Consider the following 110,837-nt stretch of genomic DNA (forward strand, 5'->3'; position numbering starts at 1 on the left):
CCGGGCCGTCAGCATGCCTACAAAACAGTGACAACCACGCGAATCGCATTCATCGAACAATAACAATGGACTGACGGCCAAACGAAAGACCGAGGTTAGCCCTGCTGCTTCGGCAAAGGCTGTCCATGGGCGGGGCTGAGAGCGGTGGCGGTTCAGCCGTCCAGCATCTGCGCGAGGACCTCGACGACGCGTTGGGTGTGCCGCCCGTCGGGGTCCTCGTCGGCGTTCAGGTCGGTCACGCTCATCCCGAGCAGCCGGTCGGCGCGGGCCAGCGGGGTGACCAGAGCGACGAGGTCGGGCCAGCGCAGCCCGTCCGGCTCCGGGTACGTCACCACGGGCAGGTCCCGCGGGTCCACCACGTCCAGGTCGAGGTGCAGCCAGGCCGGCCCGTCGCCGTCGGCAGCCAGACTCGCTCCGACTGCGCCGGCACCGAGACGCAGCAGGTCGGGTGCGGGCACCTGGTGGATCGCGGGATCGATCCGGGACGCCTCGACCCGACTGCTCTCGTCGGTGCCCGGACGGTGGCCGAGCAGGTGCACCCGAGCGGGGTCGAGCAGCGCGCCGTCGACCCCGATGGCGGCGGTGGGCCCGTGCCCGGTGACCACCGAGAGGTCCATGTCGGCGGCCTCGCCGGTCGGCGAGGTCGCCCCGTCGAGGAAGTCGGGGTGCGCGTCGACGAACCACAGCTCCGTCGTGCGGGGCAGGGCTCGGCAGATACCGGGGAGGATCGCGCAGTCGCCCCCGAGCACCAGCGGTCGGTGACCGTCCGCGATCAGCGCGCCGACCCGCGCGCTGATGGCGGCGCCGGCCCGGACCAGGTCGTCGGCGCCGATCACCCCGCTGGCGGGTTCCCGGTGCGGGTCCCGCAACCGGGCCTCGGCGATCGGCCCGTCGTCGTCGCTGCCCAGGGCGTCGCGCAGGCCGGCCCGGCGCAGGGCCGACGGTGCCCGCTCCTCGCCACGGCCGCTGCCGGAGGAGTCCAGTGGCGCGTCCACGATCATCCAACGCACGCTTCGCAGCCTACCGACGAGGACCGCTTCCTGTGGCCGGGCTGGGAGTCCTCGCATGTGGCCGCGACGGCGCGGACGAGCAGCGTACGGTGATGGACAAGTCCGGCTTTCTGGGTCAAATGCCTCACCGCTGTATTCCTGGGACGCCGGTGTCGAGACGGGCGAGGGGAAGGAGCGGTCGGTGATCCATCTGGCCTACCTGGACGCGGGATCGGGCAGCCTCATCGTGCAGGCCGTCGTCGGCGGGGTGGCCGGCGCCGCCGTCGCCGCCAAGCTCTACTGGCGGCGGCTGGTCGACCGGTTCCGCCGGCAACCCAGCGACCAGCGGTAGCGGTCGCAGCGACCATGACGACCTCACCCACCGGGGTACGCCCCGAGCCCGCCTCCTTCCGCGACCCCGCCAACCGGGTCTTCCACGTCGGCGACGAGGTGTTGCGCGGGCTCGACGCCCAGGCCGCCGAGCACTGGCGCACCCTCGCGGCCAGCCCGTTCTTCCCCGCCCTCGTCTCGGCGGGAAAGGTCTGCGCCACCGAGGACGCCCCGCCGACGCTGGCACCCGCCGGCTCCGGGTGGGCGGCGGTCCTGCGCCACGAGCGCATCCCGTTCGTCTCCCACCCGTACGAGTGGTCCTTCGGCATGCTGCGCGACGCCGCGCTGCTGCACCTGGAGATCCTGCGGACCGCTCTCGCCGACGGCTTCACCACCAAGGACGGCTCCGCCTACAACCTCCAGTTCAGGGGCGCGAAGCCGGTCTTCATCGACATCGGCTCCTTCGAGCCGGTGCGTGACGGCGAAGCGTGGGCCGGCTACCGGCAGTTCTGCCAGACCGTGCTCTATCCGCTGCTGCTCACCGCGCACCTGGGCGTGGACTTCCAGCCCTGGCTGCGCGCCCAGGTCGACGGCATCGAGGCCGAGCAGTTGCGCCCCCTCTTCGGCGGCACCCGCCGGCTACGCCCCGGCGTCCTGACCCACGTGCACCTGCACGCCGCGATGCAGCAGCGCAACGCCGCCGCCAGCACCAACGACGTCAAGGCCCAACTCCGGGCCGCCGGCTACTCGCGCCAGTTGCAGGTGGCCACGGTACGCGGCATCGAGAAGCTGGTCCGCCGGTTGGAGCACCGCCCCGCCGGCAGCCACTGGTCGGACTACCAGCGCACCTGCGGCTACTCGGCACGCGACCGAATCGCCAAGGAGCAGTTCGTGGTCGCCGCGGTGGCCGCCGCCGGACGACCACGCCTGGTGCTCGACCTGGGCGCCAACGACGGCCGGTACGCCCGACTGGCCGCCGGGCACGCCGACTACGTGGTCGCCGTCGAGCAGGACCCGGCCGTCGTCGACGAGCTGTACCGGGCGCTGCGCTCCGAGGGGCAGCACCGCATCCTGCCGCTGGTGGTCGACCTGGCCGACCCGTCCCCCGGCGGCGGCTGGCGCGGCGTCGAGCGCGCCGGCTTCGCGCAACGGGCGTCGGCGGACGTCGTCCTCGCCCTGGCCCTGGCGCACCACCTGGCCATCGGCCGCAACGTGCCGCTGCCGGAGGTCGTCGACTGGCTGGCCGGGCTGACCGCGCCCGGCGGGGCCGTGGTGGTCGAGTTCGTCCACCCGGACGACCCGATGGCCGCCCGGCTGCTGGCCAACAAGCCTCGGGGTCTCTTCCCGGACTACCGGCGCGACACCTTCGAACGGCTCCTCACCGCCCGGGGCCGGATCACCGACCGGCTGGAACTGCCCTCGGGCACTCGCACGCTCTACCGGACGGTGATGGGTGGCTGACCCGCCCGTCGAGTCCCTACCCGAACGCGGGCGGTGGGACCGGGGTTGGAGGGGCGAGCTGGGTCGACTGCTGGAGATCGTCGCGCTCGTCGGACTGGTCGTCACCCAGCCGCTGCTGGACGTGCTCGGGCGCAGCCCCGACTTCTTCCTCTTCCACCGCGCCGACACCGGCCAGATCCTGCTGCTGGTCGCCCTGGTGGCGCTCGTACCCACCGTGCCCGTGGCGGCGCTCGGCCTGCTCAGTCGACTCGCCGGCCGGACCGCCCGCGCGTTCACCCACACCGCGCTCGTCGGCCTGCTGCTCGCCGCCCTCGCCGTGCAGGTGGGCCGGCACACGATGCCGGTTCGGGGCGTACCCCTGCTGGTTCTTGCCGGTCTGGTCGGTGTGGCCGGCGCGGCGGCGCACCGGCGGTGGCGCGCCCCGGGCCGCGCGCTGCGACTGGCCGCCGCCGGGCCGGTAGCGTTCGTGGCGCTGTTCCTGTTCGTCTCGCCCACCTCGGCGGTCGTGCTGCCGCGCGGTGACGGCGGCGCGGTCGGCACCGCGCAGGGCGCGGCCGTGCACCCACCGGTGGTCATGCTGATCCTCGACGAGCTGCCGCTGGTCAGTCTGCTCGGCGACGACGGCCGGATCGACGCGGCACGGTTCCCGCACTTCGCCGAGCTGGCCGCAGGATCGACCTGGTACCGCAACGCCACCGGGGTCAGCGGCTGGACGCCCTACGCGCTGCCGGCGATGCTCACCGGCCGCTACCCGGCGCGGGCGGTCGCGCCGCACTACTCGCAGTACCCGGACAACCTCTTCACCGCCTTCGGCGGCCTGTACGACGTCCAGGCCCAGGAGAGCATCACCCGGCTCTGCCCACCCAGCCGCTGCGAGCAGCCAGTCGCCCCCGACCAGGGCCTCGGCGTGCTGGTGAAGGAGACCGGCCAGCTGCTCGGCAGGGTCGCCGGGCCGACCGAGAGCACCGTCGACCCGGAGGACTCCTACCGGGAACAGACGCGGGTCGAGGCCGGTCTGGACGCCGCCGAGCCGGTGCCGGCCGACCCGAAGTTCCGCTGGGACAGCCTCGACGACAACCAACCCGCCCGGTTCACCAGCTTCCTCGGCGGGCTGAAGCCGCAGCCCCGACCCGCCCTGCACTTCCTGCACCTGCTGATGCCGCACTCCCCGTGGGCGTACCTGCCCTCGGGCGCGCGCTACGACGCCCCCGAGGACCTGCCCAACGACGGCGCGGGCTGGGTCGAGCTGGCCCGCCAACGCCACCTCGCCCAGCTCGGCTACACCGACCGGCTGATCGGCGAGACGCTGCGCACGCTGCGGGCCAGCGGCCTCTACGACCAGGCCCTCGTCGTCGTCACCGCCGACCACGGGGTGAGCTTCCGGCCGGGCGCGCAGGGCCGGGGGATGGACGCCATCAAGGCCGCTGCCGGCGAGGTCGCCTGGGTGCCGATGTTCGTCAAGGAACCACGGCAGCAGACCGGCCGGGTCGACGACCGCAACTGGGAACACGTCGACCTGCTGCCCACCGTCGCCGACGAGGCCGGCATCCGACTGCCCTGGCGGGTGGACGGCCGCTCCGCCCGACAGACCCCGCGCGCCGACGCCACGAAACACTTCTACGACACCCCCGGGGAGGCGGTCACCTTCGCCGGCGGGGTGCCCACACCACCGCCGCTGCCCACACCGCACGCCCTGGTCGGCACCGAGGTACGCGCCGGCCCGACCGGGGGCAGCGCCACGGTCGCCGACCTGGCCGCGTTCCGGGCCACCGATCCGGACACCGGCACCCTCCCGGCGCTCGTCTGGGGTGACGTGCCGGACGCGATACCGGACGGCACGCTGCTGGCCGTCGCGGTCAACGGGCGGATCGGCGCGGTGGTCCCGGTGGTGCCGACGGACCCGGGCGGCCGCCGCTTCGCCGCGCTGCTCACCGACGACCGGTTGTTCCACGCCGGCACCAACCAGCTCGACGTCTACCAGGTCACGGCCGGTACGACGCTGCGCCGCCTGACGCTGTCCTGAGCTGGCGGTGTCGCGCTGGTTCCGGCCGGCCGTCGAGGGCTCCCGACTGCCGGGATTCGGGGTTTCCCGGCCTCCTGGTCGGGAATCGGGTGACGCATACCTCACCGCCGAACCACGGCGGGCGGTGTCCCCCGGACCGCAATTACGGTAGAAGCGAAGGCAATTCAACGTAGATCTGCCGGCGAAGCGAGGAACCACATGACGGAAGTCAAGCTCGACCACCCCGGCGGGCAGCTGTCGATGCCGGTGCATTCCGCGGTCGAGGGCCCCGCTGGTATCGGGGTGAGCAAGCTGTTGAAGGAAACCGGGATGACGACGTACGACCCCGGTTTCGTCAACACCGCGGCTGCCTCATCCGCGATCACCTACATCGACGGCGACGCGGGCATCCTGCGTTACCGGGGGTACCCGATCGAGCAGCTGGCCGAGAAGTCCTCCTTCCTGGAGGTCTCGTACCTGCTCATCTACGGCGAGCTGCCCACCGAGCAGCAGCTGACCGAGTTCACCGAGTGGATCCGGCGGCACTCGCTGCTGCACGAGGAAATGCGTCGCTTCTTCGACGGCTTCCCCCGGGACGCCCACCCGATGGCGGTGCTGTCGTCGGCGGTGAGCGCCCTGTCGACCTTCTACCAGGACAGCCTGGACCCGTTCGACTCCGAGCACGTGGAGATCTCCACGGTCCGGCTCATGGCGAAGGTCCCCACCATCGCCTCGTACGCGTACAAAAAGTCCATCGGCCAGCCGCTGCTGTACCCGGACAACTCCCTCGGGTACGTCGACAACCTGCTGCGTATGACGTTCGGTGTGCCGGCGGAGCCGTACGAGGTCGACCCGGTCATGTCGAAGGTGCTGGACATGCTCTTCGTCCTGCACGCCGACCACGAGCAGAACTGCTCCACGTCGACCGTCCGCCTGGTCGGCTCCAGCAACGCCAACCTGTTCGCCTCCGTCTCGGCGGGCGTGAACGCGCTGTTCGGGCCCCTGCACGGCGGGGCCAACCAGGCGGTGCTGGAGATGCTCCAGCAGATCCACGCCGGTGACGGCGACGTCCGGTCCTTCGTCCGCAAGGTCAAGGACAAGCAGGACGGCGTCAAGCTGATGGGCTTCGGCCACCGGGTCTACAAGAACTACGACCCGCGGGCGGCGATCGTCAAGAAGGCCGCGCAGGACGTGCTGGGCCGGATGGCCAAGCCGGACCCGCTGCTGGACATCGCCATGGAGCTGGAGGAGATCGCGCTCGCCGACGACTTCTTCGTCTCCCGGCGGCTCTACCCGAACGTGGACTTCTACACCGGCCTGATCTACAAGGCCATGGGCTTCCCCACGAAGATGTTCACGGTGCTGTTCGCGCTGGGCCGGCTCCCCGGCTGGATCGCCCAGTGGCGCGAGATGATCAGCGACCCGGAGACCAAGATCGGCCGTCCGCGGCAGGTCTACGTCGGTGCCCCCGAGCGGGACTACGTCCCGTCCAACGAGCGCTGACCTCCGCTTCTCCGCTTCTCCGCACGACCGCAGGCCGTCGACCCGATCCGGGTCGGCGGCCTGCGCCGTCCGGGCCGAAACCTCGACCAAGGGTTCAGAAGGCGGAAATGTCGCGGGCTCGCTCGCTGCGGCTCAGCGCGCCGATCAGCGCGGACTGACCGTGCCGGCGGACGGCCAGCCGCACCAGCAGGTCGCGTACGGGGTCGAAGACCTCCGCCGGAAAGACGGGTGTGGGCACTCCGACGCTGACCGCGAGGTCGTCGGAGTGCACGACGATCTCCAACTGGCGCGTGAGCAGGAAGTCGGCGCGGCGCAGGGACCAGCCCTGCCACGGGATCGGCACCACGTCGAGGGCACCTCCCCGGGACAGCAGGTCGCTGACCTGTGCCAGCGCCTCTCCAGAGCGGACGTGCAGGTCCGCCGGGCCGCGCAACGCGTCGGCCTCGTCCGGGCCCTCGGCGACGGCGTCCTCGTCGGGAGTGCCCTCGGTGACCCAGGCGGCCCGCTCGTAGTGGCTGTCGGCCGATTCGAGCGTGGGCAGGTCGGTGGTCGTCGGCAGCAGCTCCGCCGCCCGTACGGCCTGCCGCCCGAGATGGCACGCCAGCGCCCCCACGGACAGGTGCGGCAGGGCGCTCGGTTGCGACCACTGCGCGGACACCTCGGGGTGCCGGATCAGGTCCAGTGCGATCGTGGCGGCGACCGGGAAGGCGGAATCGAGGGCGTCGACAGGTCGAGACATCCGCACATTCTGGCAGGGTGCGCCGCGCTCCGGGGTGACCGCCGGCGGGGGACCAAGGGTGTGCACGTCGTCCTTTGCTCTGCTTCAGTCCAGGAAACGGCTGACGTCCGATAATCGGACACGGTCTGTTTCCTTGGGTGAAGCAGAGCAAAGGATGCGAGGAGGGCGAGGGGGAGGGCGAGGGGGAGGGCGAGGGGCGGCGTCGTCCGGCGTGCGGCATCGAGGGGCGTGCGGTGACCGACTCGGCCTACGGGAAGTCGGGGTGTCCAGGTGGTGTGGACACCCCGACTTCACGGAACGCGAGTCGAGCAGGCAGACGCGGGTGGATCAGGGCGAGCGGAGGCCTCTTAGCGGAGGCCGGCGGCAGCCAGCAGGTTGCCTTCGGGCAGTGCGGGGAGGGCCCGGCCCTGGGACATGCGCTGTTCGGCACGCTCCGCCGTGAAGGTGGCGTCGTTGGCGATGGCGGCGCCGTAGCTGGCGGCGGTGCGCTGGGCGATGGCGGACCAGCCGTACTGGTCGTGGACCGTCCGGCGGGCGCGGCGGGCCATGGCGCGGGCACGTTCACGGTCGGATAGCAGCGCGTCGACGGCGTCGGCGAGGCTGTCCGGGTCGTGGGGGCGGAACGTCATCCCGGTCGCGCCCGGCTCGACGATCTCGGCGAGGCCACCGGTGGCGGCGACGGCCAGGGGCGCTCCGGCGGCGGCACCTTCGAGGGCGACCATGCCGAACGGCTCGTAGATGCTCGGCACGGCGAAGCAGTCGGACGCCGCCATCAGCGCCGGCAGGTCGTTGCCGCCCAGGAAGCCCGGCATGGTCACCATGTCACCGAGGCCGTGGCGGTGCACCTCGGCCTCCAGTTCGGCACGGTACGGGCCGTCGCCGGCGATCACCGCGCGCAGCCCAGGGTGGCGCTCCCGCAGGCGGGGCAGGGCGGCGATGAGATGCTGGACGCCCTTCTCGTACACCAGCCGACCGGCGAAGGTCACCAGCGGGCCGTCCCCGGCGAACCGGGCACGCGCTGCGGCGACGTCCCGCGCCGGCACCTTCCAGCGGTACGACTCGACGCCGTTGGCGACCACGTCGACGCGTCCGGCCGGTACGCCGAACAGGGCGTTGACCTCGTCACGCATGTAGCCGGAGCAGACGATGACCCGGTTGGACTCGCTGCTGAGCCACTGCTCGACGCCGTGGATGGTGCGGTTCATCTCCTCGGGCAGCCAGCCCTGGTGCCGACCGGCCTCGGTGGCGTGGATGGTGCTGACAAGGGGGATGTCCAGGTGGTCGCGCAACGTCATCGCGGTGTGCGCGACGAGCCAGTCGTGGGCGTGGATGACGTCGTACGCGCCGGCCTGGGTGGCGCGCAGGGCGGTGCGGGTGAGGGTGTGGTTGAACGCCATGGTCCAGGCCAGCAGCGAGCCGGTGGCCAGGGGGAACGTCACCGGGTCCTCAGGAGCGCGCAGGATGCGGACGCCGTCGGCGTACTCCTCCAGGGGCGCGCCCTCGGCGTGGCGGGTGACGACGGTGACCTCGTGCCCGGCGGCGGCCAGGGCGACGGACAGGGCGTGGACGTGGCGGCCGAGGCCACCGACGAGCACCGGCGGGTACTCCCACGACAGCATGAGGATGCGACGGGTCTGCGGCGGCACACCGGGACCGGGCTGCGTCGGCACGACCGCACCGGGCTGCGTCGGAACGACAGCGGCGGAGCCGGAGGACGCGGGCAGCGGGTGTCGAGAGGTGAGGGTGGGCCGGTGGGTTCGGTCCTTGGTAGCAGCGAGCTGCTCATCGACCCGCAGGGTCGTCACATCTATCTCCGTCCAGGCATGGTGAGGCGCGCCGGCGTCAGTGGCGGCGGAGAGGGGGGTAAGGGGGTGGCCGAGGGCCGAGCGGGACGCGCTGGCGCGTGTCCCCGACAAGCAAAGGCCATTCGGCGCGGGTTCGCATCTCCAAAACGGCCATGGTGACGGAAGACACCTGAGGGTGTAGCGCTCATCAGACGGGTGGATTCCGGTCACCGCCTGAAAGGATGGATTGGCGCGCCCGGGGCGGGGGCACTACCGGCTTGCGCGCGGGCGGCTGCGGCCGGTGCGCACATCACCATGGCTTGAGGGAGCGACATGCAGGTCTGGCCGGGCGAGCGGTATCCACTGGGCGCCACCTACGACGGGATGGGCACCAACTTCGCCATCTTCTCCGAGGTGGCCGAGCGGATCGAGCTGTGCCTGTTCGACGAGTGGGACACCGGTGCCGAGCGCCGCGTCGAGCTGCGGGAGGTCGACGCGTACGTCTGGCACGCGTACCTGCCCGGCATCGAGCCGGGGCAGCGCTACGGCTACCGGGTGTACGGGCCGTACGACCCGGCGAACGGGTTGCGCTGCAACCCGAACAAGCTGCTGCTCGACCCGTACGCCAAGGCCGTCGACGGTGACGTGACGTGGGACCCGGCGGTGTACGACTACGAGCTGGGTGACCCGGAGCGGATGAACGAGACCGACTCGGCGCCGTTCATGCCGAAGTCGGTGGTGGTGAACCCGTACTTCGACTGGGGCAACGACAAGCCGCCGCGCACCCCGTACCACCACTCGGTGATCTACGAGGCGCACGTACGCGGGCTGACGATGCGGCACCCGGACATCCCGGAGGAGCTGCGCGGCACGTACGCGGGGATCGCCTCCCCGCCGATGATCGAGCACCTGACCCGGCTCGGGGTGACGGCGATCGAGCTGATGCCGGTGCACGAGTTCGTGCACGACCACCGGCTCGTCGATCTGGGCCTGCGCAACTACTGGGGTTACAACACGATCGGCTTCTTCGCCCCGCACCACGGTTACTCGGCGCTCGGTCACCTCGGGCAGCAGGTGCAGGAGTTCCGGGGCATGGTCAAGGCGCTGCACGCGGCGGGCATCGAGGTCATCCTCGACGTGGTCTACAACCACACCGCCGAGGGCAACCACCTCGGGCCGACGTTGAGCTTCAAGGGTGTGGACGCGCCGAGCTACTACCGGCTCAGCGAGGAGGACCGGCGCTACTTCGTCGACTACACGGGCACCGGCAACAGCCTGAACGTGCGCAGCCCGCACTCCCTGCAACTGATCATGGATTCGTTGCGGTACTGGGTGACCGAGATGCACGTCGACGGCTTCCGGTTCGACCTGGCGGCCACCCTGGCCCGCGAGTTCTACGAGGTGGACCGGCTCTCCACGTTCTTCGAGGTGGTGCAGCAGGACCCGGTGGTCAGCCAGGTGAAGCTGATCGCCGAGCCGTGGGACGTCGGCCCGGGCGGCTACCAGGTGGGCAACTTCCCGCCGCTGTGGACGGAGTGGAACGGCAAGTACCGGGACACCGTGCGGGACTTCTGGCGTGGTGAGCCGGCCACCCTGGCCGAGTTCGCGTCGCGCATCTCCGGCTCGGCCGACCTCTACCAGGACGACGGCCGCCGCCCGTTCCACAGCATCAACTTCGTGACCGTGCACGACGGGTTCACGCTCACCGACCTGGTGTCGTACAACGACAAGCACAACGAGGCCAACGGCGAGGACAACCGGGACGGCGAGAGCCACAACCGGTCGTGGAACTGCGGCGTGGAGGGCGACACCGACGACGAGGCGGTGCTCGCCCTGCGGGCTAAGCAGCGGCGCAACTTCCTGGCCACGATCCTGCTCTCGCAGGGTGTGCCGATGATCGGGCACGGCGACGAGTTGGGCCGCACCCAGCACGGCAACAACAACGTGTACTGCCAGGACAGCGAGCTGGCCTGGGTCGACTGGGACAACGCCGACGAGCAGTTGTTGGAGTTCGTGCGCACGCTCACCGACTTCCGCAAGCGCCACCAGGTGTTCCGCCGTCGCCGGTTCTTCACCGGCCTGCCCGTCGGTGGGCGGGACGTGGACGCGCCCCTGCCGGACCTGGCCTGGCACACCCCGGACGGGCGGGAGATGACCGGCGACGACTGGGGCAACGACTTCGGCCGGTCGGTGGCGCTGTTCGTCAACGGCGAGGGCATCCGCGAGCGGGGCCAGTACGGCCAGAAGCACCACGACGCCTCGTTCCTGCTCTGCTTCAACGCCCACGACGCGCCGCTGGACTTCACGATGCCCGGCAGCGAGTACGGGCAGAAGTGGGAACGGGTGATCAGCACGGCCGACCCCGAGCCGGACGACGCCACGGTGATCAGCGCGGGCGGCACCATCCGGGTACCGGACCGCTCCCTCGTCGTGTTGGAGAGGATGATCTGACATGCCGGCCACCCCTCCGAAGGCCACCTACCGCGTCCAGGTCCGCCCCGGTTTCGACCTGGACGCGACCGCCGCGATCGTCGACTATCTGCACGACCTCGGCGTCAGCCACCTCTACACCGCCCCGCTGCTGGCCGCGACGCCCGGCTCGCAGCACGGCTACGACGTCGTCGACCACCGGACCGTCAACCCGGAGCTGGGCGGGGAGGCCGCCCGGCAGCGGCTGGTGCGCGCCCTGCGCGACAAGCGGCTCGGCCTGGTCGTCGACATCGTGCCGAACCACGCCGGGGTCGCCGTACCGCCGGCCAACCCGGCCTGGTGGGACGTGCTGCGCCGGGGGCGCGACTCGTCGTACGCCGACTGGTTCGACATCGACTGGGACCGGGGCCGGCTGCTGCTCCCGGTGCTGGCCGACGACGCGGCCGCCCTGGACGACCTGAAGGTCGTCGACGGCGAGCTGCGCTACCACGAGCACCGCTTCCCGGTCGCCGACGGCACCGGCGACGGCAGCGCCCGCGAGGTGCACGACCGGCAGCACTACGAGCTGGTCTCCTGGCGGCGCGGGGACGCCGAGTTGACGTACCGCCGGTTCTTCGCCATCGCGGGCCTCGCGGGCCTGCGGGTGGAGGACCCGGCGGTGTTCGCGGCCGTGCACGAGCTGATCCTGCGCTGGGCCGCCGACGGTGAGGTCGACGGCATCCGCGTCGACCACCCGGACGGCCTGCGCGACCCCGCCGGCTACCTCGCGCGGCTGCGCGCGGCCGCGCCGGACGCCTGGCTCGTGGTGGAGAAGATCCTGGAGTACGGCGAGGAGCTGCCGGACTGGCCGGTGGACGGCACCACCGGGTACGACGCTCTCGCCGCCGTGAACGGGCTCTTCGTCGACACCGACGCCGAGGGCGACTTCACGGTGCTGGACAGCCGCCTGACCGGGCAGCGCACCTCGTGGGAGGACCTGACCCACTCCACGAAGCTGGCCGCCGCCACGACGCTGCTCGCCGCCGAGCTGACCCGGCTCGCCGCGCTCGCCCCCGAGGTGCCCACCGAGCAGGCTCGCGAGGCGCTCGCCGAGCTGGCCGCGGTGTTCCCGGTCTACCGGGGTTACCCGCCGCACGGCATCCGGCACCTCGCCGCCGCCCGCTCCGAGGCCGGCCGTCGCCGCCCCGACCTGACCGGCGCCCTGGACGCGATCACCCGCCGGCTGCGCGACCCCGACGACGAGCTGGGCATGCGGTTCCCGCAGCTCACCGGCGCGGTCATGGCGAAGGGCGTCGAGGACACCGCCTTCTACCGGTGGACGCGCTTCGTGGCGCTCAACGAGGTCGGCGGCAGTCCCGCCCACTTCGGGGTGCCGCCGGCGGAGTTCCACCGCTTCGCCGGCGCCCGCCAGGTCCGCTGGCCCGCCAGCCAGACCACCCTCTCCACCCACGACACCAAGCGCGGCGAGGACGTCCGCGCCCGCCTCGCCGTGCTCAGCGAGCTGCCGGCTCAGTGGGCGGAGCAGGTCACAACCTGGATGGAGTACGCGCCGCTGCCCGACCCGGCGTTCGCCCACCTGCTCTGGCAGACGGCCGTCGGCGCGTGGCCGATCGAGCGGGAGCGGCTGCACGCGTACGCGGAGAAGGCCGCCCGGGAGGCCGCGGCCTCGACCAGTTGGGCGGACCCGGACGCGGGCTTCGAGCAGGCCATGCACGCGGTCATCGACCGCATGTACGACGACCCGGCGCTGCACGACGAGCTGACCGAACTCGCCGCCGCGATCACCCCGGCCGGCTGGTGCAACTCGCTCGGGCAGAAGCTGATCCAGCTCACCATGCCCGGTGTGCCGGACACCTACCAGGGCACCGAGCTGTGGGACAACTCCCTGGTCGATCCGGACAATCGCCGGCCGGTCGACTTCGACGTACGCCGAGAGATGCTGGCACGGCTCGACGGCGGCTGGCGTCCCCCGGTCGACACCGACGGAGCGGCGAAGCTGCTCGTCGTGTCGCGGACGCTGCGCCTGCGGCGGGCGCACCCGGAGCTGTTCACCGGCTACCGGCCGGTGCCGGCGCACGGGCCGGTCGGCCGGCACGTGGTGGCCTTCGACCGGGGTGGCGTGATCGCCGTGGCGACCCGGCTGCCGCTCGGCCTGGCACGTGCCGGTGGCTGGTGTGACACAGCCCTGTCGCTTGGTGTTAACGAGGTGAAGGACCTGTTCACCGGTCGGGTCTACAGTGGCGGGGAGGTCCCGTTGGACAATCTCCTCGCGGACTATCCCGTTGCTCTGCTGGCTCCTCCCACCGCTGCCGAGGAGGCCTCGTCATGACCGAATTCTCCGTCTGGGCACCCGACGCGAGCCGGGTGCGCCTACGCCTGGCCGGCGACACCGACCACGACATGCGCGCCGCCGCCGACGGCTGGTGGCTTGTCGACGTGCCCGACGCGGGCCTCGACTACTCCTTTCTGCTGAACGACGACGAAACCGCGCTGCCCGACCCCCGCTCGCCGTGGCAGCCTGCGGGGGTGCACGGGCCGAGCCGCCGCTACGACCACTCCGCCTTCGCGTGGTCCGACAGCGCGTGGACCGGCCGGCAACTGCCCGGCAGCGTCCTCTACGAGCTGCACATCGGCACCTTCACCCCCGAGGGCACCTTCGACGCGGCCATCGACCGCCTCGACCACCTCGTCGCCCTCGGTGTCGACCTGGTCGAACTGCTTCCGGTCAACGCCTTCAACGGCGAACACAACTGGGGGTACGACGGCGTCTGCTGGTACGCCCCACACGAGCCCTACGGCGGCCCCGACGGCCTGAAACGGTTCGTCGACGCCGCTCATGCTCGCGGTTTGGGGGTGATCCTGGACGTCGTCTACAACCATTTCGGGCCCTCCGGGGCCTACGCGCCACGGTTCGGCCCCTACCTCGCGGAGCAGAGCAACAGTTGGGGCCGCTCGATCAACCTCGATGGCCCGCACTCCGACGAGGTACGCCGCTACATCACCGACAGCGTGCTCATGTGGCTGCGCGACTACCACGTCGACGGGCTGCGCCTGGACGCCGTGCACGCCCTGCCGGACACCCGGGCGGTGCCTCTGCTCGAAGAGTTGGCCGTTTCCGTCGAGTCGCTGTCGACCCACCTGGGGCGGCCGTTGTCGTTGATCGCCGAATCGGACCTCAACGATCCACGGCTGATCACGCCTCGGGAGGCGGGCGGGTTCGGGCTGCACGCCCAGTGGAACGACGACGCGCACCACGCGCTGCACACGCTGCTGACGGGGGAGCGGCAGGGCTACTACGGCGATTTTGGCTCTTTGGAGACGCTGTCGGATGTGTTGACCGGCGGGTTCTTCCACGCGGGCACCTGGTCCAGCTTCCGCAACCGGCACCACGGGCGGCCTCTGGACTCGCGCGTCCCCGGTCACCGGCTGGTCGCCTACTTGCAGAACCACGACCAGATCGGCAACCGGGCCACCGGGGATCGGATCTCGGCCTCGCTGTCGTCCGCGCTCGTGCGGGTCGGGGCGATGCTGCTGCTGACGGCGCCCTTCACTCCGATGCTGTTCATGGGGGAGGAGTGGGCGGCCTCCACGCCGTGGCAGTTCTTCACCTCGCATCCGGAGCCGGAGTTGGCCTCTGCGGTGCGGACCGGGCGGCGGCGGGAGTTCGCGTCGCACGGGTGGCCGGAGGGGGACGTGCCCGATCCGCAGGACCCGGAGACGTTTACTCGGTCGCGGTTGGACTGGGCCGAGCTGGACAAGCCCGAGCACGCTTCGATGCTGGCCTTTTATCAGCGGTTGATCTCGTTGCGGCGGTCGGTGGCTGACCTGTCGGATCCTCGGATGCATGCTGTTTCGGTGCAGCACGGGGACCAGTTCCTGCTGATGCGGCGGGGGGACACGTTGGTTGTCGCCAACTTTGCTGGGCGGGGGCAGGGGGTGTCGCTGCCTGGGGTGGCTCGGCGGGTGCTCCTGGCCACCGGCGAGGGAGTCACCGTGATGCGGGACCGGATCGAGCTGCCAGCGGAGACAGCGGCGATCGTGGCGTTGTGAGCACGCGAACAGTTGGCGCAGGGGTGGAAGCCTTGCGACATGTGCGGAGATTGCTCATCTGAGATGAGCGCGGATAAGAACAAGATGTCTTCATTTTGTCCGCGCCGCGGCAGCGACACCCGAACCACAGGCCGAAAGTCGCCTCAATAGGCCCCACAGGAACGTCTACTTTCGATCTTGACGATCCGCTGGGCGACGTGCCCATCCGGCGGACGAGAAGTGGTCGAGATCCTTTCCATCGCTGCGGTTCGGTTCCCCTGGAGATATCGAGATGCTCGCCTTGATGTCAGCAGGCGCCGGGACCTCGACTTATACCACAAGAACAAGGTACTTTGTTGTCGAACTTTAGTCACTCCAGCGGCTGCCTCTCGTTGCGTACGATGTGTACTCCAGGCCGCAGGAGAAGCTGGTGGACGAAAAAGATCCCGAGTTGCAAAGTTTTTTCATCAGCTACGCAACAGAAGATCGAGATTGGGCCGAGTGGATAGCGGTAGAGCTTGAGGCTGCTGGCTATTTGACGCGGTACCAGACGGCCGATATTCGCCCAGGTAAGGATTTCGTTCACGAAATGCAGAAGGGTGTAATATCGACAAGTCGGGTGATTGCTGTGTTAACGCCCGCATATCTAGAGTCGCAGTTTGGGGCCGCAGAGTGGCGGGTAGCGTTTGCCCAGGACCCGAGCGGAGAACTTGGCTTATTAATTCCGGTCCGGGTAAGGGATTGTGAGCCGCCGGGCCTATTGATGACTCGCGTCTACGTAGACTTAGTGGGCTCTGACGAGGCTGCAGCGCGTAAGAAATTGCTGGCTGCGGTGGATAAAGAGCGACCACGGCCTGTTTCGGCGGCGTTCCCTGGTGCACGCGTGAGACCATCATCTCCTCGTGATGTGCATTTCCCCGGGGCGAGCTCTGCGGCATCGAATGACAGCAAAATCATAGAGCAAATGGGCCAGCAACTGTTGGCCCATCCTGCCGACGGCCTTGACAGTCGTTCAAGGCCAAGGATGATTCGTCCCTTACCTGGATTCGTGCCGCCACATGTAACGGGCCGTGAGAAGGTAGTCGGCGAACTAAGAGCTGTCCTCGAGCGGCCGGGCGCTGTGCTGACAGCCCTTGTAGGGGGGGCCGGCGTTGGCAAGACCGCAGCGGTCGCCAAGTTCGCTCGAGAGCGGGGAAGTAATTGTGCGATCGACTACCTAGCGGCTGGCGGTTACCCCCCGCTCAACGCCGTAACGGTGCTGGAGGGATTGGCCTCGGCCCATTCCGACCTTCGAATTCGGGCGGCATTGCTGAACCGTATCAGTGACCGTGACCTTAGTGTACTGGCAAAGCTTGATACGGTTCTTAGTGCTCTTGGTGGGCAGCGCGTACTGATTATCCTCGACGACTTGGAGCATTTGCTTGACGATGACGGCAAACTCCGTGACGAGACACTGCTGGCGCTGCTAGATGACCTGTCGGGTCGCGACAAGCATGCCGTCCAGGTCCTCCTCGTCACGACGCAGCGTCCGCGGTCGCCGGTAGTGACCTCTGTTGGAATGCTAGACGGCCTACCGCCGGAGGAGCTGCGCGAGTTTTTATCGGGCCTTGCTTCTGCGACCGGGAAGAGTCTGTTACCCATGTCTTCGCGGCAGTGGGGTCTATTTACTAGTCTGACGCGAACCTGGCCGCGTCCTGCGGAACGCATCCATGGCATGGCGGCAGGTAGGCCAGCGGCGCTGCAGACTCTCCTCGACACCATGACGAGCGGGCGGACGCTCGGCGAGCTCACTGTTGCAGCACTCGGCGACATCGAGCTTGACGTAGCACAGGCTTTCGCGATTTATAACCGCCCTGTGTCGGCAGAGGCAATAATGGCACTCGTGAGGGAAGCGACCCGCAACCGCATCGCCGAAGCCGTGACTAGTCTTATAGGCCGAAGAATCGTCCGGGCGGCCGGTAAACGCTTCGAAGAGGATGAAGAGCGATTCTCATTGCTTCCTGCCGAGCGCGCCGAATTTCTCACGGCAGATGCTGAGGTGCGGACGACTCTTCAACGCCGTGCCGCTCATTACTTCTACCGCTGTGCTCACGAGTTCGAGGCTGCCGCAGGGCTAGGCGGCCTGATTGACCTTGAACCGTACCTAAACTCGATTGAACTATATTTAGATTGCGGTGATGGCGAACGCGCTTTGCGAATCATGAAAGAGGTCGACCACCGTTATCTGAAGGGGTGGGGGCAGACATGGGTGCTGGCCGTTTATTTGACGCGGCTCTCTTCAATAACGACCGACACGAACGCACTTGTTCTTGTCGACAGCCTCTTGGGTCGGGCGCTAATGCAGCAAGGAAAACTGCACGAGGCTGTTGAACACGTATTGCGCGCGGGTCGACGCAACGCAGAGCTGAGGGACAACGAAAATCAAGTCATACTCCTCAATCAGCTCGGGGTGTCTTACCTGGCCCAGGGTTGGGTCGGTGCAGCGCTCGACGCCTTTGATGAATCGGTCGAAATTGCAAACTCCGGCCGCGAACTCTGGAGTCGGGCAGATGCGCGTTATAATCAAGCGGTTTGCTTGATTGAATTGGGGCGCTTAGATGCCGCTACCCGATCTGTTGCATGCGCTCGGCAAGATCTCGGAGGCCTGGTTGGGGGCGAGCTCACAAGTAGCACGGACGACGCAGATAATGGGCGATTGGCTGCGAGGCTGTTGTTCGCCGAGGCCAAGATTGCACTCGAAAGAGGCGAATACGTTACGAGCATTATGCTGGCTGAGCGGGCTAGCGAAGAAGCACACAGTAATGGCGCCAAAATACTCGCTGGCACGTGTGACGACTTGCGCGCGTGGGCATATTTGCTCGATGGTGACGATGCAAGCGCTATCGTTGCAGCTAAAACCGCGCATCGGCTCGCTGCGGAGACGAGTCATCCGAACCTTCTGAGGATTACTGGCACAACACTTGCTGTGCTGCACCTACGCCGTGTCGATCTCGAGAACGCCCATGCGGCTGCTGATTTGGCCGTGCGGTCCGGACATGGCATGCCAGGGGCGGGGGCGTATGCCTTAAGAGGGATTGTGGAGTGGAGGCGTAGGCGTCGGCGGCCAGCGGAAGACGACTTTGCACGAGGGCTCGCGATCTTGAGGAGAGTGCCCAACTCGGAGCCGAAACTCTACGACTCTCTTGACTTCAGTGCACTTCAGCTTGCGGGCATGGCGCTCATCCGACACTCTACGTCTGATGAGGCATCAGCGCTCGCCGCATACCAGTCCGCCATCGAGATCGCGGGCTTTGCCGGTGTTCAAGCGCGTAGGCGCATCCTCTTTCGCGAGCTGGTAGCAGACGATCATGATGGACTTGCCAGCCTCCGGGAACTGCTTAGGGTCCGAGCCACCCCTTTGCCTGAGCCGTAACCAGCGCATCCGCGCGTCCAACTGCACCGATGCGGGTATAAAGGTTTCGCAATAGGCGGAACATCATTCGCTCCGAGTACCCAGCCTCGAGCGCGAGCTGGCCAACGGTCACTCCACGGGAAAGACTACGAAGCCATTCCCGCTCCTGGTTGGACGGATGCTCATCAGATGGTGTCGATGGCTCAGGGGAGATCAGAGCTCGAAGCACGTCGAGCGAGATTGTGCTTCGTCCATCCAAAGCCGCACTAAATGCTTCGCTTAGCGCTGCCGGGCTGGTGCTTCGAGGCAGTATGCAGGCGGCTCCGAGGCGGAATGCTCGCACAGACGTCTCGACCGTGACACGTTCTGCCAGTACGACGAGCAGCGTGTCAGTCGTGCTGCTGTTGAGTGACTCCAGTAAGCCCCAGTCGCTATCGGACAGCAGTGTAAAGATCAGCGCGGCGGGCTGCTGGTCATGCAGCCAGGCTAGGGGATCGTCCGGGGCTTCAGGCTCGAAGCCGGCATCGCGAAGGGTCGCCATCACTCCACGCCGGAAAACGGGCAACGGGTCCGTGACGGCAATCCGTACGACCATGAGAGCCGGTACCTCCGAGCGAAGCGGCCTGATGCCCGCTGATCATCGCCGATACTGCCATGTTTGACCAACTGAGCCACGGCCTGGCATGGGTCTGCCACTCGGATTGCGTCATGGACCGGCAAGCGGCGACCGCCCTAGCGTCAGGCAAAGCCACTTGACGTAGGAGGATCAGCGATGATGACAGTGGGAAGCGAGGGCTCGGATCGTTCCCTTGGTCAGAGATCCGCACAACCTGATTCGGACTTCCGCGTCGCGCGAGCCTTTGGCGGGGGCGTGACGAATGCAGGGGTCTCGAGCCCGAGTGGCCGTGTTCGCATCCACGAGCGGATCTCAGCGCTGATAGATGAGCTCTACAGGTATGGTCCTGAGATGATCGATCGTGTTGCACGCACGGGGTCGGGTTCCGCTTCCCTTGCGCGGCGTGACCTTGACGAGGCCGTGGGACATCTCAGAGGCGCATTGGAAGCCATCCGGAGAATTAATGCATAGCATGCAACGTCTCCGACAGCGAGACCTCGCGCGGCACTTGGTTTCGTGAACTTTCTCGTCGAAAATAAGCGATATTTGTCACGACCAAGCCCTCCGAGTTGCGACAAGAAGTCTCCGTAGACCCGATAGAGGTTGTATAGACGTACCGGGATGAGCTAGCGTATCGGGTGGCAGTCCCTCCGGGCTTGCCGCCCTACGATATTGAGCTCGAATTTGGGCCCGGGCGACCTGGTCGTCGATTGCCTCTTACGCGGCCTGTACGTGACGCGCCTGCGGGAAGGTGGCTAATGAGCGAATCCGCCGACCTCGTTCTGGCATACTGGAACGAACATCGCCAGCAATTGCGGCAGTGCGAGAACCAGCGCGCTACTATGACCAATTTTATCTTGGTCGTAACCGCCGCGCTTAGCGGTCTCGTCATTCAGCAAAAATTCGCGCTCAACACCTTACCGCTGGGTGTATTGATAGTCATGATAGGCACTTTCGGCGCTGTTTTGTCTGCCAAATACCACGAACGAGCTGCTTACCACCTTGGTCAGGCCCGTGCGTTGACCGCTACTCTAAAAGATATGAAAGCTCTTGGTGAAGACGTCAATATTGTCGAACGCCGCCAAAGTCATTATGCTGCCTTTCCCCGCATGAATCGGGTCCGCCTTCACGCGCTTTGGACCGGCCTTCATGTCGCCGTCGCTCTGTACGGCCTTGCGTTAACTATGACAACTGCCTTTATTTAGCTGCTCGATCGCGCCTGCGCGGGTGCGAAGGTGAGGCGTTGTCTCGGTGGCGCGACTGGACCGCATTTAGAATGATGCTGCCGCAGATTGTGAGTGGCGAGGAGGGCGGCTGCTCAGCGTCCAGTCACACCATGGTGCGACGCAAGCCAAGCTAGCGCTGAAAACGGATTGAAACGACTGCAGGCAAGGTGCCGACAACTACAAAGGGAGTTGCCGGCGGGCTGGCAGTTAGATCGGTTCTCGCGTCCGCTTATTGGCCAAAAGGGACGGTCAGGCCCCCTGCAAGATAGGCCGGGGTGCGTCGGTCACGGGCACGCATCCCCGCACCAACTCGGGTGGCAACGTTGCTCGGGAGGCGGCGCTCAGCCTCATTGCACGAGAAGAAGGCGGCGTCCTCCAACTCCCGACCCTGCAGGTTGAAGCCATCGCGGCGGGCGACGGACCCGCAGTCAAACGTGAAACTGATGATCGCACGGGGGCGCGGCCCGGCAGGCGGTGCCCAGTCGACTACGAGCAGAGCGCCCACCGGCAGCATGACGCCCAGCTCTTCTCGAATCTCGCGGGCGCAGGCGTCATGCGGGTACTCGCCCTCGTCTACGTAGCCGCCGGGAAAGGCCCATTGGTCGCGGTACGTGGGCTTGACGAGCAAGACGTTGCCCGCCGGGTCGGTGATGAAAGCCGCAGCGGCAGCGTAGAAGGAGGCCAGGTTGGCATACCACGTGGCAGGCTCCGTCCAGGTCACCCCGGTGACGGTAGCGGACACGCCCAAGTACGCTCTTGCCCTAGGTAGCTGCTGGCGTAACTGCGAGAGCAACCAGGGCCTCGTTGACCTGGGGCGATGACTGGTGCGGCCGGAGATTGTTCGCGAGTTCGCGGAGGCGCTGACGGAGGCGTACCGACTGGACGCTCGCAACGTCCCGCGCCAACGTCCGGCTCCAGTCACACGCCGCATCGGTGTCACCAGCGCGGGCATGGGTCGAAGCGATGAGGGCGGTGTGCAGGGCGCGGGTTCGAGTGTTCTGGCTGCCAAGGTTAAGTGCTTCGGGCGCTTGTAGCAGGGCCTGCGGGTACAGGCCCAGGTCGCCCAGGCATCTCAGCGCGGCCCCGGCCAGGTGGGCCGGCGTGAAGTAGCCGATCCAGCGTGGGCCAGGATCGGTACCCGTCCGGCCGAGACAGCGCTCAGCCTTGTTGAGGGCGAGTTGGCAGGCCCGCCGCTCGCCTGCCTGTCCGTAGGCAGTGGCGGCGGTGGCGTGTAGCCGCGCGAGAACGGTGGCGGGGGCACGGCCAGCCCCGTCAATGGCAGCTTCGGCGAGCCGAGCAGCCTCCCGAGCATGTCCAAGAAACACAGCCTGGGTGGCAAGGTTCGCCAGCAGGTGAGCGCCGTAGAGGCGGTCGTTGCCGGCCTTTGCAAGCCGCAGACCGAGGATCACGTGATGTTGCGCCATGGCGTGTTCGCCCGCGTCATAGGACATGAAGGCGAGTTGACCGGCGAGCGTTGCCGCCGCGCGCATGAGGTCGCGTCCCACCGTATCGGTGTAGGCGCCCCGCAACATCGGCCCGACCTGGCGAACAAGAAGATCGGCCATGACGGCACGGGTGTGCGGAGAGCCGCTGCCGTGACGTCGGTCCATGTCGGTGAAGTGGTCCGCCAGCGCGTAGAGCGATAGAACATCTGTTGCCGTCACCTGCTGTCGACCCTGCCGATTGACCGTCTCGTCGGGCAGGTCATACCGCCAGCCGAGGGCCGCCTGGAGGGCTTTGCCGCTGTCGAAGGTCCCGTCTGTCGTCCGGCCGTGGTGCTTGGCCAGCGTCGTCCAGATCTGGTCGGTGGCATCTATCGCCGCATCGACGGAAGCGGGGTAGACGCATGATCCGGTGCTGGAGAGAGCGCCAAATCCCAGCTCTGCCGCGGAGATAGGACGCCCGAGTTTGCGAGCGAGTGTTTCGGTCATGGCGGCTTGAACGTTCTCTCCGGGCGTCCGACCGCGCAGCCACCAGTAGACGCTGGCCGCGTCGTATCGCCAGGCGCCCTGCTCTCGGCCTGCGTGGTTGAGCTGGCGTGCGAATGCGGCGTGCGCGTTCCCATAACCAGCGGCAGCCAACAACCCTTCGAATGCTGCATTGGTCACCGGTCGCGCCATGTTCCGCCTCCAGCCATTACGCAACTACCAACAGTGATGAGCCTATGGCTTACCGACGTCCTATGGGGACCCGCGCAACCCCGCGCAAGCCACGTCCTGACCTGCGCAACCGAGCACATCGTTCGCCATCTGGCCCGTGCGCTCGCGGTCGGCTTCCCTGGTTGCAGGGAGTTCCTGGGGCGGCGACAGATGTTGACTGTCGAGCCCTGGTAGACGGAGGTGGAGATGCCAGGCGACGAACCGACGAGCCGGGGTGAACAGGCTGAAGCTGCCGAGCGGGAGGCGGCCAAGCAGCGCATTCTCGCCCAGGCCGAGGCGGAGCGCGTACCCGTGGAGGACACGACCCGCGCGGTCCCGGACCGGCGGTGGCGGCGTGACCAGCGATGACGTCCCGATCGGTCGACGGGTGGCGAGCTGGCGGGTACGGCGGCAGATGACCCAGCAGGTGCTTGCCGACCGGCTGCGCAGGTCGAAGAGCTGGGTCGACAAGATCGAGCGGGGCGTCCGCCCCCTGGACCGGTACTCGGTGATCCAGGAGGTGGCCCACGTCCTGCGCGTCGAGCCGGAGGCGCTGCTCGGCCAGCCGCCCAGCACTCCGGCGGGCACGCCGGACGGCGTGGACGACATCCGGGCCGCGCTCGCCCGCTACGACACCCCGGAAGCCACCCAGCAGACGCCGGAAGAGGCAGGAAGGCAGGTCGGGCACGCCTGGTTGACCTATCAGCATGCGCACTACGGCGAGTTGCTGCGGGTGGTGCCGGGTCTGCTCGACACCGCCCAGGGTGCGCGGTCGGCGGAGCTGCTGGTGTCGGCGTACCGGATCACCTCGTCGCTGCTGGTCAAGCTCGGCGAGGCCGACCTCGCCTGGTTGGCCGCCGACCGGGCGATGGGTGCCGCCGGTGACGACCCCGTCCTCGCGGCGACGGCCGCTGTCTCGGTCGGGCAGGCGCTGCGCGCGTCGGGCCGCGACCGCCTGGCCCTGGCCGCGACGCTCGCCGCCGCGAACCACGTCCGGCCGCAGCGGCCGGCAGGGGAGTGGGCCGTGGGTGGGACGCTGCTGCTCCAGGCCGCCCTCGCCGCCGCCGGCTGCGGCGAGCACCGGCACGCCGCCGCGCTGACCGACCGGGCCGCGGGCGTCGCCACCAACCTTCGGGGGTACGACGATCAGCACCGCACCAGCTTCGGCCCGGTCGCCGTCGAGCTGGTACGGGTGCTGCTGGCGGCCGCGCGGGACAACTCGGTGGAGGCGCTACGGCGGCACTCGATCGTGGTGCGGCGGGAGGGCTGGCGGTGGTTGCCGGCCGAGTATCGGGGCGCGTACCTGCTCGACGCCGCGCGGGTGTACGTGCACGCCGGTGACCTGCGCGGGGCGGCGCGCGCTCTGGTCGACGCGGACAGTGTCGCGCCGGGTGAGGTCCGGGGGCGGCCTCTGGCGCGTACCCTCATCGCCAATTGTGCGCGGGCGCGGCCGGCGCCGGCCGGCGTGGCGCGACTGGCGACGCTGGTCGGCCTCACCCGATGAATCGGTGCGCCCCGCCGAGCCGATCGGCCTCAAGATCCGCGCAACATCAGGGAAACTGCTGTCTCCCGCGTGCCCGAGGCAGCAGTTTCGGTGAAGTTGTGCGGGTGCTCAATCGGGCACTGCGACACGTCGACGATCAGCCAGCATCGACAAGGGTCGTACCTACCCCGCAACCCCTTGTGTGGCGCGGATAACCTCTCGGCCATGGCTGAGTACCGCAATCCCCATGGTGTCTCGGCGCTGCGGGCTGCACTGACGGCCATCATGTGCGGAATCCTGGTGACCGGTCTCGGCGTCACCATCGTTTGGGATCATCGAGGTTGGCCGGGGGAGGTCTACACCAGCGCCACGCTGATCAGCACATCTGAGACGCCACCACGCGCGAGTCGCCATGGCACGTACTACGACTTTCAGTACGCCGTACCCGATGGACGGCAGGTGCTCCGCCGGGAGATGGTCACCCGCAGCGGCTCCCCCAACCGCGACGGTGACTCGGTCACGGTCCTCTACTCGCCGGATGCCCCGGAGCGGGGCCGGCTGTGGGTGTCCCGAGGCGGGGCGGAGTATCTGGTCGCGCTCGGCGGGATAGCGCTCGTGTTCGTCGGGCTCTGGGGCGTCATCCATGAGCTTCGCAAACGGCGTCGCCGAAGGCACGCGGCAGCCCTCGCGTAGTTGACGCGACGCTCGCCCCCGCAAACCGCGGCCGGCCGCGACGATCAGCACGCACCAGCTTCGGCCCGGTCGCTCCGAGCTGGTACGGGTGCTGCCGGCGGCCGCGCGGGACAACCCGACGGAGGCGCTACGTCAACGCTCGATCACCGCTGCTCGGACTGGCGGTAGCGCTCAATGGCACCGAGCAGAACCTCGGCGGGTATCCGCACCGCGCCCTCGCCGGGAAGAACGTTCTCCAGCTCGCCCACGGTGTCCTCGTCGATCAGGTTCCCCTGAACGACAAGCTCCCCGCTCTCTCCCAGGTAGACCGTAGGGCACCCGTTGCCACCCGAGCCAGGATCTTTGTAGAGCTTGGTCAGCTTCATGGTGACCTCCATCAGAGAAACAGACGGCTGGCATGTGCTGTCGGTCAGGAGAGTAGTGCGCAGCGTAGTGGCCCAACAAGTCGATAACGTGGGTCTGGCCCGTTGGCGCGTACTCTCATCGCCGATGTCGTCCGTGCGCAGCCGGCGCCGGCCGGCGTGGCGTGACTGTCGACGCTCGTCGGCCTTACCCGTTGAGCACCTGCGGCGACGGAATCAGCCTGGATCGATAGTCTGCTCTCCGTTACGGATCGTGACGTCGACACCGCCGGAGGTGCGCAGAGTGGGCAGATGGTTCAACCGCAGCCGTAAACGCGACGACGAGCCACCGCGCGAACCGAAGCCGACCGGCCCGGTCATCGAGATCACCGTCAGCGGCGGCGGTCGTCCACCGGTGACGCAGACCATCGGCGGTCCGACCGCCTTCGGGTTGCAGTACCACGCCTTCCACGACCAGTACGGCGCGTCCGACCCGCGGACGTTGGAGGCGGGAAACCGCTACGCGCAGGAGTTGATGCGTACCAGGGACGTCGACACCGCCGTGGCCGTCTATCAGGAGGTCGTCGGGTTGCGCAGCTCGGCGCTGGGGTCGGAGCATCCGGACACCCTGCGCACCAAGCACAGCCTGGCCTTCGCGCTGTGGCAGCGCGGCTCGCACGCCGAGGCGGAGCTGGTGCAACGAGACGTCTACGAGGCACGCCGCCGGGTGCTGGGCGACGACGACGCCGAGACGTTGCGCAGCGGCAACAACCTCGGCTGGTTGCTAATTGAACTGCGTCGGATGGACGAGGCCGAGCCGCTGCTGCGGCGGGTCGCCGACGGTATGGCGCGGACGCTGGGCAGGGACGACGCGGACACCCTGGCCTGCCAGATGAAACTGGCCGGCCTGCAACACCTGCAGGGCAACAGCCAGCAGGCCGAGCGGGCCCTGCGGGACGTGGTCCGGCGGATGACCAGGACGGTGGGCCCCACCAGCCCGGTGACGATGCAGGCCCGCAGCAATCTGCTGGTCGTCCTGCTCGACTCCGGCCGGGCGGCCGAGGCGGTCGAACCGGCCCAGGCGCTCGCCGACGACGCCGGGCGCGTGCTCAGCACCACCGACGGCGTGTCTCTGCATGCCCGGCACTCTTTGGCCAGAGCGCTCGCCGGGGCGGGGCGGCAGGCTGAGGCGATCCGGTTGCTGGCCGACACGCTGCCGGACAGTGAGCGGGGCCGGGGCGTCGACCATCCCGGAACCCTGGAGATGCGGACGCTCTTCGCCCAACTGCTCATCGAGGCGGGTGACCGGCGGGCGGGCGGTGTGGCGCGCGCCGCGCTGGCCGGGTGCGAACGCGTGCACGGCCCGGGTCACCCCGACACGGAGAAGGCGCGGGCGCTGGTCCGGCGCACCCGCTGATTCCGACGAAGGTCAGCCTCCGGTGTGGATGTGCGCCGCCCACAGCGTCGGCGCGAGCGGGTAGCGGTCCCGCAGCCGGCGCACCGCCGAGTGCAGCGCGTACGCGGCCGACCCGGTCGCGTCGCCGTGCTCGTAGAAGGCGTCGGTCAGCGCGAGGGAGACCGTGTCGTCGACCTCCCACAGGGTGCCGATGACGTGCCGGAACCCGGCGAGTTGGAAAGCGCCGGTGATGTGCAGCGCCTCGTCGACGAGGGTCGGCGGGGCCTGGGCGGTCGCGCAGGCCGACAGGAAGGCGAACTCCGCGTCCAGGTCGAGCCGGGACACGTCGGCCACGGTGAGTGGGCTGTCCTGGTGGTCGTGCAGGAGCAGCCGGCCCTGCGCCGCGTCGTGCGGGTCGGCCACGGCGTGGCACGCGAAGTGCGCGTAGGCCGAGTCGACCAACCGGTCCAGGACCTGCTGCCGGGTGGCCGTCGCGTCCAGCCCGGTCCACGCTCCGGGCAGCGCCCGCGCCGCCGACGCGGCCTCACGTTCGGCGCTGGGCAACGCCCCCGGGCCGCCGGGAGTGGCGCGCATCGCCACGACGCAGGACCGGGCGTCGGGCCGGGACGGGCGCGCCCCGGTCCGTTTGCGGGCGAGCGCGGTCACCGTCGGGGTGTAGGAGGAGACCACCCGGTCGAGGGCGGACCGGCCGGCCTCGGCCTGCGCGGCGTGCAGAGGAAAGAACGCCAGCGGACCGACCGGGCACCACCAGACGCGCGGCAACTCGCCGCCCGCCTCCGGCGCGCCGATCGCGTCCAGCACCGGCCCGACAAGGGCAGACCACAACCATTCGAGTACGCCCCGGAGTGCCGACTGGGCGCGCAGCCGGCTCCGCGCGTCCGCCGTCGGATCGGACGCCGTGGTGGTGGCCTCCTGGAGCAGCCGTAGCTGCGTCATCGCATCGGTCAGCGACAGATGAGGCAGCGGGAGCACCGTGACGCGGTGCTCCCGCAGGATCAGCGCGTCGCAGCGCAACTCGCTCGCGATCGGCACGATAACGGTCCCGTCGACCTGGTCGAGCAGTTGCCGGGCGGTGGGCGTGCGCAGGAAGTCGCCCAGGCCGGGCAGCTCCCGGATCGTCGTCAGCAGCACGTTCCACTCGGTCTCCCGGTCCCTGCCGAAGGTGGTGGGCCGGGACGATTCGGGAGCGGGCGCTTCGAAGTCCCGGCGCATCCGCTGGAAGTCGGCCGCCAGACGCCCGTCGGCGCGTTGGAGCGCCGCCCACTCGCCGTCCGCCGTCAACCGCTGGTGCAGCAGCAGGCCCCGGCCACGCTCCAGCAGCTCCACGGCCCGCTCCGGCTGCCCCGCGCCGATCGCGCAGGAGGCGGCAGTCGCCGCCAGCCCGGCCGTCGAGCCGAGGTCGGCGTACTGGTCGTGCCGGGTACGTCCCCGGGAGGCCAACCGGGGCAGCAGCGTGATGGCCTCGTCGAAGGCGTCCGTCGCCTCCTCCCACCGGCCCAACGTGGTCAGCGTGTAGGCCGCCTTGTCGAAGGCCTGGATTCGGACCGGCACGGCCCCGGACTCGATGCGGCCGGCGGCGAGCGCTCGCTCGGCGGCCTCGGTCAGGAGCGCGGGCTCACCGGTACGCAGGTAGGTCGCTCGCAACGCCTGGGCGATGGACAACCCGGTCTCGACACGATGCGGATCGCGCGCGGGCAGGGACTCCAGCGCCTTGCGCAGCAGGACGAGCGACTCTTCCAGGTAGGCGGGCTCCCCGGTGGCGTCGTAGAGCAACCGCAGGCTGTAGCCCAACTGGTCCAGGTACAACGCGTGGTTGGCCTCGCCGCGTACGGACAGCGCGAGCGCCCGGCGCAGCAGGCCTATCGCGATCTCCAGGGCGGAGACGTCGCCCGTCAGCTGGTGCGTCTTCATGCCGACGGTGGAGAGGCTGGCGAGCGCCATCCGATGGTGCGGATGCCGCTCTCCGACGGTGCTCAGCGCGCCGGCGAACTCCTCCCAGGCCTGGCCGAGCAGCTCGGCACGGCCGGTGCGGTCGACAAGGGTGAGCAGCGTCTGCCCGAGCAGGAAACGCGCGTCGATGCTCTGTGAGGTGTGGTCCCGCAGCACCGCGACGGCCCGTTCGACATCGGCGGTGTGGGTGGTCCCGGCCGCCCTGGCCAGCAGGCACCGGGCTCGCAGCATGACGATCTGGTCCTGGTTCGGCCCGGTGGTGTCCACCGACGACAGCAGGTCCAGCGCCTCGTCGACGTAGTCCTCCACGCCGGTGAGCTGGAAGGCGTGTAACAGCGCCTCCGCGTGGATACCCCGCAACGCGGGTCGGTGCTCCACACTGATCCAGTTCTCGGCCAAGTTGGCGATGGAAGTGAGCCGGTAGAGCGTGTCGACCGAGCCGTCGAAGTCGTGCCGAACCCGATAGACCTGGCACTTCTTGAGCATCAGCACCGCGCTGTTGCCGAGGTCGGCCGAGGCGTCCTCGGCGAACTGCAGATACTGCTCGGCGATGTCCAGGAGCTGCGGCTCACTCTCGATCCGGGCCCTGGCCAACAGCACATCGGTGTACGTGACAAGCGCGCGGACACCGTGCGCCGTACCCAACTCCGCGGCCAGAAAGGAGTCGGCCATCGTGCGGATCGCGGCCTCCAGCACGACGGTGGCCTCGATCAGGTCCTGCCGCGCCTGGTCCGCGTGGTAGCGGTCGAGCAGCGCGGCCCCCAGCTCCACCTGGGCCTCGGCCCAGCGCCGGTCGCCACGCCGCTGCCCGGCCGCGACACGACGCCAGTCGTTCACGGCGTCCCTTGCATAGCCACCCACCGGCGCACCTTCCCGTCGCGGTTGCCTCCCAGCCTGCCAGCCGTGCGCCACATCGACAGGAGATAATCGGCCGATGAGTCAATCGGCGCCGGACAGGCGACTCGACGACGACCGGGCCGCTCGACTGGCCCGGATCTGCGCGGACATCGCGCAGGTGGGCGACCTGCTCGGGCCGGAACCGGCCCGGGCCCTCACGCGGCTGCGGGATCGGTCACTGTCCGATCAGGGCGTGGACGCGGTGCTCGCCGAGGTGACCGAGTTGATGCGCGTCGGTGGCCTGGTCGGTGGTGACACAACCGTACGGAGCGATCGTTACCTGCCGTTGGCCGGCATCCACGGCCGCCGCCCCGAAGTGGTCCAGGTGTGCCCCGCCGACCTGTGCGACCGGGTCGAGATCCCCCGGCCGGACACCGGCCCGTCGCCGCACTGCGCCGTGTGGGACTGCCCACTGCCGACGTTCCGGATGGACCGGTGAACGCGGTCATCGCCTCGCTCGGCGGAAAGCTGGCAGAGCGGTGGCTCGCCGGACTGGCGCTGCCCGGTGTGGTGTTCGTGGCGATGGTCGCCGCGGCGGTGCGACTCGGCCACACCCACTGGTGGGACCTGCGGCTGCTGCGGCAGGAGGTGGATCGGCTCGCCCTCGGACCACCGGCCCGGGGCACCGATTCCGCGCTGCTGATCGTCCTCGGTGTCGTGCTGGGCGGTGTCGTCGCCGCGATGGCCGCCCAGAGCCTGGAACGCCTGGTCGTGGCCCTGTGGACCCAGCACTGGGGTCGGGCCGGCGATGCCGTGACCCGCCGGCGGCGACGCCGGTGGAACGCCGCCATGGACCGGTACGAGAACGCCCTGCGGGACAAGGCACGCCGGTTGCGGTCTGCCGACGGTGACGCCGGACCACTACCGGACACCCAGGCGCTCGCCCGCGCCTGCGACCGGATCGCGTTGACCGAGCCGGACCGCCCGACCTGGATCGGTGACCGGATGCAGGCCACGGCGGTACGGGTGCGGGCCTGCTACGGCCTGGACCTGGCCGCCGCATGGCCCCGGCTGTGGCTGCTGCTGCCCGAGGAGACCAGAGGACCGCTCGCCCTCGCGCAGGCCGACTTCGCCGCCGCCGCCCGACGGGTGGGCTGGGGGCTGCTGTATCTGGCGCTCGGCCTGCTGTGGTGGCCCGCGGCGATCCTCGGCCTCGGCCTGTGCGTGGCGGGCTGGCGACAGGGCCGCGGCACGGTGTCCGTGCTGGCCGACCTGGTGGAGGCGGTGGTCGACCTGCACGTACGCGCCCTCGGCGCCGCGCTGGGCCATCCCACCGACGGCACCTTCGGCGCGGCCGATGGAAAGGCCGTGACCCTCCTGCTTCGCAAGGACCGGTGATCCCCAGGGTCAGGTGCCGGCGGCCGGGCGGGGTTTCCGGGAACGTGAAAACCGGGCATGTATCCCGGCACTGCTGGAAGGGGAGAGACAGCGATGCTGGTAACCGGTTATCTCGGCGCGGTGCTCATCGGCGCCCTCGTCGGCCTGCTCGGTCGGCTCATCCTGCCGGGGAGGCAGCGGATCGGCATCTTCGCCACGTTCGTCCTCGGCGTCGGCTCGGCGGTGCTGGGAACTGTCGTCGCCAGGGCGCTGCACGTCGACGACGACGCCGGCGTGCGGGTGTGGGTGCTGCGCTGGGACTGGATCGTGCTCGCGATCCAGGTCGGCCTCGCGATCATCGCCGTGGCGCTGGCGAACATGCTCACCTTCACCCGGCTTGCCGGCGGTGACGACACCCCTCGTCGGCGGGTCCGGCGCCGCAAGGCCAAGAGCGAATCCTGATCCCCGCCACGCTGATCCGCTCCCAAGATCCGCACAAGATCAGGGATGTTGGTGTCTCCCGAGTGGCGGAGGCAGCAGTATCAGGGAAGTGGCGCGGATCTTGGCGAGCGGGCGAGCGGACGGGCGGACGGGCGTGGCGGAGGGACCACCCGGGCGAGTGGTCCCTCCGCTGGTCGCTGGTCGGTGGCTAGACTTCAGGTTGGCAGTTCACTGTGCCTGCTGCGGCGGGCGCAGCCTCGGGAGGGTGTTGCAGCACCCTCTCGAGGGGCCGTCCTCTCGGACGGCGGCTACTCGCAGAAGACCCGCACTGTCGCATCGGGGGAGTCCACCTCCACGGTCACGTCGTCGAGGTGCTCCACGAGCGCCTCCAACTGCTCGGGCTTGAGCTGCGTCAGGTCGATCGGGACGCCCGAGTCGCTGAGTGAGGCGTTCGCCTTGACCAGGGCCTGCGGCGGAACCAGCGCCGCCAGCCGTACGCCGGCCCGCAGCAGTTGCAGCGGCACCCGCACGTTGACCCGCGACGGCTCGCCGTTGTCGGTGGCGTCCACCACCACCCGCAGGTACTTCACCTTGCCCTTGGGGCGAGCGTCGAGACCTGCCGCCACCGGCGCCTGATCCCGTTCGAGGGCGGCGATGAGCTGCTCCGCCTCCTCGGCGGTGATCTTGCCGGCGGCCAGCATCTCGAGGATGTCCTTGCGTTGTTCGGTCATTCGAACCTCTCCTATCGGATAGCCACGAGCACGGCCGTGCGGCCCTGCTCGATGTCGAAGTGGGCGCCGGGCAGCGCGGAGATGACGCGCCAACCGGCGCCGAGTGCCCGTACCGCACCGATGCGGAACACCAGGCAGGCCACGATCGCCGCGAGCACGACCAGGACCACGACCGGAAAGAGCAGGAGTACGACCGGGAGCACCGGAACCCAGAAGCGGAGGGGTCGGCGGTCCGGGCGGTCGACCTTGACGGTCACCAACTGCGGCATCACGGCCGGCCGTCCAGCTCGGCCAACGCCTGCTGGGCGGTGATCTCACCGCGGCGCAACCGGTCGATGATGTCGGCCCGCGAGGGTGCTGGGTCGGTCTCGACGAAGTCGAGCATCTGCGTGATCCGGTTGAGTCGTGACTTGATCGTCGGATAGCTCACCCCGAAGATGCGTTCCATCTCCTTGATCGAGCCGTGGCAGCGCACGAACGCCGTGACGAAGACCTGGTCCTCGACGTTGAGCTGAGCCAGTTGCGGCAGCTCGAACTCGCCCTCGATCGCGACACCGTTGCCCGCCAGGCGCACCCGTTCGACGACGAACGGCTGCCCCCGCGTCAGGCTGGTCAGTTCCTGCCAGTCCATCGCCTGCTCTGTCATAACTAAAGTTATAGCTTAAGAATCTTCAACTTCCTAGATCCTGATCTTAATTTTCTTAATCTGTCGTGATCGGCCGATGCTCCCGTGCCTCGCCGATGCCCTGTCCCGGAGTCACCGCGTCCACCAGCGACAGGGCCTGGCATCGTCGGGCACCAGTTGACGGTGGGTCGGCTGCCGCCGGATGATCCAGCGATGTGTCGCTCGGATCAGCGAGGAGAGCGGGTGTCATGAGGTTTCTTCTCACGTCGGGCGGCATCAGCAACCCGAGCATCTCCAACGCGCTCGTCGACCTGCTGGGCAAGCCGATCGCCGAGGCCACGGCCCTGTTCGTCCCTACCGCCGTCTACCCCTTTCCCGGCGGGGCCGAGAGGGCGTGGAAGGCAGTGCACGGTCGGGCCGACATCCCGCTGTGCCAGCTGGGTTGGAAGTCCCTGGGGTTGCTGGAGCTGACCGCGCTGCCGACCATCCGGGAGGAGAACTGGGTCCCGGCGGTCCGGGAGGCCGATGCCCTCCTCGTCTGGGGCGGCGACGTGCTGTACCTGACCCACTGGCTGCGCCAGTCGGGCCTGGCGGACCTCCTGCCGACGCTGAGCGACACGGTCTACGTGGGGGTCAGCGCCGGGAGCATCGCTGTCACCCCCTACAACTGCGACGCCGAATTCGACAGGCAATTCGTCCCGGACGGCAGCGACATGGCGCAGGACGCCGACCGGGCGTTGGGGCTGGTGGACTTCACGCTGTACCCGCACCTCAACCATCCGGACATGGAGGACACCGAACTGTCCACCATCGAGAAGTGGGCGTCCGAAATCCCGGTCCCGACCTACGCCATCGACGACAACACCGCCATCAGGGTGGTCGATGGCACTGTCGACGTCATCTCCGAGGGTGAGTGGAGTTTGATCAACCCCTGAATGCGGACGCTGCCGCTCCGGTTCAGGGCGTTGCTGTCCCGTCGAGGAACAGCTCGGTGGCGTCGATGACACCGGCGAAGTGTCTGCTGCTGCCGGGATAGTGGAACCCGTGCTCGGCGTGCGCGTACTCCAGGAGTGCGCACTCGTTGCCGGCGCGGACCATGGCGTCCCGGAACTGCCGTGCCGCGCCGATCGGCTCGACATCGTCGCGGGTGCCGTGGTGGATCTGCATCGGCGGGCTGCCCGGCCGGACCAACTCGATCAGCGAATAGTCGACCAACCTGCCCGCGTCGACGCCAACCTGCCGTTCCAGGCGGCGCTGCGCGTCCGGCGCGAGGACGCCCAGGTTGAGTCCCGCCGGATTGAGGGCGACCACGGCCGCTACGTCGGACTCCGGTGCCGTGCCGGACGGGGTCAGGGCCGCCAGCATCGCCAGGTGAGCGCCGGCCGAGCTGCCGCCCGAGGCCAGCTGCGACGCTTCGAGTCCGCGCGACGCGGCCAGTCGGCCGAACCGCGCGACCGCGCGGCGCACGTCGGCGAGGCAGTCGTCGATGCTGACCGCGCCACGATCGAGCAGCCGGTACCCGGCCGAGACCGCGACGATTCCCCGCGACGCCAACGCGCGGCAGTGCGGACCGAGCCCGTCGGGCGATCCACCGCGCAGGGCGCCGCCGTGGAACAGGACGATGCCGGCGCGCGGCGGCAGGCCGTCCGGCTCGACGACCAGCAGGGGCAACTCGCTGCCGTCGGCGGCCCGATACGAGATCGAGGACGTACGCCAGGTCCCCGGCATGACGGCATCCGATCACCGACCGAGCACGACCGCAAGCTGCTCGGGCGCGGAGCCCTCCCACTGTGGCTGCCCACCGTGTCGATGTGCTCGTGAGCGGTATACCTCAGAGGTATGAATATGACTCTGAGGTATACCCCTTTCGCCGCATCCGCACCCACGGAGGTGACCGAGGGTCACCGCCCCAGCAAGGGTCAGGAATATTCGTCTAGGCGTTCGCGATGGCCTTGAGGGCCGTGTCGAGTGCCTGGTCGGCCGGCACGGGTACGTCGGGGACCACTCCGACGCCCTCCCAGTTGGAGCCGGTGACGCTGTTGATGGTGCGGGCGGTCGGGACGGTCACCAGGATGTGTTCGGTGACCGGGTGGCGGGCCGTCGGATGCGCGCCGCCCCGTGTCGTCTCACCGACGACGACAGCTCGACCGTGCGCCTGGAGGGTGTACGCGACGTCCTCACCCCCGGAGAACGTCGCCGCGCTGGTGAGCACATAAACCGGGCGGTCCACGTAGCGCGGGGCAGGAAGGTGCGCGGCGGTCCAGAACTGGCGGGTGGCACCGGTGGAACGCTCGTAGAAGTCGTTGAGGTGCACCTGATCGTCGCTGAAGAAGTAGCTGCACCACATCGCGGCTCCCTCCGGCGCTCCGCCGACGCACGCGCGTAGGTCCAGGACGAGCGCCGAGCTGAGGGCGACCAGCTGCATGGCCGCGCCGATCGTGTGCGCGGCCTCGTCGGCGTACGCGATGCGCCGCACGTCGATGAGCCCGACCTTCCCGTCCACCTGCTCGACCCGGCGGATTCCCTGGTTCTCCGCGCGAAGCAGCGCGAGGAAGGCCGCCTTGCCCCCGTCCTCGTCCGCCGGGTCCAGCGACTGCGGCTGGTCCGACCACAGCAGCCGCAGATGCCTGTCCGGGCACACCTGCTGAAGGTGGGCGGTCACCGTCTCGCAGAGCACCGGCCCGTCCAGGTCGTCGTACTCGCCTTCCGCGAGACGGCGTCGGATCGCGGCATCGATGTCCACGACCTTGGCAGGGAAGACGTACCCTGCCTCGATCCGGTCCAGGGCCCGTCCGATGATCTGTTCGTTTGACAGCATGACCGGCCACGATAGACCGCTGGCAGCTTCCTGGCCATCCGGTTCCGCTTCGGATTTCCGGTGCGCGCGCAGTTCAGGTGCGGGGCAGGATGCCCACGAGCGGAGTGATGATCGCGACGCGCAGGGCTGTCCGCAGGTCGATGTGGTAGACCGCGAGCGCCGGCTCGGACTCGTAGACGGCGAGCAGGCTCGACGGCGGTGCGCTGTAGGCGGACAACGCGCCTCCGACGAGCAGGATCTGGAGGCAGAACAGCTCGGCGCGATCGCCGACCTCGGGCAGGTGCCGGCGGACGAGGTCGGCCATCACCGCGAGGTTGGCCAGTGCGGCGCGCTTGTGCCTGCGGACCGCCTCCACCGAGACGTTGTGTTCGAGCACCCCGCCCTGCGCGCCGAAGAGATCACAGAGCACCGTCTCGGCGGCGAGCGACCGGCTGAGTACGTCGGCCACCTGCTCGGCCCGGTCCAGCGCCGACCGGGTCGGGTCGACGCCCTGGGCCAACTCCTGCTCCAGCTCGGCCAGCCAGGTCGTCGTCCGGTCGTCCAAAAGGTCGAGCAGCACCGCCTCGCGGGACTCGAAATAACGCAGCACCGCCGTCTTGGCCAGACCGACCCGACGGCTCAGCTCGTTGAGGGTCACGTCGGTCACCGGCATCTCGTCGAGCATCGCCGAGGCCGTCTCCAGGATCGCCTGGCGTCGGACCGCGCGCTGCTCCTCGTTGCGCGCCCGCTGGAACGTCATGACCGCCACCCTAACTTAGGTACCGCCGGTCTCTTGACAGCGTACCGGCGGTACATTACCTTTTGACTATAACTTACCGGCGGTACATTGGGAGCCTGAGATGAAGTGGACCGAGCAGCAGATTCCGCGCCAGGACGGCCGGGTGGCAGTGGTCACCGGGTCCAACACCGGGCTGGGCTTCGAGACCGCCCGGCTCCTCGCCGAGCGCGGGGCGTCGGTCGTGCTGGCCGTGCGCGACACCGAGAAGGGCAAGCGGGCCGCCGCCCGGATGAACGGTGACGTCTCCGTACAGGAACTGGATCTGACCTCGCTGGAGTCCGTGCGCGCCGCCGCAGCCGGCCTGCGCGCCACCCACCCGCGGATCGACCTGCTGATCAACAACGCCGGCGTGATGTACACGCCGAAGCAGACCACCCGCGACGGGTTCGAGATGCAGTTCGGCACCAACCACCTGGGCCACTTCGCGCTCACCGGCCTGCTGCTGGACCTGCTGCTGCCGGTGCCCGGGTCGCGGGTCGTCACGGTCAGCAGCGTCGGCCACCGCATCCGCGCCGCCATCGGATTCGACGACCTCCAGTGGGAGCGGTCGTACAGTCGGGTCGCCGCCTACGGCCAGTCGAAGCTCGCCAACCTGATGTTCACCTACGAGTTGCAGCGCCGGCTCGCCCCGCACGGCACCACCGTCGCGGTGGCCGCGCACCCGGGCGTCTCCGACACCGAGCTGGTCCGTAACTCCCCGGCGATCGTCCGCGCGCCGATCACCCTGCTCGCCCCGGTGATCACCCAGCCTGCGGCGTCGGGTGCGCTGCCCACCCTGCGGGCCGCCACCGACCCGTCAGTCCTCGGCGGGCAGTACTACGGCCCCGACGGCGTGGGCGAGACGCGCGGCCACCCGAAGCTGGTCACCTCCAGCCCCGACTCCTACGACCTGAGCGTGCAGCAGCGCCTCTGGGCCGTCTCGGAGGACCTCACCGGCGTACGGTTCCCGGTGGGCCGGGCAGCCGCCGCCGCGTGACGCCCGTCGCCCGTCAGCGGGTGCGCCGCGCGATGGCGACCTCGACGCCGTCGAGAATCAGGTCGAGGCCGAAGACGAAGTCCTGATCCTCCGGGTCCTCGCCCGCTTCACTCTCGAACGCGCCCACCGCAAACATGGGGGCGGCCTCGGGGAAGCGCTCCGGGTGCACGAGCGCGGCGAGGGCTCGGCCGTAGTCCCGCTCGACGTCCGCCTGGCTGAGCCCGGTGCCGCTGCGGCCCTCGGCCATCTGTCGGCCCTGCAGGATCGCGTTGCGTACGTAACCGCTGACGACCACGAGGACGCCGGCCTTCGTCCTCGGGTCCAGGCCGGTGTCGTGCAGGGCCCGCAGGAACGCGTCCATCCAGTCGATGGCGTTCGGCCCCCGGGGCGGGCCGGCGACCGGTACCTCCACGAGCCACGGGTGCTCGGCGTACCGGGCGCGGATCGCCGCCGCCCACAGGTGTACGCCGTCGCGCCAGACGTCCGCGTCCAGCCGGGGGGCGGGCCCGTAGGCGTGGTCGGCCATCAGTTCGAGGAGTTCCTCCTTCGAGCCCACGTGCCGATACAGCGCCATCTTGGTGAAGCCGAGAGTCTGCGCGACCTTCTGCAGGGTCACTCCGTCCAGGCCTTCGTGATCCGCCAGGTCCACCGCGGCCCCGACGATCCGGTCGACGTCGAGTTCGGCGGGCCGGCCTCGGCGTGCGGACGTCGACAGTCGCCAGAGCCGCGCCAGGTCGGCGGGCACCTCGTCGGCCATTGACGGCAGTTCGTGTCCCATGGATAGTATCTCCTGTACATTAAGCCTGTCGTCGGGCCGGACGAAGGAGAAGCATATGGACGTGTCAGCGGGCGCGGACCGCGCCACGACGAGTCGGGCACCCGCCGAGCAGCGCCTGCACGACGTCGACGCGCTGCGGGGCTTCGCGCTGCTCGGGATCTTCGTCGTGAACATCACCTTCATGGCCTCCGGTTACCCGGGCAACCTGACCACCGATCCGGCGTTCTCGTCGGTCCTCGACGACGCGGCGCGGCTCCTGTCAGCGGTGTTCGTCGACATGAAGTTCTACATCCTCTTCTCGTTCCTGTTCGGGTACAGCTTCACCCTGCAGATGAAGGCCGCAGAGCGCGCGGGCGCCGCGTTCGGACCGCGGATGCTGCGCCGGATCGCCGGCCTCCTCATCCTCGGCGCCCTGCACACCGTCCTCCTGTACAGCGGCGACATCCTGATGACCTACGCGGTGGTCGGTGTGGTCCTGCTCGCCATGCGCCGGGTCCGCGACCGGACGGTGCTGCGCGTCGCCAGCCTGCTCTACGGGATCGTGCTGCTCAGCCTGCTGGCCAGCGGGTTCTTCGTGAACTCCGCGGCGTTCCTGCCGACCCGCGCCGAGGCAATGGCCAACGCCGAGAAGGCGACGGCCGCGATGCTCGGTGGGTGGGGCGACGTCATTGGCCACCACCTCTCCGGGCTGCCCCTCCTGGTGCTCCAGTCCGCGACGTTCCAGGGGCCGACGGCGCTGGCGATGTTCCTACTCGGCATGGTTGCCGGCCGACGACGGCTCCTCGCCGGTGTCAGCGGTCACGAGCCGGCGCTACGGCGGATCCAGTGGGTCGGCTTCCCCGTGGGGATCGCGGGCGGTGTGCTGTACGCGCTGGGCGGCGGCAACGGCGAGCCACTGGCCGTGAGCGTGAGCGCGGCGACCGCGCCGCTGCTGACGGCTGCGTACGTGGCCACCCTGCTGCGGATGATGCACAGCCCACGGTGGGGTTTCGTGCGGTCGGCCCTCGCACCGGCGGGGCGGATCGCGCTCACCAACTATCTGGGGCAGTCGCTGCTGGGGCTGCTCATCTTCACCGGGATCGGGCTCGGTCTGGCCGGCAGCGTGTCGCCGGTCGGGACGACCGGGCTGGCAGTGCTGAGCTACGCGGTGCAGCTCGCGGTGAGCGCGTGGTGGCTGCGCCAGCACCGGTACGGGCCGGCCGAGTGGGTGCTACGGCGGCTGACGATCGGAAGGACGGCAGGGACCGGCGCGAACTCGAGCGGGTGACGTCGACGCTGGCGAGCGACCTCCCCGGAGGCAGGGACACGGCTCCCTCCGCGCGGGGATCCGCCCGGCACGCCGGTGGCGCAGTGTGGGACCGGAGGGAACCACCGCATCGATACGGAGTGACGACCGTGAACCAGAGCCTGGAAGCATCGCAGCCGCCGCCGTGGGCACGCCGAGCCGGTCACGTGGCGTGGATCGCGCCCGTGCTGGGCTTCATCCCGCTGCACGTTTCCTGGATCCTCGGCATCCCGCTGTTCGCGCACGCCGAACCGTTCGAGGAGTGGTACCACGGTCGCGGGCCCGGCGTCGGTGACCACCCCGTCGACGGGTTCCTGGGCCTGCCGGCGGGGGCGTTCTACCTGGGTCTGCTGTGCGTCCTCGCCGGGCTCGGGGGAGTCCTGGCGCTCGGCCTGATCAGTGACTGGGGGCGTACCTTCCCCCGGTGGGTGCCCTGGCTGCGTGGCCACCAGGTGCCGCCGTGGGTGCCGCTGACTCCGACGGTGCTGGGCTCCGCCCTGATGATCGGCTATTCGCTGACCCTGCCCTGGCAGTTCGCCGCCGACCTCGCCGAGACCAGCGAGCAGGACATCTTCACCCCGACGGGTGTCCTGATCGGCCTCCCACTGCTCGTGGCCTGGGCGATCGCGTTGCCGCTCGCCGGCTGGTCCTACTACCGGCGTACGCGGGCGCGGCGCTGAACGCCTGATGCCGGCTCCGCTGTCTCTAGCCGGCGAAGTCGAGGCCGGCCAGAGTGGTGGACCGGTGCGTGGCGAGGCGTTCGGCCTGCGCGGTGATGGCGTCGCGGGCGCCGGCCGAAAGCCTCCGCCAGGGCTGGACCGCGACCGTGAACGACGTGCCGGCCTTGCGGGGACGCCAGGTGCCCACGATGTCGCCGTCGACCAGGACCGCGCCCGGGCGACCCAGCACCGGCCACAACTCCTTCGCGTGGGCGGCGTCGGCCACCAGCGTCGCCCGGTCCTTCGCCTGGAGGAACAGGTCGAACGGGCCGAGAAGGCGGACGGTGCTGACACTGCCCGACCCCAACGACTCCTCGTCGGCGGCCAGCAGCCAGCGCGTCTCGCCGTCGACCGTCACCTCGACCACGTCGTCGGGCCACCTCGCCTTCACGTCCTTGACCGGGGCGTCGAGGTAGTCGGCCACCTGCTTCGGAGTGGCCGGGCCGAGCAGACGCAGGTACGCGCGGATCAGGTCGAACCGGTCGCCGGAAGTGGCTGCCTTTCGAAACCCGACGATGCGTCGCAGGATCGGAGGCGAGGTGTCGAGCTGCAACTCCAACCCGGCCCGCGCGGCGGCGAGCCGGAACGGCATCTCGTAGAGGTGCGTGGCGTCGCACGGCCGGCAGAACCGCAGGTACGGCTCGGGCAGCATCGTCGCCAGGCGGCCGGAGACGTCCCCCTTGACCGTGGGCGTAGTGACGATCGCCCGCATGCCGGCGGCCACCTCGTCGAGAGCGGCGAGGTTGGCGATGCCGGCGGCCTTCAACGGCTTCGAAGCGTCGTAGATGCGCTTGCCGGCATCGGCGTCGGAGAAGGGCTCGACCGCCGCCACCACGCGCCCGACGTCGGCCCGGCGGTAGAGGTGCGGGGCGCCCCGCACCGTCCACAGCAGGACCACGTCGGCGTCGGACAACGCGGTCACGTCGACGCCACGGATGGCGAGCGCCCAGCGGGCACCGTCCGGCCCGGTGTTCTGCACGCCCAGGTCCAGGACGGCGGTGTCGGCGAGCGCGCCGTTGTCCCGGTCGAGCTGCTGTGCCCGGACGCGGAAGTTCATCACCTGACGCCGATCGACCATGACCGCACCCTAGCTGCGGTCGGTCAGTTCGCGGTGAGCGGCTCCGCGGGCCATCCTTGGCGGACGCAGATGGACACGTCGGCGTAGTGCCTGGTGATGAGGACAGCGTCGCGCTGTGGGTTGCCCACCTCCGCGGTCAGGCACCGGCCGGTCGAGCCCTCACCGTTCCACCACAGGCTGTGGATCATGACCCCCTGACGTCGCCAGTAGTCCATGTCGGCCTGGACCCGTTCGAACCATCCGTCCAACGTCCGCGCGGAGTAAGCCGCGTCGACGAAGCGCACCGTCACCCCTCGCGCCAGCGGGCGGATCTCGGCGTCGAAGCCGGGGGTGGGGACGCGGTGCACGAGCAGCACCCCTCCGGGTACGTCAAGACTGACCGAGGTGTAGGCCCGTGACCAGTTCCGGGCGGCATGGGTTTCCACAGTTCCGGCGGCGGCCATCAATACGTCCTGGACCGGCCAGTACGACTGCGCGGGTGCCGGCGTAGTGAGGGCTGGCGGCGACTGTGGTGTCGTCGGCGATGCGGCGGCGCAGGCGGTGGGCAGGGCGAGCAGCGGTACGGACAGCAGAGCGGCCAGGCGTCGACGCATGATCAGAATTCCTCAGCGGCAGCGGGTCACTATTGGGCGCTACGGATATAACGATCGATAATCGTGAAGACGACTGCGGGTCGGGAGGCCGCGCGGGTGTCCGTGTGTGGTGGCCAGGTGGTGCAATAGGACCATCGATGGCGTCGATGACGGAGGCATGCGTGGATGGTGTGGAACTGCTCGTGGCCGCCCTGGCGCTCGGCGCGTCGTCGGGTGTCACCGACGCGACCAGCGCGGTCGTCCGCGACGCCGCCGAAACCTTCCGAGGCATGGTGTGGCGTCGGCTGACCGGGGACGGCCAGGATGCGCTGCGGTTGTTGGAGGCCGAGGGCACCGATTCCGGCGGCTGGCAGGTACGCCTCGTCGAGGATCTCACCCGCGCGGGCGTCGACCGGGACGAGCAGATCCTCCGTCTCGCGCGGGACCTGCTGGCGCAAGCGGCGGCCGCCGGGGCGCGCGCCCGGATCGGGCAGGTCGATCTGCGCGGGGCGAATGGCGTCCTGTTCGGCGATTCCAGCACCCAGAACAACACCTTCAACTGAGGCAGCCGGGCAGATGGGCGAGAGCGGGCAGCCGGAGGACAACCGATGGCGCGACGTCGACGCCCGCCAGGCGCGGGGCATGCAGTTCGGCGACCACAACTTCCAGTACAACAACTTCGGCCCGGTCGTACGGTCGGCGTACCTGGCCGAGGTCCACCGGATCGCCCCGGCGGACCTGCTCGACCGGGACGCCGAACTGGCTCGCCTGGCGGCCTTCTGCGCCGGTGACGGGCCGGACGCGTACCTGCGCTGGGAGGCGGCCCGGGGCACCGGAATGACGGCGCTGCTGGCCTGGTTTGTCCTGCACCCTCCGCCGGGCGTGCGGGTGGTGTCGTACTTCGCCGTCGCCGGCCGCTCCGCGGGGGAGACCCGTGCCGCGTTCCTCGACGTGGTGTTGGAGCAGCTCGTCGAGCTGACCGACGGTTTCATGCCGGGGCATCTCACCGGGGCCACCGGCGAGGCGCACCTACTGAGCCGTTACACCGACGCGGCCCAGGCGTGTGAGCGGCGGGGAGAGCGTCTGGTGCTGGTCGTGGACGGGCTGGACGACCGGCGCGACGCCTCCCGCGTCGCGACGCTCCTGCCGGACCGGCTGGTCGGTGGATTGCGGGTGGTGCTCGGCACGGACCTCGGATGGCGGGCGCCCGCCGATCTGCCACTGCGGCACCCGCTGCGCCAGCGGGGCCGTCCCGTCCTGCTGTCGCCCTTCGTCGGCCCTGACGAGCGCGCCCGGCGACGGGCAGAGGACGCACGGCGTGCCGAAGAGCGCACCCGGCGGGAGGCGGAGCAACGCCGGGCCGCCGACGACCGTCGTGCCGCGCAGGAGGAGATCGGCAGGTGGCGGACCTCCGAGGCGGACCGGACCGCCCCGGCGGCTCGTGTGGCGGCGGTGCGGCGGGCGCTGGTGTTCGTCGGTGGCTGGACCGGCGTCCTCGTCCTCGTCACCTGGCTGGTACGGGGCTGGTTCGATCCTCGGGTAGCGGGGATCCTGAGCGTTCAGCTTCTGGCGGGCGGGCTGGCCGCCGCCTTCGTGCTCGGAGTGGCCGCGTTCCGGCTGGGTGGGGCGTACGGGGCGTTGCCGGCCTCACCCACGGCATGGATCGACCGGTCCCGGTACGGACTGCTGCTCCGGGCCATGGCCTTCGCGATGTTCCTTGTTCTGGCGGGCGCTGGCGCTGCCGACTATCTCGACGCCCGGGACGACCGGCACCTGAGACAGTCCCTCGGCCGGGCGGGGCCACTGCCCTCGTTCGAGGAGGCGGTGGCGTTCCTGTTCCTGGTGCTCGTCACGTTCGGCTGCGTCGCGACGGGGTTCTACCTCGCCGGCAGGTCCAGGCGCTACTGGCACGAACGCCACCGCGAACAGGAGCGCGCGTACCAGGCGGCCGTCGGCGCGCTGGCCGCCGCGACCGAGCGGGAGGAGTACGCGAGGATGGGTGCCGACACGCTGTCCCCGAAAGCGGCTGACCGGGCGCGGGGGTACCAGGACCTGATGGCCCGACTGGCGGGGCGAGACCGTCAACGGCCCCGCTGACGTCCACCTCCCCTGACGCAGCGAGGCGTTCACCGACCCGGCCGCCCGTGGACGGACGGACGGGCGGCCGGGGGGAGGGGATGTCGTCAGGCGACCAGTGAGACCCGTCCGTTGTCCAGGTCGTAGCGGGCGCCCACGACCCGCAGCGCGCCCTGGCGCACCTTCTCGGCGATGATCGGACTGCGCGACGGAAGCGCCCGCACCTGGGCGGCGATGTTGGCGCGGACCGCGTTCTCCACCGGGTCGCCGGGCTGGTCCAGCACCGGCTCGATGATCGGCCGCAGGCTGTCGACGATGGCGCCGATGTGCCCGGGAGCGGTGCCGCCGGTGCGGATGGCGTCGATGGTGGCGGTGATCGCGCCGCAGCGTTCGTGCCCGAGGACGACGATCAGCAGGCTGCCGAACTCCTCCACGGCGAACTCGGCGCTGCCCAGCAGCAGGTCGTCGACGATGTTGCCGGCCACCCGGTTGTCGAACAGGTCACCGAGACCCTGGTCGAACAGCACCTCGGGTGCCACCCGGGAGTCCGCGCAGCCGACCGTGATGGCGAACGGGTGCTGGCCGGCGGCGAGGCGGTGCAGGTCGGCCAGGCCCTGGTGCGGGTGCCGGCCGTGACCGGTGGTGAAGCGGTGGTTGCCGGCGAGCAGCCGACGCAGCGCCTCGGCGGGCGTGCCGACCGGGTCGTCGGTCGGTGCCGCCGCGGCGGCGGCGGTCGGGCTCGCCGCCGCCGCGCCGATGGCGACGGCGGTCGCGCCGCCAGCGGCGAGCAGTGCTCGGCGGGACAGGGGGGTACGAGGCACGATGATCTCCCGAATGTGAGGCGGTTGCCCCATTCTTACCAGTGGATCTCCACAGTGCGGTGTCGCGTTTCTGAGTGGTGCGTCAGCGGTGGGTGCTGTCGAGGGCGGCTACCTCGCGTACGGCCTGGGCGACGGCCGCGAAGTCCTTCTTGAGGATCGCGCCGTGGTTGCTGGCGACCTTCGCGTGGACCTGGATGTTCGGGTTGCGGGCGGTCACCGCGTCGAGGCTGGTGCGGATGCGTTCCTGCTCGTCACCCTTGCTGCCGAGGGACGTTCCCGAGGCGACGACGTACCGCACGGGGACGGTGATGGCGTCGAGCACCGGACCCAGCTCGCGTTCCCGGGAGAGCCGCCCCAGCTCGATGTTGCTCTCGGCCTGCTGGTGTGCCGTCATGCGCGGGGTCAGGCCGGTCGGACGCAGCAGTGGCGTGAACCAGCCCATGCGCCGGAACAGCTTGCGGATGCGCTGCTCCATGGCCTCGTCCAGCCAGTCGTGCGGGAACGCGCCGTCGACCAGGACCGCGCCGATTGTGCGGTCGGGGTTGCGGTGGGCCCAGTGGGCGCCGACGACAGCGCCGTACGACCAGCCGACGAGCAGAGCCCGCTGCACGCCTCGGGCCGCGAGGACGGCGTCGACGTCCCGCATGGCCGCCTCGAACGAGTAGTCCGCCGAGCGTCCCGATTTCCTGCCGCGGGCGCGCTCGTCGTAGGTGATGTGCCGCCATCCGGCGCCCAGGTCGGTGATGACGTTCCGCCAGTATCCCTGGGTGGCGAACTGGCCGTTGAGGTAGACCACCGGGACGCCCGCGCCGCCGGTGTCGGTGACGGCCAGGGCGGTGTCGTCGACCGGCACCATGCCGGTCCAGGCCGAACGGGTCGGGGAGGGGTTGTTGGTCGTCATGGTCGTACTCCTTGGGGGTTGGGGGGTCAGAGGCTGCGGGCGGTGATGTCGCCGAGCGAGGTGGTGGCGTGGATGTCGAGGTCGGCGCTGCCGTGGTTGGTCAGGGCGTTGCTGACGCGGCCCCGGTCGGTGCCCGCGTCCAGGGAGGCCGAGACGCCGGTGGCGGCGGCGACCGAGATGTCGCCCGAGCGGGTACGCAGCGCGACCCTGCCGCGCGTCGCCTCGCCGACGAGGATGTCGCCCCGCTCGGTGCTGATCTCGGCGGGCCCGGTGAGCCGGCCGACCTCGACGGTGCCGTCGATCGCGGTGAGGCGCACGCTCGCCGCCTCGTCGATCTTGATGTGGCGGTACGCGCCGTCCACGGTGACGGCGCCGAGGCGTCCGACGCCGCGCAGCTCGGCGCTGGCGGCCTTGACCTCGACGCGGGAGTCGGCGGGTAGCTGGACGGTGACCTCCACCGAGCCGGAGGCACCCAGGAGCTGGTTGGCGGGGGACGCGGTCGTGACCCGCAGGACGCCGTCCGCGTACGCGATGGTGGTGTGTTCCGCGGCCCGGGTGTCGCGGGCCCGGCCGGCGTCGGCCGGACGGACCTCGACGGTGGTGTCGGCGCGGTCGGCGGCGATGAACTGGACGCGCCCGGCGGGGATGTCCAGGACGGCGGTGATGGGGGACGGGGTGGCGAAGTTCTGCACGGTGTTCTCCGATGGTCGTTCCGGTGTTTCTGATATCGGAAACGCTACGTTGCTTTCCAGTTCTCGGCAACATCCGTGTTGCGTAAACCTCGCGTACTAGCAGCTAGAAGCCCTACAAGTGTTGCAATGATCTGCCGGATAAGGCAACGACGTGCCCTGCCGCCGTTGCAATTGGCTGCCGGTGAACGCTATGGTGGCGGCCACGGACGAGACCACCACGAGGAGACCACCGTGCCGGGAGGCAGGCTCACCCAGCAGGAACGTCAGCAGATCGCGTCCGGGCTGGCCGACAGCCTGTCGTACGCCGAGATCGCCCGACGTCTCGACCGTCCGACCTCCACGATCACCCGCGAGGTGCTGCGCAACGGCGGTCCGAACGCCTACCGCGCCGACCTGGCCCACCGTGCCACCGAACGCCGCTCCCGTCGGCGTGCGCCCGCCGCCGCCCGCGCCGCCGAATCAGCCCCGCTCGCGCACGGCCGCGACGCCGGGGCCGTCGCCGAGTACGAGGAGACGTTCACGACCGTCCTCATGGCGACGGGCCTGAACAAGATGGGGGCCCGGGTGCTGACCTGCCTGTTCACCACCGACACGGGCAGCCTCACCGCGTCCGAGCTGGCCCACCGCCTGTCGGTCAGCCCGGCGTCCATCTCCAAGGCGATCAGCTTCCTGGAGAGTCAGAGTCTCGTACGCCGGGAGCGCGACGAGCGCCGCCGCGACCGCTACCTCGTCGACAGCGAACTCTTCTACCAGGCGACGATCGCCAGCGCCCGCGCCAACGACCAGCTCGTCGCGACGGCACGGGAGGGCGTCGCCGTCCTCGGGCCGGGCACCCCCGCCGCCGCCCGCCTGGAGAACATCGCCCGCTTCCTCGACTTCATCAGCGAGAGCATCACCCGCGCCGCCGAACAGGCCCGCGCCGTCCTGCACACCAGCGCCGGGACCACGCCGAAGGACTAGTTCCGGTCCGGGCGGTGGCGGGCGTACGCGTCGACGCGGCCCCAGCGACCGGGGATGTCCAGCAGCGCGATCCGGTCGAAGGCCGACGGCAGCGCGGGATTCACGGCCAGGTGTTCCTCGTGCGGTTCGAGGCCGAGCATGGTGCGCAGCAGCAGCATCGGTGTCCCACTGGACCAGGCCTGCGGGCTGCCGGCGGTGGGATACCGCACCGGATACCGGGTGGTGCTGCGGTCGAAGCCACCGAACGCCTCGGGCAGTCGCCCCTGGAAGTAGGTCGCGGCGGACAGGATGCCCTCGGCGATGCGTCCCGCCTCTCTGAGGAACCCGTAGCGACGCAGGCCCCAGGCGATGAACGAGTTGTCGAACGGCCAGACCGTGCCGTTGTGGTAGCCGAGCGGGTTGTAGCGGCTCTGCCCCTCGGCGAAGGTCCGCACACCCCAGCCGGAGAAGAGCGCCGGGCCCATCAGGTGCTCGACGACCCGCGCGGCCCGCTCGGGCGCGACGATGCCGCTCCACAGCAGGTGGCCGATGTTCGAGGAGAGGCTGTCGACGGGCGTCCCGTCGTGGTCGAGCGCGAGGGCGTAGTAGCCGCGGTCGTCGAGCCAGAAGTCGCGGTTGAAGCGGTCGTACAGCGCCGCCGCCTCGCGTTCCAGCCGCTCGGCGTAGTCGGGGTCGCCCCAGAAGGTACGCGCCAGCCGCGCGCCGCGGAGCTTGGCGTCGTAGGCGTACCCCTGGGTCTCGCACGTGGCCCTCGGGAAGCCGGGGAGCCTGCCGTCGGCGTAGGAGATGCTGTCCCAGGAGTCCTTCCAGCACTGGTTGTCCAGGCCGGTGGCCCGGTTGCGTCGCTGGTACCAGACGTAGCCGGTCGACGTCAGGTCCGCGTACGTGTCGATCCAGGCCAGGGCCGCGCGCGCCTCCTGCTCCAACTCCATCACCAGCGCGGTGTCGCCGCTCCACCGCTCGTACTCGTCGAGCAGCACCACGAACAGGGGTGACGCGTCGACGGTGCCGTAGTAGGGCGAGTGCGGCTGCTCCTCGAAGGCGGCCGACTCCCCGTAGCGCAGCTCGTGCAGGATCCGGCCGGGATCCTCCTCCAGGACGTCGTCGGTCCGGGCGCCCTGCAACGAGGCGAGGATCCGCAGGGTCGGCGGGGCCAGCGACGGGGTGACGGCCAGCGTCTGGAGGCAGGTCAGCAGGCTGTCCCGACCGAACAGGGTCATGAACCACGGGAGCCCGGCCGCGGGTACGGCCGCTCCGCCGAGCGACAGCGGCGCGAAGCGCAGCGCCGCGAGGTCCACCAGGCTGCGGTGGTACACCTGTTGGAGCGTGGCGCTCTCGGTGTCCAGCGTCGGCGCCTGCGCCACCCACTCGCGGACGCTGTCCGGCAGGGTCGACTCGTCCGGGCGCTGAGCCCGCAGGGGGTCACGCAGGTCGGCGCCGTCCGGTCGCAGCGCCCGCATGAGCACGTGCAGGCGGGTGTCCCACTGCTCCCCGGGTCGCAACCGCACCGCGAACCGCAGGCCGCGCGCGTCGATGGTGGCGGACTCGCTCGTCGACACCACGACCTCACGCCGGTACGTCCCACGCCGATAGCCGACCCGCAACCCGTTCGGCTCCACGTCGGTGTAGTAGCTGCCCGCCTTGTCCTGGATGTCGAACTTGATCTCGAAGATGTCGGCGAAGTCGGCCTCCACCTCCAGGCGTACGTCGAGGTCCACAACCCCCTGGCCGTAGTTGAAGATCGTCAGCGTCTCGGTCAGGTCCGGGCCGATGCGTCGCCGCCGGATCGCGGACACGTCCGCCTCCACGTAGTCGACAGCGCCGCCCGGCACCACGAAGAACGTCACCTCGTAGTACTGGCTGTCGTCCACCGACAGGGCGGTCAGCCGCTCCCCGTTGACGGTGAGCACCCAGCGGGACAGGAAGCGCGTGTCGGCGGCGAACAGCCCGACGGGGGTGGCGGGGGAGGACTCCACGTCGCCACTGGCGTCGGACACGATGAACGTGTTGCCGTCGATGCACGACACCGTGCCGGGGATGTCCCTCACGGCGCACTGGTCGTCGTCGGCTGGTCTGGCCCCGCATCACTCTGACCCGCGCGGGGGAACAGCCGCCCAACGCGCAACGCCAGGGCGAGGTCGCCGTCGACCAGGATCTCGCCACGCTCGATCGCCGCCAGCCCGTTCACCTCACCTCGCGCCATCGCCTCCGCGACCTGCCCCGACACCCTGATCACGGTGGTGGCGGGCTCGCCGCTCTGCGCCACCCGCAGCTCGCCGTGGTCGATGACCAGCAGCCACTGCTCCAGGTCGTCGCCGTCGCGGATGTCGAAGCGGACGCTTCCGCACACCTTGCTGAACCGCGGATCGCGGCACGCGGCGGCCAGCCGCTCGAAGAATTCGCTGGTCGCCGTCATCCCACCTCCCCGGGCCCGGGCAGAAGCGGATGACGGCTACCCGCTGCGGGTCATTCTTAACGCTGCGGCCGACAGGGGCGCGCTGTCGTCGCCGGGACACGGGTCACCCCAGGTCGAAGTCGACCACCAGAGGCGTCCGCCGGACGTGCAGGGAAGTCGGGGGCGTCGCGGTGCCACACCGGCGGGGCGTACGAGCAGTCGCAGCGCAGCAGAACGTAACGATTCGCCACTGATTCAAATCGTTAAATGTCGCGATGCTGACTGAGGGCGCAGCGTGCGCTACGGGCGCCGGTGTTCTGCCCGAACCGGGCGCACAGTCCACAACTACCGCATACCGTCACCAGGGCGGACACCGCTACCCGCCGGACCGGCGGCGCCGCCTACCGGAAGGGACCGGACATGAGCCGAGTCGAGACCGTGCTCCTGCCGGAGTTGGACGGGCCGGCGTCGCCGATCCTGCCGAGGGCCCTGGGCCTGCTGAGCCTCGCCCTGGGCGTGGGCGCGCTGGCCGCGCCGCGGCCCCTCGCGCGACTGGCCGGGGTGGACGACTCCCCGGCGGCGCAGGCGGTCATCGGAGCCGTCGGCGCACGCGAACTGGTGCATGGCGTCGGCCTGCTCAGCGGCCGCCGCCCCGTCGGCTGGGCCTGGACCCGCGTGGCCGGTGACGCGCTCGACCTCACCCTGCTGGGCCGGGCGATGGCCGACCGACGGGGTGAACGACGACGACGCCCGGCCCTGACCACCGCCGCGATCGCCGGCATCACCGCCCTGGACCTCGCCACCGCCATCGCCAGCGGACGGGCGCTCCGGGCGCGGGCACGGGTGATCCGGATGGAGATCGCGGTGACGGTCAACCGGTCGCCTGCCGAGGCGTACCGGTTCTGGCGCGACATGGAGAACCTGCCCCGGTTCATGGCGCACCTGGAATCCGTACGCGCCGACGACCTGCGCCGCTCGCACTGGGTCGCCCGTGGACCCGCCGGCCGTCACGTCGAGTGGGACGCCGAGATCATCGACGATCAGCCGAACAGGTCGATCACCTGGCGGTCGCTGCCCGGCAGTCGGGTGGCCAACGCCGGCCGGGTCGCGTTCGTGCCCGCCCCGGGCGACCGGGGCACCGAGGTCCGGGTGCAACTGCGCTACGCGCCCCCCGCCGGCGCGCTCGGTCGGGCGGTCGCGAAGCTCTTCGGCGAGGAGCCCGAGCAGCAGGTCCGCGACGACCTGCGCCGGTTCAAGCAGGTGCTGGAGGCCGGCGAGGTGGTCCGCTCCGACGGCAGCCCGAACGGCATCTCCGTACGCCAGCAGGCCATGCAGCGGCCCGCGCAGCCGCTCCCGCGGTCCCGTCGCTGACCGTTCGTCGAGAGGACGAGGAATGAAGGCCACCGCCTGGATGGGCGCCGACACCGTCAAGGTGATCGACGTACCCGATCCGACGATCATGAACGCCCGCGACGCGATCGTCCGGGTCAGCACCACCGCCATCTGCGGCTCCGACCTGCACCTTTACCACGGTTACATCCCCGCGATGCGCAAGGGCGACATCCTCGGCCACGAGTTCATGGGCGAGGTGGTGGAGGTCGGTCCGCAGGTGCGCAACCTCAAACCCGGCGACCGGGTCGTGGTGCCGTTCCCGATCGCCTGCGGGCACTGCTCCTCCTGCCAACGCGGCCTCTACTCGGTGTGCGAGAACTCCAACCCCAACGCCGGAATCGCCGAGAAGATCATGGGCCACTCGCCGGCCGGCATCTTCGGCTACTCCCACCTGCTCGGCGGGTACGCGGGCGGACAGGCCGAGTACGCGCGGGTGCCGTTCGCCGACGTCGGCCCCCTCAAGGTGCCCGACGAGATCCCCGACGACCAGGCCGTCATGCTCGCCGACGTCTTCCCGACCGGTTACATGGGCGCCGAGATGTGCGACATCAAGCCCGGTCAGGTCATCGCGATCTGGGGCGCGGGACCGGTGGGGCTGCTCGCCGCGGCCAGCGCCCGGCTGCTCGGCGCGGAGCGGGTGATCGTCATCGACCGGTTCCCGTACCGGCTGCGGCTCGCCGCGGAGCACACCGACGCCGAGACGATCAACTACGAGGACGTCGACGTGCTCGACACCCTCAACGAGATGACCGCCGGCCGGGGACCGGACGCCTGCATCGACGCGGTCGGCCTGGAGGGCCACCACGGCAACACCGCGATGTACGCGTACGACCGGGCCAAACAGGCCACGCGGACCGAGACGGAACGGCCGTTCGCGCTACGGGAGGCGATCCTGGCCTGCCGCTCCGGGGGAGTCGTCTCGGTCGTCGGCGCGTACGGCGGTTTCGTCGACAAGTTCCCGATGGGGGCGTTCATGAACCGGTCACTGGTCATGCGGACCGGTCAGTGTCACGTGCAGCGGTACACGCGGCCGCTGTTGGACCGCATCCAGCGCGGCGAGATCGACCCGAGCTTCATCGTCAGTCACCGCATGCCGCTCCGCGACGCCCCCAAGGGCTACAAGATCTTCCAGAAGAAGCAGGACGACTGCACGAAGGTGCTCCTCAAGGTCTGACCGCCCCCGGCCCTCGTCGATCTTGCACTTTCTGTGGCGGCGCAAGGGACATACCACCCCATGTCGGCAACCGAAACCGCAAGATCGGCGCGCGAGGGGGTGGCGCTTGCGGGGTGCCGTTTGTGGTCCGTGGGCTCGGGAACGCCGTCCGTTCGTCCGCCAGCCGGCCTGCGCGCCGGCCCGGGAGACGGAGGGAGCGGGTGTCATGGAGTACGAGCAGATGATCGCCACCGTACGACAGCGTGGAGGCCTCGGAGAGAACGAGGCGGTCCGATCCGTGCAAGCCGTCCTGTCGGTGCTCGGCGAACGACTCGCCGGACAGGAGGCCGACAACCTCGCGGCGCAGCTGCCGGACCGACTGAACGGGTCCGTCACCCGTAACCCGCAGGGCCGACGGTGGGACGTCGGCGAGTTCCTGAAACACGTCGGCGACCGGGAACAGGTAGCGAACGCGGACGTGGTGCGTCAGCACGCCCAGGTGGTGCTGAACACCGTGGCCGAGGCGCTCGACGACGACGACCGGCACGATCTGCTGGCCCAACTGCCGGGCGGCATCATCGACCTCTTCGGCGTCCCCGCACCGCGCGGCTGACCGTGCCACACCGTCACCGAGGGCGGACCCCGGCCTCCACGGTCAGGGTCCCCGCCTCGGCGTCGATCGTGGCCCACGCGCCGAGCGGGACGGTGAGCTGCCCGTTGCCATGCCCCAGGCGCAGCCCGCCCAGGACGGGCACGCCCAGGTCGTACAGGCGGTCCCGCAACACCGCCGCCGCGTCCCACTCGCCGACCCCGCCGACACTGTTGGTGATCTGGCCGACGACCACCCCGGCGACCCGGGACAGCACGCCCACCCGGCGCAGCTCGGTCACCATGCGGTCGATGCTGTACGGGGCCTCGTCCACGTCCTCGAAGAAGAGGATCGCGTCGTCGAACCTCGGAGCGTCCGCCGCGCCGAGCGAGGTGGAGAGCATCGTCAGGCAGCCGCCCAGCAACGGGCCCGACGCGCGCCCCGGCACCACCACCGGTGCGGCCGTCTCGGCCGGGTCCCTGGTGATCGTGACGGGTGCGGTCGTCATCACCGCCCTGCGCAACGCCTCGGCCGACTCGGGGCCGGTGCGGCTGTCTGACCAGTTGACCATCGGCCCGTAGAAGGTGGCCAGGCCGGTCTCGCGCCAGAGTCTGCCGTGGATGCTGGTGATGTCGCTGAAGCCGACGACCACCCGAGGGTCGCGGCGCAGACCGGACACATCGATCGCATCGACGATCCGCTGCGTGCCGTAACCGCCCCGGGCGGCGAAGACACCGCGTACGCCCGGGTCGTTGAGCGCGGCGTTCAGGTCTGTCAGTCGCTGCGCGTCGGTGCCGGCCAGGTAGCCGTACTTCGCGTAGACATGCTCGCCCAGCTCCACCTCCAGACCCCAGCTCCGCAGGATCTCGATGCCACGCGCCATGTTCGTCGGGTTGGGGGTGCCTCCGGGCGAGACCACCCGCACCCGGTCGCCGGGTGCCAGTGCCGGTGCCCGCAGCACCCGCTTCGCGCCGGGCGGGGGCGGACTCGACGCGGCGGATGCGGCATCCGGCCGGGCGGCGAACGCCACTGCGCCGGCCGCCGCCGCTCCCACGCCCAGCATGCGACGACGCGACAGGGACGGCCGTACGGATGCGCGGGTCGGAACGGGATCGCCCCCGGAACTGGCCACAGTCGTGCCTCCATCGTCATCGACGTGCGACGTCCGAGCCGCTACAGCCTATGACAATGGTCGATGTCATGGGGGGTCCACAAGGGACGAGGAGGGGTTACGGAATCGGCCACTCGTGCACCGGCCGGTTGCTGTGCATCAGCTCCACGTAGTGCCGCACCACCTCGCGCAGCGCCTCCGGCCGGTCCAGGTGATCGGTGGACTCCAACCGGTGCAGCGTCTCCACCTGCCACGTCGCGCCGTTGCGGCTGGTCAGGCAGCGCTGCTCGATGATGCCCAACAGCCGGTCGCGCTCGGTGGGGTCGAGCCCCCACCCGTCCAGACCGTGGTGTGCCATCGGCAGCAGCCGGCGCAGCACCAGCTCGGTGACCGGCAGGTAGCCGAGGCCGGGCCAGAACACCTGCGCGTCGATGCCGTGCCGGGCGCAACTGGTGAAGTTCTCCTCGGCGGCGCTGAACGACATCTGTGACCACAGTGGCCGATCCGACTCGGCCAGGGCGCGGACCAGTCCGAAGTAGAACGCGCCGTTGGCGATGGTATCCAACACGGTCGGGCCGGCCGGCAGCACCCGGTTCTCCACGCGCAGGTGCGGTCGACCGCGCGACACGTCGTACACCGGGCGGTTCCAGCGGTAGATCGTGCCGTTGTGCAGCCGCAACTCGGCGAGGTTGGGCACCTCGCCGGCCGCCAGCGTCTGCGCCGGATCCTGCGGGTCGCACACCGGCAGCAGCGCCGGGAAGTAGCGGACGTTCTCCTCGAACAGGTCGAAGACGCTGGTGATCCAGCGTTCGCCGAACCAGACTCTGGGGCGTACCCCCTGGGCCTTGATCTCTTCCGGCCTGGTGTCGGTGGCCTGCTGGAACAGCGGAATGCGGGTCTCGCGCCACAGCTCCCGGCCGAACAGCAGCGGCGCGTTCGCGCCGAGCGCCACCTGGATGCCGGCGACCACCTGGGCGGCGTTCCAGTAGTCGGCGAACTGCGCCGGGCTGACCTGGAGGTGGAACTGGGTGCTGGTGCAGGCCGCCTCCGGGGTGATCGTGTCGGCGGTGACCGCCAGGCGCTCCACCCCGGAGATGGCGATCGGCAGGTCCTCGCCACGGGCCGCGAAGATCTGCTCGTTGAGCAGCTTGTAGCGCGGGTTGGCCGAGAGCGTCGCGGCGGTCAGGTGCTCGGGACGCAACGTCGGCAGGATGCCGATCATGACCATGTGCGCGCCGACCGTACGCGCCTTCTCCTCGGCAGCGTTGAGACTGGCCCGCACATGCTCCTCGAAGTCGAGGGTTCCAGTGCCGGTCAGCCGGCGCGGCGGCACGTTGATCTCGATGTTGAACTGACCCAGCTCCGTCTGAAAACTCGGGTCCTCGATGGCCGCCAACACGTCGGCGTTGCGCATCGCCGGGTTCGACGCCTCGTCCACGAGGTTCAGCTCGATCTCCAGCCCGGTCATCGGCCGGTCGATGTCGAACCGCGACTCCCGTAACATCTCGGCGAAGACGTCCAGGCAGTTACGCACCTTCTCGCGGTAACGGGCCCTGTCCTCACGACTGAAGGTCCGCACGCCGACGTCTTCGCCCATGGTCACCACCCTGTTACCGCTGGTCCCCCCAAACCTCGCACGGGACCGGCGGGCGGGGAAGACCCGAGAGTTCCTTCCTACCCAGTCGCGGGCTCCGTGACCCCTGTCGCACGCTGCGTGGTCGGCGCGAGCCCCGGTCGGTGCGCGCACGGCCCGCGCGGACGGCTCAGGTCAGCGCCGAGCAGGCCACCACACCGGCGAGCAACAACGCGCCCAGGGTCGCCTGCAACAGCAGCGGCGGGCCGAGATGCGACCAGAGCGTCGCCGTACGGGGGGTCAGCAACTGCCCGGTGGTCAGGTTGACGATCCGCTCGATACGGGGCGGCAACTCCGGGTCGCGCTGCGGACGAAGGGTGAGCTGCACCTGGTCGGCCGGGTGCAGGGCGCTCTGCGGCAGGTGCCCGTGCAACTCCACCTCGCAGAGCTGACCGGCGGTGTTACGCAGGCGTACCGGGGTGACCAGGTACTCCGGGCCCTGCTTCAGCTCCTTCCAGCGCCGACGGGTGCCACCGCCGCCGAAGGAGAACAGTGCGCGCAGCAACAGAGCTGGCAGGCGGGCGAACGCGGCCGCGGTGAGCACCGCGACCAGCACCGGCTGGCCGACGCGTATCTCCCGGGTGTAGCCGTCCAGCAGCCGGACCAGCCGGCCGGTGACGATCCGCTCCGTCGGGTGCACGATCCGTCGGGTATCGAGTCCGCTGTCCATCTCCACCACCGAGAGTCCGCATGTGTTCACTGATCGTATCGATGTCCTCGGTTGAACGACGTGAATGAAACCTGGTCACGGGCTCACGCCCGCGAGGTGACATCCCGGGAGAGGAGGGTAAGCGGGGGGCCGAGCTGGAAAGGGGTCGAGCATGCAGCTGTCCTTCCTGCGCCCGCTCTACGACCGACCCGGGCCGTGGTGCTCGGTGTACCTGGACGCCTCCGCGGACACGGAGGACGCCCACCCGGCGCTGGACCTGCGCTGGCGCGCCCTGGAACGTCGCCTGGCCGAACAGGGGGCGGACGAGGCGAGCGTCGCCGCGCTGGACCGGGTGATCCGGGGCCACGACCCCATGGTCGGGGACTACGGCCTGGCGGTCTTCGCGAGCCACGGCCGGGTGGTGCTCTCCGAGTACCTGTCCGCGCCACCGCTGCGCGACCTGGCGAGCTTCGGGCCGTTGCCGCACGTCATGCCGCTGCTCGCCCAGCGCGGCGAACAGGTGGCGTGGGTCCGGGTGGTGGCCGACCGCACCGGGGGCGACGCCGTGGCGGTCAGCGCGGGCGGGGTGCCCCGACGGGCGCACGTGGCCGGCCGGGAGAGCTTCCCGCTGCGCCGCGTCCAGCCCGGAGGGTGGTCCCAGTCGCGCTACCAACGGGCCGCCATGGAGGCGTGGCACCAGAACGCCGGCGACGTCACCGCCGCCACCGTGGAGCTGGCCGACCGGGTCGGCGCCGACGTCGTGGTGGTGGCCGGTGACGTCCGGGCCACCGGGATGATCGCCGCCCAGATGCCGGAGCGCTGGCAGGACCTGGTCGTCCGCACGGACGCGGGGTCCCGGGCCGGCGGCGCCGACCAGACGATGCTGGACGACCTGACAGTGCAGACCATCGCGGAGGTCGCCGACCAGCGGATCACTGCCGCGCTCGACCGGTTCGGCGTGCAGCAGGACGTCGGCGCCGGCCTCGACGCGGTCGTGTCGGCCCTGCAACGCAACCAGGTCGACACGATGCTCATCGTCGACGACCCGTCCGCCAACGGGGAGCTGTGGATCGGCCCCGAGCCGACCGAGATCGCCGTCGACCCGGCCGAGCTGAGCGCGATGTCGGTCGGCGACCCGCAGCGGGTACGCGCCGACGCGGCGCTGGTCCGGGCGCTGGTCGGCACCGACGCGGCGCTGACGGTGCTCGGCGCGGACGAGGCGCCGCAGCTCACCGACGGCGTCGGCGCGGTCCTGCGCTACGTCGACGAGGGCACCCCGGGACGCGGCAATGGCTGAGCGCCGTGTCGCGGACCTGGTGGTCGACCGGCTGCGGGCCTGGCGGATCCCGCGCGTCTTCGGCTACCCCGGCGAGGCGATCGCCCCGCTGATCGAGGCGCTGGAACGCTCCGGGGGCGACCCGGCGTTCGTCCCGGCCCGGCACGAGGAGACCGCCTCGTTCATGGCCACCGGGCACGCCAAGTTCACCGGCGGCATCGGGGTCTGCCTGGCCACCCAGGGACCGAGCGCGGTGCAACTGCTCAACGGCCTGTACGACGCCAAGCTCGACAGCAAGCCGGTCGTGGCGATCGTCGGTGAGGACATCACCGGGCCGCTCGGCGGCGCGCACCAGCAGATCGGGTTGAGCCGGCTCTTCGGCGACGTGTGCAACCAGTTCGTCCAGTACGGCCGCAGTCCCCGGTCGGTACCCGCGCTGCTCGACCAGGCGTTCCGCACCGCGGCCGCGACCCGCAGTCCGACCTGCGTGGTGCTGCCCCGGGATCTGCAGGAGTCCCTGGTGCCCGACCTGGGCACGCACGCGGCGGGCGTGATCACGGCGACTCCCGGTGAGCCGCTGGCCCGGGTGCTGCCCCACGAGGCGGACCTCGACGCCGCCGCACAGGTGCTCGGCAACGGTCAGCGGACGGCGATCCTGGTGGGCCAGGGCGGCCGGGGCGCCGCCGCCGAGATCGTCGAGCTGGCCGACCGGCTCGGCGCCGGGGTGGCGACGTCGCTGCTGGGCAAACCGATCCTGGACGAGCGACTGCCGTTCCACGCCGGGGTGCTCGGCGAGGTCGGCACACCCGCGGCGGCCGAGCTGATGGGCGGGTGCGACACGCTGCTGCTGGTCGGCACGAACGACCCGTGGACCGACTACTTCCCGATGCCGGACCAGGCCCGTACGGTGCAGATCGACATCGACGGCACCCGCATCGGCAGCCGGTATCCGGCCGACGTGCCGCTGGTCGGTGACGCCACCGAGACGCTGCGGGCCCTGCTGGCCCGGGTGCCCGCCCGGCCCCACGAGCAGTGGCGGGCGACGGTGGAGAGCGCTGTCGACCGTTGGCGTGCCACCGCAGCCGATCGGGCCGCCGCGCCGGCCGAACCGATCAACCCCCAGCTCGTGCTCCAGGAACTGTCCACGCGGGTGCCGCACGCCGGGTCGGTCGCGGTCGACGTCGGCTCGGTCCTCTACTGGTACGCCCGGCACCTCGTCCTGCCGCCCGGAGTGAACGCCCAGCTGTGCGGCACGCTCGGCTCGATGGGCTGCGCCCTGCCGTACGCGGTGGCCGCCAAGCTCGCCGCGCCCGACGCGCCGGTGGTCGCGCTGCTCGGCGATGGGGCCATGCAGCTCAACGGTCTCGCCGAGCTGATCACGGTGTCGCACCACTGGCAGGACTGGGCCGATCCACGGTTGGTGGTGCTCGTACTCAACAACCGTGACCACAACGGCATGGGCGGTGGACGGGAGCCGTCGACGGACCCGATGCGGCGTCGCCCCGACGTGCCGTACGCGGGCTGGGCCCGGCTGCTCGGGCTGCACGGCGTCCGGGTGGACCGCCCGGAGCTGGTGGGCGCGGCCTGGGACGAGGCGCTTGCCGCGGACCGTCCCTGCGTCCTGGAGGCGGTCGTCGACCCGTCGGTGTCGCTGGCACCGCCGGAGCCCGCCTTCGCCGACCTGCGTGGCCTGTACGACGAGGGGGAACCGGCCCGGCGCGTCCGCGAGCAGGTCGAACTGGCCGTGGCCGTGGAGGATCTCGTTTAGGCAGGTGCCGCCAGGGCATCAGTAGCGGCCCGACGACGCTGGAGGACACATGCCGGAGCCCGCTGACCGTCCCTACGGTCCCGCGCCCCTGCCGCAGCCGCGCGGCCCGTTGTCGGCGGCGCTGACCGACGCGCTGCGCCGTGCGCCGCACGACCTGCCGTCGGACCTCGGCCTCCGCGTCGACCTCGATGCCGACCCGGCGGGGGCGCTCACCGACGAGGACCTCCAGTTGACCCTGTTCCTCTGCTACGAGCTGCACTACCGGGGCTGGCAGGGCGTCGACGAGAGCTGGGAGTGGCAGCCCACCCTGCTGGCCCTGCGGGCCCGCGCCGAACGACCCTTCGAGGAGGCGCTGCGCCGGCTGGCCGATGTGCGGGCAGTGCCGACCGGAGGCGTCGCGGTCGGGCTGGCCGAGCTGGTCGCGGCCGACGACGGACCACCCTTGGCCGCCACGCTCCAACGGCGCGCCGACCTCACCCAGTTCCGCGAGTTCGTCGCCCACCGCTCCGTCTACCACCTGCGGGAGGCGGACCCGCACAGCTGGGCGTTGCCGCGCCTCGGCGGCCCCGCGAAAGCCGCCCTGGTGGAGATCCAGACCGACGAGTACGGCAACGGTCGGCTGGACCGGATGCACGCGGAGCTGTTCCGGCGCACCCTCGACCGGCTGGGCATGGACACCGGCTACGGGGCGTACCTCGACGCGGTGCCCGCCGTGACGCTGGCGACCAACAACCTGATGTCGCTGTTCGGGCTGCACCGACGGCTGCGTGGGGCGCTGCTCGGGCACCTGGCGGCCTTCGAGATGACCTCGTCCCTGCCGAACCGCCGCTACGGCAACGGGCTGCGCCGCCTCGGCCTGGACGAGGTGGCCACCCGCTTCTACGACGAGCACGTGGAGGCCGACGCGGTGCACGAGCAGATCGCCGCGCACGACCTGTGCGGCGGCCTGGTCCGGACCGAGCCGGCGCTCGCCCCCGACGTGCTCTTCGGCGCGGCGGCGGCCCTCGCGGTCGACCGGCTCTTCGCGGGTCACCTGCTGGACAGGTGGGCCGCCGGCCACAGCTCGCTGCGAGCACCCGCCCTGCCGGCGCCGCCGACCCCACCGCCCACCGTCCCGCTCGTCGGGTCGAGCGCGGTGGCCGCCGCGGCCCCGGTGGTTGCGCGGGAGCCGATCGCGCTCGTCTGACCCGGAAGGCTCGGCGCAGCCGCTGGACCGCCCGGGGTCCACGCGGTGCGCTGTTGTCCTTCGCTCTGCTTCCACCGAGGCAACACTGAGGTCATCGGGTCATCGGGTCATCGGGTCACCGGGTCACCGGGTCGTCGGCGGTGCCGGGGGGTCGGGCCGGTGCGCCTTCGTCCTTTGCTCTGCTTCAACCGAGGCGACAGTGACGGGCCGTCCGTGTTGCGTCCGTTGAAGCAGAGCAAAGGGAGCGGACCTGGTGGGGCCCCGTCGAGGCCGCCGCGCCCGTCGTTGGTCGGTGGGAGGGCCGCCGCGCTCGTGGCAGGGTTCGACGGCGTCGGCTCACCCCTCGCGGTTGGTGCCCGCGCGGAAGTTGATCGCCTTGTGGGTGCCGTCGCAGAACGGCTTGAGGGCCGACTTGCCGCAGCGGCAGAGCGCCACCGTGCCCCGGCGGGCGTCAATCCGCTCGCCGTCCGGGGTCACCAGCTCGAAGTCGCCCCGGACGAGCAGCGGACCGTCCTCGTACGGGGTGATCGTGGCGGCAGCGGGCTCGCTGGTGTCGTCGGTGCGCATGGGCCCGGATGTGCCCGCCGCAGCCCCGGTGAAACCTGCGCGACCGATCGCCGGTGATGACCCGCGCACCCTGCTGACCAGGCGGATTGTGCCGCCGGGTGGGTGATGCCCCGTTTGAACCCCATCGGGACGGGAAGCCGGGCCGCGTGGTGAGCGAACGAGGCAAGGTGGGGCCGGTGCACAAGGTGCGCAAGGGGCTCACGGCCGATGGCGCCGGTCTGGCCGGCGACCGGGTCGTGGCTCAGGGCAGCGCCGCCCGTGTGCTGGTCGCCGCCACCGCCCGGGCGCTGCGTGGCGTGGACTGCGCCGACCTCGGACAGACCGGGCCGATCTCGCGGTTCCCGGCGGCGCCCGAGCCGGTACGCCGGGCCGCGGCGACGCGGGCCGCCGGCCGGGTTGCCCTCACCGCCGACCAGGTCGGTGAGGTGGACGCCGCCCGGGTGGCCCGTTGGTTCGTTGACCAGTACCCGCGCCGGAGCTACCCCGGTGTGGTCATCGGCTCGCCGCACGGGGCGGCGGCACACCTCGCGGTGGCCCTCGGCGTGCCGTGGTTGCCCGTCGGCTTCGAGATGACCGCGCACTGGAGCGACGGGGCCGTGGACCGTCCCCGCGAGGCGCTGGAACACGGGCACTCTCTCGCCGAGCGACTGCTCGCCGGCAACCCCGACGTGCACGTGCGTCAGGTGCACTGCCCGGCCAGCCGGGGGCCTCTGACCGGCGTGACGGTGTCGTTGGCCGCCCGCTGGCGGGCGCTGCCGGCCGCGTACGCGCAGTTCCTGGGCGACCGGCTGAGCGCCGACGCTCCGGTTCTGCTGGTGCGTGACGCGCGTACCTGGCCGGTGCTGGAACGTGGCCCGGGGCACAGCTTCCAGGTCGGCTGCCCGGCCAGCGGGCTGGACCCGGTGGACTTCCACCCCGACAGTCACGCCCTGCGGCAGGTGCTGCGCGCGATGGGCGGGGACGCCGCCCGGTGGGCGCCGCCGGAGGTGTCGGTGCCGTCGGGCGACGCGGAGCACGGCATGGACCCCGGCTTCGAGGACGCCGCGCAGGACTTCGCGGCCCGTCACGGACACCCGGTGCGCCGGATACTGGTGCCCCGGCCGGCGGCGTTGAGCGCCGCTGTGGCCGACCTCTACCGGCGCTGGCTGCGAGCCGCCGGCAAGACCGGTGACCGGTTGGTGGTCGAATGCGGCCGGCTGCTCGATCCGTGGCAGGTGGTGCGTGCGGGGCTCGTGCCGTACTGGTGTGAGAACGCGACCCGCCGCAGCGTGGACGAGGCCGAGTGGTGGCTGGCCGGCAGCGAGGCCTTCAGCTCGGTGGACGTCCTGCCCGAGCCGCCCGGCATGCGCTCGCCCGCCCTGGCGGGCCTTCCGCAGTGGTTGGCGGTCGCCGGCTTCGGACGGCGGCGGCGGGCGCTGGACCGGACCTCCGCGCGGGGCTACCCGGTGACGTCGGTGCCGACGCGCCGGGCCACCGAGGTGCTGCGGGCGCAGCCGTACGACCTGCCCGCGCCGCCCCCGCTGGGGGTCGCCGAGGCACTGTCGGTGCTCCGTGACACCGGCGGCCACCAGGGGTTGCTCGTCTCCTGAGGGGAGGACGCCGAAACTTCCTCGCGAACCCGGGGTCTCGTGATTGAGTACCTACGGAGCGGGAACATCGCTGGCTGCGACGAACTTATCGCGCTGCGTAGAGATGTTGTCGCCCGCTGGCATCCCAGTCACTGACCCACTTTCCGGCCCGGTGCGTGGCTCGACCACGCGCACGACCGGTTTCCCGATCCGGGCGGGGGACCTTCCTGAGGGAGGCGCGGATGTTCGGACAGACGAGCACGACCACGACCACGACCACACCACCACCCACCGAGCGCGGTCTCGAGGACCTCGACGCGGCGGCGCTGGCGTACGCGGCCCGGATCGAAGGGCTGCCGCCGGAGCGGCGACAGGAGGCACGGGACGACCTGGTCCGGTTCGCGCTGCCGTTCGCCGGCCGGCTGGCCCGCCGGTACCGGGGGCGGGGCGAACCGCTGGAGGACCTGGAGCAGGTGGCCCGGCTCGGCCTGGTCAACGCCGTCGACCGGTACGACCCGGAACGGGGTTCGTTCACCGCGTACGCGGCGATCACCATCGTCGGGGAGATCAAGCGCCACTTCCGGGACCGCACCTGGGGCGTGCACGTGCCCCGACGGCTGCGCGACCTGATCCTCGAGGTGGGACAGGCCACCGCGGCGTTGACCAGCGAGCTGTCCCGGGCACCGTCGGTGGCCGAGCTGTCGGCCCGGCTGGAGACGCCGGAGGAGGAGATCCTGGCGGCGTTGGAGTCGGCGGCCGGCTACAGTCCGGCGTCGCTGAACGCGCCGGTGGGCGGTGAGAGTTCGGCGGAGTTCGGTGACCTGGTCGGCGAATCGGACAACGCCCTGGAATCGGTCGACGACCGGGTGACGGTGAGCGGTCTGCTGCACCGGCTGCCCTGGCGCGAGCGCCGCATTCTCGCCATGCGCTTCTACGGCAACCAGACCCAGGCGGAGATCGCCGCCCGCTTCGGCATCTCCCAGATGCACGTGTCCCGACTGCTGTCGCGGGCGCTGACCTGGTTGCGGCAGGCCATGCTCGCGGACGCTCCGCCGCCCTGGCAGAACGGCGCCGCCGAACCGGACCCGGGCAAGACCCGCATCTCGGTACGGCAGAACGGCGACCGGGTGGTCGTCGAGGTCGGCGGAGAGGTGGACCGCGACGGGGCGGACCAGTTGCGCCGAGCGATGCTGGAGGCCGTGACGGGCCAGCCGAGGGAGGTCGTCGTCGACCTGGTCGGCGCGGGCGGCTTCGACGCCGGCGGGATCGCCGCGCTCGTGGCGGGGCGGGAGGCGGCGGAGCGCACCGGTGTGCCGCTGCGGCTGACCCGGGTGCAGCCGGCGGTGCGCCGCTCGATCACCGCCGCCGGGCTGTCGCCCACCAGGGACTGACCGGCCGACGACCACGAAGGGGCCCACACCCTCGCGGTGTGGGCCCCTTTGACGCGTACCGACGCTCAGTGCTTTTCGCCCTCGTCCTCGCCGTGCGGGTGCCGCCAGCGTTCGTGCGGCTTCGGCGCGTCCTGCGCGTCCTTCGGCGCGTCGCTCTGCTCGAAGCTCGGTCGGCGCACGCCCTCGGGCTCGGGCACGTCCACCGGCCGGGCGCCGGACTCGGGGGCCGGCTGGTATTTGGCGGCTTCCGTGGCACCGTGCGCGCCCTCGGCGGCGGGCGACTCCGGCGCGTGGTGTTCCAGGTGGATCTCGTCGCCGAAGTGCTGCGGCGGCTTCGTCGTGCGTTGCGGCAGGTCGCGGCCCAGGTCGGCGACGAGGGGGCCGTACTTCAGGTCGAACGCCGGACGCTCCGAGCGGATGCGGGGCATCTTGTCGAAGTTGCGCAGCGGTGGCGGGCACGTGGTCGCCCACTCGAGGGAGTTGCCGAAGCCCCACGGGTCGTCCACCGTGACCATCGCCCCGTACCGCCAGGACTTCCAGGCGTTGTAGATGAAGAACAGCGTGGACAGGCCGAGGATGAAGGCGAAGATGCTGGAGATGGTGTTCAGCGTGGTGAAGCCGTCGGTGGGCAGGTAGTCGGCGTACCGGCGGGGCATGCCCTCGGCGCCCAGCCAGTGGTGCACCAGGAAGGTGCCGTGGAAGCCGATGAACATCGTCCAGAAGTGCGCCTTGCCGAGCCGCTCGTCGAGCAGCCGCCCGGTCATCTTGGGCCACCAGAAGTAGTAGCCGCCGAAGAGCGCGAAGACGACCGTGCCGAACACGACGTAGTGGAAGTGCGCCACCACGAAGTAGCTGTCGTGGGTGTGGAAGTCGGCCGGCGGGCTGGCCAGCAGCACCCCGGTGAGGCCACCGAGGAGGAAGGTGACCAGGAAGCCGATGGCGAACAGCATCGGCGTCTCGAAGGTGAGTTGCCCCTTCCACATGGTGCCGATCCAGTTGAAGAACTTCACGCCGGTGGGCACCGCGATCAGGTAGCTCAGGATGCTGAAGAACGGCAACAGCACCTGGCCGGTGGCGAACATGTGGTGCGCCCACACCGTCATGGACAGCACGGTGATGGCGATGGTGGCCAGCACGATCCCGGTGTAGCCGAACAGCGGTTTGCGGGAGAACACCGGGATGATCTCGGTGATGATGCCGAAGAACGGCAACGCGATGATGTAGACCTCGGGATGACCGAAGAACCAGAACAGGTGCTGCCAGAGCATCGGCCCGCCGGTGGCGGGGTCGTAGACGTGCGCGTTGACCAGCCGGTCGGCGGAGAGCGCCAGCAGCGCGGCGGCCAGCAGCGGGAACACGAGGATCACGAGCACGCTGGTGAACAGCATGTTCCAGGTGAAGATCGGCATCCGGAACAGGGTCATGCCGGGCGCGCGCAGGGTGAGGATCGTGGTGATCAGGTTGACCGCGCCGAGGATGGTGCCCAGGCCGGAGATGACCAGGCCGAGCACCCACATGTTCGCGCCCACGCCGGGGCTGTGGTCCACGTCGCTGAGCGGGCTGTACGCGGTCCAGCCGAAGTCCGCCGAGCCGCCCGGCGTGATGAACCCGCCGATGACCATGAGCCCACCGAACAGGTACAGCCAGTAGGCCAGCGCGTTGAGCCGGGGGAACGACACGTCCGGCGCGCCGATCTGGATCGGCACGATGAAGTTGGCGAATCCGAAGGCGGCGGGCGTGGCGAACAGCAGGAGCATCACCGCGCCGTGCGAGGTGAAGAGCTGGTTGTACTGCTCGGAGGAGAGGAACTGCAGGCCCGGTCGGGCCAATTCGGCGCGCATCACCATCGCCTGCAGACCGGCCACCAGGAAGAATCCGAAGGAGGTCAGCAGGTACAGCAGACCGATCTGCTTGTGGTCGGTGGTGGCGAGGAACTTGATCAGGGAATTGCCGGGGACCGGCGTCCGCAGGGATCCGGGGAAGCCCCCGAAGCGGGCCGGTGCCAGGATCGCCGGGCCCCGATCGCGAACGGGTTCCGTGGTTACCCGCTTGGGCATGGCTGCTCACCCCGTCGTGACGGCGGAAAGGACGGGCGTGCCTACCCGACCCTCGCACCATGTAACCAGGCTTAAGCGGTAATTTCGGTCAGATCGCCGGTACCCGTCGAAGCGCCCCGAGTCGTCAGGCCGCCGGCAGTATCGCCCAGATGGCCTTGCCCTGGCCCGCCGGGACGCTGCCCCACCGCTGCGCCAGCTCGCGCACCAGGAGCAGTCCGCGACCGCCCTCGGCCCGCAGGTCCAGGCCGGCGAGTTCGGCCGTCGCCGGGCTGTCGTCCACCACGGCCAGGTGCAGGTACGGCCGACGCAGGGTCACCGTCACCTGCATGGGGGTGCCCACGTGCCGGACCACGTTGCCGACCAACTCGGTCAGCACGAGCGCGGCCGGGCCGGCCGCGTCGGGCAGGTTCCACCGGGCGCACGCGTCACCGACCAGCTCCCGGGCCCGCCGGCAGGCCTCCGCCACCGGCTCCAACCGGGCCCGGATCCGCAGCGCGCCCTCCGCGCCGGCCACCCTCGTCGCCTCCGCGCAGTCCCGCGAGACCGGGACCACCCGGCACGTCGTCGACTCGGCCAGCCACGCGGCGGCGGCCGGCGGCGGCGCGCACAACACCACTGGCACGGCCGGCCACTCCTCGGCACGTCGGGCCGTCGCCGCGAAGACCGACAGCGCGAGCCGGTCCCGCACGATCACCTGCGCGAGGTCGACCACCAACGCCTCGGGCTGGGCGGCCAGTGCGCCGTCCAGTGCCTGGTGCACCGAGCGCATGGTGCCCAGGTCCAGGGCGCCGGTGAGCCGGACGACCGCCACCGGCGCGGACTCGCGCACCTCGCAGGTGATCCGGCTTACCATCCGCGCGCCCTCGATTCGCTGGTCGGTCGGGACCTGCCAACTACCCGGGGCCCCACGGCGCCAAACCGGATCGATCGCTCGGCGCGACGGGGATCACCCTGATCCGGCAGGTCAGCGCCGGGGTCGCGCGGTCAGCAGACCCAGCGCGATCAGACCGAGGCCCAGGCCGAGATGCAGCCAGTCGTCGGCGGGGTTGACCGGCAGCACGTTCGCGCCGGTGTCGTGGTCAACCGCCAGGCCGTACAGCCAGAGCGCCAGGTAGACCGCGCCGCCGCCGACGAGGAAGGTCCGCGCGCCGCCGACGGTCCGCGCCAGCGCCAGGCCGACGACCCCGAACAGCAGGTGTACGAGGTTGTGCAGCACCGACACCTGAAAGGCGCCGAACAGGAACGCGCCCGAGGAGTGCCCGGCGAAGCGCAGGTCGTCCGTGCCACTGGTGATCCCGGGGACGAATCCGAGCACACCGACCAGGAGGAACAGTACGGACGCGGCGCTCGCCGCCCGGCGTACCGGAGGCTTGCCGTCGGCCGGGTTGGCCCGCGCCCGGGAGTGCGCCATCGGTCCGACCATCACCGGCTCCCTCGCTGCGCGGCAGGCGTGAGCGGTGCGCCTACCCGTCGCCGCCGGCGGCAAACGCGCTGGCGGCGACGGGCTGTGGCTCAGACCGGTTGCAGGCGGGGCGCGGCGGACAGGTCGCGGACCCGCTGGTACAGCTCGACGTAGCGCTGGGCCATCACCGCGGGCGTGAACCGCTGCGCGGCCGCCCGTCGGCACTCCTGCGGGTCGAGCAGGTCGGCGGCCAGCACCAGATCGGCCAGCTCGTCCTCGTCGACGGTGAGCAGGCCGGTACGACCGTGCTCGATCAACTCGGGCAGGCAACCCCGGGCGGTGGCCACCACCGGCGTTCCCAGGGCCAGCGACTCGACCACGGCCGTGCCGCCGGGCTCCTCCCAGCGCAGCGGGAACAGCGACGCGCGGGCGGTGGCCAGCAGGTCGTCGCGCTCCTGCCCGGCCACGGTGCCGATCCAGCGCACGAGGTCGCCGTCGACGTGCGGCGCCACCTCGTCGAGGAAGAACCGCACGTCCGGGTTCTGCCGGGCCTCGTCACCCGCGGCGGCGAGGTCGGCCGGGCGGTGGTAGGGACCCACGGGACCGGCCAGCACCAGCGGTACGCCGATCCGCTGCGCGAGCCGCGCGCCGACGTCCTGCCCCTTGCCGGGGTTGATCCGACCGAGGATGAGCAGGTGCTCGCCCTTGCTCGGTCCCGGCTGCCGGTCGGCGTCCACGGCGAGCGGCGTGGACAGGTGCACGTGACCCACCGAGTGCTCGCGCAGCGCCAGTGGCGCCCGGGCGAGCTGGGACGCCGAGACTCCGTTGACCCGGACCCGGTCGCCGCCGTCCAGGTTGCCGTACAGCGCGGGGTGCTTGGCCAGGTCCCAGTGCAGGGTGTGCAGGACAGGTGGCCCGGACGGCCCCATCGCGGTGAGGGTGGCCAGCCCGACCGCCTCCACGTGGTCGTGCACCAGGTCGATGTCGTCGCGGGAGCGCAACTCGCGGACCACCCCGGCCAAGTGCGCCTGTGCGATGCCGCAGACCTGGTTGTACGGCCGTTGCAGCGCGGCGAACTGCCCGTCGGCGAAGACCGACATCTTCTCGTCCACCGGCAGGTCGCTGGACTCCACCGAGGCGAGGACCACCCGCACGCCGAGCCGCCGCAGTTCCGGCACCAGGGTGGCGATCACGTTCTCGATGCCGCCGTACCCCGGTGGGGGCACCGACAGCCACGGGCCGGCGTTCATCAGCACGGTGAGGCTCATCGGTGGTCCTTCCGTACGACGCCCAGCCGGCGCGCCACGGCCCTCACGCCGCGGCCACCCGTCGGCGGGGGACCCGGTGGCGCAGTTCGGCCAGCGGCGGTCGCTCGTCGATGGAGACGTCGCTGACCACGATCTCCCGGTCGAGGTTCGGCAGCGCGTCGGAGCCACCCCGGCGGAACTGGGTCAGCAGCGCCTCCGGCATCAGGCCGGGGGTCGCCCAGCCGCGCTTCTGCAACCGGGACCACGCGGTCAGCATGATCTGCGCGGACATCCGGCCCAGAGCCGCCGTGTCCTGGTGACGGTGCTTGCGCTCGCCCAGGTCGACCTGCGCCAGCGCGTCCAGACCGACCAGGTCCAGCAGGTCGATCATCATGGCGGTCTCCACGCCGTACCCGGAGACGAACGGCACCCGGGACAGCACGTCGCGGCGGCCGGCGTACTCGCCGGCGAGCGGCTGCACGAAACCGGCCAGCTCGGGCCAGAACAGGTTGAGCAGCGGTCGAGCCATCAGCTCGGTCACCCGCCCACCGCCGTCCTGTTCCACAGTGGCGGTCCCCACCAGGGGCCGGTGATAGAAGCCCTTCACGAAGTCCACCGACGGGTCGGTGAGCAGCGGCCCGAGCAGGCCGGTGATGAAGTGCGGACGGAACTCCCGCAGGTCGGCGTCGACGAACGCCACCACGTCCCCCTCGGCGGCGGCGAGTCCTGCCCAGAGCGCGTCGCCCTTGCCGGTGAGCCGGGGCAGATCCCGGGTCATCGCGTCCTGGCTGACCACCTCCGCGCCGGCGGCCCGAGCCACCTGCGCGGTGCGGTCGGTCGACCGTGAATCCACCACGATCAACTCGTCGACGAGAGGCACCCGGTCCATCAGATGCTCCCGGATGGTCGACACGATCGCGCCGACCGTCGCCTCCTCGTTGCGCGCCGGCAGCACCACGCTGACCCGGCTTCCCCTCTTGGCTCGGAGCAGCCGGCGCGTCGGCCAGTCCGCCGCCGACGTGGTCCGGTACGTGGCCCACGCCTCCACTACCGGTGACACGGTCGTATCCCGCACGGGCACCCCCTCCGTTCGTGCGTGGAATAAGCAGGCCTGTAGTTCCCACTCGCCACCACGCGCTAACCGTTCCCAGGGCAACAGCTTGATCACGACGGTGACATCGGTGCGTTCCCGGGGGATGAACGTTTGATTGCGCGCAGCTGAGGGGACTGCTCCCATCGGAGTCGAAACGTTCTCGGAAGAGGTTGTGATGGTGAGATGCCGGGTGGGCCTGGTAGGGGCCGGCGGGGTGGCACAGCGCCACGCACGGGTGCTGTCCGGATTCGAGGACGTCGAATTCGTCGGGGTGACCGACGTGGTGCCGGAGGCGGCGTCCGCGCTGGTCGCGGAGCACGGGGGGCAGCACTTCGGTGATGTCGCCGAGCTGCTGGCCGCCGCCCCCGACGCGGTGTACGTGTGCGTGCCGCCCTTCGCGCACGGGCCCGCCGAGGAGGCCGTGGTCGACGCCGGAGTTCCGATGTTCGTGGAGAAGCCCGTCGCCGTCGACCTGGGCACGGCCGAGCGCATCGCCGACCTCGTCGCCCGGCGAGGGCTGCGCACCGCCGTCGGGCACCACTGGCGCTACCTGAGCGTGCTCGACCAGGCTCGTGACCTGCTCGCCGACCGTCCGGTGCGGATGGTCAGCGGCGCATGGCTGGACAAGGTGCCGCCGGTCGCCTGGTGGGCGCGGCGGGACCGCTCCGGCGGTCCGGTCGTCGAGCAGGCCGCCCACGTGCTGGACCTCATCCGGGTGCTGGCCGGCGAGGTGACCGAGGTCACCGCGTACGGCAACGGCACGCCACCGCCCGTCGACGGCGCCGACATCGACTCGGTGACCACCGCCACGCTGCGCTTCGCCAGCGGCGCGGTCGGCACCCTCAGCGCGGCCTGTGTGCTGGGCTGGAAGCACCGTGCCGGCCTGGAGATCCTCGCCGACGGGCTGGCCCTGTCGCTGGGCGAGGACGGTCTGTTGATCCGCGACTCCGACGGTGAGCGGCACGTTCCCGCCGATCCGGAGGCCGCCCGGGTGGCGGTGGACCGCGCGTTCGTCGACGCGGTCCGCGGTGTCGGCGACGACGTGCGCGTCCCGTACGCCGAGGCGCTGAACACCCAGCGGCTGGCCCTGGCGGTGGCCGACTCGGCCCGCAGTGGCCGGACGATCCGACTCACCACGCCCGTCGACTCGGACGCGCTGAGCACCGGGGTGACCGTCGATGCGTGATCGGGTGGTCGCGGTCACCGCCCCCGGTCGGGTGGAACTCGTCGAGCAGGACGCCGCAGCGCTGCGACCCGGCACCTTCCGCGTCGAGACGCTGTTCAGCGGCGTCTCCGCCGGCACCGAGCTGAGCTACGTCAAGGGCACGAACCCCTACCTGAACGTCACCTGGAACGCCGACCTGGGGCTCTTCGAACCCGGCGCGGCGAGCACCCCGTACCCGGTGACCCGGCTCGGTTACATGCAGGTGGGCCGTGTCGTGGAGAGCGCCACCCCGGCGGTCGCCGTCGGGGCTGTCGGCGCGATGACGTACGGGCATCGCACGGGCTGGCTGGCCGACCCGGTCGCCGAGCGGTTCGTGCCGCTGCCCGAGGACCTGGACCCGCTGCTCGGCGTCTACGTCGCGCACATGGGTCCGATCTGCGCCAACGGCCTGCTGCACGCCGCCGCCGACCTGAACGGCGCGGACGTCCGCTCGCTCGGCGACGGCGTACGCGGCCGGCGGGTCGCGGTGGTCGGCGCCGGGGTGGTGGGCCTGCTGACCGCGCTGCTGGCCCGGCGACACGGCGCCGCCTCGGTGGTGGTGCTCGACCCCACCCCGCAGCGCCGCCAGGTCGCCGACGCGCTCGGTCTGGAGACCCTCGACCCGGACGCGGACGACCCGGCCGTAATGCTCAAGACCCGGTGGGCGCACGTCGCCGGTGACCGGGGCGCCGACGTGGTGTTCCAGTGCCGGGGGCAGGCGTGGGCGTTGCAGCTCGCGCTGCGGTTGCTGCGCCCCCAGGGCACCGTCATCGACCTGGCCTTCTATCAGGGCGGTGCGGACGAGGTCCGGCTCGGCGAGGAGTTCCACCACAACGGGCTGGCCCTGCGCTGCGCCCAGATCGGGCGGGTGCCGCGCGGGCTCGCGCCCACCTGGGACCGCGAACGGCTCTCCGCCGAGACCATCGACCTCCTGCGGGCCTACGGGGACGCGATCCGCAAGCACCTCGTCTCGGCGGTGGTGCCCTTCGACGAGGCGCCCACTCTGCTCACCGACCTGGCCGAGCGCCGCCGGCAGGAGCTACAGGTGGTCCTTGCCCCCTGAGGCGCCCGCACGGGGTGACCCGGCCGGCTACCGTTCGCCCCATGAGCACCACGAGGGAGCGGCCGGTCGACAGCACGACCGAGAGCCGACCGGTCGGTCTGACCGCGCTGCTGCCGTACCTGCGGGAGCACCGGAGCACCCTCGTCGTGGTGGGCGTGCTGTCGCTGCTCGGATCGGCGGTGTCCCTGGCCCAGCCGCTGCTCACCCGGTCGGTGCTCGACCGGATCGGCGCCGAGCATCCGGTGTCGGCGCTGGTGGCGATGCTGGTGGGGCTCGTGGTGCTCGCCGCGGCGATCGGCGGACTGCGCGACTACCTGCTGCAACGCACCGCCGAAGGGCTGGTGCTGGGCACTCGGCGACGGCTGGCGACCCACCTGCTGCGGCTACCCATCGCCGAGTACGACAAGCGGCGCACCGGCGACCTGCTCTCCCGGGTGGGCTCGGACACCACCCTGCTGCGGGCGGTGGTCACCTCCGGCCTGTTCGAGACGGTCACCGGGTCCGTGATGGTGGTCGGCGCGGGCACCGCGATGGTGCTGCTCGACCCGCTCCTGTTCGGCGTCACCCTGCTCGGGGTGGCGCTCGGGCTGGGCTTCGCGGCCACCTTCGCCCGCCGGGTCCGGGCGCTGGCCCGCCTCGCCCAGGAGCGGATCGGCGAGATGACGTCGGCGGTGGAGCGGGCCATCTCGGGGGCCCGGACCATCCGGGCCAGCCGGGCCGAGACGCGCGAGGCCGATGCCGTCGCGGCCAGCGCCCACGAGGCGTACGCGGCGGGGCTGCGGGTCGCCCGGGTGCAGGCGCTCATCGGTCCGATCGGCTCGGTCACCGTGCAGGGAGCGTTCCTGCTGGTGCTCGGGATCGGCGGGGCCCGGGTCGCCGCCGGGGCGATCTCCGTCGGCGACCTGGTCGCCTTCGTCATGTACCTGTTCCTCCTGGCGCTACCCCTGGGACAGGTGCTGCGCGCGTACACCCAGTTGCAGTCCGGCCTGGGCGCGTTGCAGCGGATCGAGGAGATCCTGGCCGTCCCGGCGGAGGGCGCGGCGGACGCGCCGACGACCGCCACGACGACCCCGCGCCAGCCCGCGCCGATGATCGAGTTCGACCGGGTCGGGTTCGGCTACCCGGGCGGCGCGCCGGTGCTGGACGACGTCAGCTTCGCGGTGCCGGCCGGCACCCGTACCGCCCTGGTCGGCCCGTCGGGCGCCGGCAAGTCGACGTTGCTGGCCCTGGTCGAACGCTTCTACGAGGTGAGCGCCGGCGCGGTCCGGGTGGACGGCGTCGACGTGCGGGAGTTGCCCCGCGACGCGCTGCGGGCCCGGCTCGGCTACGTGGAGCAGGAGGCCCCCGTGCTCGCCGGCACGCTGCGCGAGAACCTGCTGATCACGGCCCCCGACGCCACCGACGACCGGCTGCGCGAGGTGCTCGACGAGGTCAACCTGGCCCACCTGGTCGAGCGCACCCCGCAGGGCCTCGACGTGCAGGTGGGGGAGGGCGGGGTGCTGCTCTCCGGCGGCGAGCGGCAGCGGCTGGCCATCGGGCGGGCGCTGCTGGCCGGCCCGCCGGTCCTGCTGCTGGACGAACCGACCAGCAACCTCGACGCGCGCAACGAGGCCGCGCTGCGCCGCGCCATCGACGCGGTGGCCGTCCGCCGGACGCTGTTGATCGTGGCGCACCGACTCGCCACCGTGGTGGACGCCGACCAGATCGTCGTCCTCGACGGCGGCCGGGTGGTGGCCGTGGGCACCCACGCCGAGCTGACCGCCACCGACCCGCTCTACCGGGAGTTGGCGGCCCACCAACTGCTGGTCGCCTGACCGAGCCCCGGCGGGGCCAACTTGCCGGGCGGCCGGGCCGCCCGTGTCGGGCCAGAATCGCGTACCGTTGCCGCTCATGGGTGTGTCGCAACGGTTCAAGAGCAAGTTCCGGCGTTTCCTCCAGCGCCCGGGATCAACCGTGGATCTTGCTCCGCTGGAGAAGCTGCTGCCGGCGATCGAGGCGCGCGAGGATGACCTCGCGGCGCTGGACGACGCCGAGCTGACCGAGGCCGCCGGTGCCGCCACCGGCTACGAGGAGATCTGCGCCGTCGGCCGCGAGGCCGCCCGCCGGGGCCTCGACCAGCGGCCGTACGACGTGCAGCTGCTCGGCGCGATGGCGCTGCTCTCCGGCAAGGTCGCCGAGATGGCCACCGGTGAGGGCAAGACCCTGACCGCCACCATCGCCGCGTACGGGCACGTCCGGCTCGGCAACGGGCCGGTGCACGTGCTCACCGTCAACGACTACCTGGCCCGCCGTGACGCCCAGTGGATGGAGCCCGTCTACCGGCTGCTCGGCCTGACCGTCGGCTGGGTCAACGAGGCGTCCACCCCGCAGGAGCGGCGCGACGCGTACTCCTGCGACGTCACCTACGTCTCGGTCAGCGAGGCGGGCTTCGATTACCTGCGCGACCAGCTCGTCACCGACGTGGCCGACCGCGTGCAGCCGGTGCTGACCACCGCGATCATCGACGAGGCCGACTCGATCATGATCGACGAGGCCCGGGTGCCGATGGTCCTCGCCGGCGCGGTGCCGGGCGAGCAGGACCCGGTGCACGCCGCCGCCGGGCTGGTGCGCGGCCTGCGCAAGGGCCGGCACTACACGATCGCCGAGGACGGGCGCAGCGTGGCGTTTACCTCCGCCGGCCTGGCCGCCGTCGAGGCCAAGCTCGGCATCGACCTGTACGACGAGGAGCACGTCGAGCAGCTCTCCGCGGTCCACGTGGCGTTGCACGCCCAGACCCTGCTGCACCGGGACGTGGATTACATCGTCCGGGACGGCTCCGTCGAGCTGATCGACGAGATGCGCGGCCGGGTGGCCCAGCGCCGCCGCTGGCCCGACGGGCTCCAGGCCGCGGTCGAGGCCAAGGAGGGCCTGGACGCCACCGCCGAGGGCGAGGTGCTGGGCACCATCGCCGTGCAGGCGTTCATCGCGCTCTACCCGAAGGTGTGCGGCATGACCGCCACCGCGGTGCTCGTCGGCGACCAGTTGCGGGAGTTCTTCAACCTCGAGGTCGCGGTGATCCCGCCGAACACCCCGTGCGTCCGCGAGGACGAGCAGGACCGGATCTACGCCACCCGCGCCGAGAAGGACGAGGCGCTGATCGACGAGATCCGCCGCTGCCACGACGCCGGGCGGCCGGTGCTGGTCGGCACCCTGGACGTCAAGGAGTCCGAGGCGCTGGCCGCCGGCCTCAACGCGGCCGGCGTGTCCTGCGTGGTGCTGAACGCCAAGAACGACGACGAGGAAGCGGCGATCATCGCCGAGGCCGGCGCGTACGGCGCGGTGACGGTCTCCACCCAGATGGCCGGCCGGGGCGTCGACATCCGCCTCGGCGGCAGCGACCAGACCGATCGCGACCGGGTGGCCGAGCTGGGTGGCCTCTACGTGATCGGCAGCGGCCGGCACGACAGCCGCCGCGTCGACGACCAGCTGCGCGGTCGCGCCGGCCGCCAGGGCGACCCGGGCGGCTCGGTCTTCTTCGTCAGCCTGGAGGACGACCTGGTCGTGCGGCACGCCGCCGACGCGGTGCCCCCGTCGCCGCGGATGAACGCGGACGGCCTGGTCACCGACGAGCAGGTCGACTACGCGGTCGAGCACGCCCAGCGGGTCGCCGAGGGCGTCAACCACGAGATCCACCGCAACACCTGGCGCTACAGCGTGGTGATCGAGCAGCAGCGCAACGCCCTCGCCGCACGGCGGGAGCGGCTGCTGACCAGTGACGTGGCCGCGCTGATGCTGCTGGACAAGATGCCCGAGAAGGCCGGCGAGATGGACGAGGACCTGCTCGCCCGGGCAGCCCGGTCGATCGCGCTGTTCCACCTGGACCGGCTCTGGGCCGAGCACCTGGCCGAGCTGTCCGAGGTCCGCGAGGGCGTACACCTGCGTGCCCTGGGGCGTCTCGACCCGCTGGACGAGTTCCACCGCGCGGCGGTGCCGGCGTTCAACAACCTCGTCCCGGAGATCGAGGCGCGTACCATCGCCACGTTCACCGAGGCCGAGTTCGACGAGGATTGGCAGCCCGAGGACGGCACCCTGGTGCGTCCGACGGCCACCTGGACGTACCTGGTGCACGACAACCCGTTCGGTTCGGAGCTCGACCGGCTGATCGCCTCGATCGGTCGGCGGCTCAGCGGCGCGTCGCGCTGACCTGGCTCGCGGGGCCTCTGCCGCTACCTCCGGGTAGGCAGAGGCCCCTCCTTGCGCCGTTTCGATCCCGGTTTGCGAGGGTAGTAGGGCGGGTCGGTCAAGCGGGAGAGAGCAGACGATGGCACACGTGACGATGTCGGCGGGATACGCGCGAGGGTCTACGAGGGCAGTGCGACGGTGAACCTGGACACGCGGGAGCCGGTGGTCGAGCGACTCGGTGTGCTGGAAACTGCCGCGCTGTTGCGGGAGCTGACCGCCAGCCTGATCGCGCTGACCGATTTCGATGAGGCGCTGCTGGCGCTGGTCCGGGTCACCCGCGACGCGGTGGCCGGGGTGCGCTGGTGCGGGTTCACCGCACTGCGGGCCGGCGAGCCGGCCGGCGTTGCCGCCTCCGACGAGCAGATGGCCGGCCTCGACGACCTGCGACACGGGCCCGATTCGCCGGCGATGAGCGCGATCCGACGGCGCGAGATGATCCTCGCGGTCGACCTCGGCGGCGAGTCGCGGTGGCCGGCCTGGACGCCCCACGCCCGCGACCTCGGTGTGCGCGGGGTGATCTGCGCGCCGGTGGACATCGACGACCAGGTGGTCGGGTCGATCAACCTGTACGCCGCCGCGCCCGACGTCCTCACCCCGCAGCACCAGCTCACCGCGATGCTGCTCGCCGAGCACGCCGGCCTGCTGCTGGCCGCCGTCCGCGATCGGCGCCGCCAGCAGGTGCTCGCCGGTGAGCGGGACGCCTCGCTCCTGCACGACGGCGTCGTCGGCCAGGCGATCGGCGTGATCATGACGCAGCGTGGGTGCCCACCGGCAGAGGCCCTCGACGTGCTGCGCACCGCCGCCTCGTCGCTGGACATCCCGCTGCGTGAGGTGGCCGAACGCCTCGTCCGGACGGTTTCCCGCCCCCGCGAGAGCTGACCGGCCCGTCGGTGCGGGCGGGTGCCCGTTCTCCCGCTCGGCGGCGAGTCGGGCGCTGTCGTTTCGCCCGACGAGGGCTCGGGTAGCACTCTGCTACTGGTGGAGTGTGCTCGAACCTGGGGAGGACCGATGCAGAGCCGGCTGCGGGTGCAGGGGCACCCCATCCAACCGATGTTGGTGACGTTCCCGCTCGGGCTCTTCGTCAGCGCCACGGTCTTCGACCTCACCGACGTCGCGGGCGGACCGGTCTTCCTCGGCGAGGTCGGCTACTGGACCGGCGTCGCGGCCCTCTTCGCCGCCGCCATGACGGCGATCGCGGGCATGGTCGATCTGTGGGACGTGCCGGTCGACGGAACCCGCCGTACCGCCATCGCCTTCAACGTGGTCAACGCGGCCATGGCGGGTCTGTTCCTGATCAGCAGCCTGGTCCGTGCCCACTCGCCGGCTCGGGGCGCGACGGCGGCGATCGTGGCCACCGAGCTGGTCGCGCTGGCCGCCGGCGGGGTCGGTGTGTACCTGGGCGCACGGCTCATGCGTCAGTTCGACGCCGGTCGCGCCGAGACCGGCAGCCTGGACGCGCTCGCCGGAGGCACTGTCGAGGTCGTCCGCCCCCACCCGTGACCAGGCCCGTGCCGCGTCGCCCTCTCCGGTTCGCGTGATCGACTCGGTCTCGGGAAGGACGGGGCGTCGGCGGCTCGATGACAGGACGGCTTGCAGGAACGCGAGTCGATCACGTGCGGGGTAAATGGATTGCCGCTCGGGTGGCGGGCCGGCGAGGCTGATCGCCGTGACCGACGCGCGTACCGCCGAGGAACTGATCGCGGAAGCCGCCGCCGCGCCCGTCGACGGCTGGGGTTTCGGGTGGCTGGCCGGCCGGGCCACCGAGGAACGTCCACCCTGGGGGTACGCCCGGCTCGTCGCGGACCGGATGGGTCGCGCCGATGCCGCGCTCGACGTGGACACCGGCGGCGGCGAGGTGCTGGCCGAGATCCCGCAGTCGCCGACGGTGCTGGTGGCCACCGAGGCGTGGCCGCCGAACGTCCTGGTGGCACGACGCAACCTGCGCCCGCTCGGTGCGACAGTGGTGGCCGTCGCACCGGACTCGGCACTGCCGTTCCGGGACGGTTCCTTCGACCTGGTGGTCAGCCGCCACCCGGTTCGCACCGACTGGGCGGACACGGCACGGGTGCTGCGCCCCGGGGGAACGTACCTGTCGCAGCAGATCGGGCCGGGCACCATGCGCGAGTTGAGCGAGGCGATCCTCGGCCCGCTGCCCCCACCGGACAGCCGGCACCCCGAGGACGCGGTGGCTTCCGCCGAGGCGGCGGGCCTGCGGGTGGTGGACCTGCGCCAGGCCACGCTGCGCGCGGTCTTTCACGACATCGGCGCGGTGGTCTGGTTCCTGCGCAAGGTGGTCTGGACCGCGCCCGGGTTCACCGTGGACCGTCACCGCGAGCCCTTGCTCGCCCTGCACCGCCGCATCGTCGATGAGGGCCCCTTCGTCGCCCAAGCCCAACGCTTCCTCATCGAAGCAACCCACCCCTAACCCCCCACCCCACCCTCCGCGCTCCTCCCCGCCCCCCAATCCCGCGTCGATCTTGCACTTACTGTCGCCGTTTTGCCCCATCAACACCTTTAGTCGCCACAGAAACCGCAAGATCGACGCGGGGGGAGCGGGGACGGGCCCCGGGGGGCGGGGGTGGGGTGGGGGTTAGTGGGGGTGGGTCTGGTGGTGGGTGGCCAGGATGTCGGCGCCGAAGTCGCTGGCGGGGCGGCGGAGCACGGTGTGCGCGTGGTTGCCGTCGTCGCTGGTGTTGTCGTACTCGATCAGCAGGTCGTCGCCCTGCACCCGGTAGTAGTGCCGCTGGCCGGGGCGGGTCGGGCCGGCCCAGGCGAAGTGCAGTTGGCCACCGGCGAGGCGGGTGGCCTCGCGTACGGCCAGCTCGGGCGGCAGCCGGTCCAGGTAGAGCGCGACGACCTGGTCGAGTAGTGCCCGGCCGGTGGGACCGAGCCGGTCGGCGGGTACGCCGAGCGGTTCGAGCGGGCCGTCGACCCGGGCGCGGGTGGCGCTGATGATGTCCGTCGGCGCCTCGTCGGCGACGATGGCGGCGGCTCGCCCGGCCGGCCCCAGCGCGTCCAGCAGGGCTCGGCCCAGATCTTCCTCGACGCCGAGCGGTCGGGAGACGGCGCGTCCGGCGTAGCGCACCGCGGCCGGGTTGGCGCCGAAGAAGACCGGCGCGGGGGAGACCTGGTCGTCCACGATGGTCATGGTGACCGACAGGTGGTGCCCCTCGATCCGCCATGCCCAGCGGTCGTCGCGCGCCGGATCGCCGAACACGGCGATCCAGTAGTCGCCGCTGTGCCGTCCGCGACGCCAGCCCTCGGCCCGGTCCAGGACCTCCTCGAGCGCGACGATCGCCATCGCCTGGGCGTACGCCGATGGGCTGAGCGCGGTGGCCAGCAGCCGGTGCGCGGCCTTGCGCCCGGCGATGTCCAGGTCGGCGAGGCAGGCGCCGGGGCGGGGGCGCGGCCGGTACTCGAGCCAGCGCCGGGACGGCTCGTCGTCGAACGGGTACGCGGCGGCGACGCGGGTCGCGGGGTCGAGCGCGGTCAGCAGGGCGGTGGCGGCGGCACGCATCTGTTCGGGCAGGGGATCTTCCACCGTCCCTGTATACCGTCAGCCGGCCCGCAGCAGCCGTACCATCTCCGGCAGGTCGAAGAACTGCGCGGTCTCGAGCGCCGAGGGGTTGCCGTACGCCGGGTCGGCCCCGGCGGCGAGGAGCGCGCGGACGGAGTCGGCGCTGCTGCGGAAGACCGCGGCGGCGAGGGCGCTCTGCCCCCGGTCGTTGGTGCGGGTGTGGTCCGCGTCGCGGGCCAGCAGCGCGGCCACCGTGTCGGGGTGGGAGTGGTAGGCGGCCAGGATCAGCAGGGTGTCGCCCTTGTCGTTGGTCAGGTTGACCGGCAGGCCGGCGTCCACCTGGGCGGCCAGTTCCTCGGCCTCGCCCGCGCGTGCGAGGTCGAACATCCGGTGCGCGAACGCCAGGGTCTCGGCGTCGAGGTCGTCGGTCACCGGTTCAGGCTAGTCGCCGCAGCCTTGATAGGTTGCTCGGCCGGCACGTGGGGGAGGCCCGATGGGTGAGACGGTCTACGTGGGCAACGCGGACGTCGACGGGATCGGCGACGGCGGCTGGCTGCTCGGGCACTTCGCGCCGCCGGGCGAGATCCGGCACAGCACCGAGGTCGAGGTGAAGTGGGGCGTGCACCCGCCCGGGCAGGCCCGGTCGCGGTGGGCGACGGGTGAGCGCCGGACGACCCTGCTGGTGCTCGTCGACGGGTGCTTCCGGGTGGAGTTGCCGGACCGGACGGTCCGGTTGGCCGCCCGTGGCGACTACGTGGTGTGGGCGCGGGGGATGGACCACTCCTGGTACGCGGAGCGGGCGTCGGTGGTGCTGACCGTCCGGTGGCCGTCGCTGCCGGGTTACCGGGTGGAGCCGCCGGTCCTGCGCTGAGGGGACGCGACTGGAGTCCCGGCATGTGGAATTACCTACTAAACCTATAGGCTTTGCCGGCTAGAGTACGGGGGCACCCCACGCAACGATCCGCGAGGAACCACCGATGACTCACGATCACCCGGCCACCGACCTGCTCGCCGTCGCCGCCCGGTGGGCCGACCCGAGCGGTTGGCCGGTCCCGCTGCGCTTCGACCCGAGCGAGCGCTGGTACGCCCGGCTCGCCAGCGCCGACGACCACGAGGTGTGGGCGCTGAGCTGGCTGCCCGGCCAGGGCACCGACCTGCACGACCACGGCGGCTCCGCCGGCGCGTTCCGGGTGGTGGCCGGTGCCCTCACCGAGGAGACGGTCAGCCGTGGACGGCTGCTGCCGCACGTGCTGCCCGCCGGCGTCGGCCGTCGTTTCGGCGCACGGCACGTGCACCGGGTCACCAACCGTGGCGCGGAGCCGGCCGTCAGCGTGCACGTCTACCGGCCGGCGTTGCGCCGGATGACCCGCTACGACCTCCTCGACGGGCGGCTGCGCGCCGCCGAGGTCGCCGAGGCCGGCCGGTCCTGGTGAATCGCCCCGACCCTCTCGTCACCGGAAGGAATCGATAATGCAGCTCACCGCCGAGCACTGTCCGGCGCCCGTGCCACCGCCGGGCTCCCGGGGTATCGACGAGATCCTGGCCGCCGCGCGAGCCCGGCTCGACCGGCTGGACCCCGAGCGGGCGCACCTGGCGTACCGTGCCGGGGCCCTGCTGGTCGACATCCGGCCGGCGGCCCAGCGCGCCGCGCACGGCGTCGTGCCCGGCGCGCTCACGGTCGAGCGCAACGTGCTGGAGTGGCGCTTCGACCCGCGCTGCCCGGCCCGACTGCCGGAGGCGGTCGACTACGACGTGCCGGTGGTGATCCTCTGCCAGGAGGGCTACACCTCCTCGCTGGCCGCCGCCGCGTTGCAGGACATCGGCCTGCGCCGGGCCACCGACGTCGACGGCGGGTTCGCCGCCTGGCGCATCGCCGGCCTGCCGGCGCTCGGCCCGACCCCGCTGCACCGCGCAACCCCCCTCGCGCCCCCGGTCACCGCCGGCTGGGCGCGCCGCTGACCCCCACGCCGCACCGGGCGTGGCGGGCGTACCGCCATCTCAGGAGGCACGATGTCCGTCGTCGCGATCCCCACCCGCCCCTACTCGCCCGCGCACCCGGGACGGGCCGTCGGCCGCCCGCGCACCGGCCCGACCCTGACCATCACCCTCGACCTGGCTCCCGGACCGATGAGCCCACGGCTGGCCCGGCTGGTGCAGTTGCTCGGCGAACTGGCCGAGTCCGGGGAGGGGCGGCTGGGCTCAGCCGACGACGTATCGCCGACGCCGCGACCGCTCGCCCTGACCGCCGCCGTCGAGCCGCCCGCGGTGGTCACCGCCGACACCGACCCGACCGACGTCCGCATCCTGGCCGGCTCGCGGACGGTCCGCCAGGGCGGCCGGATGGTCGCCCTCACCCGCATCGAGTACGACCTGCTGCTCTTCCTCGCCGAGCGTCCGCACCGGGTCTTCACCCGCCTCCAGCTGCTGTCGAACGTCTGGGGCTACGAGCACGCGGTCGCCCGGACGGTGGACGTGCACGTCCGGCGGCTGCGCGCCAAGCTCGTCGGCGCGGAGGTGATCACGACCGTCTACGGGGTGGGATACCGGCTGGGTGACGAGGCGCGGATCAGCGTCGACCACACCCGCTGAACGGCGGCCGGGCGGCCGGTCCGGAGGCGACGGCAACGACATGGTGAACAGGACGGGGACCCCCGTAACGGGGCATCTGGGTGGCTCTGCTGTAATCATCTGACTTCGTACGCAGAGCGAGCACCCGGCTCCGATGCGTTCGTCAATTGTCACATTCATGCAACGCAGCCGCCTCTTGACCCTCGCCCGCACGCCGGGAAGCATCGACGAAGCGGCGTCCCGGGCCGTGGGGAGATACCCGGACCAGCCCAAGGAGGACCATGTCGGTCAGCCCCGCCTCGTCGCGCGCCGGATGGCATACGTCCCAACCCGCGGTGCCCGGCCGACCTCCCGGCGGTCAACGCCGCCCGGCGAACACCCCCGCGCCCGTGCTCACCGTGACGCTGTCCATCCCGCTGACCTGCGAGGATTCGCTGACACCGCCGGCCCGACGGCTGCTGGAGGCCGCCCGCGAGCTGCTCGAACGCGGCGAGGGCGTGATCACCAGCTCCGCTCCGGCGGAGCGTCGCGCCGACGGCGTGCCCGCCAACCGAGCACCCGTGCGCGCCCTCACTCCGACGATCCCCTCCCTGCACATCCTCGCGTCGTCCCGTTCGGTGCTGCGGGACGACGAGCCGCTGCCCCTGACCCGCCTGGAGTTCGACCTGCTGCTGCACCTGGTCGCCCACCCGCGTCGCGTCTTCACCCGCCTGCAACTGCTCAACGCCGTCTGGGGCTACGAGCACGCCGGTGTCCGCACCGTCGACGTGCACGTGCGCCGTCTGCGCGGCAAGGTCGGCGTGGACGTGCCCCTGGTCACCACCGTCTACGGGGTGGGTTACCGGCTGGCCGACGACGCGCGCGTCACCGTCGACCGCACCAGCTGACCCGGCCACCACCGCCAGTCCGTTCCGGGCGGGGCAGGATGGACCGGTGCGCATCCGTCCCATCTCGCCCGACCTGCTCGTCGCCGAGCTGACCGGCCGGCTGGCCGACGCCTCGACCACCGTCGAACCCGCCCGGCTGCGCGTGGCGGTCGACGGCGCTCCGGCTGCCGGCCCGGACGAGCTGGCCGCCGCGCTGATCGACCCGCTGCGCGCCCGGGGCCGCCCGGTCCTGCACGTACGCGCCGCCGATTTCCTCCGCCCCGCGTCGCTGCGCTTCGAACTCGGTCGCACCAACCCGGACGCCTACTACGAGGGCTGGATCGACGAGACCGGCCTACGACGCGAGGTCCTCGACCCGGCCGGTCCCGGCGGCGACGGGCGGGTACTGCCGTCGCTGTGGGACTCCACCGCCGACCGGGCCAGCCGCGCCGCGTACGTCGATCTGCCGCCGGGCGGCGTGGTCCTGGTCAGCGGCGCGCTCCTGCTCGGCGGCGCGCTGCCGTTCGACGTGAGCGTCCACCTCCAGGTGTCCGCGGCGGCGTTGCGCCGCCGCACCGAACCTGCCCGGGAGTGGACCCTGCCGGCCTTCGACCGCTACGCGGAGGAGGTAATTCCCGCCAGCTTCGCCGACGTGGTCGTACGCGCCGACGACCCCCGCCACCCCGCGCTCGTCGAGGGCTGAGATTCGCCCGTTTGCACGCCGGGTTCGGCGGGTACTCGCCCGGCTCACAGAGCGCGGGTGACCGCTCGCGCACCGCATGCGACCGCTACCGGGGCACCACGCCGCCGGACCCGGTTCACGTGAACCACAGGCCAGGAAAGGCAGGCAGCGATGCTCGTCCACGACACGGTCGGCACCGGCCGATCCCAGACGGAGACCGACCAGATCCGGCACTCCCTGCAGGCGCGCTACGACGAGTTGACCGCCGAGTACGACCAGGCCCTGCTGCAGAGCCAGGTGCTGCGTCTGGTGGAGGTCGGCGACACCGCCGGCGACGACCAGGCCGACAGTGGCACCAAGACGGCCGAGCGGGACACCGCCCAGTCGCTGCTGCGGACGATCCTCGACCGGCGCGCCCAGTACGAGCACGCCCTGGGTCGCCTCGCCGAGGGTACGTACGGCTGGTGCGAGGGCTGCTCGGCGGCGATCCCGGTCGAGCGGCTGGAGATCTTCCCGGCCGCCACCACCTGTGTGACCTGCAAGCAGACCCGCGAGCGGCGGGCCGCCTGAGCGACGGCAGCGGTTGCCGGTCGGTCTTCGACACGATGGACTGCATCCATGGGTGACATCCTGGTGGGCACCGCGTCCTGGACCGACCGCACACTGCTCGACTCGGGCTGGTATCCCCAGACGGCGGACAACCCGGAGAAACGCCTGGCGTACTACGCCCGGCAGTTCCCGCTGGTCGAGGTGGACGCGACCTACTACTCGCCGCCCGCCGAGTCGACCGCACGCCTCTGGGTCGACCGCACGCCGGACGGGTTCACGTTCAACATCAAGGCGTTCAGCCTGTTGACCGGTCATCCCACCCGGGTCGGCGCGCTCTACAAGGACCTGCGTCCGGAGACGGACAAGAAGAACGTCTACCCCGACGACCTGCCCGCGCAGGCGTACGAGGAGGTGTGGACGCGCTTCCTGTCGGCGCTGGACCCGCTGGTCGAGGCGGGCAAGTTGGGCGCTTTGCTGTTCCAGTTCCCGCCCTGGTTCACGATCAAGCGGGCCAACAAGCAGTACCTGCTGGAGGTGGCGAAACGCTGCGCTCCGCTGCGCCCGGTGTACGAGTTCCGCCACGCGTCCTGGTTCGACGGCGACAACGCCGACGAGACGCTCTCCTTCCTGCGCGAGCACGACCTGTCGTACGTCTGCGTGGACATGCCGCAGGGCCACCGTTCGTCGGTGCCCCCGGTGCTGGCCGCCACCGGCGACCTCGCCGTGATGCGCTTCCACGGCCACAGCGACAAGTGGACCAGCAAGGACATCCACGAGAAGTTCGGCTACCACTACTCCAAGCGGGAACTGGCCGACTGGGCGCCGAAGCTGCGCGAACTGGCCGACTCCGCAGGCGAGACCCACGTGCTCATGAACAATTGTTATAGGGACTACGCGCAAGAGAACGGCAAGCAGTTGCAGGCCTTGCTGGCTGGTTGAACGCGGAGAGCGTCGGCGGGATCGGGATTGGTGCAGCTGCCCCAGGTGCGGGCACGCTCCGTCCGGAGACCGCGCGGAGCGTGACGGACGCGCTGCCCAGCGGTACCGTCGGAGGCGGCGGCCCCGTTGGTGTAGAGGCCGGCGGTGCCGCCGCCCAGTCCTCTACCTGGGAGCGGCCATGACCGAGCCAACATCCTTCGGTGCCCGCCTACGCGCCCACCGCGAACGCGCCGGCAAGACCCGCGTTGTCCTCGGTGGCCTCGTCGGTCGCAGCGCCGATTGGGTCAAGGCGCTGGAGTCCGGCCGCCTGCTCACACCCCGGCTGCCGATGCTGCTACGCCTGGCCGAAGTTCTCGACCTTTCAGACCTGGCCGTGTTGACCGGCGATCAGTCCCTGCCGGTAGCGTCGGTCACCCGGGCGGGTCATCCGGCCGTCGACGGCGTCGCGACCGCCATGCAACGCACCTCCGTCTCCGCCGGGGAACCAACGCCCGTCGACATCCTGCGCGGCCTGGTCGACCAGGCGTGGACGCTGTGGCACCGGTCCAGCACCGAGCGGACCGCCGTCGCTGCGGTCTTGCCCGGGCTGCTCGACGACGCCCGCCGCTCGGCGAGACGACTCGACGCCGCTGACCGGCGCGCCGCGCTGGCCGAGCTGGCACGCGTCTACCACCTGGCCCAGCTGTTCCTCGCTCACCAGCCCTACCCGGAGCTGGTCTGGCTGGCCGCCGACCGGGCCATGAGCGCCGCGCAGGACGCCGACGACCCGAACGCGATTGCGGCGGCGGCGTGGTACTACGCACATGTGTACCGGTCGGCGAATCAGGTCGACGCGGCCGAGCTTGTGCTCGTCGACGCGGAGCGGCTCGTCGACAGGGAGGCGGGCACCGAGCAGTACGCACGGTGGGCCCAGCTTCAACTGGGCCGTGCGCTCGGCCACGCGAAGGCCGGTCGGGACGGGCAGGCGTGGCGTGCCTGGGACGCCGCTGACGATGCCGCCAGCCGCCTGGGGGCCGGCTATGTCCACCCGTGGCTCATGTTCGGCCCTGCCGCCTGCTCCGCGTACGCGGTGACGCTGGAGACGGATCTGTGCCGCGCCGGGGAGGCTGTGCGGCGCGCCGACTCGACGAACTACTCCGCGCTGCCGTCGCGTACCCGTCGCGCTGGCCACCTGATCGAGGCGGCCCGGGCGCATCTGCTGCGCCGCGAGGAAGTCGCCGCTGTGCACCTGCTCGGCCGCGCGCTCCGCGAGAGCGTCGACACGGTCCGACACAACCCGTACTCGCGGACCGCCTCCTTCGACTTGTCCTCGCGCCCCGGAACGGTAGGGGAGGACGCGCGCGAGCTGGCCCTCGCTATCGGCGTGGAGGGGTAACCGTGCCAGGGGGATGGTCCGTCCCCCTCGCGTTGCGTAGTCGTACATAGCGTCCCTGGTGACCGAGTTGGGCGCGAAGGGACTGCGACGTCGTCGCGCTCTTGATTTGGGGAGGCGACACCGTGCACATCGTCCCGCGGCTTCGGCGGCTACTCACGCCCACCCCACCACCCGTCCTGCCCGGCACCGGCCAGCGAATCCAGGCAGCCGAGCAGGCAAAGGCCAAGCAGCGGCTCCTGGCCCACGCCCGGTCCGTCGCGCAGGCGCACCGCCGCGCATGCGGCCACGACGGGCCCGCCCGGTGACCGCCCGCAGGTATCCAGCTGCCGGCACCCGAGTGTCGGTGCGGCCCACCCAGTGGCAGCCGAGTCCCGGCATCGAGGGCCAGACCTTTCATGACATCGTCATCGTGTCCGTCCACGACTCGCACGACCCGCGCTTTGCCTGGGTTTACGGGCACGGCCCGGAGTGCAGTTGGCCCACGGCGGACTGCGCCGCGCCATTCTGCTGGGAGCTGTTGGTCAGCGTCGACGTACTTGCCGCCACCGCCGGTGAGCGTCCGTGAACGCCCCCCATCCCTTCGGCCCCGCTCGCCTCTCGTTGGTGGCAGACCATCATCGCGCACCGCCCCGTGGACGGAGGCTGTCCCCACTGCCGCATTCGGGGGCGGTGCTGGCTGTGGGCGAACGCGTTCGGCCAGTTGGTCGCTCACGACCTGTGGCACCTCGGACCACCCCTCGCCGACGACCCGTCAAACGCAGGCGGGATGGATATGGACAAGCCCACGTTCGTACGTCCGAACCGGTGTGACAACTCCGGCCCGAACTGCGTCGAGGTGGCTATCGACGCCGACCTGAACCTGATCATCCGCAGCTCGCGGCGGCCCAGCCAGCAGATCATCGTCGACAAGGACGAATGGACGGCGTTCGTCGACTCCATCCGCTCAGGTCAGACCTATTGACCGGGCTGTCTCACCCGATCCGGGTGGGGTCGGCTCACCCACCCGGCGGGCAGGGTGGACACGGTGGGTACGGCCGTGCGACGGCCGGAGACGACACGGAGGTGACGGGGGATGACGGTTCGAGTGGTGACGGATCGACGGCGTGGCGCCGTCCTGCACGTGGTTGGCACGGCCGACAACGCCCGGCGCGCCCCGCAGGGCAGCCCGGTGCGGGCCCGGCGCGGCCCGGTGGGACCACCGCGACGCACCGACGAGCGACGCTGGGAGAGCACGGATCGGGGGTCGACCGATGCCTGACTCGATGATCTCCGCGTTCGAGAGTTCGCTGGACAAGACCAACCTGATCCTCAAGGACATCGAGGACGCCTACGGGTGGCCGAAGGATCGGCGCAACCAGTCGTACGCCGCGCTGCGTACCGTGCTGCACCTGCTGCGCGACCGGCTGGCGGTCAACGAGAGCGTCGAGTTCGCCCAGCAGTTGCCCGTGCTGGTCCGGGGGATCTACTTCGACGGCTGGAACCCGTCCGACGTGCCGATCAAGCTCAACCGCGACGACTTCCTCTACGAGGTCCGCCAGGGCTTCCCGTACGACGTCGAGGGCGGCGCGGAGCGGGTGACGCAGGTGGTGCTGGACACTCTGCGTCGGCACGTCACCCAGGGCGAGTGGCAGGACGTGAAGGACACCATGCCCAAGGACCTCGCGATGATGCTGCCCTGAGACGGGCTCACCGATCGGCGCTGTCCGGCGGGGACGGCACCCGGGACACCGGGTGGCCGGCCCCGCGGGCCAGCGCCGCGAACGTGACGGCGTCGGTGACGGCCGCGCCGCCGGGGTCGTTGTTGAAGTAGACGTACGCCGGCTCGTCCGCGCCGAACGCGTCGGCGAGCCGGCGGACCCACGAGCCGAGCGCGGTACGCCCGTAGTGCGGCCACGGCCGGGCCCGGCCCTCGTGCAGCCGCAGGTAGCCGAAGTCGGTGGTACGCCAGCGCGGGGCGACCGGACGACCGAGGCGATCCGCCCAGACCAACGCCGCCCGCCGTCGTTCCAGGACGGCCCGGGTGGCGTCGGTCCACCACGACGGGTGCCGGGGCTCGACGGCCACCCGCACCCCCTCGGGGAACAGTCGCAGTGTCGCGTCGAGCGCGTTGACGTCCACCCGCAGGTTCGGTGGCAGTTGCAGCAGGACCGGACCGAGCCGGTCACCGAGGGCGGTGGCCCGGCCGAGAAACCGCGCCACCGGCTCGGCCGGCTCGCGCAGACGCTTGATGTGGGTGAGGTAGCGGCTCATCTTCACCGCCACGCAGAAGTCCGCCGGGGTTCGTTCCCGCCACGCCGCGAACGTCTCGCGCTCGGGCAGCCGGTAGAACGCGTTGTTGACCTCGACGGTGGCGAAGCCCGCCGCGAAGTGCTCCAACCAGAGTCGCTGGGGCAGCGGCTGCGGGTAGAAGCGACCCCGCCAGTCCCGGTACTGCCAGCCCGACGTACCCACCAGGATCACCGCCCCATCCTGGCACTCTCCGCCGCCGCCCGCGAACCGACCGTGTCGTCCCGGTTCGGCGTCTACGGTGTGGGTTAGAGAAGATCGCGCGTGGGGTACCACCCGCAGCACGACGGACCCCGGCGTACGGCGGGGCGGCACACCCGAGGGAGTACCGATGGCACTCAACGACGACGACATGCAGACCACGGGCGGCGGCGGCCTGGAAGGTCCGGCCGACGGTGGCGCGACTCCGGGTCACCAGGACGGTGGCGCCGATGGTGGCGCGGAGGGTCCGGCCGACGGTGGCGCGACTCCGGGTCACCAGGACGGTGGCGCCGATGGTGGCGCGGAGGGTCCGGCCGACGGTGGCGCGACCCCGGGTCACCAGGACGGTGGCGCCGACGGCAGCGCCCGGTAGCGGGACGGCATGACGCACCTCGACCCGCCGGGTGGCCACGGCCACCCGGCGGTTCCGTCCGTTGCTCCCGATGGCGGCGTACCCGTCGCGGCGAGCGCCGTCGCCGCGCTGGCGCGCTGCGTCTCGGTCGAGCCGGCGAAGTTCGCCGCCGCGCACTGGGGCCATACCCCGCTGCTGTCGCGCGCGGCCGAGCTGCCCGACCCGGCGGGCTTCACCGACCTGTTCAGCCCGGACGACGCCGACGAGCTGCTCAGCCGGCGCGGTCTGCGTACCCCCTTCCTGCGCGTCGCCAAGGACGGACAGCTCGTGCCGGCGGCCCGCTGGACCGGCGGCGGCGGGGCCGGCGCCGAGATCGGTGACCAGGTGCTCGACGAGCGGATCCTCGAGCAGTACGCCGGCGGAGCCACCCTGGTGTTGCAGGGCCTGCACCGGATCTGGCCGCCGCTCGTCGACTTCGCCCGCGACCTGGGCCTCGCGCTGCGCCAGCCGTTGCAGGTCAACGCCTATCTCACCCCGGCGGGCAGCCAGGGCTTCGCCACCCACTACGACACCCACGACGTGTTCGTGCTCCAGGTGGACGGCCGCAAGCACTGGCGGATCCACCCGCCGGTCCTGCCCGACCCGCTGGAGAAGCAGCCCTGGGGAGGCCGCGCCGACGAGGTCGGCGCCACCGCGCAGGGCCCCGCCGCGCTGGACGTGGTGCTCGCGCCCGGCGACGCCCTCTACCTGCCGCGCGGCTGGCTGCACAGCGCGCAGGCGCAGGAGGCCAGCTCGCTGCACCTGACCGTGGGCATCCGCGCGTTGACCCGCTACGCGCTCGTCGAGGAGCTGCTCGCGCTGGCCGCCGAGGACCAGAGGCTGCGGGCCAGCCTGCCGTTCGGCACCGACGTCGCGGACCCGGACGCCATCGAACCGGAGCTGACCGAGACGGTGGAGGCGCTGCGCGACTGGCTGCTGCGGGCCGACCCGGGGGCGGTGGCCGCGCGGCTGCGGCAACGCGCCTGGCCGGCGGCCCGTCCGGCGCCGATCCGTCCGCTCGCCCAGGCCGGCGCGCTGGCCACGCTGGACGCCGACTCCCGGCTCACCCTGCGACCCGGCCTGCGCTGGCAGCTCGTGCCGCACGGAGACGGCCAGGTGGCGCTGCGGCTGTTCGACCGCACGATCACGCTCCCCGCCGACTGCGCGGCGGCGACCCGGGCGCTGCTCGGTGGCACCGCCGTCCGCGTCGGTGACCTGCCGGGCCTGCCCGACGACGCCGACCGGGTCACCCTGGCCCGCCGGCTGCTGCGCGAGGCGGTCCTGGTGCCGGTCAGCGGCCGAGCACCAGGAGCAGCACCGTCGTGACCAACCCGGCGCCGAGCACCACCATGATCGGTCGGGGACCGAGCATCGCGTGCCGACGATCGGCCAGCAGCCGCGCCGGCGCCAGCCCCATCAGCGGCCCGAACAGCGTCACCACCAGCGCCAGCACCGGCATCCCGACCGCCAGGTCGCCGCCGTACCCGACGCCGAGCGCTCGAGCGGCAACGCCCAGGGCGTAGCCCAGTACCGCGCCGCCCACCCCGCACAGCGCCAGCAGGGGGTTGGCCGAGCCCGGCAGCTCACCCGGCTGCCCGGCCCGGTTGAGCAGGTCACGGGCGCGGCCGAGCAGCGACGCCGGGTCGGCCCCGTCACCGCCGTTGGCCGGCGCGGGCGGTCCGCCGAGACGACGAGCGCCCAGCCGTGCCCGGGCCTGCTGCCAGAGGTGTGCCACCTCGGCGTCCACCCGCTCCTGCTCCTCGCGGGCGTCGACCAGCTCCTGCTCGGCACGCCGCACCTCGGCGACGGCCTCGGCGACGGCCCGCTCGGCCGCCGCGCACTGCCGCTCGTACCAGGTACGTGCCTCGGCACGCTGCTCGTGCACCCGGGCGGTCAGCTCGGCCAGCCGTCGCAGCTGCGCCGTGTACGTCTCACTCTCCACCGGTTCGTTCATCGCGACGGTCCATAGGGGATGACCACGTGGCCCGTGCGGTGCACCGCACGGTCGAAGAAGAGCCCACGCCACGGGCGGGGATACCAGTCCGGGCCGCCGGTGCCCGGGTAGAGCGACGCGCCCAGCTCGCCGCCGTGCGCGTCCAACGCCACCCAGGCCCCGATCTGGTCGGTGCGGGCGGCCGGACCGCCGAGGTCGGCGCGCATCCGCGCCACGCCCCGCCACCAGGCCAGCACGTGGGTACGCCGCTCCGGGCCGTCGTGCAGGATCCGGCGCAACTGCTCCAGACCGGTACGCCGCCCGGTCCGGGCCGCCAGCGCGCCGGCTGCCGCATCGACCGCGAACAGCAGCAGGTAGTGCGGGCTGCCCGTGCTGGACAGCCCGTCGGCCGTCTCGGTCATCAACTCGCCGACGGTCTCCTCGTCGTACCAGGCGGCATCGTCGGCAAGGTCGTCGTAGAGCGCGCGGGCGATGCCGTCGGCGTCCGGGTCGAGACAGGCGATGGAGAAGCGGGCGGTGCCGGGCGGGTGCTGGCGGGCGAGCGACCGGGCCGCGGCGTCCAGCACCGCGCACGCCTCGTCCACCCGCGTGCCGAGCACCGCCAGGTTGCGCCCCGGCGCGCGGGGCAGCCGCAGCGCCGCCGAGCGCGCCTGCACGTCGATGATCTCGCCGAGCAGGGCCACCGGGGTGCGCGGCGCACGGCCGTCCGGCGGGGCTTCGAGAGCCCGGAAGTCGGGCGCCTCGGTCAGCCGGGGGATCGCGTCACCGTCGAAGAGTCGGGCCGGCGCCGCGTCCGGCGGGCGCATCCGCCACAGGCGGTGCTGCAGGCCGCTCCACGTCTCCCAGTCACTGGCGGCCGGGATGCGGGCGACCTCGTTGCCCTCGACCATGCCCGACTCGGCGTTGACGACCGCGTGCCAGCGCGGCAGCGACTGCGCCGCGTCGTTGCGCTCGGCGAGGATCCGCAACGCCTTCGGCAGCGCGATCCGCAGGGCGAACTGGGCCACCAGCGCGGGACGCCCCCACAGCGCCTCGATGCCCCGGACGTCCTGCGAGGCGAGCACCAGATGGATGCCCTGTGACCGGCCCCGGCGAGCCAGGTCCTCCAGCAGGTCGGCGGCCTCCCGGGCCACCACGTCGCGGCCGGCCAGCAGCATCTGGAACTCGTCGACCACCGCGACGATGCGTGGCCAGTGCCCGGTCGGGTCCACCGCGCGCAGCTCGGCCAGCTTGGTGACCTCGTGCTTCTTGGCCGCGTCGGCCCGCCGCCGCAGCTCCTCGGCGAGGAACCGCAGCAGCGCCAACCCGAACTCCCGGTCGGTGTTGACGTTGATACCGACCAGACGCATGTGCGGCAGCCAGCTCGGGTCACGCCGACCCTGCGCGAACCGGGCGAAGGACACTCCCTCCTTGAAGTCCAGGAGATAGAACTCCAGCTCGGCGGGGGAGTAGCGGGCCGCCAGGGCGCCGATCCACGCGAAGATCAGGTTGGTCTTGCCGGTGCCGGACGGGCCTCCGATCAGGGCGTGCGGCGGATAGTCGCCGAGTGTCAGGCGTACCGACCGGCCCTGCGGTCCCTCGCCGATCGGCACGGTCAGGCCGTCCGCCGAGTTCTCCCGCCACATCAGCTCGGGCGGCGGCAGCAGGTCGCCGAACGGCGTCGGCGGCGGACCCTCGTTCACCCGGGCGGCGATCTCGCGGCAGGTCTCGGTGACCAGCGTCGCCGGCGGCGGCGGGTCCAGCCGGACCGACAGGCCCGACGGCCCGCCGATCCGAGCGCCCGAGGCGTCCGTCACCACGCGGGTCACGGTCGGGTCGTCGGGGAGCGGCACACCACGGACGACCAGGTGCACCCCGCAGGCGGCACCGGCGCGGACCACCCGGTCGAGCTGCCCGCGCTCGTGCCGGTTCAGCTCGTCGCCGCCGAGCAGCACCGCCACGCGCCACGGTTCGGGACGGCGGCCGGTCGCCGAGGCCAGCTCCCGCAGGGACCCGTACTCGCCGGCCAGCACCGTCTCGTTGATCCGCCGGATCTGTTCGACCAGGTCGTCGAGCAACGGGCCCAACCCGCCCGGTCCGACGAAGGTGAGCAACCCCGCCGTGCCCAGGGGCGCGAATCCGGCCAGTCCGCCGCCGAGGTGCTCCGGGTCGTACCCGATCAGTCGTACCCCACCGGGGTCGGCGCGGCCGACGGCCCGCAGCAGCAGCGCGGACACCACGGCGTCGCAGCCGGCGCGGTCCTCTCCGGACAGGTGGACGTGTCCGGCGTCGAGCAGCGGCACCAGCGCGGGCACCGGCTCGACGTCGTCGAGCCGGACCGTGCCGACGCGCAGCGCGCCGGGCGGCTCGGCCCGGCTCAGGGGCGTGGGTGTCCAGCCCGGCCAGTCGGCGCCCGCGCAGCCGGGTGCCTCCCGGCGTGCGGCGGCGGCGGCCTGGCGGGCCAGCTCCGCGATCCGGGCGGCGTGCCGGGCGTCGATCTCGGCGAGGCGGCGGTCGCGCTGGCCACCCACCCGCTCGGGTACGGCGGCGGCGGCCCGGCGGACCCGGGCGAGCCGTTCCCGGCCGGCGCTCAGCTCGGCCTGTGCCGCCGACAGTCGGGTACGGGTGGCGCCCAGCGCCTCGGCGAGGGCGTCCCGGACGCGGGTGGCCAGCTGCCCGCGCTGGTCAGCCATCGGAGCCCCGGCGTGCCGGCGCGTCCCGCCACGGGCTGCCCGCCCGGGGCGGCGGGCCGCCGGATTTCGGTTCGGCCGGATCCGGTGCAGACTGCGGCGTGCCGCCGGCGACGGCCAGGTCCCGACCCAGCCGGGCGAGCAGCAGCCCGGCCGTGACACCGGCGGCCACCGCGGAGTCGGCGGCGTGTGGTGGCTCCCCGGACGACCGCGGCGGCGGCATGCGGCACACCCGGGTCAGCAGCGTCTCCAGCACCGGCGGTGGCAGCCCGGGCAGCAGGTCCCGGACCCGGCCGTCCAGCTCTCCGCGCAGCCGGCCCAGGTCGGCGGCACGGGGTGGGTGCCCCAGCAGCTCACCGGCCAGCTCGCGCAGCAGCGGCGGTGCCAGCGCCGCCATCCCGAGGCCCACGTCGGCCGAGGCGCGGCGCAGCTCGGTACGGAGGCGGTCGCGGTCACCGGCGCGTACGCCGCGTACGACCCGGTGCAGCAGCTCCTGGGAGTCGCGCAGTTGCTCGTCCGGCTCGTCGCCGGCACCGTCGCGCCCACCGGTCAGCTCGGCCACCCGCACCGACCACCAGCGACGCATCCGCACCTGCTCCGCCCGTTCCGGCGCCACGGTGGTCGGCCCGTCCGACGGGGCTTCGTCGTGGCGCTGGTCGCGCTGGTCGCGTTGCTCTGGCCGGGGCGCGGGGGTGCCGTCGGCGGTCAACCCGATCGCGGTCAGGTACGCCGACAACTGCTCCTGCGCCACCCGTAGCGCGTAGTTGGCGCTCTCGGCGTGCTCGGTGGCGGCGGAAAGCTCGGGAACCCCCATCGGGTTGGCCGACTCCTGGCGGACCCACCGCAGCCGCTCCGCGGCCAGGCCGAACTTCTCCAGGGCCTGACCGAGCAGGCCGACCGGGAACTCCTCGCTTGCCGCGCGGACCTGGCCGCCGATGTCCTCGATGATGGACACGCCGGCCTACAGAGTGGAGACGTAGAGCTGGGCCTGCTCCACCGCGACCAGTGTCGCGGCGAGACATTCCTCCAGCTCCTGACTGGCCTGTGTCAGCGACGCCTGGGCCGCCTCGACCGTCTCGTGCCCGCTGCCCTCCAGTGCGCCGGCCAGCGTCTGCTGCGCCTCGGACAGCTTCTCACCCGCCGCCTGGACGGCTGTCTGCCCGTCGCCGATCTGTTGGAGGGCGACATCGATGGCAGCCTTCAGCTCGGCGACGCTCGCCACGGCGGAACCTCCTGGGGGCGGGGAGATCTCCATTAGAGCCTATCGGTGTCCACGGGAGAACATCCGCCCTGGCGGTGTTCCTGCCCACCTGACCGTTAACCCCCTGGAAGTGCCGGGAGTCCGTTCTGTGGGAGTCCCAGTGCGAGAACTTCTCAATTATCGCGGAGCCAGCGCGGGCCGTACACCTCGGCGCCCAGGGCGGTGACCCGCTCGCGCAGCTCCCGATCGGCGGTGACCACCAGCCGGCGGCGCTGCGGGGCCGCCTCCACCAGCTCGACCACCGTGTCGTCGCCGGACCCGGGGGCGGAGACCACGCGGACCTCGTCGATGCCCGGTACGTCCCGTGCCGCGCCCTCGACCACGAGCACCACGTCGACAGGTGCCGGCAACCGGGCGGGCAGCCCTTCGGCGGCCACCGGCGCGAGCGCGTCCCGCAGCCGGGCGGCGGCCCCGGCCCGGTCCCGCCACCACCCGTTCGGGCGGGAGCCCACCACGTTGGCGCCGTCGACGATCAGCAGCGGGTTCTCAGTCATGCCGCCAGCCTGCCATCCACCGGCCCGAACCGGCCGGACGCCACTCCACAACGCGGGGTGCGCCACCGCGTGCGGCGTTTGTCGGGCCGGGTGCCGGGTAGCCCCTGCCGACCGTGCCGCGCCCGACTGCGGAGGACAGACATGATGGGACCCGGTGATCTCGGCTCCGACCCGTGGGACGAATTCCTGGCCCGGTACTTCGGCCGGGGAGAGGGAGGACGCCGACCGCCGCACCGGGTCGACATCACCCGCCTGATGACGGCCGACGCGCGGGAGATGCTGGCCGACGCGGCCCGCCGTGCCGCGCAGCGGCAGAGCAGCGACCTCGACACCGACCACCTGCTGTGGGCGGCCCTGCAACGCGAACCCCTGCGCGATCTCGTACGCCGGGCCGGCGCCGACCCGGACACCCTGCTCAACGCGCTCGGCGGCAAGGGCGACGGCGCGCCACGCGGCGAGGTGCCGCCCAACCTGTCGCTGACCCCGGCGGCCAAGCGGGCGCTGCTCGACGCCCACCAGCTCTCGCGGGCGATGGGGGCCAACTACATCGGCCCCGAGCACATCCTGATGGCCCTGCCGCTCAACCCCGAGTCGCCGGCCGGACGGATGCTGGCCGCCGGGCGAATCCAGCCCGAGTCGTTGCAGGCCGCCAACGCCGAGCGCGGCCCGATGAACGGGCCGAAGCCGGACCGGGGCACGCCCACCCTCGACCAGTACGGCCAGGACCTCACCGACCTGGCCCGCAACGACCAGATCGACCCCGTGATCGGCCGCGCCGACGAGATCGAGCAGGCCGTGGAGATCCTGTCCCGGCGGACCAAGAACAACCCGGTGCTCATCGGCGAGGCGGGTGTCGGCAAGACCGCCATCGTCGAGGGGCTGGCCGAGCGGATCTGCGACGGGGACGTGCCGCAGACCCTGCTGGGCAAGCGGGTCGTCCAGCTCGACCTCGCCGGCCTGGTCGCCGGCACCCGCTACCGGGGCGACTTCGAGGAGCGCCTCAAGAAGGTCATCGACGAGATCCGGGCGCACCGGGACGAGCTGATCATCTTCCTGGACGAGATCCACACCCTGGTCGGCGCGGGAGGCGCCGGCAGCGAGGGCGGGATGGACGCGTCCAACATGCTCAAGCCCGCCCTGGCGCGCGGCGAGCTGCGGGTGATCGGCGCGACCACGCTGGACGAGTACCGCAAGAGCATCGAGAAGGACGCCGCGCTGGCCCGGCGGTTCCAGCCGGTGCTGGTGCCCGAGCCGAGCATCGACGACACCATCGCCATCCTGCGCGGGTTGCGGGACCGGTACGAGGCGCACCACCAGGTGCGCTTCACCGACGAGGCGCTGGTCACCGCCGCCGAGCTGTCCGACCGGTACGTCACCGACCGGTTCCTGCCGGACAAGGCCATCGACCTGATCGACCAGGCCGGCGCGCGGGTCCGGCTGCGTACCCGCACCCCGGCGTCCGACGTGCGGGAGCTGGAGCAGGAGCTCGACGACGTACGCCGGGACAAGGAGCAGGCCGTCACCGACGAGCAGTACGAGCGCGCCTCCGCGCTGCGCGATCGGATCGCCGAGCTGGAGGGGGAGATCCGGCGCGCCAACGGCGAGGACGGAATGTCGTCCTCGCAGGTGCCCGAGGTGGGCCCGCAGGAGATCGCCGAGGTGGTTTCCCGGGCCACCGGCATCCCCGTCAGCCAGCTCACCGAGGAGGAGCGCGACCGGCTGCTGCGCCTGGAGGGTCACCTGCACGAGAAGATCGTCGGCCAGGACGACGCGGTCACCGCGGTGGCCGAGGCGGTCCGCCGCTCCCGTGCCGGGCTCGCCGACCCGGAGCGCCCGATGGGCAGCTTCCTGTTCCTCGGACCCACCGGCGTCGGCAAGACCGAGCTGGCCCGCGCCCTGGCCGAGGCGCTGTTCGGCGAGGCCGACCGCATGGTGCGCGTCGACATGAGCGAGTTCCAGGAGCGGCACACCGTCAGCCGGCTCGTCGGCGCCCCGCCCGGGTACGTCGGCTACGAGGAGGCCGGTCAGCTCACCGAGGCGGTACGCCGCCGCCCGTACGCGGTGGTGCTGCTCGACGAAATCGAGAAGGCCCACCCGGACGTGTTCAACATCCTGCTCCAGGTGCTCGACGACGGGCGGCTCACCGACAGTCAGGGTCGTACGGTGAACTTCAAGAACACCGTACTGATCATGACGAGCAACCTCGGCTCCGAGTTGATCACCGGAACGCAGCGTGCCGTCGGCTTCGGCACCGGCGCGCCCGGCAGCGAGCAGGAGAACGACGAGCTGCGCGAGCGGCTGATGCGCCGCCTCCAGGAGAACTTCCGCCCCGAGTTCCTCAACCGCATCGACGAGGTCATCATCTTCCGCCGGCTGGAGGCCGAGCAGTTGCGCGACATCACCGCGCTGCTGCTGGAGGACACCCGTCGCCGGCTGCACGCCCAGGACATCCAGGTGGAGTTCACCACCGCCGGCGTCGACTGGCTGGCCGAGCACGGCTACCAGCCGGAGTTCGGCGCCCGTCCGCTGCGCCGGGTGATCCAGCGCGAGGTGGACAACCACCTGTCCCGGATGCTGCTGGAATCCGCGATCTCGCCCGGGCAGAAGGTCGTCGTGGACGCCCGCGACGGGCAACTCACCTTCGAGGTGACCGCGGGCGAGCGGGGCTACACCGCCGCCACGACAACACACCCGCGATGAGCGGGCCGGCGCGACGCGACGAGCACGAGGAGCCGCACGAGGACGCGGACGCCGCGAAGCCCCGGGACGAGGACGACCATCCCGACCCGATCCTGGCGCCCCCGACCGCGAATCCGCGCCGGACGCGGGTGCCCGCCGAGGGCCTGCATCCGAAGACCGACCAGGACGACCCGGAGACGTCGGGTCACCATCGTCGAGAGGAGACCTGATGGTACGCGACACGCGGCTCGACCCCGAGGTGGAAGTGCTCTGGGAGGACTTCCACGCCGAGGTCAACGTCCCGTCCGAGCAGCTGCGCACCTGGCTGTTGACCCGGGGCTCGGGGGAGGAGTCGTTCAGCCCGAACCCGGACCTCGACCTGCCCCAGCCGGGGCGGGAGATCCTCAAGGTGCTCAACAAGCGCAAGGTCGACCTCACGCCGGAGGACATCGACGTGATGCGGGAGGCGGTCGAGCGCATCCGCGAGCTGATGGACGCCAAGCCCCGGCGCGGCAACGCCGACGACGAGTGGCGGCACTCGCTGCTCGACCTCGGCCACGATCCACTCGTGGAACGCTGAGTTCGTCGACCTGTGCGACGGTGCCGCCCCGGTCCGGGGCGGCACCGTCGTCGCGCGCTACTGGCCCTGGTCGGGCTCCAGGCTGCCGATGGTCAGCCCCGCCGCGTCGGCGGCCGCGTCGCGCTCGCCCCGGGTCTGGTCCTCGCGCGTGAGCAGGTTGGCGTACTCGGTGACGTCGGCCGGGTCGGGCACCTCTGGCAGCCGGCGCAGGAACGCCTCGACCTGGCGGGTGGCGGCGGTGTGCGCGGCGGCGGCCTGGCGGAGCAGTTCGCGGTCGTCGGCGGGCGGGTAGAGATCGGTCATGTCCGCCAGATACCCGGACAGCGGCGGTTCGCACCGCCGGTGACCGCCGCGTCGCGGGTGGCCTTCGTCTCGCTGGTCGGTCGTGTCACCGCCCGGCGACGCCGTCCAGGAGGGTTGTCAGGTTGTGCGCGAAGGTCTCCTCGGCGTCGAGGTGCGCGCCCTCGATGACGAGTCGGGCGACGGTGGGATAGCGGCCCGTGTCGAGCATGCGCGTCAGGTAGGGGCCGAGGCTGGCCTGCCAGGCGTTCAGCTCGGTGCCGGTGGAACGGGCGGTGCGCCGCTCGGTGACCTCCCGCCGCAGCGCCCCGACGATGAAGGCGTTGAGGGCGCCCAGGGCCCGCTGGAGGTCGTCGACGCCGCGTATGCCGGGGGCCTGGCTGAGCGCCGCGGCGGTCGACTCACCCACGGCGAGCGCGTGCGGCCCCAGGTGGGGTCGCCCGCCGAGCAGGTCGGAGAACCACTCGTGCTCGAGGGCGGCGGCGCGGGTCCGCCGCACGATGGCCAGCAGCGTGGTGCGCCAGTCGGAGTGCTGACCGGCTTCGGCGATCTGGGCGTAGACGGCGTCGACCATCAGGTCGAGCAGCTCTGACCGGTTGGCCACGTAGTCGTAGAGGCGCATCGGTCCGACGTCGAGTTCCTTGGCGATCCGGCGGACCGACAGGCCGTCGAGGCCGTGCGCGTCGGCGAGCCGGATCGCCGCGTCGGCGATCTTCGCGCGGCTCAGCGGCACCGGCGTCGCCCGGGGGCGAGGCTCGGGCCGTTCCCACACGGGCACCACTTCGCTACCGTACGGTGTATCCACGCATTACAGCGTACGGTAAGGAGAATGATGATGCGAATGGCGATCGTCGGCGGTGGCCTGGGCGGGTTGACGCTGGCACGGATCCTGCGCCGACACGGCATCGAGGCGGTGGTCCACGAACGCGAGGCGAACCGGTCCGCGCGCGCACAGGGCGGGATGCTCGACCTGCACCCGGAGTCCGGGCAGCACGCTCTCGCCGAGGCGGGTCTGGACGAGGAGTTCCGGTCGACGGCGCGGCCCGAGGGCGAGGAGCACCGCATCCTCGACCCGGCCGGACGTACCCTCGTGCACCACATGCCGCGACCCGGCTCGTTCGACGGACGCCCGGAGGTCGACCGCGCCGTACTGCGTGGTCTTCTGCTCGACGCGCTCCCGCCCGACGCCGTCGCGTGGGGGCGCCGGCTCGTCGCGGCGTCGCCGCGACGAGGCGGGGGCTTCGTCCTCACCTTCGACAGTGGCCACCGCGCCGAGTGCGACATCCTGGTCGGCGCGGACGGCGCGCGCTCGGTCGTCCGGGCGCTGCTGACCGACGCGCAGCTGTCCCACGTGTCCAGCCACGTCGAGCTGACCATCAGCGACGCCGAACGACGCCACCCGGACCTCGCCGAGTTGGTCGGTCCCGGGAACCTGTGGTGCGTCGGCGTCAGCCAGATCCTCGCCGCGCAGCGACTCGGCGACGGCAGCATCCGGGTCGGGATCTCCCTCCCCGCCGACGACCGAGACCTCGACGCCTACCGGGACAAGCGTGTCCTGCTGGACCTGTTCGACGGCTGGGACACCCGTCTGACCGCCCTCATCGACGCCGGCGACGACGCGCCGACCACACGCCGGGTCGAGGCCCTGCCGGTCGGCGCGCGCTGGGCCCACCAGCCGGGCATCACCCTCCTCGGTGACGCCGCGCACCTCATGCCTCCGGTCGGCGAGGGTGCCAACCAGGCCATGCTGGACGCCGCCGAACTCGCGCGGGAGATCGTCGCCCACCCCGCCGACCCGGACGCGGCGATCCGGTCGTACGAGGAGGCGATGTTCGCGAGGATCCAACCGATCGCCGAGATGTGCGCGCGGGTTCAGGCGATGATGCTGTCCCCGACGGCGGCCGACGACCTCGTCCGCTTCTTCACGCCACGCACCGCAGAGCCCGCCGCGCCCCGCTAGACCCTCACACCCCGCTGGGCTGCCGGACGCCGAAGCCCGGATTGCGCACCAACCAGTCCAGGTAGCTGGGGTGCGGCGCCAGCGAGTCGGTGTACGCGGCCTTCGCCGTGGAGAGCAGCAGGTCGGCGTCGCGGGCGGCGGGCGAGTCCGGGTGCCACCCCAGCAGCAGCCGCCAGCGCAGCGGGACACCGGCCAGGCGCCGGGTGACCAGACCGGACACCGGCCGGAACGTCGCCTGGCACAGGGCCACCGCCACGCCCGCCTCCACCAGGTCGACGCAACCGCGGATGTCGGTCTCGTACACCTTGCGGGGAGTAAAACCGGCGCGGGCGCACGCGGCGGCGAAACAGTCGCCGAAGCAGCCGTCGCCGGGCGCCGCCACCCACTGCTCGTGGCGTAGGTCCGCCAGGCGCACCTCGTCCCGGTCGGCGAGCGGGTGGCTCGCCGGCAGCAGCACCAGCACCGGGTCCACGGCCACCTCCCGCCACCTCAGCCCGAACTCGGCCGACGGGGTGGCGTCGCCGCACACGCCGGTGAGGGCGAAGTCCAACCGCCCACCGGCCACCAACTGCGCCAGCTCGTCCACCGACCACGAGGCGTACGTGGTGATCTGGGCCGGCGGCTCCTCGGCGGCGAGCCGATGCACCAGCCGGCCCAGGATCGGGCTGTTCACGCCGCCGAGGCGGTAGCAGCGCGACACCTCGGCGGCGCCGGCCAGCCGTGCCGCCTCGTCCTGTAGGCCCTTCATCGCCGGCAGCAGCACCCGGGCCCGGGCGAGCACCAGCTCACCGAGCGCGGTGGGCCGCGCGCCGCGCCGATCCCGGTCGAACAGCGGCCCGCCCAGCGTCCGTTCGATCCGCTGGAGCTGGGCGGTCAGCGCCGGCTGGGCGAGCCCGAGCGACGACGCCGCCTTGGTCACACTCCCTGTCTCCGCGATCGCGCAGACCACCCGCAGGTGTCGCAGCTCCAGGTTCATACGGTGACGGTAGGACCACGCCGCAGCCTGCGGAAGGGGCCAAGTGTATCGGTGACATTGAATGCATTCTGTGGTGCGGCCCGCGCCTTCAGTCGCGCGGCGGCTCCGGCAGGTCCTTGAGGTACGTCGGCCGCCGCGTCACCGCGTCGCGGAGCTTGTCCACCACGCCCACCGCCGGCTCGACGATACGGTTCCACGGCGGCGTGGCCGGGGTGCCCGGGTGCGGCCGGGTCGGCGCGGCCTCCTCGGCGATCTCCAACCGGTTGCCCAGCCGGATCAGCTCCTCCGACGTCGCCACCGCGCGCAGCTCGGCGACGAGCGTGCCCACCCCGTCGACGTGGCGGCGGACCCGCTCGGCGACCTCGGTCACGGTCTCGTCGCTCAGCCCCTTGAGGGCGGCCAGTAGCGCCGCGTCGCCGTCGATCTCGGCGTCCACCCGGGCGGCCTCGGCCGGCAGCGCCGCCCGCACCGCTGGCAGCAGGTACTGCTCCTCGGCGGAGATGTGCCGCGACAGCGCGGCGGTGAGGACGGCCAGCGCCTCGTGCGGCGTCGCGTCCGGGCCGCTCAGCTGGTCCACGAGGGTCAGCAACTGCCGGTGCTCGCGGTCCACGATGTCGGCGACACTGCGGCCGCCGGGCCGGTAACCCTCCTCGGGTGCGGGCGTGGGCGGCAACGGGGGCAGGGGAACGGCGGACATGATGCCCTCCTCGACTGGCGGGCGGAAGCTCCGGCAGGGGAATGTGCGGTCGTGGGCGGCGGTACCCGAACGCGAGCGTCGCGAAACCGCTCCCGGATCAGTCGACCTGGATGCCCGCCCGCGTCTCGTCGGTGCGCCGACCCGCCGGTCATCCCGGGCTGGTATGAAGGGGCGATGACGAGCGACGCCGCCTCCGCCCGACCGGACCCCACCGCGGAGGTCGTCGACCTCTGCCGCGACCTGCTGCGCATCGACACCACCAACACGGGTGACAACGACACCAGCGTCGGCGAGCGCCGCGCGGCCGAATACGTGGCGGAGAAACTCGCCGAGGTGGGCGTCGAGTCGGTCCTGCACGAGTCCGCGCCCGGCCGGGCGAACGTGGTGGCCCGCATCCCCGGCGCCGACCCGAGCCGCGGCGCCCTGCTCGTACACGGCCACCTGGACGTGGTGCCCGCCGACGCCGACGAGTGGTCGGTGCACCCGTTCTCCGGGGAGGAGCGCGACGGCTACCTGTGGGGTCGCGGCGCGATCGACATGAAGGACTTCGACGCGATGGTGCTCGCCGTGGTGCGGCACTGGCAGCGCACCGGCGTCCGGCCCCCGCGCGACATCGTCCTCGCGTACACCGCCGACGAGGAGGCGGGCAGCGACTACGGCGCGCGCTTCCTGGTCGAGAACCACCGCGACCTCTTCGACGGGTGCACCGAGGCGATCGGCGAGGTCGGCGGGTTCTCCTACTCGGTCAACGACAGCCAGCGCCTCTACCTCATCGAGACCGCCGAGAAGGGCATCGACTGGCTGCGGCTGCACGCCAAGGGCCGCCCCGGGCACGGATCGATGGTGCACGACGACAACGCGGTCACCGCGCTCGCCGAGGCCGTGGCCCGCATCGGCCGGCACCGCTTCCCGGTGGTGGTCACCGACACCGTACGGGCGTTCCTGACCGAGGTCTCCGACCTGCTCGGCATCGAGCTGGACCCGGACGACCCGGAGGTCGCCATCGCCAAGCTCGGCCCGATCGCCAACATCATCGGGGCGACCATCCGCAACACGGCCAACCCGACGCGCCTCGCCGCCGGCTACAAGGACAACGTCATCCCGGGCCGCGCCACCGCCACCATCGACTGCCGCAGCCTCCCCGGCCAGTCCGAGCTGTTGGAGCGGCAGTTGCGCGAGCTGGTCGGCCCGGACATCGACATCGAGTACGTCCAGCGGCAGCCCGCGTTGGAGACCACCTTCGACGGCGACCTCGTCGAGGCCATGTCGGCGGCGCTGCGCGCCGAGGACCCGGGTGCCCGGCCGGTGCCGTACATGCTCTCCGGCGGCACCGACGCGAAGGCGTTCTCGACGCTCGGCATCCGCTGCTTCGGGTTCGCGCCGCTGCGGCTGCCCGCCGACCTGAACTTCTCCGCGCTGTTCCATGGCATCGACGAGCGCGTTCCGGTCGACGGACTACAGTTCGGCGTGCGGGTTCTCGACCGGTTCCTCCGCACCTGCTAGCAGTGTCCGCGTTACCTCCCCATCGTGAAGGGACTGCCCCACATGACCGACCAGCACGGTGAGCTGGACGCCGCACTCGAGCGGGTGATCGAAGCGGCCCGCCACCACCTGGCCGCCGTACGCGCCGCGCAGGGCCGCGTCGACGACGACGACGTCTGGCAGGCGTACGTGGCGTTGAACAACGCGTCCTTCGCCTACGACGAGCAACTCCTCGACGCCTTCGGCGAGGTGACGCCGTGGGACGTCGACTCGATCGATCCGAACGAGGCCGACGAGCGCTTCGGTGGCGAGGGTGTCGAGGCCAGCGACCCGCACCCGCGGGTGATCTCGGTGCGGCAACGCCGCGACTACCGGGTGCCGAGCATCTCCGCGCTGCTGCGGGCGGCCGAGGCGGCCCGCCGCGAGGGCACCCCGGAGGACGACGAGCCGGCGCCCGTGGAGGGGGTCGGCGAGGCGGTGCTGGAGCTGCTGCAGAGCGGCGACGGCTCGCTCGGCGCGCTGGACGTCCCGGAGCTGGAACCGCTCGACGGGGTGGTCATGGTCAGCGAGGTGGGCACCCCTGTCGACCTGGAGTCGTTCGACGACGACGACGCGGTCGGTCCGTTCCAGCCGGCCGGCGACGACCGGCTCGTCGGTCGACTCGACGAGCACCCGTTCCTGGAGCTCGACGACGACCACGACCACGCCGGGCACCAGCACTAGGGCCAGGAGCCGTACGACGCCCGGGGCCCGACCGTACGCGGTTCGGGCCCCGGGCGTTCACCGCCCGTCCCGGCCTGGTGTCAGTACGACAGGCCCGGCTGCGGCTGGTTGACCCGTCGACGCCGCAACATGACCTGCCGAGTGCCGTCACGGAACAGCCGTACCCGGGCCAACTCCCATCCGGAGAACTCCGCCTGGATCGCCAACTGCGCCGCGGCGGTCAACCGGTCGACGTTCGGCGGCAGCCGCAGCGGCGCGTACTCGTAGTCCATGACGTCCATGCTGCCCAGCCCAGCGGCCGTTCGCCACCCCCTGGAGGGTGACCAACGCCGCTGCCGCGCGTGGTTCGTGCCGTCCTGGGCCGTCTCGGGTCACCCGTCGCGCTCGGGATAGCCGACCGGCACCGACGAGACGTCCTCCAACGCGGTGGTGATCTCCTCGGGCAGCGTGATCCGCTCGACCTGCAACGCGCCGAGCAGTTGCCCGACCGTCCGGGCGCCCAGGATCGGCGCGGTCACCCCCGGCCGGTCCCGGATCCAGGCCAGCGCCACCTCCAGCGGCGACACCCCCAGCCCGCCGGCCGCCGTCGCCACCGCCTCCACGATGCTCGAGCAGCGCGGCTCGAGGTAGGTCGAGACGAACCGCTCGAAGTGGGGGGAGGCGGCCCGGGAGTCCGCCGGCCGCCCGTGCCGGTACTTGCCGGTGAGCACACCCCGACCCAGCGGCGACCAGGGCAGCACGCCGAGGCCCAGCGCGTCAGCGGCCGGCAGCACCTCCCGTTCCACGCCCCGTTCCAGCAGCGAGTACTCCACCTGGGCGGCGACCACCGGCGCGCGGCCCGGCCAGGCCGTCTGCCAGGCGGCGGCCCGCGCGGTCTGCCAGCCGGAGAAGTTCGACACCCCCACGTACCGGACCTTGCCGCTGGCCACCGCGTGGTCCAGCGCCGCCAGGGTCTCCTCCAGGGGGGTGTCCGGGTCGTACCCGTGCAGCTGGAACAGGTCGACGTGGTCGGTGCCGAGCCGGCGCAGCGACGCCTCCAGGGTGCGCAGCAGGTGGCCTCGAGAGCCGTCGCGCCGCCGGCCGCTGCCCGGGCGCAACCCCGCCTTTGTGGCGATCAGCAGTTCGTCGCGCGGGACGAGGGTGCCCAGCAGCGAACCGATCACCGACTCGGCGTCGCCGTCGCCGTACACGTCGGCGGTGTCGATCAGGTTGCCGCCCGCGTCCAGGAAACTCTTCAACTGGGCGGCCGCATCGTCGGCGTCGGTGTCCCGGCCCCAGGTCATGGTGCCGAGCGCGAGCCGCGAAACCGCCAGCCCGCTTCGGCCGAGCGGTCGCTGTTGCATGGGTGAACCTTATTTCGAACCCGCCGCCACGGATATCCTCGCTCCCGTCATCTCTGGCGGTTCTGCCGGTTCCGCCCCCGGCAGGCACCTCGACGGACGGGGGATCATTGGCGGTGAGCCGGTGATCGAGTCCGTTTTCGGCATTGCGTAACCTGGTGCGACCTGTGCCACGGATGGGGGAGGACCAGTGCGACTCGGGCTCAGCCTCGGATACCAGACAGCGTGGAGTACGCCGGCCGACCACCTGGCGCTGGCCCAGGAGGCGGACCGCCTCGGCTATTCGGTGGTGTGGGCGGCGGAAGCGTACGGCTCCGACTCGCCCAGCATGCTCGCCTGGATGGCCGGCCAGACGCAACGGATCGACGTGGGCGCGGCGGTCATGCAGATCCCCGCCCGCACGCCGGCCGCCACGGCGATGACGGCCGCCACCATCGACGCGCTCTCCGGCGGCCGGTTCCGGCTCGGCCTGGGCGTCTCCGGCCCGCAGGTCTCCGAGGGCTGGCACGGTGTGCGGTTCGGCAAGCCCCTCGGGCGGACCCGCGAGTTCGTCGACATCGTCAAGCTGGCCATCGCCCGCAAGGAGGTGGCGTACGACGGCGAGCACTACACACTGCCGCTGCCCGACGGCCCCGGCAAGGCGCTGCGGCTGAGCTTCCACCCGCCGCGCGAGCACATACCGATCTACCTGGCCGCCGTCGGCCCGAAGAACCTGGAGCTGGCCGGCGAGATCGCCGACGGCTGGCTCGCCGTCTTCTACGCCCCCGAGTTCGCCGACGAGCACCTCGCCGCCGTCTCCGCCGGCCGGGCCAAGGCGGGCAAGGAACTGGCCGGCTTCGACGTGGTGCCGTCCGTGCCGGTCGTCATCGGCGACGACGTCGCGTCCTGCGCCGAGCTGGTCCGCTGGTACGCCGCGCTCTACGTCGGCGGGATGGGCAGCCGGCAGCAGAACTTCTACAACCAGCTCGCCACCCGGATGGGTTACGGCGACGCCGCCCGCGAGGTCCAGGACCTCTACCTGGCCAAGCGCCAGCGCGACGCCGCGGCGGCCGTACCCATGGAGTTCATCGACCGTACGTCGCTGCTCGGCCCGAAGGAGCGCATCGCCGAGAGGATGCGTGAGTACGCCGCCTCCGGCGTCACCACGCTCTCGGTGAGCCTGTTCGTGGCGGACCGGGACAGCGGCGTGCAGACCCTGCGTACCGTGGCCGAGGCGCTCGACCTGTCCGGAGTTGGCGAGTGACCTGGATCGAGGCCATCGTCCTGGGCATCGTCCAGGGGCTCACCGAGTTCCTGCCGGTCAGCTCGTCGGGGCATCTGCGGATCACCTCGGCGATCTTCTTCGACCGCGACGCCGGCGCGTCGTTCACCGCGGTCACCCAGCTCGGCACCGAGGCCGCCGTGCTGATCTACTTCGCGAAGGACATCTGGCGGATCACCCGTACCTGGCTGGTCGGGCTCAGGGACAGGTCGGTGCGCTCCAGCCTCGACTACCGGATGGGCTGGTACGTGATCGTCGGCTCGATCCCCATCGGGCTGTTCGGGTTCCTCTTCAAGGACCAGATCAAGACGGCCGGGCGCAACCTGTGGGTGGTGTCGACCACGCTGATCGTGTTCGCGTTCGTGCTGGCCTTCGCCGAGTACTGGGGTCGGCAGACGCGCACGCTGGAGAACTTCCGGATGAAGGACGGCATCGTGATGGGCTTCGCCCAGGCGATGGCGCTGGTCCCCGGCGTGTCCCGCTCCGGGGGGACGCTCACCGCCGGACTGCTGCTCAACCTGACCCGGGAGGCGGCGGCACGCTACTCGTTCCTGCTGGCCATCCCGGCGGTGGTGATGTCGGGGGTGTTCAGTCTCGGGGACGTCTTCGAACCGTCCGCCCCGGGCACGTCCGTACCCTCGGTCGCGCAGACGATCGTGGCCACCGCCATCGCCTTCGGCATCGGCTACGCGGCCATCGCCTGGCTGCTGCGCTACGTCGCCCACCACACGCTGTACGTCTTCGTGCTGTACCGGGTCGCGCTGGGCACCCTGGTCCTCGCCCTCCTGCTGACCGGCACGATCAGCGCCACCTGATCCGCTCCCTGCGGGTACGACGATGGCCGGCACCCCGTGTGGGGTGCCGGCCATCGGTGGTTCTTAGCTGTTCCAGTGCTGGCCAACCAGGTCGGTGGCCTGCTGCTCCCACTGCGCGTACGCGTCGGGGTAGGCGGAGACCTGTACGGTCTGGGCGGCGTCGGTCAGCGGCATGTCCTGCCAGCCGTCGACCTGCTTGAGGCCCTTGAGGAACGCGGTCGTGGGGGGTCATAGCCCGGGGTCGGCGAGCTGCCTTTGCTCTGCTTCAGCCCAGGAAACACCTGCCGTTCGATAATCGGACACCGGGTGTCTCCTGGGCTGAAGCAGAGCAAAGGACGCGAGCTGAGGGGGCCTGGCCCGACGGGCGGGCGGTGACCCGTGGTCCTTCGATCGTCCGAGAGCGACGAGTTCCGGCACGCCACGAGGCCCGCTTGCGGATGCACCCGGTCACACCCCACATCCCCCACACGCCACGAGACCGGCCAATCGCACCCAGCGGAGGCGATCCGACGCGGTGATCGACTCCAGTTCACTGAACTCGGGGTGTCCGGGACCGGTCGATACCGCCAGATCGGCGACGTCTTGTCGATCACGCCGATCCGGGGCGGCGTGGCCGGGGCCCGTGGCACTCGGGAGGTACCGGGGAGGCCTAGGGTGATCGTGTGGCGACCCTTCTGCTTCTGCGACACGGCCGTACCACCGCGAACGCCGACGGCGGCCTGGCCGGCCGGCAGCCGGTCGAGCTGGACGACACCGGGCGCGCCCAGGCCACCGCGGTCGGCGAGCGGCTGCGGTCGGTGCCGCTGGCAGCGGTCGTCACCAGTCCGCTGATCCGCTGCCGGCAGACCCTGGAGCTGGCCTTGCCGCAGGCCACGCCGGTTGTCGAGGAGGGCCTGATCGAGTGTGACTACGGCAGCTGGGAGGGGCAGCCGCTGAAGAAGCTGGCCAAGGAGCCTCTCTGGCCGGTGGTCCAGCAGCACCCCAGCGCGGCGGTCTTCCCGCAGGGCGAGGCGATGGCGGCGATGGCGGCCCGCGCGGTGGCGGCCGTCCGCGATTGGGACGCCCGGGTGAGCGCGGAGCACGGGCCCGAGGCGGTCTGGTTGGCGTGCAGCCACGGCGATGTGATCAAGGCCATCGTGGCGGACGCGCTCGGCGTACACCTGGATGCCTTTCAGCGGATCGTGGCCGACCCGGCGTCGGTGACCGCGATCCGCTTCACGCCGCTGCGTCCGTTCCTGGTCCGGCTCAACGACACCGGCGGTGACCTCGCCGCGCTGGTTTTGCCGCCGCGCAAGCGGCGTCGGCGGGCCACGCGGGCGGCCGACTCGGACGCCGCTGTCGGCGGTGGAGCGGGCGCGGCCAGGTGAGAAACACCGCCACGCCCGGGTGTGGCCCCCGCTACACCGGGCGCGTTGCCCCTGCGGCGATTCGGGTCGGTGGGGTGCGCGACGCCATGGTGGGCCGGATAGGGTCGTGGGTATGACCCACCAGGTGCACGCCTTCGAACCGCCGGAGCGGTTCGTCGCCGGGACTGTCGGGCCGCCGGGGGAGCGCACGTTCTTCCTGCAGGCCCGCGGCGGCGGCAGGCTGGTCAGCGTCGCGCTGGAGAAGGTCCAGGTGTCCCTGCTCGCCGAGAAGCTGGAGGAGCTGCTCACCGAGGCGCAGCGTCGCTTCGGGGTGGACCTGCCCGAGCTGGCGCCGGTGATCGGCGACAACGAGCCGCTGGACACCCCGGTCGACGAGGAGTTCCGGGTCGGGACCCTCGGGCTGGCCTTCGACGTCGACACCGCGACAGTGGTGATCGAGGCGATCGCCGCCGGCGAGGTGGAGCCCGAGGTCGAGCTGGGCGACGAGGACGACGACGAAGACGACGAGGACGAGGAGCCGGACGAGGACCTGGACCGGTTGCGCGTCCGGCTCACGCCGCAGGCGACCCGCCAGTTCATCGAGCGGGCCCGGAGGGTCGTCAACGCCGGCCGGCCGCCGTGCCCCCTGTGCGGCCAGCCGTTGGATCCCGCCGGGCACCTGTGCCCGCGGCACAACGGTTACCACCGGTGACCTTGTCCGGCCTTCAGCCCCTGCACGACGGTGATGCCGCGCTGCGGCTGCTGCGCGACGGCACGATCGACCTGGAGGGTCGGCTGGTCGACGCGTCGAACACCACGCTGCGGGGCATCCTGACCCTCGACGGCGTGACGGCCCGCTGCGTCTACAAGCCGGTACGCGGGGAGCGCCCGCTGTGGGACTTCCCAGACGGCACCCTCGCCGGCCGGGAGGTGTCGGCGTACCTGGTGTCCCACGCCACCGGATGGGACCTGGT

109 protein-coding genes and 1 pseudogene (1 of these 110 running past the window's edge) are annotated in these 110,837 nt (G+C 71.4%); 65 read left to right on the forward strand and 45 right to left on the reverse strand.

Annotated features, from left to right (window positions below; translation table 11 throughout):
• Positions 1 to 152 precede the first annotated feature (152 nt).
• Positions 153 to 1,001, reverse strand: a complete 849-nt coding sequence (locus ABZV06_RS13545) for an arginase family protein (protein ID WP_355621494.1) — start codon at positions 999 to 1,001, stop codon at positions 153 to 155.
• A 190-nt stretch (positions 1,002 to 1,191) separates the two neighbouring features.
• Between ABZV06_RS13545 and ABZV06_RS13550 the strand changes: the two genes are divergently transcribed.
• The 4 genes from ABZV06_RS13550 (at position 1,192) to ABZV06_RS13565 (ending at position 6,285) form a co-directional block, all read left to right on the forward strand.
• Positions 1,192 to 1,341, forward strand: coding sequence for a hypothetical protein (locus ABZV06_RS13550; RefSeq protein ID WP_355233233.1), 150 nt, complete (start codon positions 1,192 to 1,194; stop codon positions 1,339 to 1,341).
• A gap of 14 nt (positions 1,342 to 1,355) precedes the next feature.
• Entirely contained in the window at positions 1,356 to 2,780 is a 1,425-nt protein-coding gene (locus tag ABZV06_RS13555; RefSeq protein WP_355621264.1) for a class I SAM-dependent methyltransferase, read from the forward strand.
• Positions 2,773 to 4,803: a sulfatase-like hydrolase/transferase gene (locus tag ABZV06_RS13560; protein WP_355621267.1), complete on the forward strand. Its 2,031-nt coding sequence runs from the start codon at positions 2,773 to 2,775 to the stop codon at positions 4,801 to 4,803. The genes ABZV06_RS13555 and ABZV06_RS13560 overlap by 8 nt, the downstream gene beginning before the upstream one ends.
• Positions 4,804 to 5,001: 198 nt before the next feature.
• The gene (locus ABZV06_RS13565) at positions 5,002 to 6,285 is read left to right on the forward strand and encodes a citrate synthase (RefSeq protein ID WP_355233236.1); all 1,284 of its coding nucleotides are present in this window, start codon (positions 5,002 to 5,004) and stop codon (positions 6,283 to 6,285) included.
• 94 nt (positions 6,286 to 6,379) lie between these two features.
• Here ABZV06_RS13565 and ABZV06_RS13570 read toward each other — a convergent pair whose 3' ends face one another.
• Positions 6,380 to 7,024, reverse strand: a complete 645-nt coding sequence (locus ABZV06_RS13570; protein ID WP_355621269.1) for a maleylpyruvate isomerase N-terminal domain-containing protein — start codon at positions 7,022 to 7,024, stop codon at positions 6,380 to 6,382.
• Between the two features lie 347 nt (positions 7,025 to 7,371).
• A complete protein-coding gene (locus ABZV06_RS13575; protein ID WP_355621272.1) occupies positions 7,372 to 8,829 on the reverse strand; it encodes a glycosyltransferase family 4 protein in 1,458 nt (485 codons plus the stop codon).
• 312 nt (positions 8,830 to 9,141) lie between these two features.
• Here ABZV06_RS13575 and glgX point away from each other — a divergent pair, with 312 nt between their 5' ends.
• The 4 genes from glgX (at position 9,142) to ABZV06_RS13595 (ending at position 18,679) form a co-directional block, all read left to right on the forward strand.
• Positions 9,142 to 11,259 (forward strand): glycogen debranching protein GlgX, encoded by a 2,118-nt coding sequence (glgX, locus tag ABZV06_RS13580; RefSeq protein WP_355233239.1) that lies wholly within the window; start codon positions 9,142 to 9,144, stop codon positions 11,257 to 11,259.
• A gap of 1 nt (position 11,260) precedes the next feature.
• Positions 11,261 to 13,567 carry a malto-oligosyltrehalose synthase gene (treY, locus tag ABZV06_RS13585; protein WP_355233240.1) on the forward strand — a complete coding sequence of 769 codons (2,307 nt, stop codon included), beginning with the start codon at positions 11,261 to 11,263 and terminating at the stop codon, positions 13,565 to 13,567.
• Positions 13,564 to 15,288, forward strand: coding sequence for a malto-oligosyltrehalose trehalohydrolase (gene treZ / locus ABZV06_RS13590; RefSeq protein ID WP_355621275.1), 1,725 nt, complete (start codon positions 13,564 to 13,566; stop codon positions 15,286 to 15,288). Before treY ends, treZ begins: the two co-directional genes overlap by 4 nt.
• Before the next feature lie 409 nt (positions 15,289 to 15,697).
• Positions 15,698 to 18,679: a toll/interleukin-1 receptor domain-containing protein gene (locus ABZV06_RS13595; protein ID WP_355621278.1), complete on the forward strand. Its 2,982-nt coding sequence runs from the start codon at positions 15,698 to 15,700 to the stop codon at positions 18,677 to 18,679.
• Here the strand turns inward: ABZV06_RS13595 and ABZV06_RS13600 are convergent.
• The gene (locus tag ABZV06_RS13600; protein ID WP_355621281.1) at positions 18,645 to 19,199 is read right to left on the reverse strand and encodes a DNA-binding response regulator; all 555 of its coding nucleotides are present in this window, start codon (positions 19,197 to 19,199) and stop codon (positions 18,645 to 18,647) included. The two genes, ABZV06_RS13595 and ABZV06_RS13600, sit on opposite strands and share 35 nt — an antisense overlap.
• Before the next feature lie 833 nt (positions 19,200 to 20,032).
• Here ABZV06_RS13600 and ABZV06_RS13605 point away from each other — a divergent pair.
• Positions 20,033 to 20,479: a hypothetical protein gene (locus tag ABZV06_RS13605; protein ID WP_355621284.1), complete on the forward strand. Its 447-nt coding sequence runs from the start codon at positions 20,033 to 20,035 to the stop codon at positions 20,477 to 20,479.
• Between the two features lie 250 nt (positions 20,480 to 20,729).
• Here ABZV06_RS13605 and ABZV06_RS13610 read toward each other — a convergent pair whose 3' ends face one another.
• Together ABZV06_RS13610 and ABZV06_RS13615 are read right to left on the reverse strand one after the other, a co-directional pair.
• Positions 20,730 to 21,221: an NUDIX hydrolase gene (locus ABZV06_RS13610; protein ID WP_355621287.1), complete on the reverse strand. Its 492-nt coding sequence runs from the start codon at positions 21,219 to 21,221 to the stop codon at positions 20,730 to 20,732.
• A 40-nt stretch (positions 21,222 to 21,261) separates the two neighbouring features.
• Complete coding sequence (locus ABZV06_RS13615) at positions 21,262 to 22,620, reverse strand: hypothetical protein (RefSeq protein WP_355621290.1); 1,359 nt, start codon at positions 22,618 to 22,620, stop codon at positions 21,262 to 21,264.
• Between the two features lie 225 nt (positions 22,621 to 22,845).
• Here ABZV06_RS13615 and ABZV06_RS13620 point away from each other — a divergent pair, with 225 nt between their 5' ends.
• The 3 genes from ABZV06_RS13620 to ABZV06_RS13630 all read left to right on the forward strand — a co-directional run bounded on the left by ABZV06_RS13620 (position 22,846) and on the right by ABZV06_RS13630 (position 24,814).
• On the forward strand, positions 22,846 to 23,007 hold the full coding sequence (locus tag ABZV06_RS13620) for a hypothetical protein (RefSeq protein WP_355621293.1): 162 nt from the start codon (positions 22,846 to 22,848) through the stop codon (positions 23,005 to 23,007).
• The gene (locus ABZV06_RS13625) at positions 22,994 to 24,142 is read left to right on the forward strand and encodes a helix-turn-helix domain-containing protein (protein WP_355621296.1); all 1,149 of its coding nucleotides are present in this window, start codon (positions 22,994 to 22,996) and stop codon (positions 24,140 to 24,142) included. Before ABZV06_RS13620 ends, ABZV06_RS13625 begins: the two co-directional genes overlap by 14 nt.
• 204 nt (positions 24,143 to 24,346) lie before the next feature.
• The gene (locus tag ABZV06_RS13630; protein ID WP_355233248.1) at positions 24,347 to 24,814 is read left to right on the forward strand and encodes a DUF3592 domain-containing protein; all 468 of its coding nucleotides are present in this window, start codon (positions 24,347 to 24,349) and stop codon (positions 24,812 to 24,814) included.
• Positions 24,815 to 24,957: 143 nt separating this feature from the next.
• Here ABZV06_RS13630 and ABZV06_RS13635 read toward each other — a convergent pair whose 3' ends face one another.
• The gene (locus ABZV06_RS13635) at positions 24,958 to 25,179 is read right to left on the reverse strand and encodes a hypothetical protein (RefSeq protein ID WP_355233250.1); all 222 of its coding nucleotides are present in this window, start codon (positions 25,177 to 25,179) and stop codon (positions 24,958 to 24,960) included.
• A 280-nt stretch (positions 25,180 to 25,459) separates the two neighbouring features.
• Between ABZV06_RS13635 and ABZV06_RS13640 the strand changes: the two genes are divergently transcribed.
• Complete coding sequence (locus ABZV06_RS13640) at positions 25,460 to 26,572, forward strand: tetratricopeptide repeat protein (RefSeq protein ID WP_355621299.1); 1,113 nt, start codon at positions 25,460 to 25,462, stop codon at positions 26,570 to 26,572.
• A 12-nt stretch (positions 26,573 to 26,584) separates the two neighbouring features.
• Here ABZV06_RS13640 and ABZV06_RS13645 read toward each other — a convergent pair whose 3' ends face one another.
• Positions 26,585 to 29,383: a CHAT domain-containing protein gene (locus ABZV06_RS13645; protein WP_355621302.1), complete on the reverse strand. Its 2,799-nt coding sequence runs from the start codon at positions 29,381 to 29,383 to the stop codon at positions 26,585 to 26,587.
• Between the two features lie 73 nt (positions 29,384 to 29,456).
• Between ABZV06_RS13645 and ABZV06_RS13650 the strand changes: the two genes are divergently transcribed.
• The 3 genes from ABZV06_RS13650 (at position 29,457) to ABZV06_RS13660 (ending at position 31,198) form a co-directional block, all read left to right on the forward strand.
• Entirely contained in the window at positions 29,457 to 29,858 is a 402-nt protein-coding gene (locus ABZV06_RS13650) for a hypothetical protein (protein ID WP_355621305.1), read from the forward strand.
• Positions 29,855 to 30,757 (forward strand): hypothetical protein, encoded by a 903-nt coding sequence (locus ABZV06_RS13655; RefSeq protein ID WP_355621308.1) that lies wholly within the window; start codon positions 29,855 to 29,857, stop codon positions 30,755 to 30,757. The genes ABZV06_RS13650 and ABZV06_RS13655 overlap by 4 nt, the downstream gene beginning before the upstream one ends.
• Before the next feature lie 93 nt (positions 30,758 to 30,850).
• Positions 30,851 to 31,198, forward strand: coding sequence for a GlsB/YeaQ/YmgE family stress response membrane protein (locus ABZV06_RS13660; protein WP_355621311.1), 348 nt, complete (start codon positions 30,851 to 30,853; stop codon positions 31,196 to 31,198).
• Positions 31,199 to 31,485: 287 nt separating this feature from the next.
• Here the strand turns inward: ABZV06_RS13660 and ABZV06_RS13665 are convergent, their stop codons facing one another.
• Genes ABZV06_RS13665 through ABZV06_RS13675 form a run of 3 tightly spaced genes read right to left on the reverse strand, consistent with a single transcriptional unit; the run spans position 31,486 to position 32,554 of the window.
• On the reverse strand, positions 31,486 to 31,908 hold the full coding sequence (locus tag ABZV06_RS13665) for a hypothetical protein (RefSeq protein ID WP_355621314.1): 423 nt from the start codon (positions 31,906 to 31,908) through the stop codon (positions 31,486 to 31,488).
• An 11-nt stretch (positions 31,909 to 31,919) separates the two neighbouring features.
• A complete protein-coding gene (locus ABZV06_RS13670; protein ID WP_355233688.1) occupies positions 31,920 to 32,177 on the reverse strand; it encodes a hypothetical protein in 258 nt (85 codons plus the stop codon).
• Positions 32,177 to 32,554, reverse strand: coding sequence for a DUF2089 domain-containing protein (locus tag ABZV06_RS13675; protein ID WP_355233260.1), 378 nt, complete (start codon positions 32,552 to 32,554; stop codon positions 32,177 to 32,179). Before ABZV06_RS13675 ends, ABZV06_RS13670 begins: the two co-directional genes overlap by 1 nt.
• A 227-nt stretch (positions 32,555 to 32,781) precedes the next feature.
• On the opposite strand from ABZV06_RS13675, the gene ABZV06_RS13680 reads away from it, so the two are divergent.
• On the forward strand, positions 32,782 to 33,468 hold the full coding sequence (locus ABZV06_RS13680) for a Type 1 glutamine amidotransferase-like domain-containing protein (RefSeq protein ID WP_355233261.1): 687 nt from the start codon (positions 32,782 to 32,784) through the stop codon (positions 33,466 to 33,468).
• Between the two features lie 22 nt (positions 33,469 to 33,490).
• Here the strand turns inward: ABZV06_RS13680 and ABZV06_RS13685 are convergent, their stop codons facing one another.
• The 3 genes from ABZV06_RS13685 to ABZV06_RS13695 all read right to left on the reverse strand — a co-directional run bounded on the left by ABZV06_RS13685 (position 33,491) and on the right by ABZV06_RS13695 (position 36,090).
• On the reverse strand, positions 33,491 to 34,261 hold the full coding sequence (locus ABZV06_RS13685) for an alpha/beta hydrolase (protein ID WP_355233262.1): 771 nt from the start codon (positions 34,259 to 34,261) through the stop codon (positions 33,491 to 33,493).
• 205 nt (positions 34,262 to 34,466) lie between these two features.
• The gene (locus tag ABZV06_RS13690) at positions 34,467 to 35,351 is read right to left on the reverse strand and encodes a S41 family peptidase (protein WP_355621317.1); all 885 of its coding nucleotides are present in this window, start codon (positions 35,349 to 35,351) and stop codon (positions 34,467 to 34,469) included.
• Positions 35,352 to 35,424: 73 nt separating this feature from the next.
• Positions 35,425 to 36,090, reverse strand: coding sequence for a TetR family transcriptional regulator (locus ABZV06_RS13695; protein WP_355233264.1), 666 nt, complete (start codon positions 36,088 to 36,090; stop codon positions 35,425 to 35,427).
• 100 nt (positions 36,091 to 36,190) lie between these two features.
• Between ABZV06_RS13695 and ABZV06_RS13700 the strand changes: the two genes are divergently transcribed.
• Positions 36,191 to 37,105, forward strand: a complete 915-nt coding sequence (locus ABZV06_RS13700; protein WP_355621320.1) for an SDR family NAD(P)-dependent oxidoreductase — start codon at positions 36,191 to 36,193, stop codon at positions 37,103 to 37,105.
• Positions 37,106 to 37,118: 13 nt separating this feature from the next.
• Here the strand turns inward: ABZV06_RS13700 and ABZV06_RS13705 are convergent, their stop codons facing one another.
• Positions 37,119 to 37,883: a TetR/AcrR family transcriptional regulator gene (locus ABZV06_RS13705; RefSeq protein WP_355621323.1), complete on the reverse strand. Its 765-nt coding sequence runs from the start codon at positions 37,881 to 37,883 to the stop codon at positions 37,119 to 37,121.
• Positions 37,884 to 37,938: 55 nt separating this feature from the next.
• Here ABZV06_RS13705 and ABZV06_RS13710 point away from each other — a divergent pair, with 55 nt between their 5' ends.
• Entirely contained in the window at positions 37,939 to 39,150 is a 1,212-nt protein-coding gene (locus ABZV06_RS13710) for a DUF418 domain-containing protein (protein ID WP_355621326.1), read from the forward strand.
• A 128-nt stretch (positions 39,151 to 39,278) separates the two neighbouring features.
• Positions 39,279 to 39,848 carry a hypothetical protein gene (locus ABZV06_RS13715; protein ID WP_355621329.1) on the forward strand — a complete coding sequence of 190 codons (570 nt, stop codon included), beginning with the start codon at positions 39,279 to 39,281 and terminating at the stop codon, positions 39,846 to 39,848.
• Positions 39,849 to 39,873: 25 nt separating this feature from the next.
• On the opposite strand, the gene ABZV06_RS13720 is transcribed toward ABZV06_RS13715, so the two are convergent.
• On the reverse strand, positions 39,874 to 40,965 hold the full coding sequence (locus ABZV06_RS13720; RefSeq protein ID WP_355233274.1) for a winged helix DNA-binding domain-containing protein: 1,092 nt from the start codon (positions 40,963 to 40,965) through the stop codon (positions 39,874 to 39,876).
• Between the two features lie 23 nt (positions 40,966 to 40,988).
• Positions 40,989 to 41,558: a hypothetical protein gene (locus ABZV06_RS13725; protein WP_355621331.1), complete on the reverse strand. Its 570-nt coding sequence runs from the start codon at positions 41,556 to 41,558 to the stop codon at positions 40,989 to 40,991.
• 161 nt (positions 41,559 to 41,719) lie between these two features.
• On the opposite strand from ABZV06_RS13725, the gene ABZV06_RS13730 reads away from it, so the two are divergent.
• Together ABZV06_RS13730 and ABZV06_RS13735 are read left to right on the forward strand one after the other, a co-directional pair.
• Positions 41,720 to 42,100 (forward strand): hypothetical protein, encoded by a 381-nt coding sequence (locus tag ABZV06_RS13730; protein ID WP_355621334.1) that lies wholly within the window; start codon positions 41,720 to 41,722, stop codon positions 42,098 to 42,100.
• 13 nt (positions 42,101 to 42,113) lie between these two features.
• Entirely contained in the window at positions 42,114 to 43,634 is a 1,521-nt protein-coding gene (locus ABZV06_RS13735; protein ID WP_355621337.1) for a hypothetical protein, read from the forward strand.
• A gap of 86 nt (positions 43,635 to 43,720) precedes the next feature.
• Here ABZV06_RS13735 and ABZV06_RS13740 read toward each other — a convergent pair whose 3' ends face one another.
• The 3 genes from ABZV06_RS13740 to ABZV06_RS13750 all read right to left on the reverse strand — a co-directional run bounded on the left by ABZV06_RS13740 (position 43,721) and on the right by ABZV06_RS13750 (position 46,027).
• Positions 43,721 to 44,434, reverse strand: coding sequence for a carbonic anhydrase (locus ABZV06_RS13740; RefSeq protein WP_355233282.1), 714 nt, complete (start codon positions 44,432 to 44,434; stop codon positions 43,721 to 43,723).
• Positions 44,435 to 44,516: 82 nt separating this feature from the next.
• Entirely contained in the window at positions 44,517 to 45,335 is an 819-nt protein-coding gene (locus ABZV06_RS13745) for an alpha/beta hydrolase (protein ID WP_355621339.1), read from the reverse strand.
• 26 nt (positions 45,336 to 45,361) lie between these two features.
• Positions 45,362 to 46,027 carry a DUF4097 family beta strand repeat-containing protein gene (locus tag ABZV06_RS13750; protein ID WP_355621342.1) on the reverse strand — a complete coding sequence of 222 codons (666 nt, stop codon included), beginning with the start codon at positions 46,025 to 46,027 and terminating at the stop codon, positions 45,362 to 45,364.
• A 231-nt stretch (positions 46,028 to 46,258) separates the two neighbouring features.
• Between ABZV06_RS13750 and ABZV06_RS13755 the strand changes: the two genes are divergently transcribed.
• Positions 46,259 to 46,987, forward strand: a complete 729-nt coding sequence (locus ABZV06_RS13755; RefSeq protein ID WP_355233288.1) for a helix-turn-helix domain-containing protein — start codon at positions 46,259 to 46,261, stop codon at positions 46,985 to 46,987.
• Here ABZV06_RS13755 and ABZV06_RS13760 read toward each other — a convergent pair.
• Together ABZV06_RS13760 and ABZV06_RS13765 are read right to left on the reverse strand one after the other, a co-directional pair.
• Positions 46,984 to 49,026 carry a glycogen debranching N-terminal domain-containing protein gene (locus ABZV06_RS13760; RefSeq protein WP_355621497.1) on the reverse strand — a complete coding sequence of 681 codons (2,043 nt, stop codon included), beginning with the start codon at positions 49,024 to 49,026 and terminating at the stop codon, positions 46,984 to 46,986. The two genes, ABZV06_RS13755 and ABZV06_RS13760, sit on opposite strands and share 4 nt — an antisense overlap.
• 5 nt (positions 49,027 to 49,031) lie before the next feature.
• Positions 49,032 to 49,403, reverse strand: coding sequence for an SCP2 sterol-binding domain-containing protein (locus ABZV06_RS13765; RefSeq protein WP_355233290.1), 372 nt, complete (start codon positions 49,401 to 49,403; stop codon positions 49,032 to 49,034).
• A 399-nt stretch (positions 49,404 to 49,802) separates the two neighbouring features.
• Between ABZV06_RS13765 and ABZV06_RS13770 the strand changes: the two genes are divergently transcribed.
• From ABZV06_RS13770 to ABZV06_RS13780, 3 genes are all read left to right on the forward strand, one after another.
• Complete coding sequence (locus ABZV06_RS13770; RefSeq protein ID WP_355621345.1) at positions 49,803 to 50,753, forward strand: SRPBCC family protein; 951 nt, start codon at positions 49,803 to 49,805, stop codon at positions 50,751 to 50,753.
• Between the two features lie 22 nt (positions 50,754 to 50,775).
• Complete coding sequence (locus ABZV06_RS13775; protein ID WP_355621348.1) at positions 50,776 to 51,948, forward strand: zinc-dependent alcohol dehydrogenase; 1,173 nt, start codon at positions 50,776 to 50,778, stop codon at positions 51,946 to 51,948.
• Between the two features lie 205 nt (positions 51,949 to 52,153).
• Positions 52,154 to 52,540 (forward strand): DUF2267 domain-containing protein, encoded by a 387-nt coding sequence (locus ABZV06_RS13780; protein ID WP_355233298.1) that lies wholly within the window; start codon positions 52,154 to 52,156, stop codon positions 52,538 to 52,540.
• 13 nt (positions 52,541 to 52,553) lie between these two features.
• On the opposite strand, the gene ABZV06_RS13785 is transcribed toward ABZV06_RS13780, so the two are convergent.
• The 3 genes from ABZV06_RS13785 to ABZV06_RS13795 form a co-directional block, all read right to left on the reverse strand.
• Positions 52,554 to 53,579, reverse strand: a complete 1,026-nt coding sequence (locus ABZV06_RS13785) for an LD-carboxypeptidase (RefSeq protein ID WP_355233300.1) — start codon at positions 53,577 to 53,579, stop codon at positions 52,554 to 52,556.
• A 166-nt stretch (positions 53,580 to 53,745) separates the two neighbouring features.
• The gene (locus tag ABZV06_RS13790; RefSeq protein WP_355233302.1) at positions 53,746 to 55,224 is read right to left on the reverse strand and encodes a glutamate--cysteine ligase; all 1,479 of its coding nucleotides are present in this window, start codon (positions 55,222 to 55,224) and stop codon (positions 53,746 to 53,748) included.
• A gap of 166 nt (positions 55,225 to 55,390) precedes the next feature.
• Positions 55,391 to 55,939, reverse strand: coding sequence for a hypothetical protein (locus ABZV06_RS13795; protein ID WP_355233692.1), 549 nt, complete (start codon positions 55,937 to 55,939; stop codon positions 55,391 to 55,393).
• A gap of 142 nt (positions 55,940 to 56,081) precedes the next feature.
• Here ABZV06_RS13795 and ABZV06_RS13800 point away from each other — a divergent pair, with 142 nt between their 5' ends.
• From ABZV06_RS13800 to ABZV06_RS13810, 3 genes are read left to right on the forward strand one after another with little or no spacing between them, the layout of a single operon-like run.
• On the forward strand, positions 56,082 to 57,206 hold the full coding sequence (locus tag ABZV06_RS13800; protein ID WP_355621351.1) for a Vms1/Ankzf1 family peptidyl-tRNA hydrolase: 1,125 nt from the start codon (positions 56,082 to 56,084) through the stop codon (positions 57,204 to 57,206).
• Positions 57,199 to 58,953: a thiamine pyrophosphate-binding protein gene (locus ABZV06_RS13805; protein WP_355233306.1), complete on the forward strand. Its 1,755-nt coding sequence runs from the start codon at positions 57,199 to 57,201 to the stop codon at positions 58,951 to 58,953. Before ABZV06_RS13800 ends, ABZV06_RS13805 begins: the two co-directional genes overlap by 8 nt.
• Before the next feature lie 49 nt (positions 58,954 to 59,002).
• The gene (locus ABZV06_RS13810) at positions 59,003 to 60,139 is read left to right on the forward strand and encodes an iron-containing redox enzyme family protein (protein ID WP_355621354.1); all 1,137 of its coding nucleotides are present in this window, start codon (positions 59,003 to 59,005) and stop codon (positions 60,137 to 60,139) included.
• A 336-nt stretch (positions 60,140 to 60,475) separates the two neighbouring features.
• On the opposite strand, the gene ABZV06_RS13815 is transcribed toward ABZV06_RS13810, so the two are convergent.
• The gene (locus tag ABZV06_RS13815) at positions 60,476 to 60,706 is read right to left on the reverse strand and encodes a CDGSH iron-sulfur domain-containing protein (RefSeq protein ID WP_355621357.1); all 231 of its coding nucleotides are present in this window, start codon (positions 60,704 to 60,706) and stop codon (positions 60,476 to 60,478) included.
• Positions 60,707 to 60,891: 185 nt separating this feature from the next.
• Between ABZV06_RS13815 and ABZV06_RS13820 the strand changes: the two genes are divergently transcribed.
• Both ABZV06_RS13820 and ABZV06_RS13825 read left to right on the forward strand, forming a co-directional pair.
• Positions 60,892 to 62,295, forward strand: coding sequence for a hypothetical protein (locus tag ABZV06_RS13820; RefSeq protein ID WP_355233694.1), 1,404 nt, complete (start codon positions 60,892 to 60,894; stop codon positions 62,293 to 62,295).
• 221 nt (positions 62,296 to 62,516) lie between these two features.
• On the forward strand, positions 62,517 to 63,665 hold the full coding sequence (locus ABZV06_RS13825; protein ID WP_355233312.1) for a SigB/SigF/SigG family RNA polymerase sigma factor: 1,149 nt from the start codon (positions 62,517 to 62,519) through the stop codon (positions 63,663 to 63,665).
• Positions 63,666 to 63,730: 65 nt separating this feature from the next.
• Here the strand turns inward: ABZV06_RS13825 and ctaD are convergent, their stop codons facing one another.
• The 5 genes from ctaD to ABZV06_RS13850 all read right to left on the reverse strand — a co-directional run bounded on the left by ctaD (position 63,731) and on the right by ABZV06_RS13850 (position 69,419).
• Positions 63,731 to 65,722: a cytochrome c oxidase subunit I gene (gene ctaD / locus ABZV06_RS13830; protein ID WP_355233314.1), complete on the reverse strand. Its 1,992-nt coding sequence runs from the start codon at positions 65,720 to 65,722 to the stop codon at positions 63,731 to 63,733.
• 124 nt (positions 65,723 to 65,846) lie between these two features.
• Positions 65,847 to 66,575, reverse strand: a complete 729-nt coding sequence (locus ABZV06_RS13835; protein ID WP_355621360.1) for an STAS domain-containing protein — start codon at positions 66,573 to 66,575, stop codon at positions 65,847 to 65,849.
• A 111-nt stretch (positions 66,576 to 66,686) separates the two neighbouring features.
• Positions 66,687 to 67,145, reverse strand: coding sequence for a DUF4383 domain-containing protein (locus ABZV06_RS13840; protein WP_355233318.1), 459 nt, complete (start codon positions 67,143 to 67,145; stop codon positions 66,687 to 66,689).
• An 89-nt stretch (positions 67,146 to 67,234) separates the two neighbouring features.
• Positions 67,235 to 68,392 carry a glycosyltransferase gene (locus ABZV06_RS13845; RefSeq protein WP_355621362.1) on the reverse strand — a complete coding sequence of 386 codons (1,158 nt, stop codon included), beginning with the start codon at positions 68,390 to 68,392 and terminating at the stop codon, positions 67,235 to 67,237.
• A gap of 43 nt (positions 68,393 to 68,435) precedes the next feature.
• Positions 68,436 to 69,419, reverse strand: a complete 984-nt coding sequence (locus ABZV06_RS13850) for a glucosyl-3-phosphoglycerate synthase (protein WP_355233696.1) — start codon at positions 69,417 to 69,419, stop codon at positions 68,436 to 68,438.
• Between the two features lie 220 nt (positions 69,420 to 69,639).
• On the opposite strand from ABZV06_RS13850, the gene ABZV06_RS13855 reads away from it, so the two are divergent.
• From ABZV06_RS13855 to ABZV06_RS13885, 7 genes are all read left to right on the forward strand, one after another.
• Complete coding sequence (locus ABZV06_RS13855) at positions 69,640 to 70,650, forward strand: Gfo/Idh/MocA family oxidoreductase (protein ID WP_355621365.1); 1,011 nt, start codon at positions 69,640 to 69,642, stop codon at positions 70,648 to 70,650.
• Positions 70,643 to 71,731, forward strand: coding sequence for a zinc-binding dehydrogenase (locus tag ABZV06_RS13860; RefSeq protein ID WP_355621368.1), 1,089 nt, complete (start codon positions 70,643 to 70,645; stop codon positions 71,729 to 71,731). The genes ABZV06_RS13855 and ABZV06_RS13860 overlap by 8 nt, the downstream gene beginning before the upstream one ends.
• A gap of 41 nt (positions 71,732 to 71,772) precedes the next feature.
• A complete protein-coding gene (locus ABZV06_RS13865) occupies positions 71,773 to 73,545 on the forward strand; it encodes an ABC transporter ATP-binding protein (protein WP_355621371.1) in 1,773 nt (590 codons plus the stop codon).
• A 76-nt stretch (positions 73,546 to 73,621) separates the two neighbouring features.
• Positions 73,622 to 75,913 carry an accessory Sec system translocase SecA2 gene (secA2, locus tag ABZV06_RS13870; RefSeq protein ID WP_355621374.1) on the forward strand — a complete coding sequence of 764 codons (2,292 nt, stop codon included), beginning with the start codon at positions 73,622 to 73,624 and terminating at the stop codon, positions 75,911 to 75,913.
• 177 nt (positions 75,914 to 76,090) lie between these two features.
• The gene (locus ABZV06_RS13875; protein ID WP_355233698.1) at positions 76,091 to 76,831 is read left to right on the forward strand and encodes a GAF and ANTAR domain-containing protein; all 741 of its coding nucleotides are present in this window, start codon (positions 76,091 to 76,093) and stop codon (positions 76,829 to 76,831) included.
• Positions 76,832 to 76,960: 129 nt separating this feature from the next.
• Entirely contained in the window at positions 76,961 to 77,452 is a 492-nt protein-coding gene (locus ABZV06_RS13880; protein WP_355621377.1) for a DUF2231 domain-containing protein, read from the forward strand.
• Positions 77,453 to 77,618: 166 nt separating this feature from the next.
• Positions 77,619 to 78,377, forward strand: a complete 759-nt coding sequence (locus ABZV06_RS13885) for a class I SAM-dependent methyltransferase (protein WP_355233332.1) — start codon at positions 77,619 to 77,621, stop codon at positions 78,375 to 78,377.
• 165 nt (positions 78,378 to 78,542) lie between these two features.
• On the opposite strand, the gene ABZV06_RS13890 is transcribed toward ABZV06_RS13885, so the two are convergent.
• Entirely contained in the window at positions 78,543 to 79,493 is a 951-nt protein-coding gene (locus tag ABZV06_RS13890) for a DUF3500 domain-containing protein (protein WP_355621380.1), read from the reverse strand.
• 15 nt (positions 79,494 to 79,508) lie between these two features.
• The gene (locus ABZV06_RS13895) at positions 79,509 to 79,901 is read right to left on the reverse strand and encodes an ankyrin repeat domain-containing protein (protein WP_355233336.1); all 393 of its coding nucleotides are present in this window, start codon (positions 79,899 to 79,901) and stop codon (positions 79,509 to 79,511) included.
• 61 nt (positions 79,902 to 79,962) lie between these two features.
• On the opposite strand from ABZV06_RS13895, the gene ABZV06_RS13900 reads away from it, so the two are divergent.
• The 14 genes from ABZV06_RS13900 (at position 79,963) to ABZV06_RS13965 (ending at position 88,127) form a co-directional block, all read left to right on the forward strand.
• The gene (locus ABZV06_RS13900; RefSeq protein WP_355233338.1) at positions 79,963 to 80,340 is read left to right on the forward strand and encodes a signal peptidase I; all 378 of its coding nucleotides are present in this window, start codon (positions 79,963 to 79,965) and stop codon (positions 80,338 to 80,340) included.
• A 106-nt stretch (positions 80,341 to 80,446) separates the two neighbouring features.
• On the forward strand, positions 80,447 to 80,902 hold the full coding sequence (locus ABZV06_RS13905; protein WP_355233340.1) for a cysteine dioxygenase family protein: 456 nt from the start codon (positions 80,447 to 80,449) through the stop codon (positions 80,900 to 80,902).
• Positions 80,903 to 80,939: 37 nt separating this feature from the next.
• Entirely contained in the window at positions 80,940 to 81,428 is a 489-nt protein-coding gene (locus ABZV06_RS13910; RefSeq protein WP_355052432.1) for a rhodanese-like domain-containing protein, read from the forward strand.
• A 51-nt stretch (positions 81,429 to 81,479) separates the two neighbouring features.
• Positions 81,480 to 82,058, forward strand: a complete 579-nt coding sequence (locus ABZV06_RS13915) for a winged helix-turn-helix domain-containing protein (RefSeq protein ID WP_355233344.1) — start codon at positions 81,480 to 81,482, stop codon at positions 82,056 to 82,058.
• 260 nt (positions 82,059 to 82,318) lie between these two features.
• Positions 82,319 to 82,924: a winged helix-turn-helix domain-containing protein gene (locus ABZV06_RS13920; RefSeq protein ID WP_355233348.1), complete on the forward strand. Its 606-nt coding sequence runs from the start codon at positions 82,319 to 82,321 to the stop codon at positions 82,922 to 82,924.
• A 46-nt stretch (positions 82,925 to 82,970) separates the two neighbouring features.
• Positions 82,971 to 83,606: a uridine kinase gene (locus ABZV06_RS13925; protein ID WP_355233350.1), complete on the forward strand. Its 636-nt coding sequence runs from the start codon at positions 82,971 to 82,973 to the stop codon at positions 83,604 to 83,606.
• Positions 83,607 to 83,756: 150 nt separating this feature from the next.
• On the forward strand, positions 83,757 to 84,155 hold the full coding sequence (locus tag ABZV06_RS13930) for a TraR/DksA C4-type zinc finger protein (protein ID WP_355233352.1): 399 nt from the start codon (positions 83,757 to 83,759) through the stop codon (positions 84,153 to 84,155).
• 48 nt (positions 84,156 to 84,203) lie between these two features.
• A complete protein-coding gene (locus tag ABZV06_RS13935; protein WP_355621383.1) occupies positions 84,204 to 85,073 on the forward strand; it encodes a DUF72 domain-containing protein in 870 nt (289 codons plus the stop codon).
• A gap of 178 nt (positions 85,074 to 85,251) precedes the next feature.
• Positions 85,252 to 86,448, forward strand: a complete 1,197-nt coding sequence (locus ABZV06_RS13940) for a helix-turn-helix transcriptional regulator (RefSeq protein ID WP_355621386.1) — start codon at positions 85,252 to 85,254, stop codon at positions 86,446 to 86,448.
• 122 nt (positions 86,449 to 86,570) lie between these two features.
• Positions 86,571 to 86,753 (forward strand): hypothetical protein, encoded by a 183-nt coding sequence (locus ABZV06_RS13945; protein ID WP_355233358.1) that lies wholly within the window; start codon positions 86,571 to 86,573, stop codon positions 86,751 to 86,753.
• A gap of 104 nt (positions 86,754 to 86,857) precedes the next feature.
• Positions 86,858 to 87,013, forward strand: a complete 156-nt coding sequence (locus tag ABZV06_RS13950; protein ID WP_355233360.1) for a hypothetical protein — start codon at positions 86,858 to 86,860, stop codon at positions 87,011 to 87,013.
• A gap of 201 nt (positions 87,014 to 87,214) precedes the next feature.
• Positions 87,215 to 87,409, forward strand: a complete 195-nt coding sequence (locus ABZV06_RS13955) for a DUF397 domain-containing protein (RefSeq protein ID WP_355621389.1) — start codon at positions 87,215 to 87,217, stop codon at positions 87,407 to 87,409.
• Between the two features lie 111 nt (positions 87,410 to 87,520).
• Entirely contained in the window at positions 87,521 to 87,706 is a 186-nt protein-coding gene (locus ABZV06_RS13960; protein ID WP_355233364.1) for a hypothetical protein, read from the forward strand.
• Positions 87,699 to 88,127 carry a DUF2267 domain-containing protein gene (locus ABZV06_RS13965; protein ID WP_355233366.1) on the forward strand — a complete coding sequence of 143 codons (429 nt, stop codon included), beginning with the start codon at positions 87,699 to 87,701 and terminating at the stop codon, positions 88,125 to 88,127. The genes ABZV06_RS13960 and ABZV06_RS13965 overlap by 8 nt, the downstream gene beginning before the upstream one ends.
• 7 nt (positions 88,128 to 88,134) lie before the next feature.
• Here the strand turns inward: ABZV06_RS13965 and ABZV06_RS13970 are convergent, their stop codons facing one another.
• Positions 88,135 to 88,908 (reverse strand): DUF72 domain-containing protein, encoded by a 774-nt coding sequence (locus ABZV06_RS13970; RefSeq protein ID WP_355621392.1) that lies wholly within the window; start codon positions 88,906 to 88,908, stop codon positions 88,135 to 88,137.
• A gap of 157 nt (positions 88,909 to 89,065) precedes the next feature.
• Between ABZV06_RS13970 and ABZV06_RS13975 the strand changes: the two are divergent.
• Together ABZV06_RS13975 and ABZV06_RS13980 are read left to right on the forward strand one after the other, a co-directional pair.
• Positions 89,066 to 89,302 (forward strand): annotated as a pseudogene (locus tag ABZV06_RS13975) (hypothetical protein); the annotation flags it as partial.
• A 15-nt stretch (positions 89,303 to 89,317) separates the two neighbouring features.
• Entirely contained in the window at positions 89,318 to 90,652 is a 1,335-nt protein-coding gene (locus ABZV06_RS13980) for a cupin domain-containing protein (RefSeq protein WP_355621395.1), read from the forward strand.
• Here the strand turns inward: ABZV06_RS13980 and ABZV06_RS13985 are convergent.
• The 5 genes from ABZV06_RS13985 to ABZV06_RS14005 all read right to left on the reverse strand — a co-directional run bounded on the left by ABZV06_RS13985 (position 90,618) and on the right by ABZV06_RS14005 (position 95,704).
• Complete coding sequence (locus ABZV06_RS13985) at positions 90,618 to 91,280, reverse strand: hypothetical protein (protein ID WP_355233374.1); 663 nt, start codon at positions 91,278 to 91,280, stop codon at positions 90,618 to 90,620. The two genes, ABZV06_RS13980 and ABZV06_RS13985, sit on opposite strands and share 35 nt — an antisense overlap.
• Positions 91,277 to 93,952: an FtsK/SpoIIIE domain-containing protein gene (locus ABZV06_RS13990; protein ID WP_355233376.1), complete on the reverse strand. Its 2,676-nt coding sequence runs from the start codon at positions 93,950 to 93,952 to the stop codon at positions 91,277 to 91,279. The genes ABZV06_RS13985 and ABZV06_RS13990 overlap by 4 nt, the downstream gene beginning before the upstream one ends.
• Positions 93,945 to 94,904: a hypothetical protein gene (locus ABZV06_RS13995; RefSeq protein ID WP_355233378.1), complete on the reverse strand. Its 960-nt coding sequence runs from the start codon at positions 94,902 to 94,904 to the stop codon at positions 93,945 to 93,947. The genes ABZV06_RS13990 and ABZV06_RS13995 overlap by 8 nt, the downstream gene beginning before the upstream one ends.
• A 6-nt stretch (positions 94,905 to 94,910) precedes the next feature.
• Entirely contained in the window at positions 94,911 to 95,171 is a 261-nt protein-coding gene (locus ABZV06_RS14000; RefSeq protein ID WP_030332749.1) for a hypothetical protein, read from the reverse strand.
• 152 nt (positions 95,172 to 95,323) lie between these two features.
• Positions 95,324 to 95,704: a hypothetical protein gene (locus ABZV06_RS14005; protein WP_355233381.1), complete on the reverse strand. Its 381-nt coding sequence runs from the start codon at positions 95,702 to 95,704 to the stop codon at positions 95,324 to 95,326.
• Positions 95,705 to 95,845: 141 nt separating this feature from the next.
• On the opposite strand from ABZV06_RS14005, the gene ABZV06_RS14010 reads away from it, so the two are divergent.
• Genes ABZV06_RS14010 through ABZV06_RS14020 form a run of 3 tightly spaced genes read left to right on the forward strand, consistent with a single transcriptional unit; the run spans position 95,846 to position 98,963 of the window.
• The gene (locus ABZV06_RS14010) at positions 95,846 to 98,404 is read left to right on the forward strand and encodes an ATP-dependent Clp protease ATP-binding subunit (RefSeq protein ID WP_355233383.1); all 2,559 of its coding nucleotides are present in this window, start codon (positions 95,846 to 95,848) and stop codon (positions 98,402 to 98,404) included.
• Positions 98,401 to 98,613 carry a hypothetical protein gene (locus ABZV06_RS14015; RefSeq protein WP_355621398.1) on the forward strand — a complete coding sequence of 71 codons (213 nt, stop codon included), beginning with the start codon at positions 98,401 to 98,403 and terminating at the stop codon, positions 98,611 to 98,613. The genes ABZV06_RS14010 and ABZV06_RS14015 overlap by 4 nt, the downstream gene beginning before the upstream one ends.
• The gene (locus ABZV06_RS14020) at positions 98,613 to 98,963 is read left to right on the forward strand and encodes a DUF3140 domain-containing protein (RefSeq protein ID WP_355233387.1); all 351 of its coding nucleotides are present in this window, start codon (positions 98,613 to 98,615) and stop codon (positions 98,961 to 98,963) included. Before ABZV06_RS14015 ends, ABZV06_RS14020 begins: the two co-directional genes overlap by 1 nt.
• Before the next feature lie 57 nt (positions 98,964 to 99,020).
• Here ABZV06_RS14020 and ABZV06_RS14025 read toward each other — a convergent pair whose 3' ends face one another.
• Together ABZV06_RS14025 and ABZV06_RS14030 are read right to left on the reverse strand one after the other, a co-directional pair.
• Positions 99,021 to 99,266, reverse strand: a complete 246-nt coding sequence (locus ABZV06_RS14025) for a hypothetical protein (protein ID WP_266241928.1) — start codon at positions 99,264 to 99,266, stop codon at positions 99,021 to 99,023.
• A gap of 85 nt (positions 99,267 to 99,351) precedes the next feature.
• Complete coding sequence (locus tag ABZV06_RS14030) at positions 99,352 to 100,068, reverse strand: TetR/AcrR family transcriptional regulator (protein ID WP_355233390.1); 717 nt, start codon at positions 100,066 to 100,068, stop codon at positions 99,352 to 99,354.
• A gap of 24 nt (positions 100,069 to 100,092) precedes the next feature.
• On the opposite strand from ABZV06_RS14030, the gene ABZV06_RS14035 reads away from it, so the two are divergent.
• Complete coding sequence (locus tag ABZV06_RS14035; RefSeq protein ID WP_355621400.1) at positions 100,093 to 101,223, forward strand: NAD(P)/FAD-dependent oxidoreductase; 1,131 nt, start codon at positions 100,093 to 100,095, stop codon at positions 101,221 to 101,223.
• 4 nt (positions 101,224 to 101,227) lie between these two features.
• On the opposite strand, the gene ABZV06_RS14040 is transcribed toward ABZV06_RS14035, so the two are convergent.
• Both ABZV06_RS14040 and ABZV06_RS14045 read right to left on the reverse strand, forming a co-directional pair.
• Positions 101,228 to 102,199, reverse strand: coding sequence for a LysR family transcriptional regulator (locus ABZV06_RS14040; protein ID WP_355233394.1), 972 nt, complete (start codon positions 102,197 to 102,199; stop codon positions 101,228 to 101,230).
• 88 nt (positions 102,200 to 102,287) lie between these two features.
• Positions 102,288 to 102,896, reverse strand: coding sequence for a hemerythrin domain-containing protein (locus tag ABZV06_RS14045; RefSeq protein WP_355233396.1), 609 nt, complete (start codon positions 102,894 to 102,896; stop codon positions 102,288 to 102,290).
• 174 nt (positions 102,897 to 103,070) lie between these two features.
• Between ABZV06_RS14045 and ABZV06_RS14050 the strand changes: the two genes are divergently transcribed.
• A complete protein-coding gene (locus ABZV06_RS14050; protein WP_355233398.1) occupies positions 103,071 to 104,399 on the forward strand; it encodes a M20/M25/M40 family metallo-hydrolase in 1,329 nt (442 codons plus the stop codon).
• Between the two features lie 42 nt (positions 104,400 to 104,441).
• Positions 104,442 to 105,101, forward strand: coding sequence for a hypothetical protein (locus ABZV06_RS14055; protein WP_355233400.1), 660 nt, complete (start codon positions 104,442 to 104,444; stop codon positions 105,099 to 105,101).
• Positions 105,102 to 105,181: 80 nt separating this feature from the next.
• Here the strand turns inward: ABZV06_RS14055 and ABZV06_RS14060 are convergent, their stop codons facing one another.
• Positions 105,182 to 105,373 (reverse strand): DUF5703 family protein, encoded by a 192-nt coding sequence (locus ABZV06_RS14060; protein ID WP_039906151.1) that lies wholly within the window; start codon positions 105,371 to 105,373, stop codon positions 105,182 to 105,184.
• A gap of 99 nt (positions 105,374 to 105,472) precedes the next feature.
• Positions 105,473 to 106,444, reverse strand: a complete 972-nt coding sequence (locus tag ABZV06_RS14065) for an aldo/keto reductase (RefSeq protein WP_355233402.1) — start codon at positions 106,442 to 106,444, stop codon at positions 105,473 to 105,475.
• Positions 106,445 to 106,631: 187 nt separating this feature from the next.
• Between ABZV06_RS14065 and ABZV06_RS14070 the strand changes: the two genes are divergently transcribed.
• The 5 genes from ABZV06_RS14070 to ABZV06_RS14090 all read left to right on the forward strand — a co-directional run.
• Positions 106,632 to 107,684, forward strand: coding sequence for an LLM class F420-dependent oxidoreductase (locus tag ABZV06_RS14070; protein WP_355233404.1), 1,053 nt, complete (start codon positions 106,632 to 106,634; stop codon positions 107,682 to 107,684).
• The gene (locus ABZV06_RS14075) at positions 107,681 to 108,517 is read left to right on the forward strand and encodes an undecaprenyl-diphosphate phosphatase (RefSeq protein WP_355233406.1); all 837 of its coding nucleotides are present in this window, start codon (positions 107,681 to 107,683) and stop codon (positions 108,515 to 108,517) included. The genes ABZV06_RS14070 and ABZV06_RS14075 overlap by 4 nt, the downstream gene beginning before the upstream one ends.
• A 662-nt stretch (positions 108,518 to 109,179) precedes the next feature.
• Positions 109,180 to 109,884, forward strand: a complete 705-nt coding sequence (locus tag ABZV06_RS14080) for an MSMEG_4193 family putative phosphomutase (protein ID WP_355621403.1) — start codon at positions 109,180 to 109,182, stop codon at positions 109,882 to 109,884.
• Positions 109,885 to 109,996: 112 nt separating this feature from the next.
• Positions 109,997 to 110,575 carry a DUF3090 domain-containing protein gene (locus ABZV06_RS14085; RefSeq protein WP_355233410.1) on the forward strand — a complete coding sequence of 193 codons (579 nt, stop codon included), beginning with the start codon at positions 109,997 to 109,999 and terminating at the stop codon, positions 110,573 to 110,575.
• A protein-coding gene (locus tag ABZV06_RS14090) for an SCO1664 family protein (RefSeq protein WP_355233412.1) crosses the window boundary here: on the forward strand, positions 110,572 to 110,837 show its beginning. The gene runs 553 nt beyond the window's last position; only the first 266 of its 819 coding nucleotides appear in the window; its start codon is at positions 110,572 to 110,574; the stop codon falls past the right edge of the window. The genes ABZV06_RS14085 and ABZV06_RS14090 overlap by 4 nt, the downstream gene beginning before the upstream one ends.

The organism is Micromonospora sp. NPDC005172 (genome assembly GCF_040608555.1).
GTDB lineage: Bacteria > Actinomycetota > Actinomycetes > Mycobacteriales > Micromonosporaceae > Micromonospora.

Excerpts from the sequence above, each read along its gene's own strand:
- ABZV06_RS13545 (WP_355621494.1), bottom strand. The coding sequence starts at position 1,001 with ATGATCGTGGACGCGCCACTGGACTCCTCCGGCAGCGGCCGTGGCGAG.
- ABZV06_RS13555 (WP_355621264.1), top strand. The coding sequence starts at position 1,356 with ATGACGACCTCACCCACCGGGGTACGCCCCGAGCCCGCCTCCTTCCGC.
- ABZV06_RS13565 (WP_355233236.1), top strand. The coding sequence starts at position 5,002 with ATGACGGAAGTCAAGCTCGACCACCCCGGCGGGCAGCTGTCGATGCCG.
- ABZV06_RS13570 (WP_355621269.1), bottom strand. The coding sequence starts at position 7,024 with ATGTCTCGACCTGTCGACGCCCTCGATTCCGCCTTCCCGGTCGCCGCC.
- glgX (WP_355233239.1), top strand. The coding sequence starts at position 9,142 with ATGCAGGTCTGGCCGGGCGAGCGGTATCCACTGGGCGCCACCTACGAC.
- treY (WP_355233240.1), top strand. The coding sequence starts at position 11,261 with ATGCCGGCCACCCCTCCGAAGGCCACCTACCGCGTCCAGGTCCGCCCC.
- treZ (WP_355621275.1), top strand. The coding sequence starts at position 13,564 with ATGACCGAATTCTCCGTCTGGGCACCCGACGCGAGCCGGGTGCGCCTA.
- ABZV06_RS13600 (WP_355621281.1), bottom strand. The coding sequence starts at position 19,199 with ATGGCGACCCTTCGCGATGCCGGCTTCGAGCCTGAAGCCCCGGACGAT.
- ABZV06_RS13605 (WP_355621284.1), top strand. The coding sequence starts at position 20,033 with ATGAGCGAATCCGCCGACCTCGTTCTGGCATACTGGAACGAACATCGC.
- ABZV06_RS13615 (WP_355621290.1), bottom strand. The coding sequence starts at position 22,620 with ATGGCGCGACCGGTGACCAATGCAGCATTCGAAGGGTTGTTGGCTGCC.
- ABZV06_RS13620 (WP_355621293.1), top strand. The coding sequence starts at position 22,846 with ATGCCAGGCGACGAACCGACGAGCCGGGGTGAACAGGCTGAAGCTGCC.
- ABZV06_RS13630 (WP_355233248.1), top strand. The coding sequence starts at position 24,347 with ATGGCTGAGTACCGCAATCCCCATGGTGTCTCGGCGCTGCGGGCTGCA.
- ABZV06_RS13635 (WP_355233250.1), bottom strand. The coding sequence starts at position 25,179 with ATGAAGCTGACCAAGCTCTACAAAGATCCTGGCTCGGGTGGCAACGGG.
- ABZV06_RS13650 (WP_355621305.1), top strand. The coding sequence starts at position 29,457 with ATGAGTCAATCGGCGCCGGACAGGCGACTCGACGACGACCGGGCCGCT.
- ABZV06_RS13660 (WP_355621311.1), top strand. The coding sequence starts at position 30,851 with ATGCTGGTAACCGGTTATCTCGGCGCGGTGCTCATCGGCGCCCTCGTC.
- ABZV06_RS13665 (WP_355621314.1), bottom strand. The coding sequence starts at position 31,908 with ATGACCGAACAACGCAAGGACATCCTCGAGATGCTGGCCGCCGGCAAG.
- ABZV06_RS13670 (WP_355233688.1), bottom strand. The coding sequence starts at position 32,177 with ATGCCGCAGTTGGTGACCGTCAAGGTCGACCGCCCGGACCGCCGACCC.
- ABZV06_RS13675 (WP_355233260.1), bottom strand. The coding sequence starts at position 32,554 with ATGACAGAGCAGGCGATGGACTGGCAGGAACTGACCAGCCTGACGCGG.
- ABZV06_RS13680 (WP_355233261.1), top strand. The coding sequence starts at position 32,782 with ATGAGGTTTCTTCTCACGTCGGGCGGCATCAGCAACCCGAGCATCTCC.
- ABZV06_RS13685 (WP_355233262.1), bottom strand. The coding sequence starts at position 34,261 with ATGCCGGGGACCTGGCGTACGTCCTCGATCTCGTATCGGGCCGCCGAC.
- ABZV06_RS13690 (WP_355621317.1), bottom strand. The coding sequence starts at position 35,351 with ATGCTGTCAAACGAACAGATCATCGGACGGGCCCTGGACCGGATCGAG.
- ABZV06_RS13695 (WP_355233264.1), bottom strand. The coding sequence starts at position 36,090 with ATGACGTTCCAGCGGGCGCGCAACGAGGAGCAGCGCGCGGTCCGACGC.
- ABZV06_RS13700 (WP_355621320.1), top strand. The coding sequence starts at position 36,191 with ATGAAGTGGACCGAGCAGCAGATTCCGCGCCAGGACGGCCGGGTGGCA.
- ABZV06_RS13705 (WP_355621323.1), bottom strand. The coding sequence starts at position 37,883 with ATGGGACACGAACTGCCGTCAATGGCCGACGAGGTGCCCGCCGACCTG.
- ABZV06_RS13710 (WP_355621326.1), top strand. The coding sequence starts at position 37,939 with ATGGACGTGTCAGCGGGCGCGGACCGCGCCACGACGAGTCGGGCACCC.
- ABZV06_RS13720 (WP_355233274.1), bottom strand. The coding sequence starts at position 40,965 with ATGGTCGATCGGCGTCAGGTGATGAACTTCCGCGTCCGGGCACAGCAG.
- ABZV06_RS13725 (WP_355621331.1), bottom strand. The coding sequence starts at position 41,558 with ATGCGTCGACGCCTGGCCGCTCTGCTGTCCGTACCGCTGCTCGCCCTG.
- ABZV06_RS13735 (WP_355621337.1), top strand. The coding sequence starts at position 42,114 with ATGGGCGAGAGCGGGCAGCCGGAGGACAACCGATGGCGCGACGTCGAC.
- ABZV06_RS13745 (WP_355621339.1), bottom strand. The coding sequence starts at position 45,335 with ATGACGACCAACAACCCCTCCCCGACCCGTTCGGCCTGGACCGGCATG.
- ABZV06_RS13765 (WP_355233290.1), bottom strand. The coding sequence starts at position 49,403 with ATGACGGCGACCAGCGAATTCTTCGAGCGGCTGGCCGCCGCGTGCCGC.
- ABZV06_RS13770 (WP_355621345.1), top strand. The coding sequence starts at position 49,803 with ATGAGCCGAGTCGAGACCGTGCTCCTGCCGGAGTTGGACGGGCCGGCG.
- ABZV06_RS13775 (WP_355621348.1), top strand. The coding sequence starts at position 50,776 with ATGAAGGCCACCGCCTGGATGGGCGCCGACACCGTCAAGGTGATCGAC.
- ABZV06_RS13780 (WP_355233298.1), top strand. The coding sequence starts at position 52,154 with ATGGAGTACGAGCAGATGATCGCCACCGTACGACAGCGTGGAGGCCTC.
- ABZV06_RS13785 (WP_355233300.1), bottom strand. The coding sequence starts at position 53,579 with ATGCTGGGCGTGGGAGCGGCGGCGGCCGGCGCAGTGGCGTTCGCCGCC.
- ABZV06_RS13790 (WP_355233302.1), bottom strand. The coding sequence starts at position 55,224 with ATGGGCGAAGACGTCGGCGTGCGGACCTTCAGTCGTGAGGACAGGGCC.
- ABZV06_RS13800 (WP_355621351.1), top strand. The coding sequence starts at position 56,082 with ATGCAGCTGTCCTTCCTGCGCCCGCTCTACGACCGACCCGGGCCGTGG.
- ABZV06_RS13805 (WP_355233306.1), top strand. The coding sequence starts at position 57,199 with ATGGCTGAGCGCCGTGTCGCGGACCTGGTGGTCGACCGGCTGCGGGCC.
- ABZV06_RS13810 (WP_355621354.1), top strand. The coding sequence starts at position 59,003 with ATGCCGGAGCCCGCTGACCGTCCCTACGGTCCCGCGCCCCTGCCGCAG.
- ABZV06_RS13815 (WP_355621357.1), bottom strand. The coding sequence starts at position 60,706 with ATGCGCACCGACGACACCAGCGAGCCCGCTGCCGCCACGATCACCCCG.
- ABZV06_RS13825 (WP_355233312.1), top strand. The coding sequence starts at position 62,517 with ATGTTCGGACAGACGAGCACGACCACGACCACGACCACACCACCACCC.
- ctaD (WP_355233314.1), bottom strand. The coding sequence starts at position 65,722 with ATGCCCAAGCGGGTAACCACGGAACCCGTTCGCGATCGGGGCCCGGCG.
- ABZV06_RS13835 (WP_355621360.1), bottom strand. The coding sequence starts at position 66,575 with ATGGTAAGCCGGATCACCTGCGAGGTGCGCGAGTCCGCGCCGGTGGCG.
- ABZV06_RS13840 (WP_355233318.1), bottom strand. The coding sequence starts at position 67,145 with ATGGTCGGACCGATGGCGCACTCCCGGGCGCGGGCCAACCCGGCCGAC.
- ABZV06_RS13845 (WP_355621362.1), bottom strand. The coding sequence starts at position 68,392 with ATGAGCCTCACCGTGCTGATGAACGCCGGCCCGTGGCTGTCGGTGCCC.
- ABZV06_RS13855 (WP_355621365.1), top strand. The coding sequence starts at position 69,640 with ATGGTGAGATGCCGGGTGGGCCTGGTAGGGGCCGGCGGGGTGGCACAG.
- ABZV06_RS13860 (WP_355621368.1), top strand. The coding sequence starts at position 70,643 with ATGCGTGATCGGGTGGTCGCGGTCACCGCCCCCGGTCGGGTGGAACTC.
- ABZV06_RS13865 (WP_355621371.1), top strand. The coding sequence starts at position 71,773 with ATGAGCACCACGAGGGAGCGGCCGGTCGACAGCACGACCGAGAGCCGA.
- secA2 (WP_355621374.1), top strand. The coding sequence starts at position 73,622 with ATGGGTGTGTCGCAACGGTTCAAGAGCAAGTTCCGGCGTTTCCTCCAG.
- ABZV06_RS13880 (WP_355621377.1), top strand. The coding sequence starts at position 76,961 with ATGCAGAGCCGGCTGCGGGTGCAGGGGCACCCCATCCAACCGATGTTG.
- ABZV06_RS13900 (WP_355233338.1), top strand. The coding sequence starts at position 79,963 with ATGGGTGAGACGGTCTACGTGGGCAACGCGGACGTCGACGGGATCGGC.
- ABZV06_RS13905 (WP_355233340.1), top strand. The coding sequence starts at position 80,447 with ATGACTCACGATCACCCGGCCACCGACCTGCTCGCCGTCGCCGCCCGG.
- ABZV06_RS13910 (WP_355052432.1), top strand. The coding sequence starts at position 80,940 with ATGCAGCTCACCGCCGAGCACTGTCCGGCGCCCGTGCCACCGCCGGGC.
- ABZV06_RS13915 (WP_355233344.1), top strand. The coding sequence starts at position 81,480 with ATGTCCGTCGTCGCGATCCCCACCCGCCCCTACTCGCCCGCGCACCCG.
- ABZV06_RS13920 (WP_355233348.1), top strand. The coding sequence starts at position 82,319 with ATGTCGGTCAGCCCCGCCTCGTCGCGCGCCGGATGGCATACGTCCCAA.
- ABZV06_RS13930 (WP_355233352.1), top strand. The coding sequence starts at position 83,757 with ATGCTCGTCCACGACACGGTCGGCACCGGCCGATCCCAGACGGAGACC.
- ABZV06_RS13935 (WP_355621383.1), top strand. The coding sequence starts at position 84,204 with ATGGGTGACATCCTGGTGGGCACCGCGTCCTGGACCGACCGCACACTG.
- ABZV06_RS13940 (WP_355621386.1), top strand. The coding sequence starts at position 85,252 with ATGACCGAGCCAACATCCTTCGGTGCCCGCCTACGCGCCCACCGCGAA.
- ABZV06_RS13955 (WP_355621389.1), top strand. The coding sequence starts at position 87,215 with ATGGATATGGACAAGCCCACGTTCGTACGTCCGAACCGGTGTGACAAC.
- ABZV06_RS13960 (WP_355233364.1), top strand. The coding sequence starts at position 87,521 with ATGACGGTTCGAGTGGTGACGGATCGACGGCGTGGCGCCGTCCTGCAC.
- ABZV06_RS13965 (WP_355233366.1), top strand. The coding sequence starts at position 87,699 with ATGCCTGACTCGATGATCTCCGCGTTCGAGAGTTCGCTGGACAAGACC.
- ABZV06_RS13980 (WP_355621395.1), top strand. The coding sequence starts at position 89,318 with ATGACGCACCTCGACCCGCCGGGTGGCCACGGCCACCCGGCGGTTCCG.
- ABZV06_RS13985 (WP_355233374.1), bottom strand. The coding sequence starts at position 91,280 with ATGAACGAACCGGTGGAGAGTGAGACGTACACGGCGCAGCTGCGACGG.
- ABZV06_RS13990 (WP_355233376.1), bottom strand. The coding sequence starts at position 93,952 with ATGGCTGACCAGCGCGGGCAGCTGGCCACCCGCGTCCGGGACGCCCTC.
- ABZV06_RS14005 (WP_355233381.1), bottom strand. The coding sequence starts at position 95,704 with ATGACTGAGAACCCGCTGCTGATCGTCGACGGCGCCAACGTGGTGGGC.
- ABZV06_RS14010 (WP_355233383.1), top strand. The coding sequence starts at position 95,846 with ATGATGGGACCCGGTGATCTCGGCTCCGACCCGTGGGACGAATTCCTG.
- ABZV06_RS14015 (WP_355621398.1), top strand. The coding sequence starts at position 98,401 with ATGAGCGGGCCGGCGCGACGCGACGAGCACGAGGAGCCGCACGAGGAC.
- ABZV06_RS14020 (WP_355233387.1), top strand. The coding sequence starts at position 98,613 with ATGGTACGCGACACGCGGCTCGACCCCGAGGTGGAAGTGCTCTGGGAG.
- ABZV06_RS14025 (WP_266241928.1), bottom strand. The coding sequence starts at position 99,266 with ATGACCGATCTCTACCCGCCCGCCGACGACCGCGAACTGCTCCGCCAG.
- ABZV06_RS14035 (WP_355621400.1), top strand. The coding sequence starts at position 100,093 with ATGATGATGCGAATGGCGATCGTCGGCGGTGGCCTGGGCGGGTTGACG.
- ABZV06_RS14040 (WP_355233394.1), bottom strand. The coding sequence starts at position 102,199 with ATGAACCTGGAGCTGCGACACCTGCGGGTGGTCTGCGCGATCGCGGAG.
- ABZV06_RS14045 (WP_355233396.1), bottom strand. The coding sequence starts at position 102,896 with ATGTCCGCCGTTCCCCTGCCCCCGTTGCCGCCCACGCCCGCACCCGAG.
- ABZV06_RS14050 (WP_355233398.1), top strand. The coding sequence starts at position 103,071 with ATGACGAGCGACGCCGCCTCCGCCCGACCGGACCCCACCGCGGAGGTC.
- ABZV06_RS14055 (WP_355233400.1), top strand. The coding sequence starts at position 104,442 with ATGACCGACCAGCACGGTGAGCTGGACGCCGCACTCGAGCGGGTGATC.
- ABZV06_RS14060 (WP_039906151.1), bottom strand. The coding sequence starts at position 105,373 with ATGGACTACGAGTACGCGCCGCTGCGGCTGCCGCCGAACGTCGACCGG.
- ABZV06_RS14065 (WP_355233402.1), bottom strand. The coding sequence starts at position 106,444 with ATGCAACAGCGACCGCTCGGCCGAAGCGGGCTGGCGGTTTCGCGGCTC.
- ABZV06_RS14085 (WP_355233410.1), top strand. The coding sequence starts at position 109,997 with ATGACCCACCAGGTGCACGCCTTCGAACCGCCGGAGCGGTTCGTCGCC.